Below are 115,343 nucleotides of genomic sequence, written 5' to 3'. Positions count from 1 at the left end.
GAATTGTAGGGGGAAAGGAGAAGGAATATTGGCTTTCATTAGATTATCATAAAATGAGCGCTTATGGCATTACTCCAGCAATGGTAACGCAGGTAATGGGCGAAACTAATTTTATTAAATCAAATGGTTATCTGGCAGATTATCATCATTTGTATCTCACGGTTACAGATGCGCAATTAGACAAGAAAGACGAACTTGAAAATCTGGTTGTTCGTAATAACAGTAAAGGCATTGTTAGGCTGAGCGACATTTGCCAAGTTGAAATTAGAGAGGCGAAAGAGTACATAAAGGTCAATGCAAACGGAAAAGAAAGTATTCTGATTGCGGTGATGAAACAGCCCGACGCCAATTTAATTGAAATGTCTGATGCGATGAATCTAAAGATGCAGGAACTTAAGAAGATATTGCCTAAAGATATTACTATAAAACCATTTTATGAACAAGCAAACTTTGTAAATGACGCAGTAAAAAGCGTTACAGATAGTCTTCTTATCGGATTGTTTTTGGCAATTATTATTGCGGTTCTTTTTTTAAAATCGGTAAAAGCAAGTGCAACTATTCTAATCACTATTCCTGTCACTTTAGGCTTGACGCTTATTGTATTGTATTTTTCAGGACAGACTTTTAATATTATGACTCTTGGTGCGATTGCGGCAGCTTTAGGGTTGATTATAGACGACGCAATTGTAGTTGTAGAACAAATTCATCGCACGCACGAAGAACATCCTGATGAACCGGTAACAACTTTATTGCAAAAAGCCATCGATTATTTATTTCCCGCGATGCTGGGTTCGTCAATTAGCACCATTGTAATTTTTATTCCATTTGTGCTCATGAGCGGAGTTGCAGGTTCGTATTTTAAAGTCCTAACAGATACTATGATTATCACTCTTATCTGTTCTTTTCTGGTGACATGGTTATTGCTTCCGGTTATTTATCTGATGCTTTTTAAAAAAGAAAAAATTGCTGTCAAAAAACAATACCAAACTCATGAAGTAAAAGAACAAAAATGGGTTTCTTTTTTCATTGAAAGGCCAGTATTGAGTATTGGTTTTTGCTTGTTATTGACACTATCTATTTTTATAATTCTTCCAAATCTCGAAACTGGTTTTTTACCAGAAATGGATGAAGGAAGTATTGTCTTGGATTATCAATCACCACCAGGGACTTCTCTCGAAGAAACAGACAGAATGCTGCGTGAAGTTGAAAAAATAATCATTAAAAACCCTAATGTAGAAGCCTACAGCCGAAGAACTGGAACTCAAATGGGATTTTTTATTACCGAACCCAATACAGGGGATTATCTTATTCAATTAAAAAAGGACAGATCTGTAACCACAAATGATGTGATTGATGATATTAGAGCAAAAATAGAAAACAGCCAGCCTGCCTTGCGTATTGATTTCGGACAGGTAATAGGCGATATGCTTGGCGATTTGATGAGTTCTGTTTCTCCTATCGAAGTCAAAATTTATGGGAATGACCAACAGAAACTCAATAACCTGGCAAAAAGCATAAGTGCATTAGTCGAAAAAACCAAAGGAACTGCTGATGTTTTTGATGGTATTGTTCTGGCTGGACCAAGTGTTCATATTGAACCGAATTATACTTTGCTTGCTCAATATGGCATTACTCCAGCTGATTTGCAGTTTCAGATGCAAACACAGCTTGAAGGAAATGTTATTGGTACTTTATTAGAGCAGGAGCAAACCACAGCGATTCGTTTAATTTATAAAAACTCCGAAAAAAGAACTTTGGATGAAATCAAACAATTGCAGGTATTTCTTCCTGGAGGACAATCAATTCTGCTTTCAAATTTGGTTACGATTACGCCAGAAATAGGAAGCGCTGAAGTGCAAAGAGAGAATTTGCAAATGATGAGCGTGGTGACGGCACGACTGGATAATAGTGGTTTGGGAAGTGTAATGAATGAAATTCAGCAAAAAATAGATCAAAATATAAAATTGCCACAAGGTTATTATATTGAATACGGCGGAGCTTATAAAGAGCAGCAACAGGCTTTTAAAGAATTATTACTGATTTTGATCGCTTCTTCGCTTCTGGTTTTTGGTGTTATACTTTTTCTATACAGAGATTTTAGAGCCGCTTTGGTTATTCTTTTTATTTCTGTATTAGGGATTTCAGGTAGTTATTTATTGCTTTTTTTAACCAACGTTCCTTTGAATGTGGGGAGTTATACAGGAATCATTATGATTGTAGGGATCATTAGCGAAAATGCCATTTTTACTTTCCTGCAATTTCGTGAAACTTTCAAGATTACATCAGAGATCAATCAGTCTTTAATTTATTCGATTTCAACACGATTAAGACCGAAATTAATGACCGCAATCGGAGCTATAATTGCATTAATGCCCTTGGCCATTGGCATTGGAACAGGCTCTGAGTTGCATCAGCCTCTGGCTATAGCTGTAATAGGAGGATTTATTGTGGCTATGCCTTTATTGTTAATTGTGCTTCCAAGCCTTTTGGCAATTGTTTATAAAAATTCAAATCATCATACTTATTTAAAATGAGAAGAAACAATTCAAAGTTAATTCACATGGTCACATCAATTGCTACTATTTTTAAGATGCCAAAAGTCTTTCTATTATTTCTTTTAGGAATTTCTATTGCTCAGGCACAAGATAAAGTGTCAGATAGTATTGTTGTAAAAGATACGGTCCAGAATTTAAAGTTTAATTACAAACAGTTAATTATTCCCGGAGTCCTTATTGGTTACGGTTTTATAGGATTGGAAAGCGATTGGCTAAAGGGATTCAATAATGATATTAGGGAAGAAGTCACAGAAGATATCGACAATAAAGTCACTATTGATGATTTCTCACAATTTGCACCTGCTGCTTCTGTTTATGCGCTTAATGCAATGGGTATAAAAGGAAAAAACAATCTTAAGGATAGATCGATTATTTTGGCTACTTCCTATTTGATGATGAGTGTAACGGTTTTTGCTTTGAAAGACATTACTCATGTTCAAAGGCCAGATGGAACGTCTTATAATTCATTTCCTTCAGGACATACCGCTAATGCTTTTGCTGGAGCAGAATTTTTATATCAGGAGTATAAAGACAAATCGATCTGGTACGGAATAAGCGGATATATAGTAGCCACTGGAACAGGACTTTTCAGGATGTACAATAACAGACATTGGCTTACTGATGTGGCAGCAGGAGCTGGAATTGGAATTTTGAGTACTAAAGCTGCTTATTGGCTTTTTCCTTACACCAAAAATATATTCCATTCAAAAGAAAAAAAGATGACCTCTATGATAATGCCTTTTTACAACGGAAATCAGTTTGGAGGAGCTATGGTAATGCAGTTCTAAATCTTGTTGTTTGCCTTAATTTATTTGCCAATATTAAATACCACATTGCTATTGTTTTAGCTTTAATATCTTAAAATAGAAAATGAAAATTTCCAAAAAAATAAATGCTTACCGCAAAATTATAATGCGTTTTTTTACCAAAAATATCGGTATTTCTAAAAACACATCTCAAAATGTAATTGTTGATCCAACAGAAATAAAAAAAGTATTAATCTGCAGGCCAAATGCCAGATTAGGAAACTTACTTTTGGTAACCCCATTGATAAAAGAAGTCGGCAAATATTTTCCAAATGCTGAAATCGATCTGTTTGTAAAAGGTGGATTAATGAATGTCATTTTAGAAAATTACCCTAAAATAGGGCAGATTATCATACTTCCTAAAAAACCTTTTAAAAATCTTTATGCTTATATTAAAGTATGGTTTACGATTAAGCATAAAAAGTACGACATGGTGATAAATGTGGACAATGAATCATCGTCGGGCAGATTGGCGGTTGATCATTCTCATGCTGAGTTTAAATTCTATGGAGATGCTGGTAATGAGGATGAATCTAAACCAGACGATTATGAACATATTGCCAAATATCCAGTTTATAATTTTAGAGAATTTTTAAAAAGCGCTGGTGTAAAAGTAAGCACTGAAGCAATAATGCCAATCGATTTAAAACTAAACAGCACTGAAATTGAAAAAGGAAGTAAAATTTTGCGAGGCAAGTTTGAAAATAACAAAAAGACAATCGCATTATTTACGTATGCGACAGGAGAAAAATGCTATTCAGAGTCGTGGTGGATTGATTTTTATGAGCTTTTGAAATCTAAATACGAAAGAGATTTTAACATTCTAGAAATTCTTCCGATCGAAAATGTATCTAAGATTGGTTTTAAAGCTACTAGTTTCTATAGCAAAGACATACGTGAAATAGGAGCTGTAATAGCAAATACAGCCATTTTTATTGGAGCAGACAGCGGAATAATGCATCTGGCAAGTGCAGTCCATATTCCGGTTATTGGGCTTTTTTCGATTTCTAAATTGAAAAAGTATGAACCATACGGAGAGCGTAGCATGGGTATAGACACGAATGCCAATGTAAACAAAAACTGCTATATTTTGGAGATAGACCGTATTCTGCAAGGATAGATTAAAAATAAAAAATCTCAGAGTATGGCCTTTTTGGGACTTTTACTCTGAGATAAATTTAAAATATTGAACCTGAATATGTTTTAGTAAGATTGCATATTAAAATACAAGTAAAAATTAATGCTGAATTTTTAACAGTCAATTGAAAAAATCTAAAACTTATAACTATATCCAAATCGTATTACTTGTGTTTCGTAATAATCTTTGCTTGTATAGTTAAAACCTTCTCCTTTTATTTCTTTTTGTATGACCAATGTGTTGAATATATCGGTAGCATTCAAAAATATTTCCCCTTTTCCTTTCTGTACTATTTTTTTTATTCCTAAATCTACAGAAAATCTTGAGTCGATTTTTCCTTGTGGAATTATATCAGGCGCCAGATAAATTAATGAAACTTGACCTTTTAATGTTTTGTCAAACTGCAGCGTATTATTCCATTTTAAATTTCCTGAAATCATTTGCTGACGTTCGCCGTTATAAATGCTTGGTATAGGATATAAATTGGTTACAGAAAAGGCATCTATTGTATTTTGATATAGATTTCCATTAATGTTAAAAGAGTACCATGAGTTTACTTCTTGAGAATAAATAGCTTCAGCTCCAATAGAACTGCTTTTGCCAGCATTCTGAAATACATTATAAATTAGTGTGCTTCCGGGAACTGTTGTTGCAATTCGTGCAATGGTTCCGTTTATGATTCTATAATATAGTGAGGAAGTAAAATATCCTTTGGACATTGTTTTTTTATATCCAACTTCAAAAGCATTGGTAAACTGTGGGCGAAGAGCAGGGTTTCCGACTTTTATTATTTCAGCATCATCATATTTTGGAAAAATACGAATATCAACTTCAGCGGGTCTGTCGACTCTGCGGTTATAAAAAGCGGTGATTTTGTTCTTATCATTTATCTTATACCCAAAACGCACATTCGGAAAAGGTTCCGTATAGTTATAACCGTCGCTTTTATAGGTTGGATGATCCGGATTTACATCGTACTGAAGTTTTACATATTCCAGTCGAATCCCGAGTTCTGCTTCAACCTTATTAGTTTCAAAAATATAATTAGAGTATAGAGCAGGAATTATTTCCTTATAATTTGCCCACCCACCAGCATTGGCATCAATAGGAGAGTTCTCTCCTGGAAAGAATTGCATATTGGTTGGAATTTCTCTGTTTCTGAATTTAAAACCTGTTTCAAATCGTCCGTATTTTAATGGTTTGATATAATCAAAATTAATATCAATTACCTTTTCATCAGATAAGAGTTTGAAAGAATCTTGTCCAACAGAATTGGGCAGTGTATTGGTAAAAAAGTACTTTTCATCTTCGCGATGATAAGTGTAGTTTATTCCTGCGTTTAATTTATGCCCTGGCTGTTTAAATTTATGCTCATAAGATGCACTTGCCATTACCGTAGTTTTAAGCTCGTCTTCCAAAAAAGACCAAAGACGCAATCGCTGTGAATAATCCTGATTAAAGAAAGGTTCGTCTCCGTTGTCTATGATTTTTTCACTTCCAAAAAGCCCCGAAAAAGAGAAACTGTTTTGGTCATCATAATTCCAGTCGATTCCTGATTTAAGAGTTGTAAAATGAGTATTGCGATTTCTAACTGTTTGCTGGTTGATAACTGTACCATCGTCGTAAGTTCGTGTTGCAAATTCATTTTTATTAAGTGTTTCAGTATATAAATAATCTGCCTGAACGTAAGCGTTTATTTTTTCTTTTCGATAATTTAACGAAAGTGACGGATTCATTTTAGGTGTCATCTGGTACTGCGGACGAATGGTTGGCAAATTAGCTTTTCGTTCCCAAAGTGCTCCATAGCCTGAACTGATTCCGAATTTGCCGTTGAATCCTTCTTGCTTGTTTTTTTTGTAAATGATATTAATGATACCTGCATTTCCGTTGGCATCAAATTTAGCGGAAGGATTGTTTATAATTTCAATTTTTTCAATGGCTGATGCTGGGATATTGTCAAGACCAGACTGGTTTCCAAAACCGGTAAGAGCAGTTTGTTTCCCGTCAATAAGCACCATTACTTTATCGTTTCCGCGAAGTTGCACTTTGCCATCATGAAGTGTTATACCAGAAAGACTTTGCAGAGATTGAAGTACAGAACCGCCGCTTTGTGTGATATTATCCGATACAGAAAATACTTTTTTATCCATTTTGGTGCTTACTTCTGAGGTTTTAGAAGTTACGACTACTTCAGATAAAGTATTGATGTCTTCCTCAATATCGATAGTATTTAGATCAAGAAAATCGGACAGCGTGCCAACGAAAACTTTTTGGGATTTAGTTTTATACCCCATAGAAGTGACCTCAAGAATATAATTTCCAGATGGAACTGAAGGAATATTAAAACGGCCTTCTTCATTGGTTACCGTACCAGCAAGAATTTTTTGATCATTTGCCGTTTTTAAAATTACATTAATATAAGGGAGTGTGGTTTTTGAGGTTTTATCTTTAATTAAACCTGAGATTGTTGCTTTGGTGTTTTGAGCCGTTGCGTTGTAAATTTTCATTACAAGCAACGGCAGTATGAGCATTAATTTTAATTTCATGATATGGATTTAGTCTGCTATGCTTTTAATATAAGTTCCTTGTTTGTCAAAAATTAGGTCAATAGAAGTTACCTGAGCTTCAAAAGTAACCGTACCATGGGCATCGGTTATTATTGCAGCCTCTTTTATTTTTTTATTTTTGTATGTCTTTTGAATGTAAGCCAAAGCATTGGCAGGAAGTTTCTTCACGCTAATTTCTTCTTCTGTTTCCAGGATGTTGCCATTGGAATCTAAAAGCATAGCATGTTGGGTTTTGCCAACTACAAAATTGGCTTCATAATTTCCTTTCTCCTTTTCCCATTTCACATTAGTTTGATTGGGATAGGACTTTAAAAAGGTTAATTTTACTACATTAGGAATGTCTTTTTCACTTACGTGCTGCGCTATGGCAAAGGAAGAAAAAAGCAGTACCAAGCAGGTTAAGATTGAATTTTTCATAAGTACTATTTTTTTTAATGGATTAAAAAACGTAGTACAAAGATTCAATACGAACTTGTAGGAAGTTTGAATTTTTTAAAATTTGACGCTGAAACGATGCAAATTATTATAAAAACTATATTCTATATCCCAGTGGTTAAGTTGTGCTATTTTTTTAATAATGGCTAAACCAAGCCCATTTCCCTGTGAAGAAGGATTGGTTTTAGAAAATCGATTAAAGAGTTTCTCTCTTTGTAAAGGTGTGTTTTGACCTGTATTCGAAAATATCAATTCGTTCTCAAGAGTTGTAATAATAATTTTGCCGTTTTTTTCATTGTGCCGAATTGCATTTAAAAATAAATTATTGATTAAAACCTCAGTAAGAGCTGGATTTCCTATAATACTTAAGGTTGCACTAAATTCCGTAATGATGGTCAGCTTTTTGGCACTAGCCTGTTCGGTAAAAAAGTCCAAATGTTTAATGATATAATCATCTAGAACAATGTTACTTTTTTCAAGAAAACATTCGTTGTCAATTTTAGAGAGCAGCAGCAGGTTTTTATTAAGTCTGTTGAATCTTGATACATCTCCATTTAAAGAGGCAACCACACAGGATTGTTCTTCGTTAAGGTTCAGCTGCGTCAACGTATCTAATTTAGTCTGGAATAATGCAAGTGGTGTTTGAAGCTCGTGGGCAGCATTTTCAACAAACTCTCTTTGGCTTTTGTAAATGGCAGTATTTTTTTCAATAAGCCTTTCCAAGCTTTTATTAAGACGATCAAATTCATCTATATCGGTCGGAATAAAATGCGGCGGTCTATTTTTATCGATTTCAAAATCCTCAATTTGGTTCAACGTGTTATAAAATGGACTCCATATTTTTGTGGCAGTTTTTTTTGAGATCCAAATAATTCCAATCAAAAGTACCACAATTATAAACAGAAACATGGCAGCAATGCTAAAGACCATTCCTTCCATTTCTACTAGATTTATTTTCTCGGTGTAGGTGTATTTCTTTCCATTTATGGTTACAGGAGCATAAAGTATTCGGAAAGGTTCTTTTTCCATTGCGATCGAATCATACAGCATTTTGCCAACAATAGAGTCGCCCTTAACCCCCATATCTTGAACAATCATTACTTCATGATTGTATTTATTCCATAAGTCGATATCTTTTTGCGTAAAACCTTTATGGCTTTCATTCATAAAGGCACCTTTGTGAAAATGCAGCACTTCATCTGTTTCATAAATATAAAGTTGCTGGCTTATGAAATAAAATAAAGGTGCTGTTATCAATAAAATAATGATAGCATAAGCAAGAAAGCTGTTTGTGGTTTTGTTAAGCAGTTTATTCATTTTCCCATTTATATCCAAGTCCATACGCCGTTTTTATGTAATCTCCGCTGCCTGCCTGATGCAGTTTCTTTTTTAGATTTTTGATATGGGCATATATAAAATCATGATTATCGAGCATATCGGCCATATCGCCAGATAAGTGTTCGGCAATAGCTGCCTTGGACAATACTTTGTTTTCATTTCCTATTAAGAAAAGAAGCAGATCCAGTTCTTTTTTGGTGAGATCCAATTTGGTGTTGTTAACCGATGCTGATTTAGAGAATATATCAATTACAATTTCATTAAAAGTAATGCTATTGCTTCCTTTGAAATTCTTTCGTCTAATAAGAGCCTGCATTCGAACCAGAAGTTCTGATAAATGAAAAGGCTTAGTAAGATAATCATCGGCACCAAGATTGAATCCTTCTAGGCGCGTTTCAAGAGTTTCATTGGCAGAAATCACAATAACGCCATCCGTTTTATTTTTTCTTTTAAGTTCTTTTAATATATCAAACCCATTGCCATCAGGTAGCATCAAGTCCAGCAGTATGCAATCATAATCATAAGAATCAATTTTAGTCAATGCCGAATCAAAGTTATAAGCCATTTCGCATTGAATTCCATTTGTTCTAAAATAATTTTTGATACTTTGAGCAATTGCTAGCTCATCTTCTATAATTAAAATTTTCATATTGCAAGTTTATATATAAATTTTGAAGAAAAGTTGAATCTTGAATCTATACATTTTAGTAAAATCTAAAGTAATGATTTAAAGTTGCATAATTAGATTTACAAGAGATTAATCCTAATTAGTCAAAGAGATTTATGTTAAGTATATGTTAGCCTAGTATTATTGGAGGTTTAAATTTTTATAAGAATAAGAAACTTGCTTGAGAAAATATTCAAAATGAATAGAAATTCTAAATTTCTTCAAAATTGACCAATTTCTTTACCTATTCCAAAAGCAAAATAATACTAAACATAAATGAAAACCTAATGAATGCACTTATTATCAGTAATTATGCAAGACTGAAACCTTTTCTATTTTTCCTTCCTATGTTTTTTCTAGCGGGAATTGTTCTGTTTTTATACAATCAAAATGCATTAACTGCAGATCAGTATGTGCAAATTCAAGAGAATGCTTTTTATGTTATAAATTATCATTTGGGACATTATCCAAGTTTTGAATATAATCTGACCCAATTAGGAGATGCTCTTGTTTTTTTATCGTTTTTGAGTGTTTTTGTTGTTTATGCTCCTAAATTATGGGAGGCATTAATTTCTGGCTTGCTAATTTCTCTTTTGATTTCTTGTCCGCTAAAAAAAATCTTTTTAGTGCCAAGGCCTGCGGCTTCGTTTAATAACGATACTTTTTTTATCGTTGGCAAAACATTGTCTGGGCACAATAGTTTGCCATCAGGACATTCTATTGTAATTTTTACGGTACTTACCGTTTTACTTTTTGCTTTTATGCCTTCAAATTTCAAAATGAAAATGGTTTGGTCTTTTGCTATTGTAATTGTAGGGTTGATTCTTGCCTTTACTAGAGTGGGTGTGGGAGCACATTATCCTCTTGATGTTGTTATAGGAGCAATTATGGGGTATATCTCTGGATTGCTGGGTATTTTTATAAGCCGAAAATATAGAATCTTTGCTTGGTTTAACAATAAAAAATTCTATCCAATATTCGTTATCTTGTTTCTTGTTAGCAGTATTTGCTTGGTCAAAAAAATAATTAAAGAAGATTTAATTATATTTTATGTAGCAATTATTAGTTTAGCCATTTCAATTTATAAAATTACTACCGTTTCGTTATATGAATTTAGCGCCATTTATGCCAAAAAGTAACTTAAAAATAACTCATTTCGTTTTATTAATGAGTTTTTTGAATTTTGTATTTTTTCATTTGCCTTTTTATAGCTACGTTTTTAATAATATCGATTATAAGAGCTTTAGTGGCATTATTTTGATTGTAAGTCTGGTAATTCTAATGTTGGTTTTAAATGCATTTGTTTTTTACCTGATGTTTTCGCTTTCCCGTTATGTGGGAAAATTTTTGTTGGTGCTGTTTTTTATAATCAACTCAGTTGCAGTCTATTTTGTTAATACGTATAGTGTTATAATAGATGAAAGCATGATTGGTAACGTGCTAAACACGAATTATGAAGAGTCTAGCAGTTTTTTCTCCATTAAATTAATCATCTATTTGGTTGTTCTTGGTATAATTCCGAGTATTTATATCATTAAAGCCAATGTAATAAAGGTTACCTTAAAGAAGTTCTTAACCCTTTCTTCTCTAACTTTATTGTTTATTGTTGTATTAGTATTTGCTAATGCAAGCAATTGGTTGTGGATTGATAAAAATTCAAAACAATTGGGTGGACTTGCGATGCCATGGTCTTATACAGTAAACACTTCACTTTTTTATATTCATAAATACAAAAAGAATGAAAAAGAAATTTTACTTCCAAATGCAACAATAAAAGACAATCAGAAATCGGTTGTAGTATTGGTGATTGGAGAATCTGCCAGAAGTGAGAATTTCTCTCTTTATGGCTATAAGAAAAACACGAATCCATTGCTCTCCCAAGTAAAGAATTTATATCATTTTAATGCCAATTCTTGCGCCACCTATACGACTGCCGGTGTAAAATGTATTCTGGAACACACCAGTTCAGATGAACTATATGAAACTCTGCCTAATTACCTTTACAGAAATAATGTTGAAGTTGTCTGGAGAACATCAAATTGGGGAGAACCTCCTGTACACATTGAGAAGTATCAAAATAGGGACGTTTTAAAGAAAGATTGTAAAGGTGAGGAATGCAATTATGACGAAGTACTTCTAAGAGGATTAAAAGAACAGATTTTGTCGAGCAAAAAAAATAAAGTTTTGATTGTGCTGCATACCAGTACAAGCCATGGGCCAACCTATAGCAAGAAATATCCACCCGCGTTCGAAACTTTTAAACCAGTTTGCAATAGTGTTGAATTGGGGAAATGTTCTAGAGAAGAACTTTTGAATGCCTATGATAATACTATTGTCTACACCGATTATATCCTGTCGAAGGTAATTGATGATCTAAAAGAATTAAAAGAGTATAAAAGTGCAATGATTTTTGTTTCAGATCATGGAGAATCTTTAGGAGAAAAAAATCTATACATGCATGGAGTTCCAATAAGTTTTGCACCTAAGGAACAATACGAAATTCCTTTTATAGTTTGGGTTTCTGAAAATTCAAAACAACTCAAGACGGCTAAAACAGTATCGCAAAACCATGTTTTCCATAGTGTTTTAAATTTTTTAAATATTGGAAGCCCTGTTTATGATGAACAGCTGAATATTTTTAAATAAAATAGGATTTCTAGGGAAGAAAATTTTTTATACTTAAATTAAGAAAAAAGCAAAGCCACTATACTTTAGTGGCTTTGCTTTTTATTTTATAGGTTTTAGAAAATTCAATCTAAAAAGAAAACGCCAATTGAGGACAATTTGTAATAATAATTTAAAAACCATTTTGTAGATGATTTGTTTGCAAATCTGGTGATAGAGATTCTCAGAGATTAAAAACGTATAATAAAAAACTAACTGGACTTTAAAATATAAGTAGTTATGTTTTTTACGTTTTCGTGTTTATTGTTGTATGGCTTTTCATCGAAAATAAAGCCTAACTTTTTTAATATAGACACAGAACCAATATTGTCTTCTGACGGAAAAGCCGTTATCAAGTCAGCTTTCATTGTATTAAAAGTAAACTCTATAACTGCTTTTAATGCTTCAGACATATAACCTTTAGATTGAAATTCAGAAAGAAGTTCATAACCTATCTCTACAATTTCGTTTTCAGTATCAAAATTCCAAAGACAAACTGAACCAAGAAACTTTTGATCCTTTTTTGATGTTATTGCCCAGTACAAGCATTCTTTTTTATTTATCAAATTATCCATCTTTAGGATATAAGCCTTTGCGTTTTCCAAAGTTGAAACATTGGCTCTTCCTACAAACGCATTTACTATAGGATCAGAATGGAGTTGATGAATAGCCTCGAAATCTTCTTCTTTTAAAGCTCTTAAAAGTAATCTGTCGGTTGTTAGTATAGGAATGCTTGTAAAGTTTAAATTCATGTTTTAGGATTAAAAGAAGTAAAAATCTTAACTATTAATAATCGATACTATTTTTGTAAAGTTAATGCTTTTTAATTTTACGATCTATTTCTAAGTTTTGATTATTACGCTTCAACGATACATCTAAATTGCTTACTTATATAAGTTAAAATCATAAAATCAATAAAAATGCGAATCATGTTTTTTATCCTGTTACTTTCAACTGCTGAATTTGTCCAGCAGTAATATCAAAATGAAATTTTAATGCAATAGGACTTCCTGGAAATGTGCCTGAACACTCAGCTGTTAAGATACTAGAGTTGCTATTTTCGATATAGTCAAGAGGTTTCATTGTTGATTTGTATTTTTCGTTTGATTCTTGAATCCAATTTTGAATATCAAGATTTCCGTTATGCGTTCTGCCTTCATCAAATACCACGGCGGTTTCAGAAAAACAATTGGCATAGGCAATGCTATCAAAGTTGTTTTGTGCATTAATTAAGTCTGTTATTACTTTCGGTAAGTTCATATTGTTACTTTTTAAGATTATTAAATTGTCGGTACTGTACCGCCATCGATTACAAATTCAGTTCCTGTTAAATAATTGGCTCTTGGCGAAACAAGAAAACCAACTAATTCAGCTACTTCTTCTGGTTCGGCAGGTCTGCCGTAAGGTATTCCGCCCAATGCATTCATAACACTTTGTTGAGCTTCTTCTACAGTGCTATTTGCGTTCCTTGCAATCTCACCCAGCCAAGCTATCGATGCTGTTGTATTGATCCATCCAGGCGAAACTGTCAGCACGCGAACACCTTTTGGCGTCACTTCATTTGATAAACTTTTGCTGTAATTGATCAATGCTGCTTTTGCAGCGGCATAAGGCAATGTCGAATCATATAGAGGCAATCTGCCTTGGATTGAAGCTATGTGAATAATAACACCACTTTTTTGATCTATCATTTGTGGTAAAAATCCTCTATCCAGTCGAACAGGAGCAAGTAGATTAGCCTGCAAGGTTGATACCCAGTCTTCATCTGTTAATGCGCTAAAGCCGCCGGCTGGCGTTGTGGACGAACCAAGGTTGTTCACAAGAATATCCAGTTTCCCGTAAGTCGACAGGACTTCGCTAACTACCTTTTGTGCCTCTTCTGGTTTGCTTAAATCCGAAGAAATAAAATGCAGATTGCTGTTTTTCTTTTCTGGTGCGTTTCGTGCGGTAATAATAACTGTTGCGCCAGCTTGTAACAGCCTTTCTGCGATTGCCTTTCCAGCTCCTTTTGTACTTCCTGTAACTAGAGCAATTTTGCCTGATAATTCATTTTGATAATCCATCGTATAGTATTTTAAGTTTCTTTGTACAAATTTCTGAAGTATGCAACTTCCTCACAAGTACGGAATTACGATTCAGATAGGGATAAATTTTTCCCCTATTGTATAAATAGGAACATAGGTTTACCTTTGTTATATGTATGAAAGAAAAACAATCCCGAACTTAAATTGTGGTCTTGATTTAATAGGCGAGGTGCTTTATGGCAAATGGAAAATACGTTTGCTTTGGTTTATCGATCAAGGGCATAAAAGACCAAGCGAATTGCAGCGTAAAATACCTGATGCTTCACGTAGGGTTTTAAATATTCAGCTCAAAGAATTAGAGGAACATGAATTGGTATCAAAGGTTATTTATCCTGTTTTGCCACCCAAAGTAGAATACAGTCTCACAGATTTTGGAAAAACACTAATTCCGGTAATTTCAGCGATAGGCAATTGGGGAGATGAGCATGAGGCGCGTTTACGGTCGGTTATTTTAAAAAGCTTACATTCAGATCAATGATGTATTATAGTTCATCATCAATTTTTATTTTGAAATTTGTATATGAAAAAAAGAGACAACTATTTGCTAGTTGTCTCTTTTAGTGACCTCAATCCGAGCGATCGGGTGATTTAGTAGCTTGTAATAAATTTATTTTAGAGCATAATTTATATAGCCACCATCTGCTAGCAACTCCGTTCCAGTAATAAAACTTGCATTATCTGAAGCAAGAAATAATACGGTTTTAGCGATCTCTGTAGGGTCGCCTAATCTTTGCATTGCAGTAGCATTGGCCAGAAATTCTTTAGCGTCTTCTGGTACAGCTTTATGAAGTCCCGGTGTAGAAACTGGGCCTGGACTTACAATATTGACACGAATTTTTCTTCCTGCTAATTCGTTTGCAGCGATTTGAGCAATTTTATTTAATGCTCCTTTTGTAGCCGAATAGACACTGCTTCCTAAGTTTGCTGCTGTTGCAACGGTCGACGAAGTAAAAATTACCGATGACCCTTCTGCTAGGTAAGGAAGTAATTTTTGAAGTGTGAAGAAATGACCTTTGACATTGGTATCAAACTGCGCATCAAAATCAGCCTCCGTTACCTCTTCTATAGAACTAAATGTTGCTATTCCTGCATTTAAAAAAAGAGTATCCAATTTATTTCCACTTTCTGCAAAAGCTTTTTCTAGTAGCGAAAGATCAGATAGATTTGCAGTATCAGCCACAATAGTTTTTAAATTGGGATTATTAATTTCCTCTGCTGCCTTTTTTAGATTTTCGCTGTTTCTTCCTGTGATCCAAACGTTAGCGCCTGATTTTATGAATTCTTTTGCTGTAGCTAATCCAATTCCTGTAGTTCCTCCTGTTATGAGAACATTTTTGTTCGTGAAATTCATTTTCTTATGCTTTTAAATTTATAGGGACAAAATTAACTCAGTTAAGTTTATTTTTGTTACTTTGTAACCAAAAGTAACAGTAACGTTTGAGAAACAAAGTAACTTATGAGTAACGAATGTCAGGTTGAGCACAAAAAAGAGATAATGGCTGTCCATGATACAATGGATATATTGAATGGAAAATGGAAAATTTCTATAATTTCATCGATCTGTTATCATAATAAGAGAAGATTTACCGATATTTTAAATGATGTAAATGGTATTTCTAATAAAATGTTAAGCAAGGAATTGAGGGATTTAGAAATAAATAAATTGATTAAACGCACAGTTCTAGATACTCAGCCGGTTACAATTCATTATCAGCTGACGGAGTATGGATTGACATTAAAAACGATCATAAACGATCTTGCAGAATGGGGAATAAAACACCGAAAAGTCATTATTGACGGTTAACAGATGAAAAACCAAAAAAAATCCCATCTCGTAAGAAATGGGATTTAAATTTTGATCCTTACTGCACAATTTACAAATCATTTTATGAATGATTTGAAGAAATTAGCTTTCTCAATGCTATTTTATATCAAAGCCATTTGTTTTTCAGCCCAAGCACTCATTTGGTTGATGAAAGGAATTAATTCAATACCCGTTTCAGACAAAGAATATTCAACTCGAGGCGGTACTTCGAGATAAACTTTTCTAAAAATCAATCCGTCAGCTTCTAATTCTTTTAAAGTCTGGGTAAGCATTTTTGGCGTGATTCCTTCAATTGTTTTTTTCAGTTGCCCATAGCGCAAGATGTCATCTTTTAGCGACCACAAAATTCGGCCTTTATATTTTCCTCCAATTCGCTGAAAAGCGTAATCAACTGGGCAATATGCTTTTACATTTATTTTTTTTGCCATTTTTTTTATTTTTAAAATACTGATTTTCAGTATTAGTATGGTTTTGGTATGTAGGATACTTTTTTGTACGTACTTGTGGTAAAGATATTATATTATTTTCTTTGTTAGAGGAATTATTAGCATTTTTATTAAACGGATTCTGATATTCACTTGTGATAGATTGTTTTTGATCCACTTTTAATCATTGTAAGAATTAAAAAATATGAAAAACGCTCAAGAATCAAATAATCAAGAAATTACGGTATTAGAACTTCGCAATTATTTATTGAAACCCGATACAGCAGAAGAGTTTAAAAAGTACTTCAATACTCATTTTGTTGCTCCAATGCATAATCTTGGCGGCTATACTTTGGGACAATTTAAAAGTGATGGATCAAATGATAGATTTGTCTGGTTTAGAGGTTTTAAGGATATGCAAACAAGAGTAAAATTTTTAAATGATTTTTATGTTGACAGTAAAACTTGGAAAGACTTTGGAAAAGGAGCCAATGAGATGATGATCAATTCAGACAACGTTTATTTGTTGCGTCCGCTTTTCGAAAGCATTTCTGCCAATTTCCTAGACACGAGCCATAAAATCGTTGAAGTGAACTTTTATACTTGCAACAGTACGCTGGATAAAGTAATTGCTCTTTTTAATACTGAATACGTGCCGTTTTTAGAAAGTATAGAGATCAAAAATACAACACTTTGGGTCAGTGAAATGCAGGAAAATGATTTTCCAAGACTTCCAGCTTTTCAGGACAAAAATCTTTTGGTTTCCATTACATCTTTTGAAAATGAAAAAGAGCATCAATTAAAACAAAAATTGATTAATGAAATGAGCAACCAACTGAAGCAATCGATGCAGCAATTAATCACGACACGAAATACTTTATTGCTTATTCAATAAACAAACTTTCAAATATTTAATAATCATCCGATAGGATGATGCCAAAAAATACAGTTTATGGAAAATACTATTGCAATTTATGGAGCATACGGACATACAGGAAAGTTTATTGTAGCAGAACTTTACAGGCAAGGTTATAGAAATTTGCTTCTCTCTGGAAGAGATTTAGAAAAATTGACTGCTTTGCTTCCGTTTTTTCCGGATTCAGAAATAAAAGTGGCAGACATCAATGATCCAAAGTCATTAGACGAAGCTTTTAAAGACACCAAAATTATTATAAATGCTGCTGGTCCATATTTAGATACTGCGACGCCTATAATTAAATCAGCTTTAAGATCAGGCAGCCATTATATTGATTTATCGGCAGAACAAAAAACAGTGTTGGATATTATTGAAGAATTTTCAGAAGAAGCTAAAAATAAAGAAATCTTAATCATTCCCGCAGCAGCCTTTTATGGTGGATTGGCTGATTTATTGGCGACTGAATTAACAAAAGAGTGGGAGCATACAGATGAAATCAATGTATATATTGGTCTGGATTCTTGGCATCCTACAAAAGGGACGAGATTGACAGGAGATCGAAATCATTACAAAAGATTAACGTTCAAAGACAATCGTTTAAAGGAACTTGAGCCAACGCCGCCCAAAGAATGGAATTTTAAAAAACCAATAGGCAACAAAGAAGTGGTAAGTCTGCCTCTTTCAGAAATCATTACGATTTCGAGCCATTTAAACGTGAATACGGTTAATACATATTTGAGTCAGAATTCTTTAGACGATCTGAGAAACAACAATACGCCAGAGCCAAAACCGACAGATGAAAAAAATAGATCTTCGCAACAATTTAGTCTTGAAGTCGTTGCCTTAAAAGATAATGAAGAAAGAAGAATTTCGGCTCAAGGCCAAGACATTTATGCTGTGACTGCTCCATTAGTTGTAGAGGCCGTGAACAGAATTTTATCTGGAAATGCAGCTTCAAAAGGTGTAAAAACACTAGGAGAAGCATTTGTAACGAGCGATTTTTTAAATTCCCTGCAGGAAGATGATATAAAAATTAATATAGTAGAGAAATCACACGTAAAAGATAGATCTTAGAATATGATTTCTTGCCATTGTAAGAAGATCTATCAAATGAGGAATTATAGAATAAAAAAAAGCTAAAACTTTCGTTTTAGCTTTTTTTTATTAGTGACCTCGACAGGTCAAATTTCAACATTTTTTATGGATGATTTGAAGAATTGGCTTACAACGTGTAGGAGCTGTCTTCTATTGGTTTTGCAAATTTGGTTTAGATGTCCTGTTGGGGATTGATTAATTAATCTACTAATTTTTCAAATTTTTCAGAAAATGTTATCGAGTCAAAACTCAAATATTTATTTCAAGATTTTGTAAAATGTTCGGCAGTTGTCTTTAAAGGTCACCATTTGGCTGAGCCGAACTGTACGAAACAAATATCAGCTACAATAAATAAATCAAAATAAAATTTATTTAAGTCATACGCCTATTTTCAGCCTCAATATAAAAGCTTCTTCACGGAAATGCGATGAAAATTTTTTGCCACTTTTATGAATATTGAGGCTTTCAGCGCCTAAGTCTCCTTAAATGCAAGTTATAATTCGTGGCAAATCTGAGACGGATACATCTTTATCGGGAACAAAAAGCAAGTAATGGTTTTGAGGAAGAAAAGCATATCAAACGGTTAAAATGCATAATTGCGACAATTAGATTAGTTTTTTGATACAAATGAGTACCCTAGCGAAAAGTAGTTTTAAGGAGATTTGCTTTTTCATCCCGTGATCATTCATTGAATAAATGTACAGCCTTTACAATAAATAAAAAAACAACAAAAACAGCATAAATAAAAAGTAACCACAAACAATATGAATAAAATTATAATAACAATTTTCCTTATCCACGTGAGCGTTTTTGCAAATGCTCAATATCAGACAAAACCTAATGAAAAAGGAAAAGACTACTATATGAATCCCATTTTTGCGGGAGATTATGCCGATCCGAGCATTTTGCGTGATGGCGATAATTATTACATGGTTCATTCTTCTTTCGAGTATTATCCGGGCTTATTGATCTGGCAATCAAAAGATTTGATCAACTGGACACCTGTTACCCATGCGTTACACAAGAACATAGGCAATGTATGGGCTCCCGATCTGGTGAAATACAAAAACAGGTTTTACATCTATTTTCCGGCAAATGGCACCAATTATGTGGTCTCTGCCGATTCTATTGACGGCAAATGGAGCGAGCCAATCGACTTAAAAACAGGAGGCATTGATCCTGGACACATTACAGACGAAAACGGAAAAAGGTATTTGTTTTTTAGCAGTGGGAGTTTTATTCCTTTGGCAGACGATGGACTTTCTGTGGCTGGTGAATCCAAGCATACCTACGATGGCTGGAAAATACCACGCCAATGGTCGATCGAGTGTTTTTGTATGGAAGGGCCAAAATTGGTAAAGAGGGGAGACTACTACTATCTTACCGTTGCTGAAGGAGGAACGGGAGGTCCGGCAACAGGTCATATGGTAATTTCCGCACGTTCAAAATCGCTTTTCGGGCCATGGGAAAATTCTCCTTATAACCCGATTATCAGAACCACTAAAGAATCTGAAAGATGGAAATCGAAAGGCCATGGCACTTTATTCGAGGATAGTAAAGGAAACTGGTGGATGATATTCCATGCTTATGAAAAGGATTTTTACAATAAAGGCCGCCAGACCCTGCTTTTGCCTGTGGAATGGACAAAAGATGGCTGGTACAAAATACCAGACGGAATAACGGAAGACAAACCCATCAAAAAACCAAACTTACCAGCATCTAAAAGCAGCTTTACGCTAAACGATAGTTTTGAAGGAAAAAGTTTAAAACCGCAATGGGAATTCTTTGGAGGAGCAGACAGTAATAGATTTGAATTAGGTAATAATAGTCTTTCCATTAATGGAAAAGGGGATTATGTGGGCAGCTCTTCCCCTTTGTTATGCATTCCGCTAGACCACTCCTATACTGCCGAAGTGGAGTTATTAATAGAAGGAAAAGCAACTGGAGGATTAGTCCTTTTTTACAACAGCGGCACTTTTTCGGGTATCCTTGCCAATAACGGGAACATACTGGCGAATTTACATGGATGGCAATTTGAAACAGAGAAAAATGTTATCGAAAAACATGTATTTCTTAGACTTAAAAACGTGAACAATACTGTAGATATGTATTACAGCACAGATGGTGATAAATGGAATAAAATTGAGAATTCACTGGAGGTTTCCGGTATGCATCATAATGTGCTGAGCGGATTTTTAAGTTTAAGAATTGGCCTTACGGCTATGGGAGAAGGTAAGGTAACGTTTAAGAATTTTAAATATCATCCGATAAATTAAAAATAAGACGATGTTAAATGAGTTTTTACCAACATTTGAAAACAATTTAAGAGCTGTAAATTTTATATTGACAGGTCCAATATTTTGATTTCTAATATTCAAATTTAACATGAAAGATGAAATAAAATATATTAGCTTGGTTTTACTTGTTTGTCAGACCATTTTTGGACAAGCATTTCTTGATAAGCCCCAACAACCCATTGCATTTTTGAATAGGGATGTTGTTATGTCTGAATCCTGGATAAAACAGCGGGAGACCGTTAATACAAAGTATATTTATCAGTTCGATGCCGATCGGCTTCTGCACAATTTTAGAATAAATGCCGGAATTGAATCGAAAGCGAAACCGCTTGAAGGCTGGGAGTCGCTTACTGTGGGATTACGCGGACATTTTGTAGGCCATTATCTGTCGGCTTGCGCTATTTTGATTGAAAAGACAGGTGATACTCTGCTTCAAAAACGTGTGGAATATATGGTTGATGCGCTTGAAGAGTGTCAGCAAAAACTTGGCGGCAGCTATCTGAGCGCATTCCCCGAAAAAGATTTCACGCAATTGGAAACACAATTTAGCGGAGTTTGGGCGCCATACTATACCTTTCATAAAATAATGCAGGGAATGCTCGATGTCTATCAGCATACAGGAAATAAAAAAGCCTATGGCATAGCTGTTAATATGGCCGCTTATGTAAAAGAGAGGATGGATAAACTTTCGCCTGAAACTATTGAAAAAATGCTGTATACTCCTCAGGCAAATCCGGCAAATGAGGCAGGTGGGATGAATGACGTATTGCAGAATTTATTTGAAATTTCCAAAGACTCCACCCATTACAGACTGGCTTGTCTTTTTGACCGCAAATGGTTCAGCCAGCCATTGTACGAAGGGACAGATATTCTATCGGGTTTGCATTCTAATACTCATTTGCCTTTGATAATCGGATTTGCCAAAAGGTATGATAATACATGGGACAGCTATTATCGCGATGTTGTTTCCCATTTTTGGGATATGCTGGAACATCATCATTCTTATGTGAATGGCTCTAGCAGCGGTCCCAGACCTATTGCTACAACTCCAACTGCCCAGACATCTGAACATTGGGGAAAACCTGATTGTTTAAGTACTACTCTTACTGATAAAACATCTGAATCATGCGTTTCGCATAATACTCAAAAAATCACAAATGCTTTATTTCGCTGGACTGCCCAACCCGAGTATGCAGATGTGTATATGAATACGCTATATAATTCTGTTTTTGCGCTACAAAATCCCGAAACGGGATGTAATGTTTATTCTTTGCCGCTGGGTTCTCCTAATAAGAAGAGTTTTGCCAGCCCTAATGAGTTTTTTTGCTGCAACGGAACAACTATTGAAGCTTTTGCAAACTTAAATGAGGCTATTTATTTCCATAACAAAAATAACCTTTGGGTCAATCTTTATATTCCTTCGACTGTCAAATGGAAATCTAAAGGAATTACTTTGTCACAATCGTCCAATTTTCCAGATAATCCTGTTGTAAAATTTAACATAACGGCTAATAAAACGACCCCATTTGCATTGAAATTATTTATGCCATCCTGGGCTGACGAACAAACACAAGTTTTGGTAAACGGAAAGCCCATTACAGCTAGTGTAATTCCGATGTCTTATTTTATTATTGATAGAAAGTGGAAAAATGGCGATAACATAGAAATACGTTTTAATTATCATTTTAATTTAAAAAAAATGCCCGATAATCCGAATGTAGTTGCATTGTTTTATGGGCCGGTTTTATTAGCATTTCAAGTAAATGAAGAAACAATATTAAAAGGAAATGAGTCAGATATTTTGAAAAACATCTCTAAACAAGAGAATTCTATGTCATTCATCTTAAAAAATAATAGGAAAGAATATGCGCTTATGCCTTTTTACAAGGTAACTAATGAGTCATATGGCGTGTATGCGACTATCCGAAATGAGTATTAGAGATTATTTTGCATTCCTAAATGCAAAGCAGTTTAAAAATAAATTATAAATGTGTACTCAACGAGTATTTAATTTCAAATCTATTTTTGCCACAAAATTTAATCTAGTAATTCGTTAACAAATTAAAGTTGCTTGCAATTAAATTGCATTTAGTCTTATAGCTAAACTTTTTAAATCTTGTTCGAGAGATCGAATGGTGGCTTGCAGCTCATTTAGCATATTAGCTCTGGAGTATAAGTCATCTGCGGTGTAAATTCCGCCATCATAAAAGAAAAGTTTTTCGGATTCAGCATCTATTGTTCCATCAAAATTGTATTGAAGCCATCTGTTTTTAATGCTTTCCTGCAGATCAATTTTTTGCGAATTGCTAAATTGTTTTTCGTTTAGTATCGCCCATATAGAGTTGGGATACATACCGTTGGAATTGTCATTGAACCAAATATTTCGCAGTAGATTTCTTTGAAGTTTTAAGTTGATTTTTTTTCCTCTTGGCGAAATAGTCATCGCTCCTAATCCGGCACTCAGCAATCCGCCGCTCACAGCAACTATATTGCTTGAATTATTATTTTTTATTAAAACAGTTGCGACCGTTGTAAGGGCGCCTATTGTAACTGAAGCTACAGTAAGATTTTTAGTTTTTTTGTTATTGATGCCGTTAACATAATCGGCTAATTTGTTTATTCGTTCACCATTACAGTCTAATTCAGAAGCAAGCGCATTTATTTCAACGCTGGTAAGAATTAACCGGTCTGTAATTTTTTGTTTTAATGCCAGTCTTTTTAAAGTGTCCTTTTTTATTTGAAGATATTCTGCCAGATAAGTTTCAATGCCAATAGCATTACTGATTAAGATATCATGCTGGGATAGGTTAGCATTTAATATGCTGTCTTGTTTTGGCAATTTATTTTGAGAGATTTCGAGCTTAGAATAATCGTATTCAATTGTAGGCTGGCAATAATTGCTTGTCAGATAATCAATTTTTGGACTATTTAAAATAGTAGAACAAGAACAAACAAGAGCGGCTGTTAGAAATGCAATAAAAATTTTTAGTTGTTTCATGTTGGCTTTATTTTAACTTTAAAAATACAAATTAACTTTTTACCGCCATCAGTAACACAAATAAAAGGGCTTATTTAAAACATGGTAGTGAATTTCATTTTTTTTTAGGAAAAAGTCTAAATCAAAATTTAATTTTATTGGATGTTCTCCAAATTCTAGAAGAAAATAGTTTATAAATAGGTTCAAAAAAAAGTAAAGCATTAAGTCTTACCGGGAATCAATAATTATGAATTTCCGTTTAAAGCATTTTTCTTAGGCCGTTGCTTATCCTCTTGCTGTTCGAATCCTGTCAAGTTATTAAAAGCAAAGCTTAAATAATGCTATTCTTATCTAAATATTTTCTTTTTTATTTGTTTTTTGTTGTGAGAGTGGTTCTAAAAAAAAGAAATAAAAACAAAAATGATTCAAAGTTAACTTACCCAATAGTATTGTAAATGAGAAAAGGCGCCAATTGTCTTCAATTGGCGCCTTTTGGCTTTTTGTGACCTCGACTGGATTCAAACCAGTAACCTTCTGAGCCGTAATCAGATGCGCTATTCAGTTGCGCCACGAGGCCTTTTTTTTTATCAATTAGCTAATTTTTTGTAGCTTTGTTGATTGCTTATTGCGGGTGCAAAGATAGACATAAATGTGAGATAAACAAGGAAAAAATAACAGAAAATTAAAAAAAAATGAAGTTTGAAAATTATATACGTGATATTCAGGGATTTCCAAAAGAAGGAATTTTATTTAAAGATATCACACCTTTGCTAATTAACCCTGAAGCGCGAACAAATTGCCTCAGAATTCTAGTTGACTCTTTAAATGGACAAAAAATTGACAAGGTTGTGGGAGCCGAATCTCGTGGTTTTTTCTTCGGAATGTTGTTGGCTCAAGAATTAAATGTGGGATTTGTGCCTGTGAGAAAACCGAAAAAACTTCCTTTTGATACGATTTCTGCTTCTTATGAATTAGAATATGGCTCTGACAGCTTAGAAATGCATATCGATGCCATAAAAAAAGGAGATCGTGTTTTAATTCACGACGATGTATTGGCAACTGGCGGAACCGCAAAAGCAGTTTGCGAATTGGTCGAGAAATTGGGTGGCGAAATTGTACAGTGCAATTTCTTAATGGAACTGACTTTCCTTAACGGAAGAGAAAAAATTGCAGCATATCCCGTTTTTGCGGCATTAACTTATTAGTTAAACAAAAACAATTTTATGCTTAATGGCATAAAGCACTAGTCCGATTCGGGTTTTTATTTCCAGTTTGTCAAAAAGCGATTCTCTATAGCCGTCAATGGTTTTGGGACTTAAGCACATTTCTGATGCGATTTCTTTATAAGTCATTTCTGTGCAGGCATGTTTGATAAAAACAATCTCTTTTTCTTTTAAACTAATTTTCTTGTTATCGCTATTGACTTTATTAATTAGCATTTCAGAAACGAGTTCGGTAAAATAAAAGCCCTTTTCGATGACGCATTCAATGGCTTCTTTAAAAATATCAGGGGAAGTATCTTTCAGCAGATAGCCTTTCGCACCATTGGTTATCATTTTAATGATAATTTCTTCATCGTCATTAACAGATAAAGCAATTACCTTCAAATCAGGTCTATTCTCTTTGAGCCATTTCATGGTACTTAATCCGTCAAGAACTGGCATATTAACATCAAGTAAAATAAGATCAATTTCAGTAGGATTATTTTCTTCAAGATAGTCTATAAAGACTTTTCCGTTTTCAAAACGTTCTGTAACTTCGTAATCTCCAAAACTCTTAATCAGCAGTTCAAGAGATTGCGAAAAAAGCAAATGATCGTCTACAATTATTATTTTTCTTTTAGAGTTAGTTTTCATGGTCTTGGGTTAAAGGGTATTCGATAGTTACACTGGTTCCAGGAGTCTCAGAATTTATTGTCAACTTAGCGCCAATAAGTTTGGCTCTTAACTTCATATTGTTTAATCCGATTCCTGAATTTGATTTTTTGAGATCGTAGCCAATTCCGAAATCTTTTAACTGTAATGTAAAAAGAGAATCGGTGGTTATGATATGCACATCAAATAAATCGCTTCTGGAGTGTTTTAAGCTGTTGTGAAGCGCTTCTTGAAAAATTCGATAAATAATCAGCTCGTGCTCTTTATTTATTGCTGGTACGGGACCAATTTGGTTAAAATTGAATTTGATTTTTTTAAGTTTTTTAATCCTTTCTAAATCCTGCTGAATCGCTTCGAGAAAGTTGTTTTGAAGGAGATTGTCTTTGTTTATAATTCTTGACAGAATACGTAGTTCGTCTAAAGATTTTGCCAGAACAGCTTTTAGGTCTTTCAGTTCTTCTATCTCAACATTTTTACTGCCAATAAAGATGTTAAGCTGCATAATCGCAACAGAAATTATCTGTCCGATATTGTCGTGCAATTCTTTACTGATTTCAGATAAAGTCTGGTCTTTTATTTCAATCCTAGTTTTTACTAATTCTGATTGAAAATACAAATCGGCTTCCATTTTTTCTACCAGAAATTTGTTCTTTTTCTTTAAAAAATAGAAGAAAATAACAAGCAGAATAACGACTAAGGTAAAGAAAACAATACCTAGGGAAATAACTAATAGTTGTATTTCTTTTCGCTCCATAGAAATCCGATTATAAAACAGCTATGCGCCAGAAAATTTAAAATGAACACCACCAAACTAAAGATAGAGTCGTCATGTTTGATTAAAAACCAATTGATAGCCAGCATAAAAGGTGTAAAAGGAACATGAAAAACAAGTATGCCGAGAATGTACCAGAAAAATACTGATTTTTTGAAATTGAGTATTTTTTCTGAATTAAAAATCTCAATCAGATACAGGCAGGATAATATTAAAATTAATAATACACCAATTGCAAAACTATAGGTAAAGGAACGGTTAATCTCGTCTTTGAAATATAAAATATTCAAGAAAAAAGACACAATAAACAAAATTAAAAATAGAACAGCCGAAATTCTATGATCTTTTTTGGTAAGAAGGGCTCTTAGAAGTAAAATATAGGCAGAGAAACTGGCAAACATATAAAAGTTGTAAACGTGAAAATTGAGCAAACCCGTCCATTGGGTAAAATAATAGCCTACAATTTCTATTACAACTGAAAACCAGATTAAAATTACTAAAAATTTAGCTTTAAAACCAGGAAGTTTTGGCAGCGCAAACAAACCAATAGTTCCTGACAATAAAGCCATATAGATGATATAAGATCTTAAAAATTCGAACATATTTTTTTAGTATATTAAGCTTGGCGGTCTTCCGATGTTTCCGTAGTTCATTGGATCAAGGCTGTCAATATCTGAAGAAGCTTCTTGCATTAAAGAAAAACTTTGAACTTTAGTATTGTTGTTTGCTGCTTTTTTGCCCGTAGGAACTAGAAATAAGGTAGTTAAGCCAGCTTTTTCTCCATGCACTTCATCATCTGGATAAACCCCAAAATAAAAACGGATTCCATCAACATTGTAACCGTCATTTGCGCCATTAGTTTTTATATAATGAATGTAATTTTCTAATTCTTCCAGAGAATACCAAATAGCATTAGCATCTTCTTTTTCGTCTTTAAGAGCTCTAAGTGATGCTTTTTTATTGTTGTAATTCACATTTAATTGTCTAGCAAATTCTTTAGTGATTAACTGACTCGGTTTTGCGGGTGGATTTTTCATAGTTATTTATTGTTAATTGGTTAAATGTTTAGTTAACAGTTTTTTGAGTTATTTACAAGGCAAAATTATCTTAAAAGAAAAATTGCGTCAAGGGGAAATATACCCTTTTTTGATTCGTAAAATTATTTAAAAAAAATGGGGTAAAGCATTGTAACATAATATTTTATAAAAATGTAAATTTATATCATCAGTTTTGGGCTACAAAACAGACAGTCAGAAGTGTAATCAATTAAATAGAGAATAATGAGAACGATAAAAGCTGGCGCAAAATCTCCAGAAGTGTATTACTTAAATGAGCTTTTGTCCAAATTGAATTACAAGGTGGTTGTTTCCGATTATTTTGGGACAGAGACAGATAAGGCGATTAAAGATTTTCAGCTAAAGAATAATCTTGTGGTAGATGGAGTAGTGGGGCTTAAAACATGGTCGACACTTTTGGCAAAAAGCGAGAATAACTTTTCTGCAAACAGCAAACTGTTATCAGAACAGGATTTAATCGATTTTTCAAATCAGTTTAATTTAGAACTTGCCATTGTAAAAGCGGTAAATGAAGTAGAGAGCAATGGGAAAGGCTTTTTGATTGATGGGCGTCCGAAGATTTTGTTTGAAGGACATATTTTTTGGAGCGAATTGAAGAAAAGAGGTATTGATCCTAGAATTTATGTCAACCCCAATACACAAGATATTTTATTTGAGAATTATACTAAAAAATATTATGTTGGAGGAACTGGCGAATACACGCGTTTACAAAAGGCGATAAATCTTGGCTCTGATAAAAAAATAGCCGATGCCGCAAATAGCGCGACTTCTTGGGGACTTTTTCAAATTATGGGCTTTAATGCAACCTCTATTGGCTATAGCAGTATTGACGAATATGTCGAAAAAATGAAACTGAATGAAGGCGAACACTTAAAAGCTTTTGGCTTGTTTCTAAAAAAGAACAACTTGATCGGACTTCTTCGAAATAAAAATTGGGCTGCGTTTGCTTTAAAATACAACGGACCAGCATACAAAACCAACAAATACGATGAAAAACTAGCAAGAGCTTACGCGAAATATGCTTGATGTTTGGTTGGGTTTCAAGTTTGAAGTTTCAAGTTTGAAGTTTCAGGTTTCAAGTTTCAGGTTTCAAGTTTGAAGTTTGAAGTTTGAAGTTTGAAGTTTGAAGTTATTTGGTAAGTATCTTTTTTTACATATCGTATTAAAGTTCTTTAAGAACTTGAAACCTGCAACTTGAAACAAAAAACAACAAAAAAGCAACAAAAAGAAAACCCGACAAGATTATTGTCGGGTTTTGTATTATATAAGAAAGAAATTATCTTAAAGTTGCTCCAAGTTCAGTTTCAAAAGTCTGCTGTAATTTAGACATGATTTTATCAATCTGAGCATCGGTTAAAGTTTTAGTATTGTCTTGAATAGTAAAACTCAAAGCGTATGATTTTTTTCCTTCTGGCAATTTGCTTCCTTGATACACATCAAAAAGATTAATATCTTTTAAGAGTGCTTTTTCGGTTTGTTTTGCCAAGTTGAAAATACTTTCGTAAGTCGTTTTTTCATCAATTAATAAAGCTAAATCACGACGAACTTCTGGATATTTTGGAATTTCAGTGTATTTAATTTTTCCTGTAATGATTTTTAAAACCAAATCCCAGTTAAAATCTGCGTAATAAACGTCTTGTTTAATGCCGAAATGCTTCAAAATGGGCTTCTTAACAACTCCCATTTCAACTAAAATATCATTATTGTAAGTAATGGCAGTTCCTTCAGAATAAATGTCTGATTGAACAGGAGCATTCGAGATCTTTTCAATTCCCAAACGAGATAAAATCGCTTTTACATATCCTTTCAACAAGAAGAAATCTGTTGTTTTTTGCGAACTTGTCCAGCTTTCTTTGTTTCTGTTTCCAGAGATTAACAAAGAAAGGTGTTTGTGCTCTTCGTATCCATTTAAATATTTATGATATGTTTTTCCGAATTCAAATAATTTTAAATCCGAATTTTTTCTATTGATATTATAAGAAACCGCTTCTAAACCAGAGAACAATAAAGATTGGCGAAGTGTAGCTAAATCACTGCTCAACGGATTCAGCATGGAAACATTATGTTCTTCTTTTAACGAAGCCGATAATTTCGCATAAGCTGCTGTCGTCAATGAATTGGCCATCATTTCGTGAAATCCTTGAGAATTCAGCTGAGAAGCAATTACATTCTGTACTTTATAGTCTTCTGTTCTTGGAGAATTCGCAACTGTAGCATTAAATTTCTTAGAGAAATTAATGTTGTTATAGCCGTAAACTCTCAAAATTTCTTCGATTACGTCAATTTCACGCTGAACGTCTACGCGGTACGCAGGAATAGTTAAACCTAAACCAGTATCAGAAACGCTATTAACTTTAATATCCAAAGAAACCAATATTTTTTTGATGGTGTCTTTTGGAATCTCTTGTCCGATTATTTTATATACATGACTGAAATTCAATAAAACAGAAAAATCTTCTACTTTTTTAGGATACACTTCTACAACATCAGAAGTGATTTTTCCGCCAGCAACTTCTTGAATTAAAAGAGCGGCACGTTTTAAAGCATATTCTGTAATCGTTGGGTCAATTCCTCTTTCAAATCTAAAAGAAGCATCTGTGCTCAACTGATGTCTTTTGGCTGTTTTACGAATGCTTACTGGATCAAAATAAGCGCTTTCTAAGAAAATAGAAGTCGTTCCTTCTGTAACTCCAGATTTTTTTCCTCCGAAAACCCCAGCAATACAAAGTGGACCTTTTTCGTCACAAATCATTAAATCTTCTTTGTGAAGCGTTCTTTCAACATCGTCTAGAGTAACAAATTTAGTTCCTTCTTCAACTGTTTTTACAATCACTTTTCCGTTGATTTTCGCAGCGTCAAAAGCATGCAAAGGCTGTCCTAACTCATGTAATACATAATTAGTAACGTCAACAATATTATTTTTTGGAGTTAATCCAATAGCTTTTAAACGGTCTTGCAGCCAGCTTGGAGATTCGTGTACAGAAATTCCAGAAATAGTAACCCCACAATATCTTGGCGCTAAATGAGAATCTTCAACATTTACGTCAATTTTAAGCGTGCGCATGTCTACTCTAAAATTGCTTACAGAAGGCGTAATCAATTCTACGTTTACGCCGCGTTGCAGCATTCCTGCTCTTAAATCGCGAGCAGTACCAAAATGGCTCATCGCATCGGCACGGTTTGGCGTCAATCCGATTTCAAAAACCTCGTCATTGGCAATTTGGAAAACTTCAGATGCGGGAGTTCCAGGAACTAAATCTTCAGCCAAAACCATAATTCCATCATGGCTTTTTCCAAGGCCCAATTCATCTTCGGCACAGATCATTCCGTGACTTTCCTGTCCGCGGATTTTTCCTTTTTTAATAGTAAATTCAGCACCCTCTTTATCGTATAAAACGGTTCCGATTGTCGCAACTGGCACTTTTTGTCCTGCAGCTACGTTTGCTGCACCGCAAACAATCTGGATAGGAGCCTCTAAACCAACATCAACTGTAGTAACTCTCAATCTATCAGCATCAGGATGTTTTTCGCAAGTTAGAACGTGTCCAACAACAACACCTGCTAAACCACCTTTAATTGATTCGTATTTTTCGACAACTTCTACTTCTAAACCTAAATCTGTTAGTAATTCAGAAGTCTGCTCAGATGTCCAATCTGTTTTAATAAATTGTTTTAACCAGTTGTAAGATATTTTCATTGTAGTTATTTAATTCTTGAATAAGGTTACAAATATAAGGATTGCGCTTTGGAGTAAGAAAAAATTGAGTAGTTTTTTCTAGTTGTTTTTTATTGCAAAGAAAATGCTATGCTTTAAGCTTTTGATAATTTACGGCTAAAATTTTGACGAATAAATAGTTTAAAAGGGTAAAAAAATAGATTGTGTAATTTTTGTGCTACAAGATGAATGAATAATGCTATTCTGTTTCTTTTTATGAAACTAAATTTGGAGTAAATCAAAAAAAGAATATCATGAGTACCTTAGTAAAAAGACCTGAATTTAAAGTAAAATACGATAACTATATTGGCGGAAAATTTACAGCGCCAATTACAGGAGAATATTTTGATGTTGTTTCTCCCATTGACGGGAAAGTGTTTACAAAAGCAGCACATTCTGGAAAAGAAGATTTAGAATTGGCCGTAGACACCGCTTATGAAGCATTTAAAACCTGGGGAAAAACATCTGTTACAGAAAGAAGTATTTTATTGAATAAGATTGCACAAAAAATTGAAGACAATTTAGAATATATCGCAGCGGTTGAAACAGTTGATAACGGAAAACCAATTCGCGAAACTCTTGCAGCCGATATTCCATTAGCCATTGACCATTTTAGATATTTTGCAGGCGTAATTCGTGCCGAAGAAAGCGCCATTTCAGAACTGGATTCGCAAACCGTTTCTATCGCTTTAAGCGAACCTCTTGGTGTTGTCGCGCAGATTATTCCGTGGAATTTCCCGATTTTAATGGCTGTTTGGAAAATCGCACCAGCACTAGCCGCAGGAAATACCATTGTATTGAAACCAGCTGAAAGCACGCCAATTTCGATTATGGTTTTAATGGAATTAATTGGTGATATTCTGCCTCCGGGAGTTTTAAATATTGTAAACGGTTTTGGTGCCGAATTAGGCCGTCCGTTGGTGACCAACAAAAAAGTTTCAAAAGCGGCATTTACAGGTTCTACAACTACAGGACGCTTGGTAATGCAATATGCAACAGAAAATATTATTCCGGTTACTCTGGAATTGGGTGGTAAATCACCAAACATTTTCTTCCCTTCTGTAGCAGATCACGACGACGATTTCTTCGATAAAGCGGTTGAAGGTGCAGTATTATTTGCTTTAAATCAAGGCGAAATCTGTACATGTCCTTCTAGATTATTAATTCACGAAGATATTTACGACAAGTTTATCAAAAAGGTAATTGAAAGAACAGAAGCTATTATAGCAGGAAATCCGTTGGATAAATCGACTATGATTGGTGCACAAACTTCGATTGTTCAGAAAGAAAAAATCATGTCTTATATCAAATTAGGAAAAGAAGAAGGTGCAGAACTGCTAACAGGAGGTGATGAAAATAAATTGGGAGGAGAATTGGAAGGCGGTTACTACATCAAACCAACTTTATTTAAAGGACATAACAAAATGCGCATTTTCCAAGAAGAGATTTTCGGACCTTTTTTAGCCGTTACTACGTTCAAAACTACCGAAGAAGCTATCGAAATTGCCAATGATACGATGTACGGATTAGGTGCAGGAGTTTGGACAAGAGATGCGCACGAAATTTATCAGGTTCCAAGAGCGATTCAGTCAGGTCGTGTATGGATTAATCAGTACCATTCTTATCCTGCGGGTGCTCCGTTTGGAGGTTATAAACAATCAGGAATTGGTCGTGAGAACCATAAAATGATGTTGAGCCAATACCGCCAAACCAAAAACATGCTGATTTCTTATGACAAAAAGAAATTAGGATTTTTCTAAGAAAAAAAAATCAAAATCCTGGAGTATTTAGGTTGGCGACATGCATGGGGCGTTAAATGAAAATTTAACGGCATTAAGCAAACTTCCTCCAGGTAATTTTGATTTGTGAATATCCAATGTAATCAAATTACTGTTTGATTCTAAGTAAAATACAAATAGTTGGTTATGTCAAAGCAGTAAATTTCTCTAGAGAGTTTGCTGCTTTTTTTGCCTTTTAATTTTTAAAGTGATGATTAGAAGAATTGATGCCACAGAAAAAGCAATAGAATTGATTAAAATTCTAAAAGCAAAACACGGAGATTTGATGTTTTATCAAGCGGGCGGATGTTGCGAAGGCACACAACCGCAATGTTTTGAAAAAGGAGGATATTATCAGCGAACAGGTGATGTTTGTATCGGTAGTATTGAAGATACCGAGTTTTGGGTAGACAAAGATCTGTTCGAGTATTGGAAACATGCCCATTTTACCTTAACAGTAATTGATGCTTTTGGAGTAGGAGGTTTTTCATTAGAAACGCCACTTAAGAAAACATTCCAAATAGAATATCGCATTTTCACTCCCGAAGAAGAAAAAGATTTACAACCGGTTACTTTCTTTTGAGGTTCATAGTAACATAGTGACAAAGTGACAAAGGTTTAGAAGCTCTAAACTTTGTCACAAAAAGGAAAAACTTTGTCTCTTTGTTACTTTGGGCCTTTGTACCTTTTAATTAATATAAAGCAACTGATATTGTTTCGGAGTAATTCCTTCGTGTTTTTTAAACAATCTGATAAAGTAATTGGCATCTTCAAAACCAGCTAAATAGCAAACTTCATTAATTTGAAGCGTTGGATTTTTCAATAGATTTTTAGCACATTTTATTTTTTCATTCAAAATATACTCAATCGGACTCATTCCGAGTTCGCGTTTAAAGAAACGGTAGAAAGAAGTAGTGCTCATGCAGGCTTTTTCGCTAAGCATTTTCAAGCTCATGTTTTCCTTTAAATTCTGTTTAATGTATTCTGTAACTTCCTTAATAGGGTTGTTTGTATCTATAAATTTCCCCTCATCTAAAGATTTTACGGTCTGAGTCTGGATAATTCGAATTAGCAATTCTTTTAAAGTCAAATCGGCAAAAATGTCCTTAGCGATGGAGGTACTCATGCATTCTTTAATGAGTTTATTAATGGTCGACGCCATTTCCACATTATTATAAAAGAAGTAATTCTGATAGTTTAGCTGCCAGTACAAATTATTTCCTTCTTTCGGATACTGCTCATTTAAGAAATTTAAAGTCTCGGCAATTTTATCCTGATCGATTGCTAATGCGAGACATTGGGTTGGATTGTTTTTTGAAGCTTCAGGGAAATCAATTTTCATTTCTACATTAGAAGGCACAATTACCGTTTCGCCAGGAAGATAGACAAATTCTGGATCATCAAAAAGATGCATGATTTTTTTGCCTCTTAGCATGCTGGTTACCACCAAATCATTAAATTTTAAAGGAACTTTCTGAGTCGATTCGTAGGTTTCAAATAGATTTAATTCACAATTATTTAGATTGTAAATAGTTCTGTTTTCTACAAGAGTTTTTAATGATTTCTCTTGCGATAATTGAAGCGGATTGACTAAAAATCGTTGATTGTTCATTAAATTTAAGTTTAGGTGAAGACTTTAAATATAATGAAAATAAAAATAGAGTCGGAAGATTTAACGTTTAATTATATGAGCTCTTCTATGTGCTTTTTAATGTTTTCAGAAATTTTCTTTGTTGGAAGATCATTTTCGTCATTTCCAAACGGATCCTCGATTTCTTCGGCGATAAGTTCTAAACTGGCCAATACATAAAATATAAAAACGACAACGGGAGCAACCAAATATCCTAAACTAACAGAATATCCAAATGGAAGTGTCATGGTGTAAAAGAAAATGAATTTCTTTATAAAAGCACTGTAAGAGTAGGGAATAGGAGTGTTTTTAATACGCTCGCATGCTCCGCAAATGTCTGTAAAAGCAACTAATTCGTCATTTAGGGTAATTAGCTGCTCTCCAGATATTTTTTTAGCATCATACAAATCATTGATTTTATGATACATAATTCTTTTTAGCTGATTTGGCTTGTGTTTATGATGATCTATTTCGAGTTCAACATCTTCAAAAAGCTGTTTGCTGGTGTCTTCATCTTTTAAATGCTGATGAAGGATATCGGCATACATAGGAATGTATTTTCTAAAAAACTTTCTATCATTTTCGTCTTTTAAAATTGCCGAAAGCTTTATAGCCAGATTACGGCTATTATTTACCAGTCCACCCCAAAGTTTGCGGCCTTCCCACCATCTGTCATAAGCTGTATTGGTTCGAAACACAAGCAAAAGCGAAATTACAAAACCAAGCATTCCGTGCATGATTGGAATGTTGTGAATGTAATCGTTTTTGGTCACTTTAAAATAATGAAGTTCTAGATAACAGACGGCTGCAGAATAAATTCCAATGGCAATCATAATCGTAATCAGTTTTCGAACTGTATCTGATTTATGAAAATGAAAAATAAAAGTAAACCAGTCTTTGGTGTTGTAAGAAATCATTTAAGTGCGTTTTGAAACAAATTTACTTAAAAATTGATATTTCCAGCTAATTCTTTTAAGGCAATTTCAGATAATTTTGCTTCGTATTGCGCGTTGCTGTAACGCACTTTTGCGTTGACATAATTCAGCTGAGCAGTTCTAAAATCAAGCGTCGTAATAGTTCCGATTTTAAATTTGTCTAGTGTAATTTCTAAGTTCTGTCTCGCAATAGCTTCGTTATCTTCTTCTAGACCAATTAATTCTAAATTGGTTAAATACGTTTGAAAAGCGGTGCTTAACTGTGTATTTAAAGTAGTGTTTTGCTGTTCTATTGAAAGCTGTGAATTTTCTATCTGCATTTTAGCCACTTTTTCATTGCGATGCTGATTAAAACCATCAAAAATGTTCATTGAGGCATTAAAACCGTAATTTAAACCTCTAGAAGAAGTTTGGCTGGTAAAACCTAAACTGGATTGACTTTCAGAAAAATTATATCCTGTTGTTAATCTTAAAATAGGATAACGGTCTGCTTTTACTTGTTTCAACTGTAATTCCGCAATTCGTTTATTGATAATTTCAGCTTCTAAACCTGGATTTTGTTTTTGTGCCAATTCCATTAAATCGGCCAAAACCAATTTATTGTCTACTACAACTTTGTCAGTAACCTTAAAATCAATTTTTGGATCGCGCGCCAAATGCTGGTTCAATAAAATCTTGCCATTGGCATACGCTTCTTTTTGTCGCAATAAAGCCACCTGATCAGAGTTTAAGTCAACTTGCGCGTTTAAAACTTCTAATTTTGAAGCTTTTCCTATGCTGAAACGATTTTTGGCTAAAGTCAATCGCTGATTCGAAATTACGATTGTAGTATCTAAAGCTGCCAATTGCTGTTGCATTTGCACCAAATCATAATAGGCTGAATTTACCTGCGCGATTTTAACTAAAATAGTTCTTTTAAGCTCTGCATCGCCCAATTTCTGAAGTTCTTTCAGCTGATCTAGTTTGGCAAACATTTTCATTCCGTCAAAAACAGTCCACCCTAAACTTACGCCATAAGCTAAACTATTGTTTTTAGCATTATTCAATGAAGTGGTTGTTCCGTCCTGACGTGTTTGAGACGAATTCATAATGCTATTATTGTCGGTAACAGAGGCTGTTGCTGTAGGCAGCATTCCCGCATTTCCTATTGTAACGTTTGTTTCGTTTATTTTGGAATTGTTTTTAGCAATTTTAATTTCAAAATTATTTTCAAGAGCTATAGACATAGCCTGTTCAATAGTAAGAACTTCCTGTGCTTTTGTCTCAACAATGCAAAGCAAGAGGATAAGTGCTGTACAATATATTTTTCTGATATTCATATTCTTTTTCTTTAACCAAAAATTAGATTTTTAGTTTTATTTAATGCTGTCTCTTTCGTATTCGTCAATATGGTCAAACTCAGGATAATGTTTTCTAGCTTTAGACCACATTAAATAAATAGCAGGAATTACAAAAAGCGTTAAAGCCAATGAGAAGATAGTTCCGCCCACAATTACAACTCCCATACCAATTCTACTCGTAGACGCAGCTCCAAGCGACATTGCAATTGGAAGCGCTCCTAATGCAATGGCCAAACTCGTCATTAAAATTGGACGTAAACGTGCTTCTGAAGCTTCTAAAATGGCTTCTAATTTAGGTTTGCCCTGTTCTCGCAACTGATTGGCAAATTCTACAATCAAAATACCATTTTTGGTTACCAGACCAATTAACATTACGGTACCAATCTGGCTGAAAATATTCCAAGTTTGGTTGAATAGCCACAAAGAGAATAAAGCTCCTGCAACTGCCATTGGCACTGTTAAAATGATAATAAACGGATCGATAAAACTTTCAAACTGTGCCGCAAGAATCAAGAAAATCAGTAATAATGCCAATCCGAAAGCGAAAGAAGTATTAGAGCTACTTTCAACGAAATCTCGAGATTCTCCACTTAAATCGGTTGTAAAGCTTTCATCCAAAACTTTGGCTTTAATTCTGTCCATTTCCTGAATACCATCGCTGATGCTTTTTCCTGGAGCTAAACCAGCCGAAACAGTTGCCGACATATAACGGTTGTTGTGGAATAATTGCGGTGGATTGCTCTGTTCGTAAACTTTCACCACGTTATCCATCTGAATCAATTCGCCTTTTCTGTTTTTTACAAACATAGAAGTCAAGTCTAGAGGTTTAGATCGGTCTTTCTGGTCAAATTGTCCAATTACTTGATACTGTTTTCCGTTTCTAATAAAATACCCAAAACGCTGTCCGCTTAAAGAAAGCTGTAAAGTCTGTGCAATATCCAGAATTGAAATTCCTAAACTTTCTGCTTTTTCGCGGTCAATGGTAACGTTGATTTCGGGTTTGTTGAATTTCAAGTTAACATCTGTCGTAGAAAAAACATCACTTTTATTCACCTCATTCATAAAAAGAGGAATTTTTTCTCTCAGTTTATCAAAATTAGGAGCCTGAATAATGTATTGAATTGGCAAACCTCCACGTCTGTTAACTGCAATAGTAGGCTGCTGGATTACCGCAGTTTTAGCATCTGGATAATTTTTAGTCCATTTTGTCAGTTTGTCGGCAATATCTTTTTGAGAAACCATTCTTTCATCTGGCTCTTTTAATGAAAGTCTAATAAAACCAGTATTGGTTGCGGAAGCTCCAAAACCTGGCGCTGTAATTACCAAACTTACCTTTTTCTCTGGAATAGAATCATCAACTAATTTTGAAATTTCCTGCATAAAACGGTCTGTGTATTCGTATGAAGATCCTTCGGGAGTAGTCATACGCATGGTTACAGAGCTTCTGTCGTCATAAGGAGCGGTTTCTTTTGGGAGAATGGTAAAGAACAAATAAATCAACCCGAAACAAGCAATAAGAATAGGGAAGCTGATCCATTTTCTTTCCATAAATTTTGAAAGCGCTTCAGCATAACTGCTGTTCATTTTTTCAAAAAATGGTTCTGTTTTAATATAGAATTTTGATTTTTTCTGTTCTCCACCTTTCATTAAATAAGCGTTCAACATTGGTGTTAAAGTCAAGGAAACGAATGCCGAAATTAATACCGCGGCACCGATTACGACTCCAAATTCCCTAAATAATCGTCCAACGAAACCTTCGAGGAAAATCACGGGTAAAAATACCGCAGCCAAGGTTACCGAAATCGAAATTACGGCATAGAAAATCTCGTTAGAACCTTTAATAGCAGCTTCAATTGGCGACATTCCTTCTTCTACTTTTTTGAAGATATTTTCGGTTACCACAATACCATCATCTACCACAAGTCCTGTTGCCAGTACGATTGCCAATAAAGTCAATACGTTGATCGAGAATCCGAACAGCCACATAATAAAGAATGTAGCAATCAGCGAAACGGGAATATCAATTAAAGGTCTGAAAGCAATTGCCCAATCTCTAAAGAAAAGGTAAATAATGATGATTACCAGAATTACCGAAATTCCTAATGTTTCTGCAACCTCCAAAACGGATTTCTTTACGAAAATGGTATTGTCAAGCGCAATATTTAATTTGATATCTTTCGGAAGATCCTTTTTTAAAGCTTCGTATTTTTTGTAAAATTCTTTTGAAATATCAAGGTAGTTCGCTCCAGGCATTGGTACGATTGCCAAACCAATCATTGGCAAACCAGACTGGCTTAATTTGGTTTCGATATTTTCTGGACCTAATTCTGCACCTCCAATATCGCTTAAACGAACAATCTTATCTCCGTCAGTTCTAATAATGATATTGTTGAATTCTTCTGCTTTAGAAAGATTTCCGATAGTTTTTACCGTAAGTTCGGTATTGTTACCGGTTAATTTTCCAGATGGCAATTCCACATTTTGCGCATTCAATGCGGTACGAACGTCAGAAACGGTGCAGCCATAGGCAGTAAGCTTAACGGGGTCGATCCATAAACGCATCGCATAACGCTTTTGTCCCCAAATCTGCACGCCACTTACACCTGGAATGGTTTCTAAACGTTGAGAAATTACGTTTTCTGCATAGTCGCTTAATTCTAGAGAGTTTCGAGTGTCACTTTGTACTGTCATCGAAATAATAGCATCACTATCAGCATCTGCTTTTGACACCACTGGCGGAGCATCAATATCTTGTGGAAGATTTCGAATGGCTTGCGAAACTTTGTCACGAACATCGTTTGCGGCTTCTTCCAAATCTTTGTCCAGATTAAATTCTATGGTAATATTACTGCTTCCTTGGTTACTAGATGAAGTAATATTTCTAATTCCGTCAATTGCATTTACTGCTTTTTCAAGAGGTTCGGTGATTTGCGATTCAATAATATCGGCATTGGCACCAGTATAATTGGTACGAATAGAGACCTGTGCGGGATCGATAGAAGGGAACTCTCTAACGCCTAAAAAAGTATAACCAATAAAACCGAATAATATAATTAATAGATTCAGTACTATGGTTAAAACTGGTCTTCTTATACTTGTAGTTGATAAACTCATTTGTGATTTTAGATTTTAGAGTTTGGATTTTAGATTATTGAATGTGTTTATGATTTCACAGCTCATAATTCAAAACTCATAACTCATAACTTTAAAATTATTTTACTTTAACTTTAATTGGAGCTTCGTCTTTCAAAGACATTACACCACTTGTAATTAAAGTGTCTCCAGGTTTTAATCCTGCTAAAATTAAAATTGAAGAGTCTGTTCTCGTTGTGGCATCAACCATTACTTCTTTTGCTTGTCCGTTATTGGCAACGTATACTTTTTTACCGTCTTGAATTGGCACGATAGCTTGAGAAGGAACCACAATAGCGTCTTTAATAATATTTAAAGGCAATTTGATGTCTGCGAAAGTTCCAGGAAAAAGTTTTCCGTCTACATTATCTGCAAGGGCACGAATTTGAAGCGTACGTGTAGCAACGGCAACTTCTGGCTCGATAGCATAAATTTTCGCATTATAAGTTTTATCTGAACCAGAAACTTTAAAATCGATTACAGAACCAGATTTTACTTCGGCAGCATATTTTTCTGGTATAGAGAATGTAATTTTTAATTTGCTAGTATTCACCAATTTTGCCACTAAAACAGTTGGAGTAATATATGTTCCAGGAGAAATGTTGCGCAAACCAATTTTTCCTGAAAAGGGCGCTCTTACAGAAGTTTTAGAAATTTGCGCTCTTATTAATTGGGTTTGGGCTTGCGCAGAAGCGTGATCGGCTTTTGCTACATCGGCTTCTTCTTGGCTAATTGCTTCTTTTTGCAAAAGCAATTTTGCTCTTCTTTCGTTTTCGGCAGCCAAACCTTCTCTGGTAACAGCTTGTCTTAATTGTGCTTTTAGCTCAATATCATTTACTTTAAGAAGCACTTGTCCTTTGGTTACGTTGCTTCCTTCGTTAAAAAAGATTCCTTCAACAATTCCCGAAACTTCACTATGAATTTCTACTTGCTCATTTGCCTCGATAGATCCTGATAATGCTAAATTATTGTCAAAAGTGGCAGTTTTTATTACGATTCCATTAACAGTTGTTGGAGATTTTTTGTCGTTAAATTTTTTAGAGTCTTCGTTTTTACCCTTGTTTGAAATGATTCTGTAGGTAATGAATCCTCCAATTGCGACAATTAAAAGGGTGTAAATGAGGTGTTTTAGTTTCATAAAAAAGAGGTGAATATAGATTTTAGGTTTCTGTTTTTAGTAAGCTTACAAATTTAACTTTTTGGTGCGAAATCGAAAGCTGTTAGCTTTTATTTAACATTTGTATGTACAATGGTTTGCAATTAGACTAAAAGCGGGCCCAAAGGTTTAATTAAAAGTTAATTTTTTGAAGCAAATTATTGGAAAATTTTCAAAAGCTAGTTTTAAGAAATTGTGGTAAGGCTTATTTTTTCTAGCTTGAAAGAATTTTTTCGCAAATTGTCTGATTTTTTTTGCACTTTATCGATTTTATTTGTAACATTGATATGTTAAACAAAATGTTGGGATTTTTACAAGAACACTATCTTTTTAGTAGGTGTTGTTGTTAAAACATGTAAATAGAGTTGTTTTTTTTCGTTTTTACTAGATATAGAAAGATCTGGTATTAACAAGTGTTTATTCTTTTCTGTTTGAATAATAAAAAAATAATTTTATGAAGAAAAAATTACTTCTAAGTTTATGGTTCACATTTTTACTTGCTGCAATTGGCTATTTGTTTTGGCAAAATGAGTTTAAATACAGTCTTCCAACTCCAATACCAAAAAATTATCATGCTATTGCAATGGGATCAAAAATCGAAATTGGTCCATGCTGTGCATTTGATAACAAACCCATTTTTATTCATTTCTTTAATCCCGAATGCCCGTGCTCACGCTTCAATGTACCTCATGTAAGCAGTTTGATTAAGAAGTATGGCGATCGAATTAATTTTAAGATTGTGGTGTTAAACAAACAGAAGGATTTTACCATTGATGAAATACAGCAGAAGTTTGATGCTAAAGTTCCTGTTTATTTTGAAGAATCGATTGCTAAGAAATGTGGCGTTTTCTCGACACCTCAAGCCGTTTTACTAGACCAGTCGCATAATTTGTATTACAGAGGCAATTACAATAAAACCAGATATTGTACAGATGCGAAAAGCAATTATGCCCAAATGGCGATAGATTCTCTTTTAAGCCGAAAAGATAACCCTTCTTTTAATGCTTTTGCTCTTAGAGCTTATGGATGTTCATTACCAAAATGTACTAAATAACTATTTCCCAAACCCAAAAACCCAAAACTAAATTACCATGAAAACAAAAGCTAGTTTAAACGAACAAGATTATCTGCACAGTTTTATGTCTACAATGACACAAAAATCAGATACGATTATTAATTATGTACTTGCAGTATATTTTCTGCTTGGTATCGGATTGTCCTTTAAATACGATACTTTCGAAATTGGTGTTGGAGTCGGAACATTGAATCTTTTGGCTTATTATTCGGCTAAATTTTTTATGAAAAACTCCAAGTTTTACCAATATGTCCTGTCTATAGTTCTGGCTATTTTCATGGCGCAGTACATTTATCAGATGCACGGAATGTTCGAAATGCATTTCACCGTATTTATTGCCAGCACGATCTTGATTATTTATCAGAACTGGAAACTTCAAATTCCGCTTACTTTGCTCGTTGTAATTCATCACGCTGGACTGGCATATCTGCAAAACTATGTATACAATGATGCTAACGGACTTCAGGTGTATTTCTCGCAAGTAAATTTTGATCTGGAAACCTTGATTATTCATACCGTTTTGGCTGCCGTTGTATTTTTAATGAATGGCTATTGGGCTTACTATTTTAAAGAACATAGCGAAAACCATATCTCTAAAATTTCTGATGAATATGAATTGGAAAACATGAAATTGGCTTCTGCAAAATACAGCTCTATGTCGGCTACAAAAGACTATAACGATTTTATTCATAGAACAACTTTAGATTTAAAATTGCCTGTAAATTCGGTTTTAAAATTGATTGATGTTTCAAAAGGGCATACAGACAATGACAAATTGCTCACTTATCTAGAAATGATGAGAGAGAGCGCTAAGAAAATTGATGATTTGGTTAATGATATTCATGTAAAATCGACGACAAGCAGGAGCTAAAAATTGGATTTCCAAATAAAGATGTAGTTAATTCCCCCAAAACTAAACTAATTTTTAAAACTGCAGTATGCTTAAGTACGATTTGCCAACCGCAGTGCCTACACTGCATAATCTAAAAAAGACCATTGATGCCTTTTTGAATGAAAGTATCACATTAAATTCGATTGAAAAAATTGTCGCTCAATCTGAATTTGAAACAGAAGTGAAAGAAATTTTCAAAGGTTATCGCAATAATTCTCATGTTTACGATCTTGATTTTCAGTATAAAAAACTAATTCAGATTGTGAATGATATTCGTCATCTCAATCTTGCGGTTGATAATCAGATTCCAGATTGGCTGGAAAACGAATTGGAAACCGTATTTCATAAAATCAGAAAGATTCTGCTGGTTTTAGAAATCGATTCAAATTGAAAATTAAGTAAGGATTCATTTTATACACGTATTGAATTTCAAATTAATTTAAATGAAAAATTTATGGATACCAGAGTACACCGTCCAATACCTTCAGATAGAGAAGTAGACTGGAATAAAAATAAAGTACTGCTTAGTAAAACCGATAAAAAAGGAACCATTTTATATGCCAACGAAGACTTTATAGATGTCTCTGGGTATGATGAGTTTGAACTTGTGGGGCAACCTCACAATATTGTTCGACATCCGGATATGCCCAAAGTAATTTTTAAATTCTTATGGGACAGTATTAAATCTAGCGAAAACATTCATGTTATTATTAAAAACATGGCCAAAACAGGCCGTTATTACTGGGTTGTAACCGATTTTAAAATCGTTGCAGACACAGATGATGAGATTGTTGGGTTCTTTTGCACTAGAAAATCGGTTCCAAATGAGATTATCGTAAAGTTTATTGAGCCATTGTACAAAAAACTGTTGCAAATCGAGGAAACTAGCGGGATGCACGCTTCAGAAGAATATCTTATAGGTTTTCTAGAAGAAAGAAAGAAAACGTATATGGAATATATCGATCATTTGATTGCAACCGGCAAGGACGATAAAAATAAAATAAGCAAAGGCTTGTTTAGCGGTCTTTTTGAGAAAAAACCAGACCCTAAAAAGAAATAATCAACTATATACTTCATTGTGTCTAACAAAATATTCCCCCTTTAAATTTGCCCCCCATCAAATCTAAATCAAATGAATACACTAGAACGCAATGAAGTATATGTTTTTTTGTTTTAGGTTTCAAGTTTCAAGTTTCAGGTTTCAGGTTTCAGGTTTCAGGTTTTAAGTTTGGTTAAGAAACCTTTGTCTCTTTGTTGCTTTGTAACTTTGTAACTTTGTAACTCTAACTAATATAATTCCAGATATTCTTTTTCTTTGTCAATTCGATGAAAATCGCTCTTAGAATAGCATTTTCAGGTTTTTGAAGTGCTGAGTCTTCTTTTAAGATTTTCATGGCGTAATTTCTAGCCAAAGAAAGAATGTCTCTATCTTTTACAATATCAGCAATCTGAAGGTTTAAAACGCCACTTTGCTGTGTTCCCATTAAATCGCCTGGACCACGAAGTTTTAAGTCGACTTCCGCAATTTCGAAACCGTCATTGGTTTGCACCATGGTTTCCATTCTGGTTTTACTGTCAGAACTTAATTTATGTCCCGTCATTAAGATGCAATAACTCTGTTCGGCACCACGACCTACACGTCCGCGGAGCTGATGCAGTTGCGAAAGCCCAAATCTTTCGGCACTTTCAATAATCATTACACTGGCATTTGGCACGTTTACACCAACCTCAATAACGGTTGTTGCGACCATGATATTGGTTTTTCCTTCAGAGAAACGCTTCATTTCAGCATCTTTATCTGCTGGTTTCATTTTTCCGTGAAGAATTGAAATAGAATATTGCGGAAGCGGAAAATCACGAGAAATACTTTCGTAGCCGTCCATTAAATCCTTGTAATCCATTTTTTCAGATTCCTGAATCAGCGGGTATACAATGTAAATCTGCCTGCCTTTTGCAATTTCGTCGCGAAGAAATTTCCAAACTTTCAAGCGATTAGTATCATAACGATGCACGGTCTGAATTGGCTTTCTACCAGGAGGCAATTCGTCGATAACCGAGATGTCCAAATCGCCATATAAACTCATGGCTAATGTTCTCGGAATAGGAGTGGCAGTCATAACCAAAACGTGTGGCGGAATATCGTTTTTCTTCCACAATTTAGATCTTTGTTCGACACCAAAACGATGCTGTTCGTCAATTACAGCCAAACCTAAATTCTGAAACTGCACTTTATCTTCCAACAAAGCATGTGTTCCGATTAAAATTTTAAGTTCGCCACTTTCCAATTCCTCGTGAATAATCTTTCTTTCAGCAGTTTTGGTAGAACCTGTTAAAATTCGAATATTGATATTTAAAGTTTTAGCAAATTCAGATAAACCAAGAAAATGCTGATTAGCCAAAATTTCGGTAGGCGCCATCAAGCAAGCTTGGAATCCATTATCTATAGCCAATAGCATGCTCATAAAAGCAACAATCGTTTTTCCCGAACCCACGTCACCTTGTAGCAGACGGTTCATTTGGGCGTTGCTTCCCATATCGGTTCTGATTTCTTTGATTACTCTTTTTTGAGCATTTGTTAAATCAAAAGGCAAATGATTTTTATAGAATTCATTAAAAAGCGCTCCCACTTTATCAAATGGATGTCCTTTTATTTTATGTTTTCGAATGAGATTTTTTGTAATCAACTGCAACTGGATAAAGAACAATTCTTCAAATTTCAATCGGAATTGTGCTTTCGCTAAAATTTCAGCACTTTTCGGAAAATGAATATTGAACAATGCCGCACGTTTCGGAATCAGCTTTAATTCTTCGATTAAAAAAGGCGGAAAAGTTTCGGTAAACAATGCTTGTGTTTCCAAGAAAAGCTGTTCCATCATTTTGTTAATCGTACGATTTGAAATTCCTTTATTGGCCAAAGCTTCTGTTGAAGGATAAACAGGTTGCATAGCCGAACGCAAACTTCTTTCGTGCTCGCTTAACAATTCAATTTCGGGATGCGCCATGCTAAATTGGCTTCCGTAAAGAGAACATTTTCCAAAAATCACTAACGTCTCATTCAGTTTTAAACTCTCGCGAATCCATTTATGGCCTTGAAACCAGTTTAAATCGATTTGACCTGTATCGTCAACAAAAGTAGCAACGAGACGCTTTTTGTTTTTAGCGAATTCAACGGTTTTAATGTGAATTATTTTTCCAATAATCTGAACTTCAGAACCCGTATTCTGCAATTCATTAATCTTGTAATAACGCGTTCTGTCAATATATCGATTTGGAAAAAGATTGACTAAATCTCCATATTTATGAATGCCCAATTCCTTACGAAGCAACTGGCCACGACTCGGACCAACACCTTTTAGGTATTCAATTGGAGTTTCTAGAAGATTGTTTGACATTCGAAGATTAGATTTTATAGAGGCAAGAAGGAAGAAAAAAGATAAAGCAAAGCTTTTGTCTTGCTTCTTTCTTCTTTTTTCTTGAAAAAGCGAAGATAAATTTTAATTGGGAATTTTAAAAATGAATTATAGTTTTCAAGTATTTGAATATTAACATATCGTTAAGTTGCACATTTTCTAACGGAGTTTTTTCGTTTTTATCGTCAGTAAAATTTTAATAAAAAAAGATAATTGTTAGATTTGTTACAAATTTAAATTATAAGCCTCAAATTATGATTAAAGAAGAAAAAGTTCCTTTTGAAACGCTTGTGTTTTCTGGCATTACATTTAAAGTAATTAACCGACACGAAGCTCATAATATCATTGGTGATCTTACTGATTTTAAGAATCAGAAAATCTACAATGTTTTTGAAGACACTTGGCGTTTTCCAGATTACGAAGAAAATCCGATATTTCTCCTGGCAGAAGATGATGTGGAAATGGATATATTCGAGATGGATTTCAGTACCGAAGAGCATCCAGATATTTTCATTTTAGGATTTATTTTTAAAGGAAATCTAACGGTTGCAAAGCTTATTAGCTCTTACGACACTGATAATTCTCCGGCATTAATTGTTTTAGGAAAAACGACAACGGTTAATATTAATTTGTTTGGAAACATCCATTATTTAGGCGGAGGTTTGCAATGCGATACACTTGCTGGAGAATACAATCACGGCGAACTTTTTGTAAAAGGCGATCTTATTGCTTGGCTGATTTATACTGATGATATGTTGCTGCATTTTGAGCGTTTTACAGACATTCAAGCGATTATTAGTTCTGGCAGACCTGATGTTTTAATTTGCAGCAATGTTCAAGACACTGACGGATCTATTATCACGGTCGAGAATTATCTGCCTTCAACTCATAAACTATCTGATCTTGTTGATGATGCTTTCATCCAATATTCAGATTATGGAAACGAAGAATTAGGCAACAGCTATTTGGATATTTTTAAAGAAGGACTTTCAATCTTAGATTACGATAAAAAAGAGAAATATTTGTATGCTGATTTCCGTAATCAGTTTATCAATATGGTTGAAGTTTTATCTGAAAATGAAGAATTAAAAGAAAACGGAAAAATCGTTAGACATATTTCGGGAACAACCTATCTTTTTATTCCTTTCGATTATGAAGGAAAGAAATACAGTCAGATTTCTGAGGAGATTTCAAATGGTTTTGGTATAAGAATGCGCGCTTTATGGTGCCATGAAGATCAAGAAATCATGCTTATTTTGGAATATCTTGATGAAAACGGAGATCCAAAATACCAATGGATGAATGATGAAAATGCTCCGGGAATCGAGCTTTTCTGCGTGAAACATGCAGCAATAAAAACTTTTGAAATTCTTACGGCTGAAGTTGTAGAAGAAGAGGAAGACGACGAAAGAGAATATGCAGATTATACTATTAGGTTTTCATTGGATGAATTTGCGGTTCAGTTTGGCGATTACAAAGTGCCAGAAGATTTGGTAAAACTATACGGATTTGAACAAGAATATGGCGTAGAATCGTATTCTGAATGCTTCGGACTTACCATAACAGAAGATAAAACGGGTATAAAAACTTGGTCTGAGGAAGAGGAATTCTATAACAGTTTTATCGAATTTGCAGGCGCAAACGGTTCGGGAAGTTCGTATGCGTATTGGCTTATTGATAAAGATTTGAATAATTGTCCGATTGTGGTTTTTGGTGATGAAGGCGGAGTGCATGTAGTGGCAGAAAACACTCAAAAATTAATTCAGCTTCTGACTTTAGACACTGAAATTTCAGTCGATTTTGATAAAGCCTATTTCTACCAAGATGAGGAATATTACGAAGAAAGTGAAAACAAAGAAGAATTTCGTAATTGGGTTAAAGAAGAGTTTGGTCTCGACGCTGTAGAATCTAACGAAGAAGCAGATGAAATTGTAGCGCAAGCACAAAAAAAATATAAGCAAAAGTTCAATGATTTTTTAATGAAGTTTGATATAGAAATCAGTGAGGAAGATGATGATGAATAGTTTTTTATCTTTGAATTAAAATTAGAAAAAAAATGAAAACACATTTAGCGCTTTTGCGAGGCATTAATGTTTCGGGACATAATATGATGAAAATGGAGGCTTTGAAAGCAATGCTTGAGAATCTGGGTTTTCAAAATGTTAGAACGTACCTGCAATCTGGAAATGTCTTTGTTGATAGCGAAGAAGATGCCGCAAAAGTGGGATTTACAATTAAACAGGAAATTTTTAAGGTTTTCGGACACGAAGTTCCTGTTGTCATGATTACCAAAGAAAACCTGCAATCTTGTTTTGCCAATAATCAATTCTTGAAAGAGAAAGATTTGGATACAAAAAAACTTTATGTTGCTTTTGTTTCAATGGCTTTAAAAAAGGAGAGTATAAACGATTTGAAAATCAGTCAGTTTAAACCAGACGAAGCAAGTATTGATGAAAACAGAATTTTTATTAAATATGCTGTTGGTGCTGGAAAAACCCGTTTTGATCAAAAATATATCGAGAAAAAGTTAAATGTAACGGCTACAATTCGAAACTGGAATACGGTTACGAATTTGCTTAAAATGTATGAGGAATAATGAAAAAGTGCTTTTTTATAGTTTTTGTTTTTGCAATCAGTTTAAATTCTGCTGTTTATGCTCAGAATACGAAAACAGCTCCAGAAAATTTTAATGATTTTTTCAAGCAATTTAATAGCGACAAGAAGTTTCAGGTTACTAGAGTTATCTTTCCTTTAAAATACAGGAGTAATAATGATGATTTTGAATTGACGGATTATACTATGACGCAAGAAAAGTATAAAACGCTTAATCTGAATAATAAAGCCGATGAGAAATATTTAAAAAGAACATTGTCGGTAAAGAAAAACAAAGTCACGCTTCAGCAGCGCGGACTCGATAATGGAATTTATATTGATTATATCTTTGAATTAAAAGATAATAAGTGGTTCTTGAAAACTTGGGTTGATCAATCTACCTAAAATTATTCTCGAAGCCATTTTTGCATAGCCGGAAAAGGAGATTTATTTTCTTTTTCGGCTTTTTCATTGCCGAGACACAATCCCATCCATTCTAAAAGAGGCAGTCCCATATAAATTCCAGATTTAAAATTTGAAATAAACCACTCCGAATCACCTTTATATCCGTTTGGATGAAATACAAATTCGGGAGGAAGTTGTAAATGATGTAACGCTGCGTAAGACCATAAAATAGCGGAGAGTTCTTCACCTTGAGTCGGCCAGTCTTTTGAAATTTCTGCTGTACCAACCAATTTTCTTTCTGAAGGGAGAGTTACAGCAAGATGCCCAGCTTCATGTAAAATATCGCCAGGATAAAGCAATTTTTCATAATCAATATAAATGCAGTTAGAACCTAATTCTAAACCTGGTAAAAAGGTTTCTCCAAGCTCTTTTTCAACAACATCAATTCCAATTTCATTCAAAAAGAATAGTACTTTTTTCACTTCATCATTATCTTTTAAAGCCACATATTAGTTGTTTTTAAAATAATACTTTCTAAATCGAATCCGAGTTGATTATTTTTTAATTAAATCACAATACCAAAAGCCAAAGTTAAAAGCAGTATCATCATTAGTGTCGCAGGCTGTATTGGATGAATCTTTCTTTTCTGGTTTTTCATATTTTCGATATACAATTTCACCAATTTCAAAATCAATTGGTTTTGAGAATATTGGTCCGTCGAATGTAAAAGTATGAAATTCGCCATTTTCGCCGCAAACATCTACATTTTCAGGCAAATCATTTATAAAATTCTGATCGATAACTCTGCCGACAAAACTTTTGTCTAAATACTTTTCATTTACGCAAACCACAATGGTTTTAAATCCTAACGAAGTAAACTCTTGAATTAAATCTTGAGTTGGAATTTTCCAAATCGGAAAAACGCCCGTGAATCCAATTTTAGCCAATTGATTTTCACGATACTGACGCAAATCTTCTAAAAAAATATCTCCAAAAATAGAATGTGTTATTCCGTTTTGCTTTAATTCGGTTAGAGTTTCGGTCATTACTTTTTCATAGATTTCCATTGTCGGCATTTCAGGCACTTCAAGAATTTTTAACGGAATTCCGATGCTTTCTGCTTGTTCTTTTAAAAGTTCAACGCGAATTCCGTGCATCGAAATACGCTGATACTGTTGGTTTACGCTTGTAAGCAAACATTCGATTTTATAATCTTTCTTTTGAAGAGTTTTGTATAAAGCAAGAGCAGAATCTTTTCCGCTGCTCCAGTTAAATAAGGCTTTTTGAAGTGTCGACACGATTTTGGAAATTTTGTAATGTAAACATACAAATTTCATTCTATTTGTAAAGGAAACCTTTTGTAACTTTGGGATTTCGCCTTTCAAATTTGTTTCAATGAAATACATTTTTCTATTCTTCACCAGCATTCTATTTGCACAGCAAACCAAATATGTTGATTTTAAATCAGTTTCGGGTCAGTTATCATTAAATTCAAAAGAAAAAATGATTTCTGGAACTGTCGATTTTCAATTTGAGGTTTTACAGGATATCGATACGATTTCGCTTGACGCTAAAAATATGAGCTTTTCGAATGTGAAAATTGACGAAAAAGAAATCATGTTTATCAATACCAACAAAGAATTAAAATTAGTTTATCCTTTTAAAAAAGGACAAAATCATTTGACTTTCAACTACACTGCAAAACCCAAACAAGCCTTGTATTTTGTTGATATGGAAAACGAAGAAGTACAAATTTGGACGCAAGGACAGGGCAGATACACCAGTAATTGGTTTCCTAGTTTTGATGATGTAAATGAAAAGCTGATTTTTAATTTAGGTATTTCGTATGATGTAGCATATCAAGTAGTTTCTAACGGAGTTTTAAAAGAAAAAACATCCAATGGAAATTTAAATCATTGGCAATATCAGATGGAAAAACCGATGAGTTCGTATTTGTTAATGCTGGCGATTGGAAAATACGATAAAAAAGAGTTTAAATCTAAAAGCAGAGTTCCGTTAGAATATTATTACGAACCCAAAGATGCAAATCGTTTTGAGCCAACATATCGTTATTCGAAACGAATTTTTGATTTTCTTGAAAAAGAAATTGGCGTAAAATATCCTTGGAAGATTAACAGACAGATTCCCGTGAGAGATTTTTTGTACGCAGGAATGGAAAATACTACATCCACGCTTTTTGCGACTCGTTATGTAGTAGATTCAATCGGTTTTTGTGATAGAAATTATACCAATGTAGATGCCCATGAATTGGCGCATCATTGGTTTGGAGATCTCATTACAGCTGAAAGCAGTAAACACCATTGGCTTCAGGAAGGATTTGCGACGTATTTTGCATTGCTGGCAGAAAAAGATATTTATGGCGAAGATTACTTTTACTCGAAATTATACGATACAGCACAGCAGATTAAATTTGCTTCCCGTACTGATACGATTCCGGTTTTAAATGCAAAAGCTAGTTCGCTGACATTTTACGAAAAAGGTGCTTGGGCGTTGTTTGTGCTGCATGAATCAATTGGAGATAAAGCCTTTAAAAAAGCAATTAAAAGTTATTTAAACATATATGCTTATCAAACTGTAAACACTCAGAACTTCTTTGACGAGATTAAAAAAGTATCTGATTTTGATTTGGATAAATTCCAGAAAACCTGGCTAGAATCGACTGCTTTTGATACGCCAACTGCAAATGAATTGTTGAGTAAAAACAAAACGATTCAAAAGCGATTGGAAATTGATAAACTGAAGAAAACGCCTTTGAAGGATAAAATGGATATTTTGAAAAATACTTTAGAATCTGATGTTTATCAATCTGTGAAAGAAGCTGTTGTCGACCAGTTAGAGAATGAAAAATACGAAGAAAAAAAGCCACTTTTGCTATTGGCAATGCAAACTCATAACATTAATGTTCGCCAGAATCTAGCAGGATCTTTAAATAAAATTCCAGAAGATTTTAGAACAAATTACGAAACACTTTTGGATGATAAATCGTATCAGACACAAGAAATTGCACTTTATTGGCTGTGGAGAAATTTTCCCGAACATAGAAATGAGTATTTGGATAAATCTAAAAACTGGATTGGTTTCAACGATTATAATTTAAGAACCTTATGGCTTTCATTGGCATTATCTACTCCAAATTATAGTAACGAACCAGATTCTCTAATAAACGAATTAATTGCATTCTCATCTACAAAATACGAAGCCACAACAAGACAAAATGCTTTAGAAAAATTGATTGCTTTTAAAATTATTAACGATCAGGTTTTGAGTAATTTAGTTGGCACTACTACGCATCATATGTGGCAATTTTCAAAATTTGGAAGAGACACGATTCGACTTCTGTTAAAAAATCCTGAAATGCGTGCTTCATTTAATAGAATTTTGCCTAATTTGACCTCCGATGAGCAATTCCAATTGAATCGTTTGTTGAAAGAGTAAATATTAGAGTGGAAAGATAAAAGAAACAAGATTTTTGAAGAAAGAAGCAAGAAGCAAGATTTGCCGAAAAAAGTTAAAAAAGTCTTTCTTCTTGCATCTTTCCTCTTATATAGTCTCAAAAAAAAATCCCAAAAACAAAACCTACATTACAATTTATGAGAGCATTGGTTATTTCAGGAGGTGGCAGTAAAGGTGCATTTGCCGGCGGTGTTGCCCAGTATTTAATAGAAGAAAAAAAACACGAATACGATTTGTTTTTAGGAACGTCGACAGGAAGTTTGCTAATTCCGCATTTAGCTCTCAGCCATATCAAAAAAATACATTCTGTATATACCAATGTTACCATGTCGAGCATTTTCAATATTTGTCCGTTTGTGGTGAAAACTAAAGATGGAGTAGATATCGTGACCATTAATCACTTGAATGTAATACGTCAGTTTTTTAAAGGAAAACGAACTTTTGGAGAAAGTAAAGGTCTAAAAAAGTACATTCAGAATAATTTTTCGCTTTCTGATTTTAATAAACTTAAAAAGCTAAAAACTGATGTTATTGTAACGGTGACCAATTTTACTAAAAACGAATCGGAATACAAATCGGTAAAAGAATGCACTTACGAAGAATTTATCGAATGGTCTTGGATCTCGAGTAATTATGTCCCATTTATGAGTTTGGTTGAAAAAAACAACTGCGAATATGGTGATGGAGGCTTTTCTAGTCTGGTTCCTATTCGTGAAGCGATTAATAGAGGCGCAACCGAAATTGATGTTATTATTCTTGAAACAGAGGTTAATACAACAAAAACAGTTATAGGTAAAAATCCATTTTCATTAATGATCGATTTGTTTAGAATTGCGTTAGATCAAGTAGAAAAACATGATATTGCTATAGGAAAACTTATGGCAAATAACAAAGATGTGAAATTAAATTTATATTACACGCCCATAAAACTAACTGACAATGCTTTGATTTTTAACAAAGAAGTAATGAAAGAATGGTGGAAACAAGGTTATGAATATGCTCAGAATAAGTCTGAAGTAATGAGTGATAATAAGATATTGACTTAAAATTCTAAAACTGTTTTTATGATAATATCTTTTGATCTCGACGACACTTTGATATCAAGCAGTAAATTTGATTCTGAAAAAACAAATTTGTTCCACAAGCTTTTTAGTATTGAAAAGTTAAGAAAAGGAACTGTTGGTTTATTTAGGGAACTAAAAAGGCAGCAACATAGAATTTATATCTACACAACTTCATACAGAAGCATAATACGGATTAAATGGATGTTTTACTTTTATGGTGTTTCTGTAGATTATATTATAAACGAACAGAAACACCTTAGAGAAATAAAAAAGTTCAATTTTAGATGTACCAAATTTCCTCCGATATTTGGAATTGATGTTCATATTGACGATTCGGAAGGAATCAAAATTGAAGGTGAAAAATACGGATTCAAAACTATTGTCATTTCCGAAAAAGATGAAAATTGGTCTCAAACGATTTTGGACTCTCTCAAATTAATACCATAGTTCTGCTACTTCAGACTTAATAAAGCTTAAAGCAGCATTACTTGGAGATTGTTTTTCTAATAAGTCATTTAAGATTACTTCACGAAGTTTATCAGCGTTTTCTACTTTATCACTCATTGCAGCTTTACGGATCATTTGGATTGTTGCATTTTTTGCTGTTGAAATAATGGTCCAACATTCTTCAGACATGTAAATCTGTTGTGTTAGATTATGTTCAAATTCCTGTTCGATTTGTTCGATTAGATAATTTTCGTAGTCGTGTTTGTTTTGAGAAATAGGTGAAAGTCTAATTAATAATTTGGTCAAATTAATACGCTCTAAAAACAAAGTCATACGCTCATAAGCTTGCAAACGTACAGGCAACGATTCTTTATGCGCTTGTTTGTTTAATAAAAAAGCACGTTTTCTATCATTGTTTTTAATGTGCAGCTCAAAAAAACGATACGCTACAACTCCTGTAACTAAGGCTGGTAAAGTATAACTCGCAAGTTCTATTATTTTGTTGTAATCCATTGGAAAAATTTTTAAGCAAAAATATACTTTTTGATCAAAAATCAACTTTAATTTTATAGTAATAAACAAAATGGAAGACGTATTTTTACAACTTGTTTTTGACCGAGACCGAAATATATTTTTAATGGATTTATATATAATACTTTTTCTTTGTTTGGCGGCGTTTGCTGCAGGGTTTATTGATGCAATTGTAGGTGGAGGCGGATTAATCCAAACTCCAATGGGATTAATTTTACTGCCAAATCTACCAGTTTCGACTGTAATTGGAACGTTGAAAATCCCTGCTTTTAGCGGAACTGCTTTTGCTGCTTTTCAATATTTAAAGAAAGTAGTGATTCAGTGGAAACTCTTAATTATCATGATGTGTCTGGCAGTTCCGTCAGCATTTTTAGGATCTACGATTTTAACTATGGTCAGCAATGATTTTATGAAACCGCTTTTATTGGTAGTTTTGTCCTTGTTGTTTGTGTATACCTATGCCAAGAAAAATTTCGGGCAACATGAGGCAAAAGATCATTCACCGACGAGACAAATATTTTACGCAGTTGTTATCAGTATGATTGTGGGTTTTTACGACGGATTTATCGGACCAGGAACAGGAAGTTTCTTTGTAGTAGCTTTTATCGCCCTTTTAGGATTCGATTTTCTTCACGCTTCTGCAAATGCTAAAATGGTAAATCTAGCAACCAACTTTGGCTCAATTTGTCTGTTTATGCTAAAAGGAAAAATCATTTGGTCTATTGCGATACCCATGGCGATAAGTAACGGATTGGGAGGTTGGCTCGGAGCAAAATTAGCCATCAACAAAGGAAACGGATTTATTCGAATTTTCTTTTTAATTGTCGTTGTGGGAACTTTGATTCGATTTGCTTACGATGTGTTTTTTAAATAAGATTCTAAGGTTCTGAGGTGCTAAGATGCTAAGTTTTTTTTCTGATTTATTAATAAATTTAATTGACTGTAATAATGGATGAAGTTTTGGAGATTCTAGGGGTAACAGATGAGTTTTTTGATGAAGATTTGATTCAAGCTTTAGAAAAAAGCGAAGATGATATAAAAGCTGGAAGAGTTATTTCCTTTTCAGATTTTAAAGAAAAACTAAAAGATAAGTATAATATTTAGTCTAGTGCTTTCACAATATTTAATAGAAGCCAATTTGTTTGTCTTTAGCCCTGATTACTTCACCTTATATTTATTTTAATTGGAGTTCAGTGAACTTTGTTTGAGGCGGTATCCTCGTATCCCGATGACAATCGGGAGAAGAGATATAGCCGAAAGCGGGAAACCATGTCTAATAAAATGCCTTTTGTTTGGCTTCAGAAAGAAAAAACTTAGTCTCTTAGAACCTTAGCAACTTAGTAGCTTATTAAATCTTTAATTCTTATTTTTGCCTAAAAGGAGAAAATTACATGCAGAAATATATTGACCAGCTCAACGAAGCGCAGAGAGCGCCTGTTTTAAAGAAAGACGGGCCAATGATTATTATTGCTGGTGCAGGATCTGGAAAAACCAGAGTTTTAACAATTAGAATAGCCTATTTGATGCATCAGGGAATTGATGCGTTCAATATTTTGTCGCTGACTTTTACCAATAAAGCAGCCCGCGAGATGAAACACAGGATTTCGGATATTGTGGGAGCGTCTGAAGCCAAAAATCTTTGGATGGGGACGTTTCACTCGATATTTGCCCGTATTCTTCGTGCTGAGTCGGAGCTTTTAGGATATCCTTCCAATTTTACTATTTACGATTCTCAGGATTCGGCTCGATTGATTTCTTCAATTATCAAAGAAATGCAGCTGGATCGTGATATTTATAAACCAAAACAGGTTTTGGGCCGTATATCTAGTTATAAAAATAGCTTGATTACAGTAAAAGCATATTTCAATAATCCGGAGCTTATAGAAGCCGATGCAATGGCTAAGAAACCGCGTCTTGGTGAGATTTATCAGCAATATGTGGAACGTTGCTTTAAGGCCGGTGCAATGGATTTTGACGATTTGTTGTTGAAAACCAACGAATTGCTAACTCGTTTCCCTGAAGTTCTGGCGAAATATCAAAATCGTTTCCGCTATATTCTGGTAGATGAGTACCAAGATACGAATCACTCTCAGTACCTAATTGTTAGAGCTTTGTCTGATAAGTTTCAAAATATTTGTGTGGTTGGAGATGATGCGCAAAGTATTTATGCTTTCCGTGGAGCCAATATCAACAACATTTTGAATTTCCAAAAGGATTACGAAGGTGTGGTAATGTTCCGTTTAGAGCAGAATTACCGTTCGACAAGAAATATTGTAGAAGCGGCAAATACGGTAATGGAACATAATAAAACGAAGCTTGATAAAGTAGTTTGGACAGCGAATGAATTTGGGCCAAAAATTAAGGTTCACAGAAGTTTGACAGATGCTGAAGAAGGCCGTTTTGTAGCCAGTACAATTTTTGAACAAAAAATGCAAAATCAGCTGCACAATGGAGCTTTTGCAATTTTATACCGTACCAATGCGCAGTCGCGTGCGATGGAGGATGCATTGAGAAAACGTGATATTCCGTATAGAATTTATGGCGGATTGTCTTTCTATCAGCGTAAAGAAATTAAAGACGTTTTATGCTATTTGCGTTTGGTTCTGAATCCGAAAGATGAGGAAGCTTTAATTCGTGTTATCAATTATCCAGCACGTGGAATTGGGGACACTACTATTGAAAAGCTTACTATTGCAGCCAATCATTACAAACGTTCGATTTGGGAGGTAATGGTAAATATCGATAAAATCGATTTGAAACTAAATGCTGGTACCAAAAATAAGCTGAAAGATTTTGTAACTATGATTCAAAGTTTTCAGGTTATCGATCAGAATCAGGATGCTTTTTATCTTACAGATCACGTTGCAAAGAAAACAGGTTTGGTTCAGGAATTGAAGAAAGATGCTACTCCTGAAGGAATGGCAAAAATTCAGAATATCGAAGAGCTTTTAAACGGTATTAAAGATTTTACCGAAGGACAAAGAGAAATTGATGGAGCAAGAGGCGCACTTTCTGAATTTATGGAAGATGTGGCTCTCGCAACAGATTTAGATAAAGATACTAATGATGAAGATCGTGTAGCGCTTATGACGATTCACTTGGCAAAAGGGCTGGAGTTTCCGCACGTATTTGTAGTGGGAATGGAAGAAGATTTGTTTCCAAGTGCCATGAGTATGAGTACAAGGAGTGAACTTGAAGAAGAGCGCCGTTTGTTTTATGTAGCACTAACTCGTGCCGAGCATCAAGCGTATTTGACTTATGCTCAGTCCCGTTACCGTTGGGGAAAACTAACAGATAGTGAGCCTTCTCGTTTTATTGAAGAAATTGAAGATCAATATTTAGAATATTTAACGCCAGCAGAGACGAATTATCGTTATAAATCTCCAATTGATGGGGATATTTTTGGCGACGTAGATAAATCAAAATTAAGATTAAGCAAACCAGTTGGAGGAACTCCGCCAAAACACATTACAGACAATAGTCCGAAACCGGATTTAAATATTAGAAAGTTAAAACCTGTTTCTGGAAATGCGCCAAGCAATGGAAATTCTAACTTATTTGACAGCAAACTAACAGTAGGAAATGTTGTGATGCATGAGCGTTTTGGAAAAGGGGAAGTAATAAATCTTGAAGGAGTTGGTGCAGATAGAAAAGCAGAAATTAAATTTGAAGTAGGCGGAATCAAGAAATTGTTGTTAAGATTTGCTAAATTAGATGTAGTGGGATAGTAAAGTTTTTTTGTTTCAAGTTTCAGGTTCCAAGTTTAACGGAACGCGCAACTTGAAACCTGAAACTTGAAATCTGAAATTTTAACTTGAAACAAAAAAGAAATGGCTGAATTTATAAAAATATACCCAGATAAACCAAGTGAAGCAGCGATTGAAAAAGTTGTAAAAGTGCTTCAGAATGGTGGTTTGGTAATTTATCCGACAGATACTGTTTACGGTTTAGGTTGTGATATTACCAATTCGAGAGCTTTGGAGAAAATTGCTAGAATAAAAGGCGTTAAATTAGAAAAGGCCAACTTTTCATTTATTTGCCATGATTTAAGCAATTTATCAGATTATGTCAGACAGATAGATACGTCTACTTTTAAGATATTGAAGCGAGCTTTGCCAGGACCTTATACTTTTATTTTGCCTGGAAATAACAATCTTCCGAAAGAATTTAAAAAGAAAACTACTGTTGGTATTCGTGTTCCCGACAATGCTATCATTTTAGAAATTGTTCGTAAGCTAGGAAATCCTGTTGTTTCGACTTCTATTCGTGATGAAGATGATGTGATAGAATATACTACAGATCCAGAATTAATTTTTGAAAAATGGCAGCATCTTGTTGACTTGGTAATTGATGGTGGTTACGGAGATAATGTAGGTTCTACAATTATCGATCTTTCTGAGCATGAGCCTGTTATCGTGAGGGAAGGTAAGGGAGATGTCGATATTTTGTAAAAAAATACACTAAAAGTATAAAAGTATAAAAATTATGAGTAACTTTATTATGTTAAAATTTAGTTAGTTACTTAACGATAATGCTATTCTTAATTTCTATTTAATTGGCTTATTAAGAAAGATTAAGAATACAAAAAAGCAGGTCAAATGACCTGCTTTTTTATTTATGTAAACAAGGATTATTTTGCTTGTTTTTTCATTTCTTTTTCAATCATATCATAGAACTGATCGATTTTTGGCATAACTACGATACGAGTTCTTCTGTTACGAGCTTTGTTCTCAGCAGAATCGTTTGCAACTAATGGCACATAAGAGCTTCTACCAGCAGCAATTAATCTTGCAGGGTTAACATTTAAATCGTTTGTTAATACACGAACAATTGAAGTAGAACGTTTAACACTTAAATCCCAGTTGTCTAGCAAGATTCCATTGCTTTTGTAAGGAACGTCGTCAGTATGACCTTCAACCATACATTCAAAATCAGGTTTGTCGTTTACAACTTTAGCAACTTTAGCTAACACAGTTTTAGCTTTGTCACTTACGTCATAGCTTCCGCTTTTGAACAATAATTTATCAGCGATAGAGATAAATACAACTCCTTTTTCAACATTGATTTCGATGTCTGGATCGTTGATTCCAACAGCTCCTTTTAAGCTTGTGACTAACGCTAAAGTAACACTGTCTTTTTTAGTTAAAGCGTCTTGAAGTCTAGAGATTTTTAAATCTTTTTCTTTTAAACTTTCAAGAGATTTTTCAAGGTTTTCGGCACCTTTAGTAGTTAAGATAGTTAAATCTTTAGAACTATTGATAAGATCTTGATTATGCTGTTTGTAGCTTTCAGCGGTTGCAGCCAATCCAGCTTTTTCTTCTAAGCACGTATTTAATTTTACAGTACATGAGTTTAACAAATCTTGAGTCTCTTTGTTTTTAGCTTCCAACTCAGCATATTTCTTTTTAGAAACACATGATGTTAGGGCCATTAATACTGATAGTGCGATAACTATTTTTCTCATAAATTTAATTTTAATTAGACTTGAATTACAAATTTAGTTTTTAATATTTTGAATACTGTTAAAGATTTCTTTAAATAAGGTCAATTTCCTTATATAATAAAGGAAAACGATGCTTTTTACCGAATAGTATTGCTGTATTTGGAAATCTTTACGTTTTTTAAGATATCTTAAAGATAAGCAATAAAATGAAAAATGTGCTTTTAGAATAGCAAAAGTATGTGCAAACTTGCCTTGTGTAAGAAAGCGAATACCAGCAATGCCATCTAAAACCATGCGGAAGAAAATCACAAAAAACAATCCTCTTTTTGGAAGGTTTTTAACTAGCATTAATAGTGAATTTCTAAAATTCAGATACGTTTTTTTAGGATTTCCCTGTTGCAACGTTGCGCCACCCACGTGGTAAACAACAGATTGGTAATTATACTTTATAATGTGTCCTTCGTTTGCAGCACGCCAGCATAAATCTATTTCTTCTTGATGTGCAAAGAAACTTTCATCAAAACCTCCTAATTCATGATAAACATTTTTTCTAATGAAAAAACAAGCGCCAGAAGCCCAAAACAATTCTATATTATCATCATATTGCCCGTTGTCTTTTTCGATTGTTTCGAATATTCTTCCTCTACAAAACGGATATCCGTACTTATCAATGAAACCGCCGGCTGCGCCTGCATATTCAAAGTATTCCTTGTTTTTAAAATCAAGAATTTTTGGCTGGATAATGGCAGTCTGTTTTTCCTTTTCAAAAGTATCCAGTACAGGTTGAAGCCAGTTTTCTATTACTTCAATATCTGAATTTACTAATGCATATATTTCTGCATCAATATGTTGTAAGGCATCATTGTAGCCTTTTGCAAAGCCATGATTACCAGAATTTTTTACAATTTTTACCGTTGGGAAACGTTCGGTAACAAAAGCTACAGAATTATCTGTAGAATCATTGTCAGCAACATATATTGTTGCGTCTTCTGAAAACTGAATAACAGATGGCAAAAACTGCTCAAGCAATTTTACTCCGTTCCAATTTAAAATGACAACTGCTATTTTATCCAAAAGTACTTTGTTATTTAATTTGTTTAATGGTTTTCTTTATAGTCAGGAAGGTTTCTCAAAAACTCGTATTTTTCGTTTTCAAAATCCATTTGACAATAAAAATGGTTTAGTCCGTTGGTGACATTCAAAAACCGTGCCTGCATTGTCATATTGTAACGAGCAATTTGATCAAAAGTTGCTTGAGAGATTTTAACTTCTGGAGCTTTACACTCTACCAATATATGTATAGTGCCATTTGGGTTAAACACTACTACATCATAGCGTTTTCGTAATCCGTTGACAGTTAAAACTTTCTCTACGTTAATGAGCGATTTCGGGTATTTTTTCTCATGCATCAGATAATGAACTACATGTTGGCGAACCCATTCTTCTGGCGTAAGAATTATAAATTTTTTCCTGATTTCATCAAAAATAGACACTTTATTTTCGCTATTTTTGAATCGGAAACTATAAGCAGGGAAATTAAGTTTAAGCATAAAGCAAAAATAATTAAAATAGTTTCAGGTTTCAAATCTAAAGTTTCAAGTTATTGAAATGAACATGAAACCTAAAACTTGAATCAAGTATAATGGACGAAGTAGTAAAAATTGTTAACGATATTAAAGCCGGAGATATTAAACCGATTTATTTTTTAATGGGTGAAGAACCTTATTATATAGATAAGTTATCAGAATATATTGAAGAGAATGTTTTGGCTGAAGAAGAAAAGGGTTTTAATCAGACAGTTTTATATGGAAGAGATGTGTCTGTCGATGATATTGTTTCAACGGCCAAGCGCTATCCGATGATGGCTGAACGTCAGGTTGTTATAGTGAAAGAAGCGCAGGATTTATCTAGAACAATCGATAAAATCGAATCCTATGTAGAAAATCCGATGCAGACCACGGTTTTGGTCTTTTGCTATAAATATAAAACACTTGATAAACGTAAAAAAGTTACTAAACTATTAGGACAAAAAGGCGTTGTTTACGAAAGTAAAAAATTATACGAAAATCAAGTAGGAGACTGGATTAAACGTGTTTTAGCTGGAAAAAAATATACAATCGATCCTAAAGCCAATGCTATGCTGGTGGAGTTTTTAGGAACAGATTTGAGTAAAATCAACAATGAGCTAGAAAAACTGCAGATTATCTTGCCGCAAGGAACAATGATTACGGCAGAGCATATCGAAGAAAATATTGGTTTTAGTAAAGATTACAATGTGTTCGAACTTCGAAAAGCAATTGGAGAGCGCAATCAGTTGAAAGCGTACAAAATAGCAGATAATTTTGCTCATAATCCAAAAGAATATCCTTTGGTGATGACTACAGGTTTGGTATTTGGCTTTTTTGTTCAACTTCTAAAATATCACGGATTAAAAGATAAAAGCGCTAAAAACGTAGCAACTGCGCTTGGGGTGAATCCGTATTTTTTGAAAGAATACGATTTGGCAGTAAAAAATTACCCAATGCGAAAAGTAAGCCAGATTGTTGGTGCTTTACGTGATATTGATGTTAAGAGTAAAGGTGTGGGAGCTAATGCTTTGCCGCAGTCAGATTTATTAAAAGAAATGCTGTATAAAATTTTTAATTAAGCCATTAAAATTCACGATATTTGCCTTTCTAAAAAATTGACACTAATAATATTTACACAATTATGGGAATGAATAAAAACACCATTTTAGGATGGGCCACTTTAATAATGGTGCTTATGGGATTCTTGCTTATAGGTCTTGGAATCTTTAGATACAGCGATGTTTCGGGTTGGGGATTTGGTGCTGTTGGAGTTGGATTCCTTGCTAATGCTTGGGTTTTCAATGCTTTGAAAGGTAGAGTTTAAAATGTCAGAATTCAAAAAGAAATAAATAATTATAATAAAAAATAAAAAATGTCAGACGATAAGAAAGTAATTTTCTCAATGCAAAAATTGAGTAAAACCTATCAAGGAGCAGACAAACCAGTTCTTAAGAATATTTACCTTAGTTTCTTCTATGGAGCTAAGATTGGTATTTTGGGACTTAATGGTTCTGGAAAATCTTCACTTTTAAAAATTATTGCTGGAGTTGATAAAAACTATCAAGGAGATGTAGTTTTTCAGCCTGGTTATACAGTAGGGTATCTAGAGCAAGAGCCAATTTTGGATGATTCTAAAACAGTTATTGAAATTGTTCGTGAAGGAGCTGCCGAAACTATGGCGGTTTTAGAAGAGTACAATCAAATTAATGACTTATTCGGTCTTCCAGAATACTACGAAGATCAGGATAAAATGGATAAATTGATGGATCGTCAAGCGGCATTACAAGATAAAATTGATGCTCTTGGTGCTTGGGAAATCGATACAAAATTAGAAATCGCAATGGATGCATTACGTACTCCAGAAGGAGATACGCCAATTAAAAATCTTTCTGGAGGTGAGCGTCGTCGTGTAGCTTTATGCCGTTTGTTATTGCAACAACCTGATGTATTGCTTTTGGATGAGCCTACCAACCACCTTGATGCTGAGTCAGTTCTATGGTTAGAGCAGCACTTAGCGCAATATTCAGGAACTGTAATTGCAGTAACGCACGACCGTTATTTCTTGGATAATGTGGCAGGATGGATTCTAGAGTTGGATAGAGGAGAAGGTATTCCGTGGAAAGGAAACTATTCTTCTTGGTTAGATCAAAAATCAAGCCGTTTGGCTCAAGAAGAAAAAGTAGCTTCTAAACGTAGAAAAACTTTAGAGCGCGAGTTGGACTGGGTTCGTCAAGGTGCAAAAGGACGTCAGACTAAACAAAAAGCTCGTTTACAGAACTATGACAAATTATTAAATGAAGATCAAAAACAACTAGACGAGAAATTAGAGATCTACATCCCGAATGGTCCTCGTTTAGGAACAAATGTTATTGAAGCTAAGAATGTTGCTAAAGCTTTTGGCGATAAATTATTATACGATAATTTGAATTTTACTTTGCCACAAGCAGGTATTGTTGGAATCATCGGACCTAACGGTGCTGGTAAATCTACCATTTTTAAAATGATTATGGGAGAAGAAGCTACTGATAGCGGAGAGTTTTCAGTTGGAGAAACTGTAAAAATTGCTTATGTAGATCAGTCACACTCTAATATTGATCCGAATAAATCTATTTGGGAAAACTTTGCTGACGGTCAGGAATTAATTATGATGGGAGGAAAGCAAGTGAACTCAAGAGCTTACTTGTCACGTTTCAACTTCGGTGGTGGTGAGCAAAACAAAAAAGTTTCTATGCTTTCTGGTGGAGAGCGTAACCGTTTGCACTTAGCAATGACTTTGAAAGAAGAAGGAAACGTACTTTTACTGGATGAGCCTACGAACGACCTTGACGTAAATACACTTCGAGCACTTGAAGAAGGTTTGGAGAATTTCGCCGGTTGTGCCGTGATTATTTCTCACGACAGATGGTTCTTAGATAGAATTTGTACTCATATCTTAGCTTTTGAAGGAAACTCTGAAGTTTATTTCTTCGAAGGAAGTTTCTCTGATTATGAAGAAAACAAAAAGAAACGTCTTGGTGGTGATTTAACTCCAAAACGTTTGAAATACAGAAAATTGATTAGATAATTCTAATAAATTCCAAATAAAAAATCCCAAATTCCAATCGATGTGAATTTGGGATTTTTTTGTTTTTTTGTCATTCTGAGGAACGAAGAATCACACAAGTGAGTTAGCAAAGTTTACAAATCTGAATCTTTATGTTTCTCGTGTGATTCTTCGTTCCTCAGAATGACAATATTGCGAAAACTTGGAATTTGGAATTTTTAATTTGGAATTTCTTAAAGAAATTTAGCTTTTAATTCCGGCGTAGGAATCATACAGCTTTCTTTTTTGCCATACCAATTGTATCTGTTTTTGGCAACGTAATCGTAAATTCGGTCGCTAATAAAAATGGGTACGATTCTGAAAATTGGGGTTAATTTCCAAAGACCTCCAAAATTTTTAGCTATTTCGATAATTGCAGAAGATTTATAAAAATAAGCTGTTCCGGGATCGTATAAAATAATGCTATCCATTTTAGAAAAACTAATCCCCAGATGTTTGCAAATTGAAATCCCTAAATCAGATTGCAACGCAACAAATCTAAAAATATCTTTCTTGTCGTGTTTAATAATGTATTGAACCGCCGAACTGCAGAGATTACAAACTCCGTCAAAAAGAATTACTTTTTTATTTTTTGCAGTCATTGCGAGGAACGAAGCAACCTCACGATGTTTTTCCATTACAATTTGTTATTATAAAGTCATTATGTTTTCTATTTCTTCAAATAGATCTTTCCAATTTGGATTCAAAGAGCGAATTAAATTATTCTTTGCTTCTCTAGAACCAGCTTTAATTTGTTTTTCTCTCGCAATCGCATCTTCAATCAATTGGAATTGCTCATAATAAACAAGAATATTTACATTATATCGTGCCGAAAATGATTTCGGATATTTTTTGTTTTTATGTTCTAAAATTCTTTTTGGAAGATTTGATGTTACTCCGACGTAAACAACTGTTTGATATTTATTGGTTATAATGTATACAAATCCAGGCTTCATATTTTGTTTAAATTAGTTTGTAATTGTTAGACGAAACTCCTTTGACTCAGCAAAATGCTAAGCTTAGTGAGGTTGCTTCGTTCCTCGCAATGACAAAACTAATAAAAACGCAACAATGTAGGATTTTTATTATTTATAAATTTTAATGATTTAGTTTTTGTGGCTTATAAATTTACTCAATCAAAAACAACTTTCATAAATCGATTTAAATCGAATTTAAAAAATAAGCAATCATAATTTGCTTTTAAAAAGAAAACGTTTCTTAAATCGCTTTATTTTAATTTTGGTCTTTTTTAGCTAGTTTTAAGTTTGAAAAAACTGTGCTGGCTACTGAAAACTTATTTTTTAACTGCTTCGACCAATTCCAATTCGTCCAAACTTACTTTCGAGGTAAAAATACCATAATTTACTGTTGCTTTATTTTTTTCGATTAAATCGATACTTCCAACAGATCTTCCGTCGAGCATTCTTACGCGATCACCAACTTTTAAAATTGGTTTTGGTTTTTCTACAACTGGTTTAAGTTTCTTCTCTTTTTTCTCTTTTCGAATTTCTTCAACCTTTACCTGAACTTCAGCAATGATTTCTTTTTGTTTTTCAACTTTAGCTTTTACTTCTTTCGGAGTTGCTTTTTTCCGTTTAGAATTTTCAATCTCAACAATTTTCAAAAATTCACCAATAAGTTCTTTTTTGTTTTTGTTGTTGAAATACTTCTCAGCAATATCATCAATTTTTTGTCCGATGTAAATTATCTTCTGATTGTTATCATACAATTCTTGATAGCTTTCCAATTTTTGCTGAATCTTGGTATTGATGGTTTCCATCTTTTTACTTTCCTCGCGCGCACGGGTTTCCTCTTCTTTTAAATTCAAAGAAGTCTTTTCCAGTTTCGATCTTTCTTTTTGAAGCGTTGCGATGGTTTTATCAAAACGAACTTTTCCAACTTCTATTTTCTTTTTCGCACGATTGATCAATCCGAACGGAATTCCATTTTTTTGAGCAACCTCAAATGTAAATGAACTTCCGGCTTGACCCAAAGCCAATTTATACATTGGTTCCAATGATTTTTCGTCGAACATCATATTTGCATTCGTAGCATACGGTAATTCGTTTGCTAGAATTTTTAAGTTCGAGTAATGCGTTGTAATAATTCCGAAAGCTTCACGGTGATAAAATTCTTCAAGAAAAATTTCAGCCAAAGCTCCTCCCAGTTCAGGATCAGAACCTGTACCAAATTCATCAATTAAAAACATGGTTTTTTTATTACATTTCTTTAAAAAGTAATTCATGTTTTTTAATCGGTAACTGTATGTGCTTAAATGATTTTCAATAGATTGGTTGTCTCCAATGTCTGTTAAAATTCTATCAAATAAGAAAGTTTCACTTCTTTCGTGAACCGGAATCAAAATACCAGATTGCAGCATTAATTGCAATAAGCCAACCGTTTTTAACGAAATAGTTTTTCCTCCGGCATTTGGTCCGGAAATTACAATAATTCGGTTCTCTTGTTTGAGCTCAATTGTTTGCGGATGCGTAACTTCTTGTTTTTGTTTATTGTTTAAATACAAAATCGGATGATAAGCTTCTCTAAAGAATAATCTTCGTTCTTCTGTAATTGTTGGCAAGATTCCGTTTATTCGGTTTGCGTATTTTGCTTTTCCGGCAACTACGTCAATATCACTTAAAAAATCTTGATATTCAATTAATAAAGGAAGATACGGACGAATGACATTTGATAAATTTTTTAAAATTCGAGTGATTTCTTCTTTCTCTTCGTATTCTAAATTGGCTAATTCTCGCGAGTATTTTAAAGTAGCTTCTGGTTCGATATAGGCAATGCTTCCCGTTTTGGAACTTCCTAAAATTGAACCTTTTACCTTACGGCGATACATCGCTAAAACCGCCAAAACTCTACGGTTCTGAACAAAACTTTCTTTAATATCATCCAAATAACCTAAGCCATTGTATTGAGTTAAAGCCACACCGAAACTTTGATTTACTTTTCCTCTAACCAAATTCATGTTCTGACGAATTCCAGCTAGAGCAGGAGAAGCATTATCTTTTATTTCTCCGTATTTATCTACAATAGCGTCAATTGCAGTAATGATATCTTTTGTTAATTCTACTCGAGAGGCTCTCGCATTTAAATTCGGATAATAATCATCGAATTTTTTTAAGAAATTCAATAAGACATTTACTGTTGAAGAAAGATTAGCGATTTTTCTAAAACTTCCTACTTCAAGAAAACTGTCTTCGATGGCAAGAAACTTAATTTCGTGCGTTATGGCGTCAAATCCATGATTTGGGATTGCGTTATTATTTTGAAAAGAAGATACATACTCTGATGTCTGCATCAAAGCTTGCATTAATTCTTCTTTATCTCTAAATGGTTTTATCTGTAAAGCCTTTTCTTTTCCAATGTCGGTGTTGCAGCCATCTGAAATGGTTTCTAATACAGTTGGAAATTGTAAGTCTTGTAATGTTTTATCTGTAATACTGATCATTTAATTTCTTTATGAAAGCAAAGGCAAAAGTACGAAAACATTCATCAATTGCGAATTGTTAATTATTAATTATGAGTTCTAAGTTATGAATTATGAGTTTTTCTTTGTTTTTATTTTTAGATAAACTTTCAACTTTGAACTTTCGACTTTTTTTGATTTGTAGTATTTATTTCTGAAATTCGCATAAAAAAAATTATGGACGTAAAAATGCATTCTTCTTGGAAACCTGTTTTGAATGAAGAATTCGAAAAATCCTATTTCAAAGATTTAATTGAATTTGTAAAATCAGAATACGCAACAAAAGTTTGTTATCCGAAAGGGAGTCAGATTTTTTCGGCTTTTGACCATTGCCATTTTGATGAAGTGAAAGTGGTGATTATTGGACAAGATCCGTACCACGGACCAAATCAGGCAAATGGATTGTGTTTTTCTGTAAATGACGGAATTCCTTTTCCGCCTTCTTTATATAATATTTTTAAAGAAATTGAAACCGATTTGGGAAAACCGCTTCCGAAAACTGGAAATCTAGAACGTTGGGCAGATCAAGGTGTTTTTCTTTTAAACGCTACTTTGACCGTTAGACAATCTGAAGCTGGAAGTCATCAAGGAAAAGGCTGGGAAAAATTTACAGATGCAGTTATTAAGAAAATTTCTGAGGAGAAAGAAAATGTTGTCTTTTTGCTTTGGGGAGGTTTTGCCCAAAAGAAAGCCGCTTTGATTGACGCTTCAAAACATCATATTCTAAAATCAGGACATCCTTCGCCTCTAAGTGCCAATAGAGGATTCTGGTTCGGAAATAAACCTTTTAGCCAAACAAATGATTTCTTGAAATCGAAAGGTTTAAAAGAAATTGAGTGGTGAATCTTTATAAGTGACAAAGTTACAGAGTTACAAAGTGACAGAGGGAAAAACTTTGTGACTTTGTGACTTTGCTAGAAATATTCAATCAAAAAAAAATCTTTTGAATCTGCGAGAGAAACAAAAGATTTAATTTGTATTACTTTTTTACGATTTCTTCTAAAACAGCTTTGTTTTCGTAATTGACTACTTTTAGAATAATCTCTTGATTTTTTATTGTTTTTCCTTCAATGATATACAATTTTCCTCCTTTTAAAGGAACATTACTTTGTTCAAAATCAACATCTCCGTAAGTTAATGTGTTTTTGACATCTGCAGTATCAACCCATTTTTCGTTTAAAGTCTGAACAGCTTTTGGAGAATATTGAAATGGTTTTGTTCTAAGATTATTTAAAACTCTGGCATTTGGGAAATAATTGCATCGGGTATCTTTTCCGATAAAAAATCCTGAAACAATAAAACATCCCATAACGAGACCAATCAGGTAATATGCAAAACGATGTACGAACTTCATGAAATAAAATTTTTGCAAAGGTACATTAAAGTTCTCTTAAAATACAAGTAAATTAATGTCGTTATCTGGCAGATCAAACCAGTCGCCAATAGCTTTATTGGTTAAGATTCCATGATACAGATAAATTCCGTTTTTCAGTCCTTTGTTACAACGAATTGCGCTTTCAATACCACCATCTTCGGCTATCTGATGTAAATAAGGCGTTAGGATATTACTGATTGATAATGAGGCCGTTTTGGAATAACGTGAAGGTATATTTGGCACACAATAGTGCAAAACATTGTTTTTTATGAAGGTCGGTTTTTCGTGGGTCGTTACTTCTGAAGTTTCAAAACAACCTCCCATGTCAATACTTACATCAACAATTACGGCACCTTTTTTCATGTGCTCGACCATTGTTTCGTTTACCACAATCGGGCAACGCTCTTTACCGCGCATCGCACCAATTGCAACGTCACAACGTCTAAGAGCCTTTAATAAACCCTTTTGCTGTATAGTTGAAGTAAAAATTCTTTGGTTTAAATTGTTTTGAAGGCGACGTAATTTGGTAATAGAGTTGTCAAAAACTTTTACGTTTGCACCTAGTCCAATAGCGGTTTTTGCGGCAAATTCCCCAACAGTTCCAGCTCCTAAAATTACAACTTCAGTAGGAGGAACCCCAGTAATATTTCCAAATAATAGCCCTTTTCCGAATTCGTCAGTAATCATTAATTCAGCAGCAATAAGTATCGAAGCTGTTCCTGCAATTTCGCTTAAAGATTTTACAGCAGGATAAGACCCGTCTTCGTCTTTAATATATTCAAAAGCTAGAGCAGTAATCTTTTTTTGTGCTAGTGCTTCGAAGTATGATTTCTTTTTGGTTTTTAGCTGAATAGCAGAAATAATAACCGTTTCTGGGTTTATCATTTCAATTTCGGCCAATGTTGGCGGTTCTACCTTTAGTAGAAACGGACAACCAAAAACTCTTTTGGTGTCTTTTGTAATTTCTGCTCCTGCATCTGCATATTCTTTATCCGTATAACTCGAACTCTCGCCAGCTCCAGACTCAATCATAACACGATGGCCTTCGTAAGTTAGGGAATTGACTGCATCGGGCGTAAGACAGATACGACGTTCTTGATAACTAGTTTCTTTAGGAATTCCTATAAAAAGTTCTCTTTTAAAACGACCAACCTCAAGTTTTTCTTCCTGCGGTATTAATTGTTGTTTTGTAAATGGAGTTAACGTGATTGACATGGATAGCGCAAAAAATTAAGAGTACAAATTACGTAAAAAGTTTTAAAATTAGTGTAAAAATTGTGCTAATACTCAAGGTGAAAAAGTTAAGAAACCATAATAAATGCCAATGACAACGATGGATTTTTCTTTTTGTAGCTATTTAGCTAGGTTTAAACTAACTTTAATTCTCTTTTCCCATCAGAAAGCAATTCGATATTTATGGTAGAATGTTCTTCTGGAATTAAACTTGCAATTTTTTCAGACCATTCAATGAAGCACCAATTTCCAGAATATAAATAATCATCAACGCCCATATCTAGCGCTTCAGTTTCTTTATTTAATCTGTAGAAATCAAAGTGGTAAACAGTTTGGTTATTAGAAGTTTGGTATTCATTTACAAGAGAAAAAGTCGGACTGCTGGTAGCATCCTGAACTCCTAAACTTTTGCATAATTGTTTGATTAAAGTGGTTTTTCCAACTCCCATTTCTCCATTAAAAAGAATGATTTTTTTAGGATTGGAAGCTATAATCTGCTCTGCAACTTCTTGAATTTGGTCTAATGAAAAAATGATATTCATTGCTGTTTTTATTTTTGCCACGAATTTCACAAATTTTCACGAATTAAAATAGACTTTTTGGGTTAAAATGAATTAGTGAAAATTTGTGAAATTTGTAGCGATATTTTATTTCGGATTAAAAACCAAAAACGGAATGATCATTTCTTCTAATGAAATTCCACCGTGCTGGTAAGTGTTTTTGTAATAACTCACATAATGATTGTAGTTGTTTACATAAGCCAAGAAAAAGTCATTTTTGGCAAAAATAAACGAACTGCTCATGTTTATAGCAGGCAAACCAATCGTTTTGGGCTCTTTTACTACGTAAACATCTTTTTGTTCGTAAGTTAAACTGCGTCCAGTTTTGTAGCGTAAGTTTAGACTTGTGTTTTTATCTCCCACAACTTTCGACGGATTTTTTACATTTATTGTTCCGTGATCTGTTGTTAAAATTAATTTGAAACCTAAAAGCTGTGCCTGCTGAATGATTTCTAATAAAGGAGAATTTTTAAACCAGCTTAAAGTCAAAGAACGATACGCTTTGTCATCTGAAGCTAATTCTTTTACCACTTCCATTTCGGTTTTAGCGTGAGAAAGCATATCAACAAAGTTGTAAACCACCGTTACTAAGTCGTTTCCTTTTAATGCTTTGAAGTTTTCTGCCAGTTTTTTTCCGCCAGCATAATTTGTGATTTTAAAATAATCTTCCTTAATATTTAAGCCTAAACGTTTTAATTGTGCCGATAAGAATTCTGCTTCGTAAAGGTTTTTTCCGCCATCTTCGACATCATTCTTCCAATATTCAGGATATTGTTTTTCCATTTCTAAAGGCATTAAACCAGAAAAAATAGCGTTTCTAGCATATTGTGTAGCAGTTGGAAGAATAGAGTAGTACGGAACTTCTTTTTCTAGTTTGTAGTAATTTGAAATTACGCCTTCAAATGCTTTCCATTGGTCATAACGAAGATTGTCAATTACCACAAAAAGAATCGGTTTGTCTTTCTTTTTGATTTCAGGAACGACTAATTCTTTAAACAAAGTGTTAGACTGAATAGGTTTGTCAGCTTTTGGCGCAAACCAATCTTCATAATTTCTTTCAATATATTTTCCGAATTGCGAATTAGCTTCAACCTTCTGAGATTCTAGAATTTCGATCATCGCCGTATCGTTGATGTCTTCTAGTTTTAATTCCCAGAAAAGCAATTTTTTATACAATTCAATCCAATCTTCATAAGAATTAACCATTGCCAATTCCATCGAGATTTTTCGGAATTCTTTCTGATAATCTAAAGTTGTTTTTTCGGTAATTAATCTCGAATCGTCTAGATTTTTCTTCAAACTCAACAGAATTTGATTCGGATTTACAGGCTTAATCAAATAGTCGGCGATTTTAGAACCAATGGCTTCTTCCATAATGTATTCTTCCTCGCTTTTGGTAATCATAATCATAGGAATAGCCGATTTTTTTTCTTTCATTTCAGAAAGCGTTTCCAATCCGCTCATTCCAGGCATGTTTTCGTCTAGAAAAACAATATCAAAATTATCTTCTTCAAATAAGGCAATCGCGTCTAGTCCGTTATTGCAAGTGGTTACTTCGTAATTCTTTTTTTCTAGAAATAATATGTGAGGCTTTAAAAGATCGATTTCATCGTCGACCCAAAGTATTTTTATCTTATCCATAAATCAATTTAATTTTACTGCAATTTAAAGTTATAGAACTTAAAAAGTATTAAAAATAGTATAAAATTACCAAAGTTTAGATATGATTTTGTTTTGAATTTTAATATTTTTAAATGTATTTTATTGATAATCATTGTAATTTAGAGTACGATTTTTAAATAAAAAACACCAAACTCTTTATACTTATTTACTTATATTTGTTGACCAAAAAATAACGAGACTGTGACTCAGATCAATAAACTTAAAATATTCAACGATCCAATATATGGCTTCATCACGATTCCGAACGAGCTGGTTTATGACTTAATACAGCATCCTTATTTTCAGCGTTTGCGTCGTATTTCACAGATGGGATTATCATATTTGGTATATCCAGGAGCCAATCATACCCGTTTTCATCACGCATTAGGATGCATGCATTTGATGAAGAAAGCTATTGATACACTTCGTTTTAAAGATGTCGTGATTTCTGAAGAAGAAGAAAATGCTCTTTTAATAGCTATTTTGCTGCACGATATAGGACATGGGCCATTTTCTCATGCCATGGAAAAAAGTATTGTAGAAGATGTGCACCATGAAGCTATTTCGCTATTATTTATGAATCAGCTAAATGAAGAATTTGGCGGAAGATTAAGTTTGGCAATTCAAGTGTTTAAAGGAGAATATCATAGAAAATTCATGTTGCAATTGATTTCAAGCCAGTTGGATATGGATCGGATGGATTACTTAAAACGAGATAGTTTTTATACCGGTGTTGCTGAAGGAAATGTAAATTCTGAACGTTTGATTCAGATGATGAATGTAGAAGATGATGTTTTGGTAATTGAAGAAAAAGGAATTTATTCGGTTGAGAAATTTCTGCTTTCGAGAAGATTAATGTACTGGCAGGCTTATTTGCACAAAACAAGTTTGGTTGCCGAACTGATTTTGATGAAAGTCTTAAAAAGGGCGAAAGAATTGGTGTTAAAAGGATTAGATCTTCCTTGCAGTGAACCGCTTTCATATTTTATGCACAATAAAATTACTCTTGAAGATTTTGACGCTAAGAAATTAGATTTATTTTCGCAATTGGATGATTTTGATATTATTAGTGCCTTAAAAGCTTGGCAGAGACAAGACGATTTTGTTTTAAGCACTTTGAGTAAAATGATTATCAATAGAGATTTGCTTAAAATAAAAATGAGTGCCGAGAAAGTTTCTATGGAAGAATCTCAATCATTAAAAGAACAATTTGCCAATAAACATCATATTTCGCAGTTGGAAGCAGGATATTTTATTTTTAGAGGGAAAATAAAAAACCAAGCCTACAGTAAAGAAGCAGAACCTATTCGTATTTTGAAAAAAGATAAAACAATTGAAGATGTTGTTGAAGCTTCTGACCAGCTGAATTTGAAATCATTATCTAAATTGGTGACAAAATATTACATCTGTTTCCCAAAACAACTTATATAAAATTAACATTTAAAACCTATTTTTTATATTTTTGTCGCGATGAAATTTACAGCAGAACAAATAGCAGGAATTTTAGAAGGAGAAGTTGTTGGGAATCCCAATGCAGAAGTTTCTAAGCTTTCTAAAATCGAAGAAGGAGACGAAGGATCGCTTACTTTTTTGGCTAACCCAAAGTATATCAATTATATATATACTACAAAGGCGACAGTAACAATTGTTAATGATAGCTTTATTCCGGAACAGGAAATTACAACTACACTTATAAAAGTGGAAGATGCTTATGCAGCGTTTTCTAAACTTTTGCATTTTTATAATCAGGTAAAATTAAACAAAACAGGTATCGAGCCTCAGTCATTTATGTCTGAAGGAACTAAATATGGAGAAAATCTATATTTAGGAAGTTTTAGTTATATCGGACAGAATGTAGTTCTGGGTAATAATGTAAAGATTTATCCAAATAGTTTTATTGGTGATAATGTTGTTATTGGCGATAATGTATTCATTTTTGCCGGTGCTAAAATTTATTCTGAAACTGTAATAGGCAATAATTGCACGGTTCATTCTGGTGTTATTATTGGCGCGGATGGTTTTGGTTTTGCTCCAAATGAAGATGGCGAGTATAGTAAAGTTCCTCAGATTGGAAATGTTATTATCGAGGATAACGTAGATATCGGCGCCAATACTACTATAGATAGAGCAACTCTTGGTTCTACAATTATAAGAAAAGGAGTAAAATTAGACAATCAAATTCAAATTGCTCATAATGTAGAAATTGGAAAAAATACTGTGATAGCCGCTCAAAGTGGTGTAGCAGGTTCTACAAAAATTGGCGAGAATTGTATGATTGGAGGGCAAGTTGGTATTGCTGGTCATTTAATTATAGGAAATAATGTTAGGCTTCAAGCGCAATCTGGTGTAGCCCGCAATATTAAAGATGACGAAGTTTTACAAGGATCTCCAGCACTCGGATATGGCGACTTTAATAAGTCGTATGTCCATTTTAAGAATCTGCCGAAAATTGTGGCTGAAGTTGAAGAATTAAAAAAACAAATAATAAACCCAAAAAATGGAAATAATGGTTAAACAGAAGACCATCAAAAATGAAATTTCGCTAACAGGAGTTGGTTTACACACTGGAAAAGAAGTTACAATGACTTTTAAACCTGCACCCGTTAATAATGGTTTCACTTTTGTAAGAGTAGATTTGCAAGGTCAACCAGTCATTGAGGCTGATGCTAATTATGTTGTTAATACTCAAAGAGGAACAAATCTTGAGAAACTTGGTGTAAAAATTCAAACACCAGAGCACGTTTTGGCTGCAGTGGTTGGCTGTGATTTGGATAATGTTATTATTGAATTGAATGCCTCTGAACTTCCAATTATGGATGGTTCATCAAAATATTTTGTTGAAGCGATAGAAAAAGCAGGAATCGAAGAACAAGACGCAAGCCGTAATGTTTATGTGGTAAAAGAAGTTATCTCTTTTACAGATGAAGCTACAGGAAGCGAAATCCTTGTGATGCCTAGCGATGAATATCAGGTTACAACTATGGTAGATTTTGGTACTAAAGTTTTAGGTACTCAAAATGCTACTCTTAAAAGTTTATCAGATTTTAAGGCTGAAATTGCAAGCTCTAGAACATTTAGTTTCCTTCACGAATTAGAATCTTTGTTAGAGCACGGACTTATTAAAGGTGGAGATCTAAATAATGCAATTGTTTATGTAGATAAAGAAATCTCTGAGTCTACAATGGCAAATTTAAAGAAAGCGTTTGGTAAAGATGAAATTTCTGTAAAACCAAACGGAGTTTTAGATAACTTGACTTTACACTATCCAAACGAAGCAGCAAGACACAAATTGCTTGATGTAATTGGAGATTTATCTTTAATTGGAGTTCGTATCCAAGGAAAAATTATTGCAAACAAACCAGGTCACTTTGTAAATACTCAATTTGCAAAGAAATTGGCAAAAATTATCAAAATAGAGCAGAGAAACCATGTTCCAACTTATGATTTGCATCAAGAACCATTGATGGATATTCATAAAATCATGTCTATGCTGCCTCACAGACCACCATTCTTGTTAATCGACAGAATTATCGAAATGTCTGATCGTCATGTAGTAGGATTGAAAAATGTTACTATGAATGAGAATTTCTTCGTAGGTCACTTTCCAGAAGCTCCAGTTATGCCAGGTGTATTAATTGTAGAAGCAATGGCACAAACAGGCGGAATTTTAGTGTTAAGCACAGTTCCAGATCCTGAAAATTATTTGACATATTTCATGAAAATTGACAATGTTAAATTTAAACACAAAGTATTGCCAGGTGATACTTTAATTTTCAAATGTGAGTTAATATCTCCTATCAGAAGAGGAATTTGCCATATGCAAGCAAATGCTTATGCAAATGGTAAATTAGTAACGGAGGCAGAATTAATGGCACAAATAGCAAGAAAACAATAATAAATTATCAAATTTATTGTTTAGGTTTGTTGCTTCAAACTTAGAATATTTTAATTAAAAATATAAAACATACAGATGAATCAACCATTAGCATATGTTCATCCAGGCGCAAAAATCGCTAAAAATGTTGTAATAGAGCCATTTACAACAATTCACAATAATGTTGTTATTGGTGATGGTACTTGGATTGGTTCAAACGTGACTATTATGGAAGGAGCTCGAATTGGAAAAAATTGTAATATTTTTCCAGGAGCTGTAATTTCTGCAGTGCCACAAGATTTAAAATTCGGAGGTGAAGATTCTCTTGCTATTATCGGTGATAATTGTACAATTAGAGAATGTGTAACTATAAATAGAGGAACTATTGCTTCTGGTCAAACTGTAATTGGAAACAATTGCTTGGTAATGGCTTATGCTCATATTGCACACGACTGTGAAATTGGAAACAATGCAATTATCGTAAATGGTGTTGCTTTAGCTGGTCACGTAGTTGTTGGAAACCATGCTGTTATTGGTGGTTTAGCGGCTATTCATCAATTTATTCATATTGGTGATCACGCTATGATTTCTGGTGGATCTTTGGTAAGAAAAGACGTTCCGCCATTTACAAAAGCAGCAAAAGAACCTTTGTCTTATGTCGGAATTAACTCTGTTGGGTTAAGAAGAAGAGGATTTACAACTGAAAAAATTAGAGAAATTCAGGAAATCTACAGAATTTTATACCAAAAGAATTACAATACAACTCAAGCTTTAAGTATTATTGAAGCTGAAATGGAAGCGACTCCTGAAAGAGATGAAATTCTAGATTTTATTAGAAATTCGTCTCGAGGAATTATGAAAGGTTACTCAGGGAACTATTAATTATTTTAGAGTTTAGATTTCTGATTTTAGATTTCTGAGCTGTGAAATAAAATTTAAAATAAATTAATATAAATGAAGATTGATTCTGTACGAAGAATCTAAAATCTTCATTCTAAAATCTAAAATAAAAAACAAAAATGGCATCTACATCAGATATTAGAAACGGATTGTGCATTAAATTTAATCACGATATCTATAAAATTATTGAATTTCTTCACGTAAAACCTGGAAAAGGTCCGGCTTTCGTAAGAACTAAATTGAAAAGTTTAACTTCAGGAAAAGTATTAGATAATACTTTTTCAGCAGGTCATAAAATTGATGTGATTCGCGTTGAAACGCATACATTCCAATTCTTATATCCAGAAGGCGATGAGTTTCATTTCATGAATGCTGAAACATTCGAGCAAATTTCTTTAAACAAAAACATCTTGGATGCTCCAGATTTGTTAAAAGAAGGAACAAATGTTATGGTCCAGATTAACACAGAAACAGATTTGCCATTATCAGTAGACATGCCAGCTTCTGTAATTCTTGAAGTTACTTATGCAGAGCCAGGAGTAAAAGGAAATACAGCTACAAATGCAACAAAAAATGCTACTGTAGAAACTGGTGCTAACATCAACGTTCCTTTGTTCATTAACGAAGGAGATAAAATTAAAATTGATACAGCTTCAGGTTCTTACATGGAGCGTGTAAAAGAGTAATTCTTTTAATTAAGATAATTTGACAATGAGTCAATTAGATAATTTGTGAATCCGCATAATTTTGTATATTCACATTCTAATTGACTCATTTTCTAATTTACGAGTTTTCTAATTATACTATATGAAATTTCCAAAGAGTCATTCTTTACAAGAAATTGCCAATTTGCTTAACTGCAAATTTATTGGAGACAAAGACTTTCAAGTTTTAGGCATGAACGAGATACATGTTGTAGAGCCTGGAGATATTGTTTTTGTTGACCACCCAAAATATTACGACAAAGCTTTGCAGTCGGCTGCTACTATTGTTCTGATAAACAAAGAAGTAGAATGCCCAGAAGGAAAAGCGCTTTTAATTTCTGATGATCCGTTTAGAGATTTTAATATCCTTACCAGACATTTTAAACCATTTCAGTTTGCTAATGTTGCCATTGCGCCTTCAGCAGAAATAGGAGAGGGAACCATTATTCAGCCCAATTCTTTTGTTGGAAATAATGTAAAAATTGGTAAAAACTGTCTGATACATTCAAATGTGTCTATTTACGATCATACTGTTATAGGAAATAATGTAATTATACATGCTGGAACTATTTTAGGAGCAGATGCTTTTTATTATAAAAAACGTCCAGAAGGCTTCGATCAGTTAATTTCTGGTGGAAGAGTTGTTATTGAAGATAACGTTGGCATTGGCGCTTTATGCACTATTGACAAAGGCGTTACTGGCGACACGACAATTGGTGCAGGCACAAAACTTGACAATCAGGTTCACGTTGGGCATGATACTGTAATTGGAAAAAAATGTCTGATTGCTTCACAAACAGGTATTGCAGGTTGTGTGATTATAGAAGACGAAGTTACCTTATGGGGACAAGTTGGTACGACGAGCGGTATTACCATTGGAGCAAAAGCTGTGGTTATGGGACAGACCGGTGTAACTAAGTCTGTTGAAGGCGGAAAATCATATTTTGGCACTCCAATTGAAGAGTCAAGAGAGAAATTGAAACAATTAGCCAATATCAAGAAGATTCCTGAAATTTTAAGTAAATTGAAGTAATATGTCTATTAAAGAATTTGTTCAGAAATTTTATAAGTCAGATGCCTTAATTGATAGCGAAATTTTAAAAACATATCTGCATCCTGATGTTATACTGGAATGGAACAGTAGTAAAGGTTTCATTCAAATGGATTACGATTCTATAATCGAAATGGCAAATGAACTTAGCCGCGCCTATGTGCGCTCTAAGGTTAGAATTAGCCATATTATATCCGAAGATGATTTAGTATCAGTGCGTTACTCTCATTTTGTAAAAACAATTGAGAACCCTAGAGAAGAAATGCTTTTAGCACATTTTGCAACCATTTGGCAGATAAAAGATGATAAACTTTATAAAGGTTATCAAATGAGTCAATTTTCTTAATATTTTTTTGACAATAAAAGAGGCAAAATACATTACAAAACCTTATTTTTGCAACACAAATTTAAAAACTACATAAAATATATATCATGAGTGTTTTAGTTAATAAAGATTCCAAAATAATTGTTCAGGGATTTACAGGAAGTGAAGGAACTTTCCACGCTTCTCAAATGATTGAGTACGGTACTAATGTTGTTGGAGGTGTTACTCCAGGAAAAGGTGGTACTAGCCATTTAGATCGTCCAGTTTTTAATACAGTAAAAGATGCTGTTGATCAAGCTGGTGCTGATACTTCTATCATTTTTGTTCCGCCAGCTTTTGCTGCTGATGCAATTATGGAAGCTGCTGATGCTGGAATTAAAGTAATTATTGCTATTACAGAAGGAATTCCTGTAGCAGATATGATTAAAGCAAATAATTATGTTAAAGAAAGAAATTCAAGATTAATTGGTCCAAACTGCCCAGGTGTAATTACTCCAGGTGAAGCTAAAGTTGGTATTATGCCAGGTTTCGTTTTCAAAAAAGGAACAGTTGGTATTGTTTCTAAATCAGGAACTTTAACTTACGAAGCTGCTGACCAAGTTGTAAAACAAGGTTTAGGTATCACAACAGCTATCGGAATTGGTGGAGATCCAATTATTGGAACTACAACTAAAGAAGCTGTTGAATTATTAATGAACGATCCAGAAACTGAAGCAATCATTATGATTGGTGAAATTGGAGGTCAATTAGAAGCTGACGCTGCAAGATGGGTAAAAGCTGATGGTAACCGTAAACCGGTTATTGGATTTATCGCTGGAGAAACTGCTCCTGCTGGTAGAACAATGGGTCACGCAGGTGCTATTGTTGGTGGTTCTGATGATACAGCTGCTGCTAAAAAACAAATCATGAGAGACAACGGAATTCACGTTGTAGATTCACCAGCTGAAATTGGTAAAAAAGTAAAAGAAGTACTTGGATAATCTTCAAGTCTCAAAATAACAAATTCCAAAAAAAGTCTCAATTATCCTGTTGAGACTTTTTTACATTTTAAAGGCTGAGGCGTAAATAAAAAAATCTTAGCATCTTAGAACCTCAGTATCTTAGAAGCTTAAAAAAGAAATATGTACAAAGAATTAGAAAAATTTAAATCAACAAACAGTTTTACTTTTACTGTAAATGATAGTTTAGAAGAAGCTTGCAACGCGCCAGAAGGAAGTGCAGGAATCTTTGCGGTTTATGCTGTTGAGGGAGATGAAAAAGAACTTATTATGGTGGGGTCTACAGGAACGGTTCAGAATGACGGAACTTTGAAAAGTAAAAACGGCGGACTTTATGATAAAATCGTAAACGGACATCAATTTGCTAAAACAGGAAGGAAATATTCTTGGCCAGCTCAAATGAAATTAGAAAACATTTCTGAGCTTGAAGTAGTTTGGTACGAAACTTTTTCTGGAGATGTAAAAGCAATTCCAACTGCTGTTGAAGGGCAGGTTTTGCAAAACTTCTTAGATGAAAATGGAAAATTGCCAAGATGGAATGTAGCTTTCTAAGCAACTTTAAATCTGAAAATTATCAAAAAACCTTACTGAGTAATTAGTAAGGTTTTTTTTATTAAGTTGTAGGTTTTTAATTTTTGGTTTTATATATTTAAAAACCAAAAACAAACTAAATCTATGATAAAGAACTACTTGCTGTTACTGGGTTTGTGCTTTTTTACTTCATTAAATGCACAAGTAATTAATATTCCAGATGCCAACTTTAAGGCAAAATTGCTTCTAGCAAATGCAACTAATACCATTGCGAAAGATCTAAATTCAAACTATTTCAAAATTGACTCCAATAACAATGGTGAAATAGAACTTTCTGAAGCTCTAAATGTAACTTACTTAGATGTGAAAGATTCTAATATTTCATCGATGACTCAATTAGGAAACTTTTCTAATCTAACTGACCTTAACTGCTCTAATAATAATCTCGAAGTATTAGATGTTAGTAGTTTAAAAAAACTTGATAGATTAGTATGTTCTTCAAATTTAATTACTGATCTGACCCTCTCGGATTTAAATAAAATAAGAACACTAATTTGCGCACAAAATAAATTAACTTCTTTGAATGTTACTAACTTAGTAAATTTAGCGATATTTGAATGTAACGATAATGCTTTGAGTACTTTGGATGTTTCGAATAGCTCTGTTTTAATGGAGCTTGTATGTTACAAAAATAAGCTTACCGAATTAAAACTTCCTAATTCTTCATTGTTATGGTTTTTTAGATGTGCTCAAAATTTATTGCCTAGCTTAGATATTGCAAAACTACCAAATCTTCAATATCTTGATTTTTGGGATAATAAAATAAACTCTCTTGATTTTTCTAATTCTAAGAAAATAACAGATTGTTATGGAGGAGCAAATCCAATGGAGTCTATTGATTTGTCCAATCTAAAACTTTTAAAAGCTTTATGGATAGGTCATACACTTATCAAATCTTTGGATATAAGTAATTTGAAAAATTTAAAAGATTTTAACGTGTCAGATTGTCCAAATTTAGAGTTTCTAAATATTAAAAATGGCGCTACTGAAAATTTAAGCTTTTTAGAATCTGCGCTAAGTTCCTTAGGCTATGGAGGTCTTAATTTATCAAATTGTCCTAATCTTCGCTATATCTGTGATGATGATTTGGATTTAACGCTCGTTACAGAAAAAATTGCACCATATAAATATGAAAATTGTTTAGCTGGAAATTATTGTTCGTTTGAGCCTGGTGGAATAAATTATACATTTCAAGGCAAAAGTAAAATTGATATTAATAATAACGGTTGTGATGCTGCTGATGTTGGAGCTTCGCACTTAAAATTTTCAATTGTCAATGGCGGCAAATCAGAGAATTTTACTTCAGACTCTAACGGGGAGTATTCGATGAAAGTTCCTGCAGGTTTATATAACATTGTTCCGATTATTGAAAATACAAACTATTTCACTATTTCGCCAGCTTCTGTAAATATTGTTTTTCCGACACAAACAAGTCCTTTGAGTCAGGATTTTTGTATTGTTCCAAATGGTTCTCATAATGATTTAGAAATTTCAATATTGCCAATTGATGGCGCTAGACCAGGTTTTGATTCCAATTATAAATTAGTTTACAAGAACAAAGGAAATACACTTCAGGAAGGAACAGTAAGTCTTAATTTTGATGATTCGATTTTGGATTTTGTTTCTTCAAACTCTGTAGTTTCTAATCAAAGCTCTGATAAATTAGTTTGGAATTTTTCAAATCTAAAACCTTTTGAAAGCAGAGAAATTGATTTAATTTTAAATGCGAATTCTCCTGTTGAAACTCCAGCAGTAAATATTGAAGATGTATTGAAGTATAAAGCTATCATTAATTCTACAGAAACTGATGAAACGCCTGAAGATAATGCTTTTGAACTTGCTCAAACTGTTGTGGGTTCTTATGATCCAAATGATAAAACTTGTTTAGAAGGAAAAGTCATTAAACCTGAACTTATTGGTCAATATGTTCACTATCTAATTCGTTTTGAAAATACAGGGACTTATAATGCTGAAAATGTTGTAATTAAAGATATAATTAACACTTCGAAATTTGATGTTTCGACTTTAGTTCCTACTAGTTCGAGCCATTCTTATATAACTAAAATTTCAGAAGGAAATAAAGTAGAATTTATCTTCGAAAAAATAAATCTTCCTTTTGACGATGCAAATAATGATGGTTATATCGCTTTTAAAATCAAAACATTGCCCACTTTAGCTGTTGGCGATTCTTTTGAAAATGAAGCCAATATTTATTTTGATTATAATTTTCCAATTTTAACAAATAAAGAAACCTCAACATTTAAAACTTTAGGAACACAGGATTTTGAGTTTTCGTCTTATTTTTCAGTTTATCCAAATCCTGCTCAGAATATTTTGAATATACAATCTAAAGATTCAATTAAAATGCAGAGAATTAACATTTATAATCTTTTGGGGCAGTTAGTTTTAACCATTCCTAATGCCCAAGATATTTCTAAAATTGATATTTCTAAATTTCAATCAGGAAATTACATTCTTCAAATTAAAACAGAAATTGGAAATTCAATAATCAAGTTTGTTAAGATTTAATAAACGATTTTTATAACTGCTCAAAAAGACCTAATTGAAGTTTAGGTCTTTTTTTATGTCACTTTTTGAAATCGTCTATAAGTATATATCTAAAAAATCCATTTTTGTAAGATTGATGCTTACGTCTTCTTGAAGATGAAAACAGAGATAAGCTTAATCCGATTTAGTTAATTAAAATTTAAATTATCGTAAATTTAAGTTTAATCGAAAAATAAAGGGCAAATACTGACAAATTTAGAAAAAATAGCTTTTTTTAGTGGATAATTGGGTTTTAATTATTTGCTTTTCTATATTTATCAAACAAAAACAAAAAATAATGTTAAAACTTGAATCTTTTTGTAGTACAAAAATGACGTGAAAATGTAAAATACTTGTTTAATTTTTGTTAAATTAAATTGGTTTCACGCTTGTTTTTCTAAATCAAAAAAAGACTCACACTTTGAAGTAGAAATTTTTAATCTTATGTAATTAATCGATCTTAAGAACATTCTTAAATAATTTGATTTTTACGCCCCAAAGTTTTTTTTGTATGAGCCAAATTTTAAAAAACAAGGTTTTAGACGACTTTATTCTGTGGAATAATTTGAAAAATGGTAACGAGAAATCCTTCTCTTTACTTTTTGAAAAATACTATAGAGACTTAATCAATTACGGTAATTCGCTTTGTCCGTATGAAGAAAAAGTGCAAGATTGTATTCAAGATGTTTTTGCTGATATTTGGCTTTATCGCGACTCTCTTCAAGATAATGTTATTGTTAAAGCATATTTGCTTTCTAGTGTTAGAAAGAGAATTGCACGTTTGCATGAGAGAGATCATGTTTTTAGAAAAACAACCTCTACCGATGTTTTAGAATTTCTTTTTGATTTTTCCATAGAAAATGATTTGGTTGAAGATGAAGTAACGGCCGAACGTGTTCTGCTTTTAAATAAATTATTAAATGATCTTCCAGGCCGTCAGAAGGAAGCATTGTATTTACGCTATCATCAAGGCTTGACTGTAGAACAAATAGCTGATTTACTAGATGTGAATTACCAGTCAGCAAGTAATCTTTTGCATCGCGGTTTGCTAAGTCTTCGTAAAGAATGGAAAGGCAGTATTCCGCTTCTAGTCCTCATATCTTCAGGGGTTTTTTAAAAAATTAAGAAAAAATTAAAAAAAAATCTTAAATAGGTGAGTATATAATAAAAAAAGTGTCCTCTATGTTTTTGTAACCTTAATAATAAGATGCAAAAACGTAACAATTATATCGAAATAGAAGACTTTTTAGCTGATGAATCTTTTCAATTATGGATCCTGTCTAAAGTTGATGAGCAAGGCTGGGAAGAATGGACTCTGGAAAATCTGCAAAGAGCTAAACTTGTCGAAGATGCGAGACTAGTGCTCTTAGCTATGCGAGTTCCAGAATCTAAATTATCTTCAAACGAAGTTCATGAAGCCTTACAGAAAACTTGGCATAGAATTGAACAAACAGAAAAACTTTCGCAAGAAACTTCAAGAATTAAAAAACTAAAAATACAGAGATACTGGATCGGTGGTATTGCCGCAGCTGTTTTAGTAGGTCTCTTTTCTGTATGGTTTTTTACAAATAATATCATAACTGCTGATAATGTAGTTACTTACAATGAACTGGTTCAGGATAATGACGAAGGTTTGGTAGAACAAACCAACAATTCTGAAAAATCACAGATAATTACTTTGTCTGATGGAAGTTCGGTCTTATTACAGCCCAATAGTAAATTAAGTTACCCTAAAATCTTTACCGGAAACGAAAGAAAGGTGTATTTATCCGGCGAAGGTTTCTTTGAAATTAGTAAAAATCCTAAAAAGCCTTTTTTTGTTTATGCCAACGAGATTGTAACTCGAGTTGTTGGAACAAGCTTTAGAATAAAGGCTTATCCAGATCAGCAAAATGTTGAAGTTCTTGTTCGCACCGGTAAAGTTAAGGTAAAGTCTAATGATTTGGTCCACGTGGGAGAAGACAAAGAAATTGTCTTGCTTCCTAATCAGGCATTGCGTTTTGTTCGTAAGGATTTGGTTTTTAATAAAATAACTAATATTACGGCAGATCCGATTTTAGTGAATAGTGTTCGAAATATTGAACAATTAAGTTTTGAATTTACTGATATTCCTGTAGCGCAAATTCTCGAAACTATTGAGCAAGCTTATTTGGTAGATATCGATTTTCCTCATGATAAATTGAAAGACTGCCGATTAACAACTTCTTTAAGTGACCAGCCATTGGCAGAAAAGCTAAAAATTATCTGTACAAGTATTGGAAACGATACGAATTATGAAATGAATGGAAATCAAATTGTAATTACGACTTCTGGCTGTAACTAGAATTCGTAATTACATTAATTAAAATCTCAAGTTAAACTAATTAAAAAACTAAAAAAATAATTTATAACTGCCTATGTAAAAAACAAATACATAAAAAAAAGTGCCGAGAATGCTGTAACATTATCGACACTTAAATCTGAATAAATCACTCTCTGTAAAGGGTAATTTATGATGTTTCTTAAAATACACTCGAATAGTATTAATCAAAACAAACCAAAATTATGAAAAAACCTGTTGTCAAGCAACGATTACTTCACCAAATCATGAAAATAACGCTGTTTCAGTTTGTGTTAGCGCTTGTGTTTTCAAGCGTTACTCTCGCAAATAATGTAAATGGGCAGAAAAAATTAGACACTAAAGTAACTATTACAGTTGAGAACCTAACTTTAGACAATGCTTTATCGAAAATCGAAAAGTCTGCTCATGTAAAATTTTCTTATAATTCAAGACTTCCTCAGCTAGGAGAGAAGGTTAGCATAGAAGCTAACCAGGAAACTCTGTCTAGTATTTTGAGCAGAGTATTGGTTCCATTTAATATTACTTTTTCTGAAGTAAGCAATCAGATAGTGCTTCAAAAAAGTTCTGGTTCTTTTTCTAATGCAAATAATCACGATTCTTTGTTCGAAATTTTGACTTTTGGACCGATTATCAAAGGAAAAGTTACGGATCAAAGTGGGACTCCACTGCCGGGAGCTACTGTTATGGCAAAAGGAACAAAAACAGCTGTATTAACAGATTTTGATGGAAACTTTTCTATTGAAATGCCTGCTAACGTTGACCGTTTGGTTATTTCTTACGTAGGTATGGAGACAAAAGAAATTGGAATTAATAATCCTACACCAACTGTAGTTTTAACAGAAGCAGGACAAAATCTTAAAGAAGTTGTAGTTACAACTGGATATGAAAAAACTTCAAAAAGAACATTTACAGGAGCTATTAGTAAAATTTCTGGAGCTGAGTTAAAAGTAGATGGGGTTGTGGATGTGAGCAGAATGATTGAAGGAAAAGCTGCTGGGGTTACGGTACAAAACGTTACAGGTACGTTTGGTACAGCTCCTAAGATTACAGTTCGTGGATCTTCTTCAATCTTTGGAGATACAAAACCTTTATGGGTTATCGATGGAGTTGTTCAGGAAGATATTATCAATATTACATTTGCTGATTTAGCATCTGGAAATTCAGAAACTTTATTGAGTTCTTCTGTTGCAGGTTTAAATGCAAACGACATTCAAAGCGTTGAGATTCTTAAAGATGCTTCTGCTACTTCTATTTATGGTTCAAGATCATTAAACGGTGTTGTTGTTGTTACAACAAAACAAGGACGTAGAGATTCTCCGCTAAAAGTTAGCTATGGCTTAGAGCAGACAGTAAGAACAGTGCCTAGTTATACACAATATGACATTCTAAATTCTCAAGAATCTATGAGTATTTTTAAAGAAATGGAATCTAAAGGATTTTTAGATTTGCCATCTACCGTTCAAGGAAGATATGGTGGTGTTTATAATATTCTTGGAAGAGCTATCAATACTTACGTGCCAGAAACAGGTGGCTATTTAGTAAATAATGACCCTGTTAGTCGTAATAATTTTTTAAGAAAATATGAACTAGCAAATACAGATTGGTTTAAAGTATTGTTTAGACCTGCTATTACTCAAAATCATTCTTTAAGTTTCTCTGGTGGAGGAAAAAACAATACATTTTATGCTTCTTTGGGATATTATACAGATCCAGGATGGACTATTGCTGATAATGTAAAACAATTGTCTTCTAACATTAAAGGGACTTTTTATATCAATGATAGGTTGAACTTAACTTTGTCAACTTTAGCTTCTATTAGACAGCAAGGTGCTCCTGGTACTTACGAAAGCCAGAAAGACCAAGTTTTTGGTAAAGTTACAAGAGATTTTGATATTAACCCTTTTAGTTACGTATTAAATACGAGCAGAACTTTAAGACCGTACGACGAAAATGGAAACTTAGAGTACTACAGAAATAACTGGGCACCAATGAATATTATCAATGAATTAAAAACTAACTATTTAGATATCGATGTAAAAGATATTCGTTTCCAATTGGATCTAGAATATAAAATTTCTCCGCATTTTACTTATAACTTAACAGGATCTGCCCGTTATGCGAACACAAGTAGAGAGCATAAAATTTTAGAAGGATCTAATGTTGTTGGTGCTTACAATGCAATGGAAACTACTATTGTGAGAGATCAAAATATCTTTTTATATAAAGATCCAAATGACTTAACAGCTCCAGCTGTTTCTGTATTGCCAAATGGTGGGTTCTTACGAAAATTTACAAACGATATGACTTCTTATAACCTTAGAAATAGTGTTACGTATAGAAATATTTTTGCAGAAAAACACGAATTGGAAGGTTTCTTTGGTACAGAATTGCGTTCTGTAGATAGAAATAGTGATAATTTTACGGCAGCAGGTCTTCAATATGATAGAGGACTTACAGCTTTTACCGATCCTAGATTAATTGAGAAAATCATTAATGAAGGAAATTCTTATTATGGATTTAATACAGAAAGAGAGCGAACTGTAGGTTTCTTTGGGAAAGTAGGATATACTTATAACCGTCGTTATACTGGTTCGGTTACAGGCCGTTACGATGGTTCTAATAGACAAGGAGATAGTAGCTCTTCTAGTAGCTGGCTTCCGACTTACACTTTTAGTGGTAAATGGAATGTAACTGAAGAAAACTTTATGAAAAATGCTAAATCTATTAATAATTTAGCATTGCGAGCTTCTTATGGTTTAACAGCTACAGCTGGTCCTGCTACAAACTCTTTGGCAATTTATAAAAGTTATATTTCAGATCGCTTAAATCTTGACGACAGAGAAACCGGAATTCAAATTGATCAGTTGCAGAATAGCGATTTGACTTGGGAAAAACAATTTGAAACAAATATTGGACTTGATTTAGGTATGTTCAATAACAGAGTCCAATTAGTAACTGATGTTTATCGTCGTAAAGCATTTGATTTAGTTGATTTTGTGGTTACCTCTGGTATTGGCGGACAAAAAATTAAACAAGGTAATAATGCAAATATGGAAACGAAAGGTGTTGAACTTGGTATAACAACCCAAAATTTTACAGGCCGTGATTTTAAATGGTCTACAACACTTAATTTCTCAGTTTTCAAACAAGAAATTACAAAATTGGAAAATAAACCAACAGTATTTGATTTAGTTGATGGTAATGGAGGAAATGCAATTGGACATCCAAGAAACTCGATCTATTCGTATCAATTTACAGGTTTAAATCATCAAGGATTGCCAACATTCGTTATGGCTCCAGGTGAAACCGATAAAATTACAGGAGCTAATTTTCAAGATAATGATAATGTAACAGACTATCTGAAATATGAAGGATCTATCGAACCAAACAAATCGATTGGTTTAGCAAATACATTTACTTATAAAAACTGGTCATTATATGTTTTCATTGTTGGTTCAGGAGGAAATAAAGTACGTTTGAACCCAGTTTACGATAGCCAATATGATGATTTAACGGTGTTTACAAAAGATTTTACAAATCGTTGGATTAATCCGGGGGACGAAAACTACACAAATGTACCTGTAATTGCAGATAAGAGATTAATAACAGATTATGGTGGACAAAATATGCTTCAAAGAGCTTATAACACATACAATTATTCGGACGTGAGAATCGCTGATGGTGATTTTGTGAGACTGAAAAATATTTCTTTAAGTTGGGAATTTCCAAAAGATTTTAAGAGAAAAATAGGTGTTAGCACTTTTACTTTGAAAGGTTCTGCTGTCAATCCTTGGTTGATTTATTCTGACAAGAAATTAAATGGTCAGGATCCTGAGTTCCGTAATACAGGAGGAGTTGCGTTTCCTATCACTTCTCAGTATACATTCACCTTAAATGTTTCATTATAATTAACCTAATTATGAAAAATATAAAAATAGTACTTTCAATATTATTACTGGCTTCATTAAGTAGCTGTGATGAGTTCCTTTCGGAAACACCAGATAATAGAACACAGATAGATACCCCTGAGAAAATTTCTGAATTATTGGTTAATGCATATCCAATTGGTGGAACGTATATGGATTTTGCTGAGACAATGACTGATAACGTAGGCGACGGACAGTTGGCAGAAACTCTTCCTAAAAACGAGCAAAATTATAATTGGGAAATGAACAATGAGACAAATGTTGATACTCAAGCAAATTATTGGGATGCATGTTACCGCGCTATTGCTCATGCAAATAAAGCATTGCAAGCGATTAATGAATTAGGAAATACTTCTAACTTAAACTCTCAGAAAGGAGAAGCATTATTAGCTAGAGCTTATTCACACTTTATGCTTGTTTCTTTTTGGTCTCAGAGATATAATCCAGCTACAGCTGATAAAGATTTAGGAATTCCTTATGTTACTGAACCAGAAGAAGTGTTAATTAAAAAGTATACTAGAAATACAGTTAAAGAAGTTTTTGATTTTATACAAAAAGATCTAGAAGAGGGACTGAAATTAGTTGGTAATAACTATTCTGAGCCTAAATTTCATTTTACAAAAGAGGCAGCAAATGCATTTGCAAGTCGCTTCTACTTAATAAAAGGAGATTGGGATAAAGTTCTTCAGGTTTCTGAAGGATTAGGATCTAAACCAGTTGGGAAATTGAGAAATTACCTAACATTTACAGCCTTAGATCCAAACGTTCAATTTATTGAATATGCAAAAGCTGGAGAACCTGCCAACTTACTGGTAATCTCTTCTTATTCAATCTATACAAGAGCTTCAAGCCGTAATAGGTTCTATTTGACAGGAGTTCAAAGTCCAGATATCATGGGGGCGACAACCAATATTTATGGAAAATCTTGGCTTTACAAAACCTATTCATACAATAGTAGTATGACGGTTTTCTCACCAAAATTTAAAGAATATTTTAAATACACCAATTTGACAGCAAACATTGGAGAGCCATATTTGGGAACGGTTGCTTTATCTTATGATGAATTCTACTTAAACAGAATTGAAGCTCTTGTAATGAAAAATAGAATTGCTGAAGCAAATACCGAATTGGGGTATTTTCTAGGAACAAGAACCTCTGGATACAATCCGACAACTGATTTTTTAACAGAAGCAAAAGTTGTAGCTAAATATCCAGTTGTAGCAGATGAGTACACGCCATTTTATGAGATTACTCCATTGCAGACTTCTTACATAAAAGCTATTGCAGAAGCAAGAAGAAGAGATTTTATTCATGAAGGAATTAGATACTTTGATGTTAAACGTTTCAACATTGTGGTAAAACATGAAACATTTAATAAACCAACAAATGTCTTAGAGAAAGATGACAAACGCAGAGCAATTCAAATCCCTCTTAGCGCATCAAGTAACGGAGTAGAGAAAAATCCTAGATAAAACTAAACCAAAAAGTATTATGAAATTATTAAATAAATATAAAAAAATAGCGGTTTTTGTTAGCGTTTTGGCTTTAGCTGCTTGTGCGCATGAAGATCAGCCTACAGAAAGTCAATTAGATTACAACCAACCTACAAGAACAGATTTAGATAAATGGATTGATGCTAATTATCTTGTTCCTTATAATATTAATGCGCAATACAAATGGAATCAAAATACAGTTGATAATACAAGGTTTTTGTTTCCTCCAACTGTAGCTAAAGTACAACCAGCATTAGAAATTGTAAAACAGATTTGGCTTCAGAGTTACGCAACTATTGCTGGACCAGATTTCGTTAAGAAAATTGCTCCTAGAGAAATTGTTTTAGTAGGAGGTGTAAATTCAAACTCAAACGGTACAAGAACACTTGGTATAGCTGAAGGAGGACAAAGAATCACGCTTTTTGAAGTAGACAACCTGGTTAAAACAAACCGAGCTGTAGTAGCAGAATTTATCCACACAATCCAACATGAGTATGTTCATATTTTAAACCAAACAAAACCATTTGATGAGCAAGCTTGGGGAAAAATTACACCTTCTGGATATACAGCAACTTGGCATCTTGAAACAACTACAGCTTCACGAGAATTAGGTTTTATATCTAGTTACGCAAGATCAAACATTGTCGAAGATTTTGCAGAAACAGCTTCAATTATCTTGATCAGCACTAAAGCGGAATATGCGGCAATTTTGGCTGGAATTTCTAGTGCAAAAGCAAGAGCAGATATTCAGAAAAAAGAAGCAATTGTGGTGCAGTACTTTAAAGACACTTTCAATATTGACTTTTATGCTTTAAGAGACGAAGCTGAAAAGAATACTACTTATGTAATTAATAATTAATATTCAACAATTATAAAACTTTAAAAAAGATATTATGAAAATAAAAAATATATTCAAGTATTTAGTTGTTGCATCACTTGTTGTTCAGCTTACAGCTTGTACAAGTACCGAAGTAGAACAAAAGTTTGACAAAACTCCTACAGAGCGTTTAAATATGCAAAAAAGCGAGTTACAGCAAGCTCTGCTTTCTTCTCCTGAAGGTTGGAAAGCAGTTTATTTTACAGATGATAAACAATTAGGGGGATTTACCCATTTATTTAAATTCACAGCCGATGGTAAAGTTGAAATGGCATCTGATTTTGATGCTACAACGACTTCAAAATTTACAAGTGAATATGATATTCAGTTAGGAAGTACAGTAAGTTTGGTTTTTACAACCAAAAATAGAATCCATTTACTATCAGATTCAAGTCCGGCATCTAATCCAACGCCTGCTTTACTTGGTAAAGGATATTTAGGAGATTTTCAATTCTTATATTATGGAGAAGAAAACGGCCAACTTATTTTCAAAGCAAACAGAACAGCTGGTGACAGCACTTCAAAAGAAATTCGTTTTGTAAAAGCTACGGCTCAGGACTGGACAGATCTTCCTAAAAACATTGATATGATTGCTAATGTTGTTGGAGCAAATACAAGACCATTGTTTAGACTATTTGAAACGAACGACGGTAAAACAGTGCACCAATATGATTTTACATTTACAACTAGGTCAAGATTTTCTACGGCAAATTCTATTGAGCCAGGATCTACTGCAACAAATAATATGGGAATTGCTTACACTCCAACAGGAATTATAGTAAGCCCAGCTGTAGAAGTAGGAGGTCAGAAACTAACTGAATTTGTATATAATAGTGCAGATGGAAGTTTTACGGCAACTGGAGCAAATGGAGTAAGTGCAACTATTAGATATAGCTCTAAACCATTAGTTTTAACTGATGATTATAAAAGCTTAGTTGAAGGTAAACCTCAAATGGTTTTTGGTTACATTGCTGCAAATTTATATACAGCACCAACAAATTCATCTTACTTTAAAACGCTTGTAGATAAAGTAAATACTACGTTACCAGCTAATCAATCTATTGCAAGAGTTCAGATTGTATTTAATAATGTGCCAAATGGAACATATATTCAATATCAATTTAATGGAGGTAAAGCTCAAATTATTCACTGGTTAACTACAAAAGAAGATGCAGTTAATAAAACTATAATTTTAGTTGATGATGGCTGGAATACAACAACAGCAAATTATAATTTCTTGAAAGAAATAGATAATGAATTAACAAATGCTAAAGGATTGTACGTTAAGAAAGAAAACTTTAGAATTACATATTCTAATACTATCTACACTTTCACTAGTGCGGCTAGCAATTTTAGAATGACTACTTATCAATTATAAATTTTCAGTTTGATATTAATTTAGTAAAAGGCAGTTCGTTTTACGAGCTGCTTTTTATCAACCACAATTTCTGTTCTAAAAGTAAATAGTTTTAAATATAGATATTATGATTAAAAAAGTTTTGACACCAGCAACTATTGCGGTTTTCTTTTGGGGACTAGGCTCACTTCTTTTAAATGGCTACTATTACGAATATTTAAGACCTTATATGTACGTTTCTTTAGCGGTAATTTTCCCGATTATGATTTGGAACCTTATCAAACAAAGAAAAGAAGATAAAAATCAAGGAACGGAGGAATTTAAGCACTCCATTAGTAGAATGTTAATTATGGCGATGATTATGATCATTATATTTTTTATAACGAAGCAAAATCACATTTAAAATTTTTTAGTTTTATTTTTTTATTTTGGGAAAACAGCTCATTTCTTATGAGCTGTTTTTTGTTTTAGCAGTATCTAAAATTCTTAAGGCAATTTTTGGATTACAAATTTTATTAAACGCTCAAATAATCTATATTTGTAATTCAAAAAATAAAAACGAATACCTTAATATGAAATTACTAGAAGGAAAAGTTGCAATTATTACTGGTGCAAGCCGTGGAATTGGAAAAGGAATTGCTGAAGTTTTTGCTAAACATGGAGCAAACGTTGCTTTTACATACAGCTCATCTGCAGCATCTGCGGAAGCTTTGGAAGCAGAATTAAATAGTTTAGGAGTAAAAGCTAAAGGATACCAATCTAATGCAGCAGATTTTAACGAAGCTCAGACTTTTGTTGACGCTGTTTTAGCAGATTTTGGAACTGTTGACATCTTAATCAACAATGCCGGAATTACAAAAGACAATTTGCTAATGCGTATGTCTGAAGCAGATTTTGACCAAGTAATTGATGTAAACTTGAAATCGGTTTTTAATATGACAAAAGCGATTCAGAAAACTTTCTTGAAACAAAGAGCAGGATCTATCATCAATATTAGTTCTGTTGTTGGAGTTTCTGGAAACGCAGGTCAAACCAATTATGCAGCTTCTAAAGCTGGTGCAATCGGATTTACAAAATCGGTAGCTCTTGAGTTAGGTTCTCGTAACATTCGTTGCAACGCCATCGCTCCAGGATTTATCGAAACTGAAATGACTGCAAAATTAAGCGAAGATGTAGTAAAAGGATGGAGAGAAGGTATTCCGTTGAAACGCGGAGGAACTCCAGAAGATGTAGCAAACGCTTGTCTGTTCCTTGCTTCAGATATGAGCGGTTACATTACAGGACAAGTTCTTAACGTTTGCGGAGGAATGCTTACTTAAAAGTTTTCAGTGTTCAGATTTTAGTATTCAGTTCTTATCTGACTCTGACACTAAATAAAATCTGATCACTCAATACTGATTACTGAACACTAAATAAATATGACTACAAACACGATTCTTTTATTATTGCTTTCTTTAGTAATTGCTGGTGGGTTGTCGTATTTTCAATATTTTTTTAAAGCCAAAAGTAAATCCAATGTGATTATACTTTTGGCTTTTTTACGTTTTTTAGCCATTTTCGGATTATTGGTTTTATTGATAAATCCTATTATTTCTAAAAACTCTCTCGAAATTACCAAAACGCCTTTGGCGGTTGTAGTCGACAATTCGAGTTCTATTGTAGCTTTAAAATCAGATAAAACAGCGGTTGAATTATATCAAAAACTGGTTTCAAATCCTGCTTTAAAAGAAAAATTTGATATTCAAACCTATCAGTTTGACAATGATTTTAAAATTTCAGATAAATTTGATTTCAAAGGGAATCAAACCAATTTGGACGAAGTTGCTAAAAATTTAAAAAGCATCAACAAAAATCTGATTTTCCCAACAGTAATTATTACTGACGGAAATCAAACTACAGGAAACGACTATGTGTATCGTTTTGATCCTGTTAATAAAGTTTATCCTTTGGTTGTGGGAGATACAACCACTTTTTTTGATTTAAAAATCAATCAGCTCAACGTAAACAAATACGCTTTTCATAAAAATAAATTTCCAGTTGAAGTTTTTCTGCAATACGCAGGAGACAAAACAGCTAATGCAGAATTTACCATCGCACAAGGAAATACCGTTGTAGCAAAAGAAAAACTTTCTTTCTCGCCATCAAAGAAAACGGCTTCTTTAAATTTACTCCTTCCGGCAGATAAAGTAGGATTGCAGATTTATAAAGCAAGCATTCAATCTTCTGCAAAAGAGAAAAACAGTTATAATAACATCAAAAATTTTGCAGTAGAAATAATCGATCAAAAATCGACAATTGCGATTGTTTCGGCAATCAATCATCCAGATATTGCAGCTTTAAAACGTTCCATTGAAGTTAATGCGCAACGTAAAGTAATATTAGTTAAACCAAATCAAATTAACGATTTAGATGATGTTTCTGTTCTAGTTTTGTATCAGCCAACCACAGCTTTTAAGCCTATTTTTGATAACAATAAATTAAAAGGAACCAATACCTTTATTATAACAGGAAATAATACCGATTTCAATTTTTTAAATCAGCAGCAAAACAACTTGATATTTAAAATGAGCAATCAGCGTGAGGATTTTCTTTGCGAATTCCAATCGGCTTTTAATTTGTTTGCTATTGATAATATTGGTTTTGAAAATTTCCCGCCTTTACAAAATCCGTTTGGAAATATTAGCACTAACGGAAATGTGTCTGTTTTGCTTTCTTCAAAAATTAGAAACGTTTCTACCAATGCGCCTTTATTGGCTTTCGCCGAAAATCAAGGAAAAAGAACTGCTTTTCTTTTAGGAGAAAACAGCTGGAAATGGCGTTTGCAAAGCCATGTTGACAATCAATCTTTTGAAAAGTATGATGTTTTTATCGATAAAATCATTCAATATTTAGCATCGACTACTTCAAAGAAATCTTTGGTGGTTACTCATGAAAGTTTTTACAATTCTGGCGAAGAAATCATTATCAATGCGCAATATTTCAATAAAAATTACGAGTTTGACGAAAAAGCTAGGCTAACAATTACAGTTGTAAATGTAGCGACAAAACAAACTAAAAATTACGATTTGCTGAAAGGAAGCAATTCTTTCTCGGCTAATCTAGAAGGACTTCCAGCAGGAAAATATAACTTTACAGTAAAAGAATTAAACTCAAACACTTCTTACGCAAGTCATTTTGAGATTCTAGATTTTGATATCGAAAAACAGTTCGTAAATCCAGATGTTGTCAAATTACAGCAATTGGCACAACAAACAGGAGGAAAAGCTTTCTTCGAAAATCAAACCGATCAATTGATTAATACACTTTTAGAAAACAAAGAATACAAATCAATTGAAAAAAACATTTCAAGTAAAACTCCAATTATTGATTGGATTTGGTTGTTGATTTTGATTGCTGCTTTGCTTACGGCTGAATGGTTTGTGAGAAAGTATAACGGTTTATTGTAATAAGATATAAAGTAGCAAAGTTACAAAGAGACAAAGGGACAAAGCTTTAAAGCCTAAAACTTTAAATTTTAAACAAAAACAATAAAAAATGGACTTTAGGCTTAAAGTATTTTACACCGTTGCGCTCCGCCTTAACTTTACTAAAGCGGCAACGGAATTATACATTACTCAGCCAGCCGTCTCCAAACATATTCAAGAATTAGAGGAAACCTATAAAACCAAACTTTTTGAACGAAACGGTTCTAAAATCGCTTTAACACCAGCAGGAAAAATTCTCCTAAAATATACTAAAAGTATTTTCGATATTTATCGTGAAATAGACTTTGAAATGAGTTCTTTCAATAAAGAACGCCAAGGTTTATTAAGGTTAGGAGCAAGTACGACAATTTCGCAATATATTATTTCTCCAGTTTTGGCTAGTTTTCATCAAAAACAAAAAGACATAAAAGTTAATTTGCTGAATGGAAATACTGAGCAAATTGAAAATGCTTTAATCAATAAAGAAATCGAAATCGGAATTGTTGAAGGGCAGTCTAAAAATCAATCCATAAAATATATTCCGTTTCTTAAAGATGAATTGGTTTTAGTCTGCAATAGCAAAAATCCGTTAGTACAACAAAGTGAAATTTCAGTAAGCGATTTAAAATCAATGAAATTCATTACCAGAGAACGCGGATCAGGAACACTTGAGGTTATAGAATTTGCATTAAAAAAAGCAAATTTAAAATTGACTGATTTGCAAATTGAAATGCAGTTAGGAAGCACAGAAAGCATAAAATCATATTTGTTAAATTCAGATTGTTTTGCTTTTATGTCTATTCATGCTGTAAGCAAGGAGTTAAAAAATAAGGAATTGATTGTTTTAGACATTGAAGAATTAGCAATAGAAAGATATTTTTATATTATAACCTTACAAGGAAAATCAGATTCTTTATCAGAACTATTCATCCAAAATTTAGCATCTCACTATAACTTGAAGTTATAGTCTATTGCAATTTACGATTGGTGTTTTCGAGATAAACGATAGAACTTTGCAAAGTAAATATCAATTGCCTTTATTTTGAAAACAAAAGAACAAACATCAGCACAATTATTTGAAATTAATCAATCTTTACAGCAAGCACTTTTTCTTGTTGTTATCTTACTATGTTTATTTTCGATTATTTCTCCGCCAATAGCACTTTTATTTGGTGTTTTAATTGTAAATCTTTTCGGAAATCCATTTGTAGAATTCAACCATAAAGCAATCACATTTTTATTGCAGTTTTCAGTAGTAGGTTTAGGTTTCGGAATGAATGCAAATAGTGCAGTTTCGGCAGGAAAAGAAGGTTTTGTTTTAACTGTTTTTTCGATATTCAGTACTTTGCTCTTCGGATTTCTATTAGGGAAATGGCTTAAAACAGAAAAGAAAACATCGCATTTAATTTCTTGTGGAACAGCTATTTGTGGAGGAAGTGCGATCGCGGCTATTTCGCCAGTAATCAAATCAAACGAAAATCAGGCTTCAATTGCTTTAGGCGTTATTTTTATACTAAACTCTATTGCTTTATTTGTTTTTCCATTTATCGGACACCAATTAGATCTGTCGCAAAAAGATTTTGGTCTTTGGTGTGCCATTGCTATTCATGATACAAGTTCTGTTGTGGGCGCGGCCAATAAATATGGCGCAGAAGCGCTTCAGGTGGCAACGACAGTAAAACTAGCGAGAGCTTTATGGATTATTCCAATTTCTATTTTGACGGCATTTTTATTTAAAAGCAAGAATTCTAGAATTAAGATTCCATATTTTATTGGTCTGTTTGTTATTGCCATGTTAGTAAACACTTATATTCCGTCAACAGCTGTTTTTACAGCGCATTTTGTTGGCATTGCAAAAGTTGGACTAACTATTACTTTATTTTTAATTGGTGCAACGTTGAATTTTGCAACTTTAAGAGCAGTAGGGGTAAAGCCGTTGCTTCAAGGTGTTTTTCTTTGGATTTTTATAGCAGTATTGGCTTTACTGTCAATTCTTTATTTGAATTAAGTATTTATTTGACATTGGAGAATTTTACAATTGGTTTGTCAATCATTTTGTAAAGTTTTCCTTTGAAAGTGTAACGTCTTTCTATTTCAAAATTAAACGACTTTTTTGCTTTAGCCATTGCAGCCAATTCTTCTGGAAGATTTACTTCAAATTCATCTTTAGCTCGTGCCGCTTTATCAAAAGTTCCAGAGGTCTTGATAATTATATCTCTAAAATGTTTTTTAGAATTATCATTTACAACTGAATAAGTTCCAGACCATTTTACACTTTCTACGTTTGTAAGCTGGTAATTTTCAACTTCTAAAATAGGCTGGTATTTCCCCTCAAAGCCAGCAACAAGATATAACCATCCTTCAAAAGGACCGCCTGCACCTCCGTTAACGTGCAATAATGTAAAAGCAAACTGATCTTCTCCAATTTCAACTAATTTTGGAGTCGGACATTGTGCAAAAGCTCCAAATGCGGCAACTGCTGGCTGAAAAGATCTCATTTCCCAAACAGTATTGTTTTTTGCAAATTTTGCAAGACCAAGCAATCCGCCAGAAAAACGTCCTGTCTGAAGTCCATCTTCATCATGAACAGAATGATTAAAGGCTAGTATTTTAAATTGATTTCCTTTAGAATCGCTATAATCGATATTAGCTAAAAGTCTAGTGGCAACACCTTCTGTATATGGAAACATTTGATCTCCTTCAACGCCATTAACATCTAAAAATGCCGTAGGTTTGCAGGTTTTGCATTTCCAGCTTAAAAAAGTGTTTTTATCTGCAAGGTGGTATAATTTTCCAGGAAACAATTTTTGCATTGTTTTTACACCGTCAAACGGATCAGAAAATTTAAGTACTCTTTTGGTATTTAGTATTGTGTCGCTTACATTTTTTAACTGTATATCAGTTTCTTGGGCAAGACAAAAAGAAGAAATTAACAGAAAGAAGTTTAAGGTAATCTGGCGCATAAAATTGTATTGGTTTTAATTAAACAAATGTATAAAGAAAATTATTGTTAATATGAACTTCTTGCCGTTTTTAGATCATAAAATATTAAAAAGTTAAAATTGTAGAATCTTATTAGCAGTATTTTTTGCGTATTCTTTAATTAAAACTAAATTTGCTCCCTCTAATAAAAAAACAAATGAAGAAAATCCAAATGAGACCAAAATTAATAGCTTTATGCGCTTTAATTGTTGGCTTTTTTATGCTGTCATGGGGGAATGTTGGCCATGAGCGTATTAACAAAGCTGCTGTAATGGCTTTACCAAAACAAATACAGATATTTTTTTACAATCACATTGATTTTATTACACAAGAAGCTTCGGTTCCAGATATCCGCAAGTACGCTTTAAATTATAAGGAAGAAGGTCCGAGACATTATTTTGATATGGAAAACTTTGGCTCTGCTGACAGTTATCCGCAAACATTAGAAGAAGCAAAACAAAAATACGACGCCAAATTCTTAAGCGATAACGGAATCTTGCCTTGGTATATCGAAGATATGATGGCAAAATTGACTAAAGCTTTCAAAGAAAAAAATAGAGCTGAAATCTTATTTCTTGCAGCAGATTTAGGCCATTATATTGGTGATGCGCACATGCCATTGCATACTTCTGCAAATCACGACGGACAATTGACAGATCAGAAAGGAATTCACTCTTTATGGGAAAGCAGATTGCCAGAATTATTCGTTAAAAATTATAAGTTAAATGTTCCTGAAGCACAGTATTATCCAGATGTTCATAAAGCAATTTGGGATTTAATTAATGATACTCACACCTTGGCGCAACCTTTATTGGATATCGATAAAAAGCTAAGAACTGCAACTCCAGAAAACAAAGTTTTTGAAATGGATGCAGAGGGTAAAATTGCAAAAACAAAATACAATACCTCTAAGTTTTCTGATGAGTATGCTAAAAAATTACACGAGCAATTAAACGGAATGGTAGAAAGCCAAATGAGAAAAGCAATTACTGCAACTGCAAGTTTTTGGTACACGGCATGGATAAATGCAGGAAAACCAGACTTAAGTGATTTGGATGCTCCAGCATTAACGCAAAGAAATTATCAAGCTTTACAGGATGATTTAAAATTGTTCCAAAAAGGAGATTTATTCGGAATGAAGAATCAGAACGACTAAAAATTTGTTTCAAGTTTTTATAGTTTAAAGTTTCAAGTTTTACTTCGGAATCTTAAAAAAAGCCTCAAATCTTTATAGAATTTGAGGCTTTTTTTGTGGTTTTTAACAGGAGAATGCTAAGTTTTTTTAAGCTAAGTTTTGTTTTTATGAATAATGAGGTCGCAAAGATGCATTTTTAATGTCTCTTATAAAAACAAACTCAATAGGTTTTAAAACGTTGAGTTTTATTTGTGGACTCACTTATCGCAAAGAAAGCATATAAGCTAAAAAAAAAAAGCATTCTTTGCATTAAAAATTAAGCCACAGATGAAAGGATTAAAAGGAGTATAAAAGAAAACCCGACAGATGTCGGGTTTATTCTTTTGAATTATTCGCGAACTTTTGCGTATAACTTCTTATTTTTATTAGTTAAATCTGTAAACTGATATTCCTTCTCTTTCAAGACATAAGAAGCTGATTGATAATAAGAAATAGTTTCGTCAGCTAATTTTGTGTTTTCAGATTTCAATGGAATTTGATCGTAATAAATTTGAAATTCAGGCGAAATTCCAGTTTTCTCCATAAGCTTCAAATCAAACTGTTGGATTCCTTGCTTTGGAGATAAAATGGTTAAAATATTGTCTTTTATTAATCCTAAATCCTGATAAGTAGCTATAAAAGCTCTAGGCTGATAATCTGTCTTGAATACATTTCGACCAAAGAATTTACTTTCGTAATCAAAATTTAGCAATCCGAATAAGGTTGGCATAATGTCAATTTGCGACATTAATTTGTTGAATTTTTCGGGTTTCGCATCCGGAATATAAATAAAAGCAGGAATTCTATATTTATCTACCGGAAGTTCTGTTTTTCCAGCGCTTGATGCACAATGATCTGCCACAATTACAAAAACAGTATTTTTAAACCACGGCTGTTTTTTTGCTTGAGCAAAAAATTGTCGCAAAGCATAATCTGTGTATTTTACACCACCTTCTCTAGATTTGATGTTTGCAGGAATATCTATTTTATTGTTAGGATATGTAAATGGCCTGTGATTGCTAACTGTCATGATGTGATTAAAGAAAGGCTTGTTTTGCTTTGCTTCACCATTCATTACTTTAATAGCCTTGTTGTACATGTCTTCGTCACAAACGCCCCATACATTAGAAAAAGTTACTTCGTCTTTAGAAAAGCTTGATTTATCGACTATTTGATATCCATTCCCCGAATAAAAATCCTGCATATTGTCAAAAAATGCATCACCTCCATACATGAATTTTACATTGTATCCTTTTTTAAGGAAAACAGATCCGGTTGAGAATTTATTTTTATTGTCTTCTCGTTTTACAACACTTTCTCCAGCTGTTGGAGGAATGCATAAAGTTACCGCTTCAAGACCACGAACAGTTCGATTTCCAGTTGCATATACATTGGTAAAAAGCAAACTTTTTTGTGCCAGACTGTCCAAAAATGGCGTAATATTTTGTTCATTGCCGTACATTTTCATGAAATCGGCACTTAAACTTTCAATTGTTATTAAAACAACATTTTTACGCTGTTCTAATGAATCTTCTTTTATCAGACGTAAAGTGCTGTTTCCTTTAATGGTAGGAAAATCTTGTTTTAAAATGGCGAAAGCCTTTTCGTTAGAAATTGTTTTGTAAAATTTAAAATAGTCTAGGTTGCTGTTCTGAAACGCTAGATAGAACTTATAGATTCCATTCGACTGCAATTCGTTAACAAAAACATTTTTAGAGTTTTCTGTTTTCGCTAATCCAGGAATAGCAAGTAATGAGCAGATAAATAAAACGGCATAAAGAGCTGTAATTTTTAATTTCTGATTAAAACTTGGAATTTCGTCGATATAATTTCTTGATTTTTTAACAATGAAGTAAGTAATTGTTGCCGTAATGATGAACAGCGCAGAAAAAATAGGAACAACAGGATAAGACTGCATAATGTTTCCAATAACTTCATTGGTGTAAATCAGATAATTAACGGCGATGAAGTTGTATTTTACTCCAAATTCATTCCAAAAGAAAAATTCGCTTATTGCATTTTGAAGAATCAGCAAAACGTACAGAAAAATTACAAAAGCAAAAAGCCAGAATCTTATTTTATCTCTGTGTTTTGGCAAGAAAAGCAAAAGTGCAAATAAAAATGTTTTAATGGCAACAAAAATTAAAACGATTCTAGGTAAAGCACCTCCATATTCATCAAAAACACTTTTTCCAGACGCAATATAGATTAAAAGTGCCAGGAAACTTGCAAGAATAATATAACCGTATGGTTTATTGTATTTTGAATTGGAAATAAAGATAAGATACAGCCATAAGAAAGCCGAAGCCAAAGCAAATACAAAAAAGTCTGATACTAAACCTAATGAAAAGATTTTTAAGCTCTCAGCAAATGTAAATGAACTCTGAGTAATTGGATGAAAAAGCAATACTATTCTTAGTGTAAAACTCACTATAAAATACAGCAATGCCAAATTGTAGAAAGGTGAAAGTTTTTTATAAAAATTCATCTGAAGTAATTTTTTGCAAAATTACTTCAAAAAGATTAATTTTAGATTAAGTACGACTTTTGCCTTACTTAACGTTAACTTAATGTTTGCTTAAGAAGCCGCTTTCTGTATTTATTGGCGTTTTCAATTATTTCTGAGGGCTAAATTATTTATCTTTGGGTTCAAAATAAAATTCAAATTTTAATTAGATACGATAAATGCATATTTTAATAGTTGAAGACGAAGTAGGAATTGTCCAATTTCTAAAACAAGGTTTGCAAGAAGAAGGCTATCAAATTACTACTGCAGCCGATGGTTCTAAAGGTTTTGAGCTGGTTCAGGAACAAAAATTTGATTTGATTCTCTTAGATTGGATGTTGCCAAAAATTAATGGTCTTGATCTGTGCAAAGCTATCAGGATTAAAGATCAGGTGACACCAATTATCTTTTTAACTGCAAAAGATACGGTTCAGGAAACTATAGAAGGTTTAAAAGCGGGGGCAAACGATTATATCAAAAAGCCATTTAGTTTTGAGGAATTGGTAGAGCGAATTAAAGTTCACTTTAGAAATAAAAAACAAACCGAAACCCTGATTCTAGGAAACATTACCATGGATTTGTCTAGGCATATCGTTTTAAACGGAGGTGAAGAAATTTCGCTAACGCAACGTGAATTTGAATTATTGGCGTATTTAATTCAGCATAAAGGAAAAGTCTGCACAAGAAACCAGATTTTAAGAGATGTCTGGGAAATCAATTTTGAGTACGATACTGGAGTTATCGATGTTTTTATGAATGCCATTCGAAAAAAACTGAATCTTAAAATTGAAGAAGATTATATAAAAACCATCCGTGGCATTGGATACATTGCCAATGATTAGCAAAATGACATCATTATCCTTTAGAAATAGAATCGCATTAAACTATATTGTAGGAACTGGATTGCTAGTTTTGGCAGTCTTTTCGGCGATTTATTTTATTGTCAAACTGACGGTTTACAATCACATTGATGAAAATTTAAATATTGAAGTTCAAGACCATTTAAAAGAACTGAAAATTGAAAATGGTGTTGTCGTTTTCATGGATACCGAAGAATGGGAGGAAAGAGAACATAATTCTGTTGATGTGAATCCTGTATTCGTTCAGTTTTTAGATTTGAACAAGAAAATCCTTGAAAAGTCTCCTAATTTAAAAAATGAGAAACTTGCTTTTCATGAAAATAAAGACCATTTTGAACTTTTTGACACCAAATTACTAGGGAATAAAATCCGTCAAATGCAAGTGCCGCTTCACATCAAGTCAAGGAAAATTGGGTATTTGATTATTGCGATGTCTTTGTCTGATTCGTCCAAAGTTTTAGATAATTTGATGGATACTTTATTGATTACTTTCCCAATCATACTTTTGATCTTGTTTTTTCTGGCAAGATTTTATGCGGGACGAAGCATAAAACCTATAAATAACATTATTCAGACTTCTAAAATTATTACAAAAGACAATCTTAAATCTCGAATTCCGCTGCCCAAAACAAGAGATGAATTGTTTACGCTTTCTAATACAATTAATAATTTGTTGGATAGGCTCGAAGATGCTATAGAGCGCGAAAAACAGTTTACATCTGATGCTTCTCACGAATTAAGAACACCTCTGACAGTTATTAAAGGAACACTTGAAGTCTTAATACGTAAACCTCGAGATAACAGTGAATATAAAGAAAAAATTAATTATTGCATTAATGAAGTTGACCACTTAAATTCTCTTGTAGATCAGTTGCTTTTGATGGCTCGTTTTGAGAATCAGAAAAAAAATATAAACAGAGAAAAAGTCTATTTAAATGCGGCCGTTTTAGATGCTTTGGCATTAAAAGAAGACAAAATTAAATCGGATAGAATCAATGTGGTTTTAGATGCTCCAGGTGAGTTTTATATTTATTCGGACAACTACTTAACGGTTACGATTCTGCGAAATATTATTTCAAATGCTATAAAATATTCAAAACCAGATAGCGAAGTTAGAATTTCATTGTCACGAGAAAACGATACCATTAGTTGCACTGTTTCAGATCAAGGAATCGGAATCGCAAAGAAAGATCTGGAGTCTATTTTTAATCCATTTTTTAGGTCAGATTCTCTTAATCACGCTGAAATTAAAGGAACGGGACTTGGTTTGTTTATTGTGAAAAGAATGACCGATCTCCTTCAGATTAAATTTAAAATTGAGAGCGAAATCGGAAAAGGAACCCAAGTTTTATTGGTTTTTGAAGAATATGACCATTCGTTAAAGTAATTTTAAAATTATTAAGCAAATTGCCGTTCAAAACGATTTTTAACAATAAACTATCGTTAAGTTAAAATAAAAATTGCTTTTTAAATATTTTATCTAGTATATTTGCAACCGAATCAAAGAAGTAAAAACAAAACAAATCATGATTTCAATTCAATTACATCATCATCATTTACATTATTGCTCTCAAGCGATGTGTTAATGGTATGCATGTAAATCATCATATTTTAAAACCCGTTTGAGTACATCAAACGGGTTTTTTAATTCAAGCTCTCTTTGTACTCAAACTATTAATCCAACAAACAACTAAAAAAATGAGTACTTTAAAAATTGCAATTCAAAAATCAGGTCGTTTAAACGAAGACAGCATTCAAATTCTAAAAGACTGCGGCATTTCAATCAACAACGGAATCGACCAATTAAAAGCCGAAGCTTCAAACTTTCCTCTTGAAGTTTTATACCTTAGAAATTCAGATATTCCGCAATATTTAATTGATGGAGTAGTAGACTTAGCAATTGTTGGCGACAATCTTTTGGTAGAAAAAGGAAAAGGAATTGAAGTAGTTCAGAAACTTGGCTTCTCAAAATGTAAAGTTTCGGTGGCGGTTCCTAAAACTTTTGAGTACAATTCAGTTCAAGATTTAGCTAATCTTCGCATTGCCACTTCTTACCCAAACACAGTAAACGAATATTTCAGTAAATTTGGTTTAACTGTAGACATTCACCAAATCTCAGGTTCTGTAGAAATAGCTCCAAACATCGGACTAGCAGATGCTATTGTAGATATTGTTTCAAGCGGAAGCACACTTTTTAAAAACAATTTGAAAGAAGTTGAAGTAATCTTAAAAAGTGAAGCGGTTTTGGCAGTTTCTCCAAAAGTTTCTCCAGAGATCCAAAAGCATATTGATACTTTAAAATTCAGGATTCAAGCTGTTTTAAGAGCAAGAAATTCAAAATATATTCTAATGAACGTTCCAAACGATAAAATTGAAGCCGTTGGAAAAATTCTTCCGGTTTTAAGAAGTTTAACGGTTCTTCCTTTGGCTCAAGAAGGCTGGAGCAGCGTTCACTCAGTAATCGACAAAGACACTTTCTGGGATGTAATCGACCAATTGAAAGAAGTAGGAGCAGAAGGTATTTTAGTTTGCCCAATTGAGAAAATGGTACTATAAGAAGAAATTTCAATTTTTAAATTCCAAATCCCAAGGATAGTGTTGGAATTTGGGATTTTAGAAATTTGGAATTTAATATGAAATATTATGAATAAAATAGACAATCCAAAACCAGAAATCTGGTCAGAAATATTAAAAAGACCGACTAAAACTGTTGATGATATTGAAGTTACGGTAAAAGAAATCTTCAAAGAAGTTCAAAGAAAAGGAGATGAAGCTGTTGCTAAGTATACTTCGATTTTTGACGGAATTTCACAAGACAATTATGAAGTTTCTGCAAAAGAAATCGACGAAGCAATTGCTTTGATTCCAAGCGAATTAAAAGAAGCTATTGAATTGGCAAAAGAAAATATTTATAAATTCCACAATGCTCAAAAAACAGAGAGGATTGCTGTTGAAACGATCGAAGGAGTAAATTGCTGGCAAGAAAAAAGACCAATTCAAAAGATTGGTTTATATATTCCAGGAGGAACTGCACCTTTGTTTTCTACTGTTTTAATGTTGGCTGTTCCCGCTGAAATTGCAGGCTGTAAAGAAATTGTATTATGTTCTCCGCCAGACAAGAAAGGAAAAATTAATCCAGCTATTTTATATGCAGCCAATTTATGTGGCGTGACTAAAATTTTAAAAGTTGGCGGAATTCAAGCGATTGCAGGAATGACTTTTGGCACACAATCCATTCCGAAAGTATACAAGATTTTCGGGCCAGGAAATCAGTTTGTTACTGTGGCGAAACAATTGGCAACACAATTTGGAGTTGCAATTGATATGCCAGCAGGACCTTCAGAATTATTGATTGTGGCTGATGATACGGCTGTTCCATCATTTGTAGCTTCAGATTTATTGTCTCAAGCAGAACATGGGACAGACAGTCAAGTGATTTTGGTTTCAACTTCAAAAAAACTAATTGATGAAGTAGAAAAAGAAGTGCAGTCACAGCTGGAGATACTTCCAAGAAAAGCAATTGCAGAAAAGGCAATCGAAAATTCGAAATTGATTTATGTCAAAAACGACCAGATCGCTTTAGATTTAATTAATGAGTACGGACCAGAACACTTTATAATCTGTTCGGAATATGATGATTTTTATTGCAACGGAATCGTAAATGCAGGCTCGGTTTTTATCGGAAATTATACGCCTGAAAGCGCTGGAGATTATGCTTCTGGAACCAATCATACCTTGCCGACAAATGGTTATGCAAAGAATTACAGCGGTGTAAATCTGGATAGTTTTATGAAATCGATGACCTTTCAAAAAATCTCAGAAAAAGGAATCCAGAATATTGGAAAAGCAATAGAAACAATGGCTGAAGCTGAGGGTTTGCAAGCGCATAAAAATGCTGTGACCTTGAGATTGAAAAGTTTAGAATAAGAGAAAAGTAGAGAAAAGAAGCAAGAAGCAAGATAATTAGAGATGATAAGTCTTTGTTCTTTCATCTATTCTCTAAAAAAAAAAGAAACACAGATGAGTACCTTTGATATAAATACAATAACACGTGAAAACGTAAAATCTTTAAAACCGTATTCTTCTGCAAGAGATGAGTTTGAAGATTTTGATACAGCCGATATGATTTTTTTGGATGCTAATGAAAACCCGTTTCAAAATGGAGTAAATCGTTACCCAGATCCACAGCAGAATTCGGTAAAAGCCATTTTAGCCAAGAATAATTTAGTAAAGCAAAGTCAGATTTTATTAGGAAATGGAAGTGATGAAGTGCTAGATTTACTTTTTAGAGCTTTCTGCGAACCTAATACAGACAATATTATTTCGCTACCGCCAACTTACGGAATGTACGGTGTTTTGGCTAATATTAATGCCGTAGAAAACAGAGAAGTTCTACTGTCAACAGATTTTCAGCCACAAGTAGAGAAGATTTTAGAAGCAGTTGACGAGAATACTAAAATCATCTTTTTATGTTCGCCAAACAATCCAACGGGAAATTCTTTTTCGGATGTAAGCGTAGTTGAATTACTTCAAAACTTCAAAGGTTTAGTGGTAATTGATGAAGCTTATATTGACTTTTCGGATAAAGAAAGTTGGCTGATAGAAATTGACGAATATCCTAATTTAGTGATTACGCAAACGCTTTCTAAAGCCTATGGTTTGGCTGGAATTCGTTTAGGAGTTTGTTATGCTTCTGAAGCTGTAATTTCAATCTTAAACAAGATCAAACCGCCTTACAACGTAAACGAATTAACCCAGCAAAGAGCAATCGAGCGCTTAAGAGATTCTGAAAAAATAAAACAAGAAATAGCTTCTATTATTGAGCAAAGAGAAGAATTGCTTAAAGTTTTACTTGAAGTAGGTTTTGTTGAAAAAGTATATCCGACAGAAGCTAATTTTATTTTAGCAAAAGTGGATGATGCCAACAAAAGATACGATCAGCTAATCGAAAAAGGCATCGTTATCCGTAACAGAACTACACAGCCATTATGTGAAAACTGTCTTCGTTTTACAATCGGAACAAAAGAAGAAAATGCAGTTGTAATTAAGGAATTGAAATTATTAAGCTAAAAATATATTAGCCACGAATTCACGAATTTTATTTAATTTTTGGCAATTAGTGCAATTAGCACATATTATGTCAAGGATTTTAAGTTTGAATAAATATAATTCGAGAATTCGTGGCAGAAAAAAATAAAATACATGAAAAAAGTACTTTTTATCGATCGTGACGGAACGATTGTTTTAGAACCTGAAAATTATCAATTAGACAGCTTAGATAAACTGGAGTTTTATCCAAAAGCGTTTCAATATCTGGCTAAAATTGCTAATGAATTGGATTACGAATTGGCAATGGTAACCAATCAAGACGGACTTGGAACTGATAGTTTTCCTGAAGATACGTTTTGGCCAACTCAAAATTTTATTCTGAAAGCATTTGAAAACGAAGGAGTTGTTTTTGATGAAATCTTTGTTGACAGAACTTTTCCAGAAGAAAACGCTCCAACACGCAAGCCAAGAACTGGAATGCTGACAAAATACCTGAACAATCCAGAATATGATTTGGCAAATTCTTTTGTTTTAGGGGATCGTTTAACGGATGTTGAGTTGGCTAAAAACCTTGGAGCAAAAGCTATTTTCATGAACGATACAGATGGAATTGGAAGCAATGAAATCTCATCTAAACGTGAAGAATTAAATGATACAATCGTTTTGCAGTCAATGGATTGGAAAACAATCTATGAGTTTTTGAAATTAGAAGCGCGTTCTGCTTCAATTACTCGTAAAACGAATGAAACAGATATTTACATCAACTTAAACCTTGACGGAACAGGAAAAAGCAAAATCGATACCGGAATTGCGTTTTTTGATCACATGTTAGATCAACTTTCACGTCACGGCCAAATGGACTTGGAAATCATCGTTAAAGGCGATTTAGAGGTAGATGAGCACCATACAATCGAAGATACTGCAATTGCCCTTGGAGAAGTTTTCGCGAAAGCGTTAGGAAACAAGCTAGGAATTGAACGCTACGGATTCTGCCTGCCAATGGATGATTGTTTAGCGCAAGCTGCAATTGACTTTGGAGGACGAAACTGGCTGGTTTGGGAAACGGAATTTAAACGCGAAATGGTCGGTAAAATGCCAACGGAAATGTTTTATCATTTCTTCAAATCTTTCACAGACGGTGCAAAAGCAAACTTAAACATCAAAGCAGAAGGAACCAACGAACATCACAAAATCGAAGCCATTTTTAAAGCTTTCGCGAAAGCCATAAAAGTGGCCGTAAAAAGAGATACCGAAAAAATGATTTTGCCTTCAACGAAGGGAATGCTTTAAAATTTGTTTCAGGTTTCACGTTTCAAGTTACTCAACAAAAAGTGCAACATGGAACTTGAAACCTGAAACAAAAAAAACTAAAAAACTAGAAAACATGGACGCTGAAAAATTTGCTAAATCTTGGATAGAATCCTGGAATTCTCATGATTTAAATGATATTATGAGTCATTATTCCGATGATCTTGAAATTACAACACCAATGATTAAATTGGCAGGAGGAATTGAAAGCGGTTCACTTTCTGGAAAAGAAAACGTAGCAGCTTATTGGAGTAAAGCACTATCGAAATTTCCAGATTTAAAGTTTGAGTTGATTGATGTTACTTCAGGTGTAAATTCTGTTGCATTGTATTATAAATCGATAATGGATAAAAAAGCAATTGAAGTAATGTTTTTTAATGAAGAAGGATTGGTGAACAAGATGATTGCTCATTATACAGATTTGTAGATAAGAAATTTTTCAAATTTCAAGTTTCAAGTTTTATATTTCATGTTCTGTTAAGCAACTTGAAACCTGAAACAAAACAAACAAAAAAATAAATGAAAATAGTAATTATAAATTACGGAGCAGGAAATATTCAGAGCATTATGTTTGCTATTGAAAGATTGGGTTTTAAAGCTGTTCTAAGTAATAATCCAGACGAAATTAAAGCGGCGGATAAAGTGATTTTTCCTGGCGTGGGCGAGGCGAGTTCAGCAATGGCAAAGCTTCACGAAAGCGGGTTAGAAAGTTTGATTCCGCAATTGAAACAGCCAGTTTTAGGAATTTGTCTTGGAATGCAGTTGATGTGCAACAAAACAGAAGAAGGAAATACAGAAGGTCTAGGGATTTTTGATGTGGATGTTTTGAAATTTTCAAACAGTGTAAAAGTGCCTCAAATGGGATGGAATCAGATTTATGATTTAAAAACCGATTTGTTTAAAGACATTGCTGAAAATGAATTCATGTATTTGGTTCACAGTTTTTATGCGCCAAATTGCGAATATGCTATTGCTAAAACCAATTATGATGTAGAATATGCATCGGCTTTGCAAAAAGATAATTTTTATGGAACGCAGTTTCACCCAGAAAAAAGTGGTGATGTGGGAGAGAAAATCCTTGGAAACTTCTTAAAAATGTAAATTCCAATTCAATAACAATATCAAAAAACAATAAAAATATCAATTTTGAGAAGTGGAAAAGACTTTATGACTTTCGACTTTCAAACTTTAAGACTAACAAAAAATGAGAATAATACCAGCCATAGATATCATTGAAGGAAAATGCGTTCGTTTGTCCAAAGGTGATTATGATACGAAGATAATTTACAATGAAAATCCGCTTGAAGTAGCGAAATCTTTTGAAGCACACGGAATAGAATATTTGCATTTAGTAGATCTTGACGGCGCAAAATCAAGTAAAATTGTCAATTATAAGATATTAGAACAGATCGCAACGCAAACAAGCCTAAAAATTGATTTCGGCGGCGGATTAAAATCAGATGATGATTTGAGAATTGCTTTTGAAAGCGGTGCAAACCAAATCACTGGCGGAAGTATTGCAGTAAAAAACAGAACAATTTTCGAAAAATGGATTTCGGAATACGGAACGGATAAAATCATTTTAGGTGCAGACGCAAAAAACGAAAAAATTGCCGTTTCAGGCTGGTTAGAAGAATCAAATGAAGATTTGGTTCCGTTTATTCAGGATTATCAATCAAAAGGAATTCAGTACGTTATCTGCACCGATATCGCCAAAGACGGAATGCTTCAAGGTCCAAGTTTTGACTTATACGGAAAAATTCTAGCAGAAGCAAACGGAATAAAATTAATTGCCTCAGGAGGAATTTCAACTTTTGATGAATTGCCAAAATTAGCTGAATTAGGTTGCGAAGGAACTATCATTGGAAAAGCGATTTACGAAGGAAGAATCAGCTTGAAGCAACTAGAGGATTTTATAATTAGAAAATGAGAGAATTAGACAATTAGATAATTATATAGCGACTGCATAAAATTATCTAATTGTTTAATTCTCAAATTGACATATTTAAAATTAGAAAATGAGAAAATTTGATAATTAGATAATTTATACGTGACGAAAAAAAAATTATCTAATTGTCTAATTATCTAATTAACACATTAGAGAAATGTTAGCAAAAAGAATTATACCTTGCTTAGATATAAAAAACGGAAGAACCGTAAAAGGCGTTAATTTCGTTGATTTACGAGACGCTGGCGATCCTGTCGAATTGGCTGCACTTTATTCGGCTGAAGGTGCAGATGAATTGGTTTTTCTGGATATTTCGGCAACCGAAGAAAGACGCAAAACACTTGTAAATATGGTGCGAAGCGTTGCGGAAAAAATCAACATTCCGTTTACGGTTGGTGGCGGAATTTCGTCTGTAGAAGATGTTGATATTTTGTTGAATAACGGCGCAGATAAAGTTTCGATCAATTCATCGGCAGTTAAAAATCCGCAATTGATTAACGATTTGGCTCAGAAATTTGGAAGTCAGTGCGTTGTTGTGGCAATCGACGCAAAACAAATTGATGGACAATGGATTGTGCATTTAGTCGGCGGAAAGGTGCCAACAGAATTAAATTTATTTGATTGGGCGGTTGAAGTTGCAGAACGTGGAGCCGGAGAAATTTTATTTACTTCAATGGACAATGACGGAACTAAAAAAGGTTTTGCAAATGAAGCTTTGGCTAAACTTTCAGAGTTGGTAAATATTCCGATTATCGCTTCAGGAGGCGCTGGAAACATGCAGCATTTCATAGATTCGTTTAAAGAAGGAAAAGCAGATGCGGCTTTGGCGGCTAGTGTTTTTCACTTTAAAGAAATCGAGATTAAAGCTTTAAAACAAGAATTAAGAAATAACAATATTGAAGTTCGAATTTAGTTTTAACTTTAAGACTTTCGACTTTACAACTTTAGACTAAAAATATGGAAATCGATATCAAAAGCGCACACGGATTGATTCCGGCTATAATTCAGGATTCAGAAACAAAAAATGTTTTGATGCTGGGATATATGAACGAAGAATCGCTTCAAAAAACAATAGAAACACAGAAAGTGACTTTCTTTAGCCGTTCAAAACAAAGACTTTGGACAAAAGGCGAGGAGAGTGGTAACTTCTTGAATTTAGTAAGCATTAAAAATGACTGCGACGGAGATACGCTTTTGATTCAGGCCAAACCTGTTGGGCCAACGTGCCACACAGGCGCTGACACTTGCTGGCAAGAACCAAATTCGGCTAATTATGGTTTCATTTCTCAATTAGAAAATACAATCAAAACCAGAAGAGAAAACGCTGATTCTGAGAAAAGTTATGTGGCTTCTTTATTCGAAAAAGGAATCAATAAAATTGCTCAAAAAGTGGGTGAAGAAGCTGTAGAAGTGGTTATTGAAGCAAAAGACGATAACGACGATTTGTTCCTTAGCGAAAGCGCAGATTTACTTTTTCATTATTTAATTCTGCTTCAAGCAAAAGGATATCAATTAAATGATGTTGTTGAAGTTTTGAAGGGACGCCAGAAATAGTTTTTTTTGTTTCAGGTTTCAAGTTT

Annotated in this window: 102 protein-coding genes and 1 tRNA gene (1 of these 103 running past the window's edge); 66 read left to right on the top strand and 37 right to left on the bottom strand. The window is 33.5% G+C overall.

Going from position 1 to position 115,343, the window contains the following annotated elements:
• The 3 genes from J7574_RS11600 to J7574_RS11590 form a co-directional block, all read left to right on the top strand.
• Nucleotides 1-2,534, top strand: partial view of an efflux RND transporter permease subunit gene (locus tag J7574_RS11600; protein ID WP_290968275.1) — the 3' portion only. 514 nt of this gene lie to the left of the window's left edge; only the last 2,534 of its 3,048 coding nucleotides appear in the window; its start codon lies beyond the left edge, outside the window; its stop codon occupies nucleotides 2,532-2,534.
• Between the two features lie 26 nt (nucleotides 2,535-2,560).
• Nucleotides 2,561-3,343 (top strand): phosphatase PAP2 family protein, encoded by a 783-nt coding sequence (locus J7574_RS11595; protein WP_290968273.1) that lies wholly within the window; start codon nucleotides 2,561-2,563, stop codon nucleotides 3,341-3,343.
• Nucleotides 3,344-3,425: 82 nt separating this feature from the next.
• The gene (locus tag J7574_RS11590) at nucleotides 3,426-4,481 is read left to right on the top strand and encodes a glycosyltransferase family 9 protein (RefSeq protein WP_290968271.1); all 1,056 of its coding nucleotides are present in this window, start codon (nucleotides 3,426-3,428) and stop codon (nucleotides 4,479-4,481) included.
• Nucleotides 4,482-4,633: 152 nt separating this feature from the next.
• On the opposite strand, the gene J7574_RS11585 is transcribed toward J7574_RS11590, so the two are convergent.
• The 4 genes from J7574_RS11585 to J7574_RS11570 all read right to left on the bottom strand — a co-directional run bounded on the left by J7574_RS11585 (nucleotide 4,634) and on the right by J7574_RS11570 (nucleotide 9,488).
• Nucleotides 4,634-7,045: a TonB-dependent receptor gene (locus tag J7574_RS11585; RefSeq protein WP_290968270.1), complete on the bottom strand. Its 2,412-nt coding sequence runs from the start codon at nucleotides 7,043-7,045 to the stop codon at nucleotides 4,634-4,636.
• 9 nt (nucleotides 7,046-7,054) lie between these two features.
• Nucleotides 7,055-7,483: a PepSY-like domain-containing protein gene (locus J7574_RS11580; RefSeq protein ID WP_290968268.1), complete on the bottom strand. Its 429-nt coding sequence runs from the start codon at nucleotides 7,481-7,483 to the stop codon at nucleotides 7,055-7,057.
• Between the two features lie 75 nt (nucleotides 7,484-7,558).
• Nucleotides 7,559-8,842, bottom strand: coding sequence for a HAMP domain-containing sensor histidine kinase (locus J7574_RS11575; RefSeq protein ID WP_290968266.1), 1,284 nt, complete (start codon nucleotides 8,840-8,842; stop codon nucleotides 7,559-7,561).
• Nucleotides 8,811-9,488: a response regulator transcription factor gene (locus tag J7574_RS11570; protein ID WP_290968265.1), complete on the bottom strand. Its 678-nt coding sequence runs from the start codon at nucleotides 9,486-9,488 to the stop codon at nucleotides 8,811-8,813. Before J7574_RS11570 ends, J7574_RS11575 begins: the two co-directional genes overlap by 32 nt.
• Nucleotides 9,489-9,793: 305 nt before the next feature.
• Here J7574_RS11570 and J7574_RS11565 point away from each other — a divergent pair, with 305 nt between their 5' ends.
• Nucleotides 9,794-10,645, top strand: coding sequence for a phosphatase PAP2 family protein (locus J7574_RS11565; protein WP_290968263.1), 852 nt, complete (start codon nucleotides 9,794-9,796; stop codon nucleotides 10,643-10,645).
• On the top strand, nucleotides 10,632-12,152 hold the full coding sequence (gene eptA, locus J7574_RS11560; RefSeq protein ID WP_290968262.1) for a phosphoethanolamine--lipid A transferase EptA: 1,521 nt from the start codon (nucleotides 10,632-10,634) through the stop codon (nucleotides 12,150-12,152). The genes J7574_RS11565 and eptA overlap by 14 nt, the downstream gene beginning before the upstream one ends.
• A 230-nt stretch (nucleotides 12,153-12,382) precedes the next feature.
• Here the strand turns inward: eptA and J7574_RS11555 are convergent, their stop codons facing one another.
• From J7574_RS11555 to J7574_RS11545, 3 genes are all read right to left on the bottom strand, one after another.
• Complete coding sequence (locus tag J7574_RS11555; RefSeq protein WP_290968260.1) at nucleotides 12,383-12,922, bottom strand: GNAT family N-acetyltransferase; 540 nt, start codon at nucleotides 12,920-12,922, stop codon at nucleotides 12,383-12,385.
• A gap of 184 nt (nucleotides 12,923-13,106) precedes the next feature.
• The gene (locus J7574_RS11550) at nucleotides 13,107-13,430 is read right to left on the bottom strand and encodes a nuclear transport factor 2 family protein (protein WP_290968258.1); all 324 of its coding nucleotides are present in this window, start codon (nucleotides 13,428-13,430) and stop codon (nucleotides 13,107-13,109) included.
• A gap of 20 nt (nucleotides 13,431-13,450) precedes the next feature.
• Nucleotides 13,451-14,233 carry an SDR family oxidoreductase gene (locus J7574_RS11545; RefSeq protein ID WP_290968256.1) on the bottom strand — a complete coding sequence of 261 codons (783 nt, stop codon included), beginning with the start codon at nucleotides 14,231-14,233 and terminating at the stop codon, nucleotides 13,451-13,453.
• A gap of 133 nt (nucleotides 14,234-14,366) precedes the next feature.
• On the opposite strand from J7574_RS11545, the gene J7574_RS11540 reads away from it, so the two are divergent.
• Nucleotides 14,367-14,732, top strand: a complete 366-nt coding sequence (locus tag J7574_RS11540; protein WP_290968254.1) for a helix-turn-helix domain-containing protein — start codon at nucleotides 14,367-14,369, stop codon at nucleotides 14,730-14,732.
• Between the two features lie 129 nt (nucleotides 14,733-14,861).
• Here the strand turns inward: J7574_RS11540 and J7574_RS11535 are convergent, their stop codons facing one another.
• The gene (locus J7574_RS11535) at nucleotides 14,862-15,605 is read right to left on the bottom strand and encodes an SDR family oxidoreductase (protein ID WP_290968252.1); all 744 of its coding nucleotides are present in this window, start codon (nucleotides 15,603-15,605) and stop codon (nucleotides 14,862-14,864) included.
• Between the two features lie 105 nt (nucleotides 15,606-15,710).
• On the opposite strand from J7574_RS11535, the gene J7574_RS11530 reads away from it, so the two are divergent.
• Nucleotides 15,711-16,058 carry a helix-turn-helix domain-containing protein gene (locus tag J7574_RS11530; RefSeq protein WP_066034743.1) on the top strand — a complete coding sequence of 116 codons (348 nt, stop codon included), beginning with the start codon at nucleotides 15,711-15,713 and terminating at the stop codon, nucleotides 16,056-16,058.
• 122 nt (nucleotides 16,059-16,180) lie between these two features.
• On the opposite strand, the gene J7574_RS11525 is transcribed toward J7574_RS11530, so the two are convergent.
• A complete protein-coding gene (locus J7574_RS11525; RefSeq protein WP_290968250.1) occupies nucleotides 16,181-16,507 on the bottom strand; it encodes a helix-turn-helix domain-containing protein in 327 nt (108 codons plus the stop codon).
• 202 nt (nucleotides 16,508-16,709) lie between these two features.
• On the opposite strand from J7574_RS11525, the gene J7574_RS11520 reads away from it, so the two are divergent.
• The 4 genes from J7574_RS11520 (at nucleotide 16,710) to J7574_RS11505 (ending at nucleotide 22,751) form a co-directional block, all read left to right on the top strand.
• The gene (locus J7574_RS11520; protein ID WP_290968248.1) at nucleotides 16,710-17,399 is read left to right on the top strand and encodes an NIPSNAP family protein; all 690 of its coding nucleotides are present in this window, start codon (nucleotides 16,710-16,712) and stop codon (nucleotides 17,397-17,399) included.
• 57 nt (nucleotides 17,400-17,456) lie between these two features.
• On the top strand, nucleotides 17,457-18,494 hold the full coding sequence (locus J7574_RS11515; protein WP_290968246.1) for a saccharopine dehydrogenase NADP-binding domain-containing protein: 1,038 nt from the start codon (nucleotides 17,457-17,459) through the stop codon (nucleotides 18,492-18,494).
• A 785-nt stretch (nucleotides 18,495-19,279) separates the two neighbouring features.
• A complete protein-coding gene (locus tag J7574_RS11510; protein WP_290968245.1) occupies nucleotides 19,280-20,791 on the top strand; it encodes a family 43 glycosylhydrolase in 1,512 nt (503 codons plus the stop codon).
• A gap of 226 nt (nucleotides 20,792-21,017) precedes the next feature.
• Nucleotides 21,018-22,751 carry a beta-L-arabinofuranosidase domain-containing protein gene (locus tag J7574_RS11505; protein ID WP_290968244.1) on the top strand — a complete coding sequence of 578 codons (1,734 nt, stop codon included), beginning with the start codon at nucleotides 21,018-21,020 and terminating at the stop codon, nucleotides 22,749-22,751.
• Nucleotides 22,752-22,889: 138 nt separating this feature from the next.
• Here J7574_RS11505 and J7574_RS11500 read toward each other — a convergent pair whose 3' ends face one another.
• Both J7574_RS11500 and J7574_RS11495 read right to left on the bottom strand, forming a co-directional pair.
• Nucleotides 22,890-23,810: a hypothetical protein gene (locus tag J7574_RS11500; RefSeq protein WP_290968242.1), complete on the bottom strand. Its 921-nt coding sequence runs from the start codon at nucleotides 23,808-23,810 to the stop codon at nucleotides 22,890-22,892.
• 482 nt (nucleotides 23,811-24,292) lie between these two features.
• Nucleotides 24,293-24,366 (bottom strand) — tRNA-Arg (locus J7574_RS11495).
• A 115-nt stretch (nucleotides 24,367-24,481) separates the two neighbouring features.
• On the opposite strand from J7574_RS11495, the gene J7574_RS11490 reads away from it, so the two are divergent.
• Entirely contained in the window at nucleotides 24,482-24,994 is a 513-nt protein-coding gene (locus J7574_RS11490; protein WP_290968241.1) for an adenine phosphoribosyltransferase, read from the top strand.
• Here the strand turns inward: J7574_RS11490 and J7574_RS11485 are convergent, their stop codons facing one another.
• Genes J7574_RS11485 through J7574_RS11470 form a run of 4 tightly spaced genes read right to left on the bottom strand, consistent with a single transcriptional unit; the run spans nucleotide 24,995 to nucleotide 27,472 of the window.
• Complete coding sequence (locus J7574_RS11485; RefSeq protein ID WP_290968240.1) at nucleotides 24,995-25,645, bottom strand: response regulator transcription factor; 651 nt, start codon at nucleotides 25,643-25,645, stop codon at nucleotides 24,995-24,997.
• Complete coding sequence (locus J7574_RS11480; RefSeq protein ID WP_290968239.1) at nucleotides 25,635-26,417, bottom strand: ATP-binding protein; 783 nt, start codon at nucleotides 26,415-26,417, stop codon at nucleotides 25,635-25,637. Before J7574_RS11480 ends, J7574_RS11485 begins: the two co-directional genes overlap by 11 nt.
• On the bottom strand, nucleotides 26,390-27,037 hold the full coding sequence (locus J7574_RS11475; RefSeq protein ID WP_290968237.1) for a hypothetical protein: 648 nt from the start codon (nucleotides 27,035-27,037) through the stop codon (nucleotides 26,390-26,392). Before J7574_RS11475 ends, J7574_RS11480 begins: the two co-directional genes overlap by 28 nt.
• A gap of 6 nt (nucleotides 27,038-27,043) precedes the next feature.
• A complete protein-coding gene (locus J7574_RS11470) occupies nucleotides 27,044-27,472 on the bottom strand; it encodes a hypothetical protein (RefSeq protein WP_290968235.1) in 429 nt (142 codons plus the stop codon).
• 243 nt (nucleotides 27,473-27,715) lie between these two features.
• Here J7574_RS11470 and J7574_RS11465 point away from each other — a divergent pair, with 243 nt between their 5' ends.
• The gene (locus J7574_RS11465; protein ID WP_290968234.1) at nucleotides 27,716-28,537 is read left to right on the top strand and encodes an N-acetylmuramidase family protein; all 822 of its coding nucleotides are present in this window, start codon (nucleotides 27,716-27,718) and stop codon (nucleotides 28,535-28,537) included.
• A 250-nt stretch (nucleotides 28,538-28,787) separates the two neighbouring features.
• Here the strand turns inward: J7574_RS11465 and pheT are convergent, their stop codons facing one another.
• Nucleotides 28,788-31,208, bottom strand: a complete 2,421-nt coding sequence (gene pheT, locus J7574_RS11460; protein ID WP_290968232.1) for a phenylalanine--tRNA ligase subunit beta — start codon at nucleotides 31,206-31,208, stop codon at nucleotides 28,788-28,790.
• A 272-nt stretch (nucleotides 31,209-31,480) separates the two neighbouring features.
• On the opposite strand from pheT, the gene J7574_RS11455 reads away from it, so the two are divergent.
• Complete coding sequence (locus J7574_RS11455; RefSeq protein WP_290968230.1) at nucleotides 31,481-32,986, top strand: aldehyde dehydrogenase family protein; 1,506 nt, start codon at nucleotides 31,481-31,483, stop codon at nucleotides 32,984-32,986.
• 229 nt (nucleotides 32,987-33,215) lie between these two features.
• A complete protein-coding gene (locus tag J7574_RS11450; protein ID WP_290968228.1) occupies nucleotides 33,216-33,587 on the top strand; it encodes a DUF779 domain-containing protein in 372 nt (123 codons plus the stop codon).
• Nucleotides 33,588-33,692: 105 nt separating this feature from the next.
• Here the strand turns inward: J7574_RS11450 and J7574_RS11445 are convergent, their stop codons facing one another.
• The 5 genes from J7574_RS11445 to J7574_RS11425 form a co-directional block, all read right to left on the bottom strand.
• A complete protein-coding gene (locus tag J7574_RS11445) occupies nucleotides 33,693-34,616 on the bottom strand; it encodes an AraC family transcriptional regulator (RefSeq protein WP_290968226.1) in 924 nt (307 codons plus the stop codon).
• Nucleotides 34,617-34,687: 71 nt separating this feature from the next.
• Nucleotides 34,688-35,551: a bestrophin family protein gene (locus J7574_RS11440; protein WP_290968225.1), complete on the bottom strand. Its 864-nt coding sequence runs from the start codon at nucleotides 35,549-35,551 to the stop codon at nucleotides 34,688-34,690.
• A gap of 26 nt (nucleotides 35,552-35,577) precedes the next feature.
• Nucleotides 35,578-36,888 (bottom strand): TolC family protein, encoded by a 1,311-nt coding sequence (locus tag J7574_RS11435; RefSeq protein ID WP_290968222.1) that lies wholly within the window; start codon nucleotides 36,886-36,888, stop codon nucleotides 35,578-35,580.
• A 36-nt stretch (nucleotides 36,889-36,924) separates the two neighbouring features.
• Nucleotides 36,925-40,023 (bottom strand): efflux RND transporter permease subunit, encoded by a 3,099-nt coding sequence (locus tag J7574_RS11430; protein WP_290968221.1) that lies wholly within the window; start codon nucleotides 40,021-40,023, stop codon nucleotides 36,925-36,927.
• A gap of 97 nt (nucleotides 40,024-40,120) precedes the next feature.
• Nucleotides 40,121-41,179 (bottom strand): efflux RND transporter periplasmic adaptor subunit, encoded by a 1,059-nt coding sequence (locus J7574_RS11425; RefSeq protein ID WP_290968220.1) that lies wholly within the window; start codon nucleotides 41,177-41,179, stop codon nucleotides 40,121-40,123.
• 472 nt (nucleotides 41,180-41,651) lie between these two features.
• Here J7574_RS11425 and J7574_RS11420 point away from each other — a divergent pair, with 472 nt between their 5' ends.
• The 4 genes from J7574_RS11420 (at nucleotide 41,652) to J7574_RS11405 (ending at nucleotide 44,224) form a co-directional block, all read left to right on the top strand.
• A complete protein-coding gene (locus J7574_RS11420; protein ID WP_290968218.1) occupies nucleotides 41,652-42,251 on the top strand; it encodes a thioredoxin fold domain-containing protein in 600 nt (199 codons plus the stop codon).
• Nucleotides 42,252-42,288: 37 nt separating this feature from the next.
• Nucleotides 42,289-43,143, top strand: coding sequence for a hypothetical protein (locus tag J7574_RS11415; protein WP_290968216.1), 855 nt, complete (start codon nucleotides 42,289-42,291; stop codon nucleotides 43,141-43,143).
• A gap of 67 nt (nucleotides 43,144-43,210) precedes the next feature.
• A complete protein-coding gene (locus tag J7574_RS11410) occupies nucleotides 43,211-43,555 on the top strand; it encodes a hypothetical protein (protein ID WP_290968215.1) in 345 nt (114 codons plus the stop codon).
• 63 nt (nucleotides 43,556-43,618) lie between these two features.
• On the top strand, nucleotides 43,619-44,224 hold the full coding sequence (locus J7574_RS11405; RefSeq protein ID WP_290968213.1) for a PAS domain-containing protein: 606 nt from the start codon (nucleotides 43,619-43,621) through the stop codon (nucleotides 44,222-44,224).
• Nucleotides 44,225-44,447: 223 nt separating this feature from the next.
• On the opposite strand, the gene recG is transcribed toward J7574_RS11405, so the two are convergent.
• Nucleotides 44,448-46,556 carry an ATP-dependent DNA helicase RecG gene (gene recG / locus J7574_RS11400; RefSeq protein ID WP_290968211.1) on the bottom strand — a complete coding sequence of 703 codons (2,109 nt, stop codon included), beginning with the start codon at nucleotides 46,554-46,556 and terminating at the stop codon, nucleotides 44,448-44,450.
• A 272-nt stretch (nucleotides 46,557-46,828) separates the two neighbouring features.
• On the opposite strand from recG, the gene J7574_RS11395 reads away from it, so the two are divergent.
• The 3 genes from J7574_RS11395 to J7574_RS11385 are packed head-to-tail and all read left to right on the top strand — an operon-like array spanning nucleotide 46,829 to nucleotide 49,571.
• The gene (locus J7574_RS11395; protein ID WP_290968209.1) at nucleotides 46,829-48,598 is read left to right on the top strand and encodes a hypothetical protein; all 1,770 of its coding nucleotides are present in this window, start codon (nucleotides 46,829-46,831) and stop codon (nucleotides 48,596-48,598) included.
• 32 nt (nucleotides 48,599-48,630) lie between these two features.
• Complete coding sequence (locus J7574_RS11390; RefSeq protein WP_290968207.1) at nucleotides 48,631-49,170, top strand: DUF1697 domain-containing protein; 540 nt, start codon at nucleotides 48,631-48,633, stop codon at nucleotides 49,168-49,170.
• Nucleotides 49,170-49,571 (top strand): DUF4348 domain-containing protein, encoded by a 402-nt coding sequence (locus J7574_RS11385; protein ID WP_290968205.1) that lies wholly within the window; start codon nucleotides 49,170-49,172, stop codon nucleotides 49,569-49,571. Before J7574_RS11390 ends, J7574_RS11385 begins: the two co-directional genes overlap by 1 nt.
• Nucleotides 49,572-49,573: 2 nt before the next feature.
• Here the strand turns inward: J7574_RS11385 and J7574_RS11380 are convergent, their stop codons facing one another.
• Both J7574_RS11380 and J7574_RS11375 read right to left on the bottom strand, forming a co-directional pair.
• A complete protein-coding gene (locus tag J7574_RS11380) occupies nucleotides 49,574-50,077 on the bottom strand; it encodes a hypothetical protein (RefSeq protein ID WP_290968204.1) in 504 nt (167 codons plus the stop codon).
• Between the two features lie 48 nt (nucleotides 50,078-50,125).
• Nucleotides 50,126-50,908: a diphthine--ammonia ligase gene (locus J7574_RS11375; RefSeq protein WP_290968203.1), complete on the bottom strand. Its 783-nt coding sequence runs from the start codon at nucleotides 50,906-50,908 to the stop codon at nucleotides 50,126-50,128.
• Nucleotides 50,909-50,966: 58 nt separating this feature from the next.
• On the opposite strand from J7574_RS11375, the gene J7574_RS11370 reads away from it, so the two are divergent.
• The 3 genes from J7574_RS11370 to J7574_RS11360 all read left to right on the top strand — a co-directional run bounded on the left by J7574_RS11370 (nucleotide 50,967) and on the right by J7574_RS11360 (nucleotide 54,556).
• A complete protein-coding gene (locus tag J7574_RS11370; protein ID WP_290968202.1) occupies nucleotides 50,967-53,027 on the top strand; it encodes a M1 family metallopeptidase in 2,061 nt (686 codons plus the stop codon).
• Between the two features lie 155 nt (nucleotides 53,028-53,182).
• Nucleotides 53,183-54,091, top strand: a complete 909-nt coding sequence (locus J7574_RS11365) for a patatin-like phospholipase family protein (protein ID WP_290968200.1) — start codon at nucleotides 53,183-53,185, stop codon at nucleotides 54,089-54,091.
• 18 nt (nucleotides 54,092-54,109) lie between these two features.
• The gene (locus tag J7574_RS11360; RefSeq protein WP_290968199.1) at nucleotides 54,110-54,556 is read left to right on the top strand and encodes a hypothetical protein; all 447 of its coding nucleotides are present in this window, start codon (nucleotides 54,110-54,112) and stop codon (nucleotides 54,554-54,556) included.
• Here J7574_RS11360 and J7574_RS11355 read toward each other — a convergent pair.
• Nucleotides 54,545-55,069 (bottom strand): hypothetical protein, encoded by a 525-nt coding sequence (locus J7574_RS11355; protein WP_290968197.1) that lies wholly within the window; start codon nucleotides 55,067-55,069, stop codon nucleotides 54,545-54,547. The two genes, J7574_RS11360 and J7574_RS11355, sit on opposite strands and share 12 nt — an antisense overlap.
• A 124-nt stretch (nucleotides 55,070-55,193) precedes the next feature.
• Here J7574_RS11355 and J7574_RS11350 point away from each other — a divergent pair, with 124 nt between their 5' ends.
• The 4 genes from J7574_RS11350 (at nucleotide 55,194) to J7574_RS11335 (ending at nucleotide 59,538) form a co-directional block, all read left to right on the top strand.
• Nucleotides 55,194-55,961, top strand: a complete 768-nt coding sequence (locus tag J7574_RS11350) for a TSUP family transporter (RefSeq protein WP_290968195.1) — start codon at nucleotides 55,194-55,196, stop codon at nucleotides 55,959-55,961.
• A 74-nt stretch (nucleotides 55,962-56,035) separates the two neighbouring features.
• A complete protein-coding gene (locus J7574_RS11345; RefSeq protein WP_290968194.1) occupies nucleotides 56,036-56,191 on the top strand; it encodes a hypothetical protein in 156 nt (51 codons plus the stop codon).
• A 287-nt stretch (nucleotides 56,192-56,478) separates the two neighbouring features.
• Nucleotides 56,479-58,815 carry an ATP-dependent helicase gene (locus tag J7574_RS11340; protein ID WP_290968193.1) on the top strand — a complete coding sequence of 779 codons (2,337 nt, stop codon included), beginning with the start codon at nucleotides 56,479-56,481 and terminating at the stop codon, nucleotides 58,813-58,815.
• 102 nt (nucleotides 58,816-58,917) lie between these two features.
• Complete coding sequence (locus J7574_RS11335; RefSeq protein ID WP_290968192.1) at nucleotides 58,918-59,538, top strand: L-threonylcarbamoyladenylate synthase; 621 nt, start codon at nucleotides 58,918-58,920, stop codon at nucleotides 59,536-59,538.
• Between the two features lie 179 nt (nucleotides 59,539-59,717).
• Here J7574_RS11335 and J7574_RS11330 read toward each other — a convergent pair whose 3' ends face one another.
• From J7574_RS11330 to J7574_RS11320, 3 genes are read right to left on the bottom strand one after another with little or no spacing between them, the layout of a single operon-like run.
• A complete protein-coding gene (locus J7574_RS11330) occupies nucleotides 59,718-60,551 on the bottom strand; it encodes an OmpA family protein (RefSeq protein ID WP_290968191.1) in 834 nt (277 codons plus the stop codon).
• A 33-nt stretch (nucleotides 60,552-60,584) separates the two neighbouring features.
• A complete protein-coding gene (locus tag J7574_RS11325) occupies nucleotides 60,585-61,604 on the bottom strand; it encodes a glycosyltransferase (protein ID WP_290968190.1) in 1,020 nt (339 codons plus the stop codon).
• A 23-nt stretch (nucleotides 61,605-61,627) separates the two neighbouring features.
• The gene (locus tag J7574_RS11320) at nucleotides 61,628-62,080 is read right to left on the bottom strand and encodes a type I restriction enzyme HsdR N-terminal domain-containing protein (RefSeq protein ID WP_290968189.1); all 453 of its coding nucleotides are present in this window, start codon (nucleotides 62,078-62,080) and stop codon (nucleotides 61,628-61,630) included.
• A 92-nt stretch (nucleotides 62,081-62,172) separates the two neighbouring features.
• Here J7574_RS11320 and holA point away from each other — a divergent pair, with 92 nt between their 5' ends.
• The 3 genes from holA to ettA all read left to right on the top strand — a co-directional run bounded on the left by holA (nucleotide 62,173) and on the right by ettA (nucleotide 65,162).
• Nucleotides 62,173-63,177 (top strand): DNA polymerase III subunit delta, encoded by a 1,005-nt coding sequence (gene holA, locus J7574_RS11315; RefSeq protein WP_290968188.1) that lies wholly within the window; start codon nucleotides 62,173-62,175, stop codon nucleotides 63,175-63,177.
• A gap of 62 nt (nucleotides 63,178-63,239) precedes the next feature.
• Nucleotides 63,240-63,422, top strand: coding sequence for a CAL67264 family membrane protein (locus J7574_RS11310; RefSeq protein WP_198855722.1), 183 nt, complete (start codon nucleotides 63,240-63,242; stop codon nucleotides 63,420-63,422).
• Nucleotides 63,423-63,470: 48 nt separating this feature from the next.
• Complete coding sequence (gene ettA / locus J7574_RS11305) at nucleotides 63,471-65,162, top strand: energy-dependent translational throttle protein EttA (RefSeq protein WP_290968187.1); 1,692 nt, start codon at nucleotides 63,471-63,473, stop codon at nucleotides 65,160-65,162.
• Nucleotides 65,163-65,374: 212 nt separating this feature from the next.
• On the opposite strand, the gene J7574_RS11300 is transcribed toward ettA, so the two are convergent.
• The 3 genes from J7574_RS11300 to J7574_RS11290 all read right to left on the bottom strand — a co-directional run bounded on the left by J7574_RS11300 (nucleotide 65,375) and on the right by J7574_RS11290 (nucleotide 68,640).
• Nucleotides 65,375-65,818, bottom strand: a complete 444-nt coding sequence (locus J7574_RS11300; protein WP_290968186.1) for a thiol-disulfide oxidoreductase DCC family protein — start codon at nucleotides 65,816-65,818, stop codon at nucleotides 65,375-65,377.
• A 12-nt stretch (nucleotides 65,819-65,830) separates the two neighbouring features.
• The gene (locus J7574_RS11295) at nucleotides 65,831-66,136 is read right to left on the bottom strand and encodes a GIY-YIG nuclease family protein (protein WP_290968185.1); all 306 of its coding nucleotides are present in this window, start codon (nucleotides 66,134-66,136) and stop codon (nucleotides 65,831-65,833) included.
• Nucleotides 66,137-66,474: 338 nt separating this feature from the next.
• Nucleotides 66,475-68,640 carry a DNA mismatch repair protein MutS gene (locus tag J7574_RS11290; protein WP_290968184.1) on the bottom strand — a complete coding sequence of 722 codons (2,166 nt, stop codon included), beginning with the start codon at nucleotides 68,638-68,640 and terminating at the stop codon, nucleotides 66,475-66,477.
• Between the two features lie 195 nt (nucleotides 68,641-68,835).
• On the opposite strand from J7574_RS11290, the gene J7574_RS11285 reads away from it, so the two are divergent.
• The gene (locus tag J7574_RS11285; protein WP_290968183.1) at nucleotides 68,836-69,501 is read left to right on the top strand and encodes a uracil-DNA glycosylase; all 666 of its coding nucleotides are present in this window, start codon (nucleotides 68,836-68,838) and stop codon (nucleotides 69,499-69,501) included.
• Nucleotides 69,502-69,637: 136 nt separating this feature from the next.
• Here J7574_RS11285 and J7574_RS11280 read toward each other — a convergent pair whose 3' ends face one another.
• From J7574_RS11280 to J7574_RS11265, 4 genes are all read right to left on the bottom strand, one after another.
• A complete protein-coding gene (locus J7574_RS11280; RefSeq protein WP_290968182.1) occupies nucleotides 69,638-70,012 on the bottom strand; it encodes a DUF4258 domain-containing protein in 375 nt (124 codons plus the stop codon).
• Between the two features lie 36 nt (nucleotides 70,013-70,048).
• Nucleotides 70,049-71,248: an alanine dehydrogenase gene (locus tag J7574_RS11275; RefSeq protein WP_290968181.1), complete on the bottom strand. Its 1,200-nt coding sequence runs from the start codon at nucleotides 71,246-71,248 to the stop codon at nucleotides 70,049-70,051.
• Nucleotides 71,249-71,400: 152 nt separating this feature from the next.
• Nucleotides 71,401-71,808, bottom strand: a complete 408-nt coding sequence (tsaE, locus tag J7574_RS11270; RefSeq protein ID WP_290968180.1) for a tRNA (adenosine(37)-N6)-threonylcarbamoyltransferase complex ATPase subunit type 1 TsaE — start codon at nucleotides 71,806-71,808, stop codon at nucleotides 71,401-71,403.
• A 105-nt stretch (nucleotides 71,809-71,913) separates the two neighbouring features.
• A complete protein-coding gene (locus J7574_RS11265) occupies nucleotides 71,914-73,467 on the bottom strand; it encodes a bifunctional response regulator/alkaline phosphatase family protein (RefSeq protein ID WP_290968179.1) in 1,554 nt (517 codons plus the stop codon).
• Nucleotides 73,468-73,689: 222 nt separating this feature from the next.
• Between J7574_RS11265 and J7574_RS11260 the strand changes: the two genes are divergently transcribed.
• The 21 genes from J7574_RS11260 to J7574_RS11160 all read left to right on the top strand — a co-directional run bounded on the left by J7574_RS11260 (nucleotide 73,690) and on the right by J7574_RS11160 (nucleotide 99,944).
• Nucleotides 73,690-74,919, top strand: coding sequence for an HD domain-containing protein (locus tag J7574_RS11260; protein ID WP_290968178.1), 1,230 nt, complete (start codon nucleotides 73,690-73,692; stop codon nucleotides 74,917-74,919).
• 39 nt (nucleotides 74,920-74,958) lie between these two features.
• A complete protein-coding gene (gene lpxD / locus J7574_RS11255) occupies nucleotides 74,959-76,002 on the top strand; it encodes a UDP-3-O-(3-hydroxymyristoyl)glucosamine N-acyltransferase (protein WP_290968177.1) in 1,044 nt (347 codons plus the stop codon).
• Nucleotides 75,995-77,383 (top strand): bifunctional UDP-3-O-[3-hydroxymyristoyl] N-acetylglucosamine deacetylase/3-hydroxyacyl-ACP dehydratase, encoded by a 1,389-nt coding sequence (locus J7574_RS11250; RefSeq protein ID WP_290968176.1) that lies wholly within the window; start codon nucleotides 75,995-75,997, stop codon nucleotides 77,381-77,383. Before lpxD ends, J7574_RS11250 begins: the two co-directional genes overlap by 8 nt.
• A gap of 75 nt (nucleotides 77,384-77,458) precedes the next feature.
• On the top strand, nucleotides 77,459-78,244 hold the full coding sequence (gene lpxA, locus J7574_RS11245) for an acyl-ACP--UDP-N-acetylglucosamine O-acyltransferase (RefSeq protein ID WP_091497682.1): 786 nt from the start codon (nucleotides 77,459-77,461) through the stop codon (nucleotides 78,242-78,244).
• Nucleotides 78,245-78,381: 137 nt separating this feature from the next.
• Entirely contained in the window at nucleotides 78,382-78,948 is a 567-nt protein-coding gene (gene efp, locus J7574_RS11240; protein ID WP_223705876.1) for an elongation factor P, read from the top strand.
• 121 nt (nucleotides 78,949-79,069) lie between these two features.
• The gene (locus tag J7574_RS11235) at nucleotides 79,070-79,999 is read left to right on the top strand and encodes a UDP-3-O-(3-hydroxymyristoyl)glucosamine N-acyltransferase (RefSeq protein ID WP_290968174.1); all 930 of its coding nucleotides are present in this window, start codon (nucleotides 79,070-79,072) and stop codon (nucleotides 79,997-79,999) included.
• Between the two features lies 1 nt (nucleotide 80,000).
• Nucleotides 80,001-80,363 carry a nuclear transport factor 2 family protein gene (locus tag J7574_RS11230; protein ID WP_290968172.1) on the top strand — a complete coding sequence of 121 codons (363 nt, stop codon included), beginning with the start codon at nucleotides 80,001-80,003 and terminating at the stop codon, nucleotides 80,361-80,363.
• 86 nt (nucleotides 80,364-80,449) lie between these two features.
• A complete protein-coding gene (gene sucD / locus J7574_RS11225) occupies nucleotides 80,450-81,322 on the top strand; it encodes a succinate--CoA ligase subunit alpha (protein WP_057118027.1) in 873 nt (290 codons plus the stop codon).
• A 141-nt stretch (nucleotides 81,323-81,463) separates the two neighbouring features.
• Nucleotides 81,464-81,892 (top strand): hypothetical protein, encoded by a 429-nt coding sequence (locus tag J7574_RS11220; RefSeq protein ID WP_290968167.1) that lies wholly within the window; start codon nucleotides 81,464-81,466, stop codon nucleotides 81,890-81,892.
• Nucleotides 81,893-82,015: 123 nt separating this feature from the next.
• Nucleotides 82,016-84,460 carry a T9SS type A sorting domain-containing protein gene (locus J7574_RS11215; RefSeq protein WP_290968165.1) on the top strand — a complete coding sequence of 815 codons (2,445 nt, stop codon included), beginning with the start codon at nucleotides 82,016-82,018 and terminating at the stop codon, nucleotides 84,458-84,460.
• A gap of 529 nt (nucleotides 84,461-84,989) precedes the next feature.
• Nucleotides 84,990-85,595 carry a sigma-70 family RNA polymerase sigma factor gene (locus J7574_RS11210; RefSeq protein ID WP_290968163.1) on the top strand — a complete coding sequence of 202 codons (606 nt, stop codon included), beginning with the start codon at nucleotides 84,990-84,992 and terminating at the stop codon, nucleotides 85,593-85,595.
• A gap of 90 nt (nucleotides 85,596-85,685) precedes the next feature.
• Complete coding sequence (locus tag J7574_RS11205) at nucleotides 85,686-86,801, top strand: FecR family protein (RefSeq protein WP_290968161.1); 1,116 nt, start codon at nucleotides 85,686-85,688, stop codon at nucleotides 86,799-86,801.
• Between the two features lie 221 nt (nucleotides 86,802-87,022).
• The gene (locus J7574_RS11200; protein WP_290968159.1) at nucleotides 87,023-90,727 is read left to right on the top strand and encodes a SusC/RagA family TonB-linked outer membrane protein; all 3,705 of its coding nucleotides are present in this window, start codon (nucleotides 87,023-87,025) and stop codon (nucleotides 90,725-90,727) included.
• An 11-nt stretch (nucleotides 90,728-90,738) separates the two neighbouring features.
• Entirely contained in the window at nucleotides 90,739-92,217 is a 1,479-nt protein-coding gene (locus J7574_RS11195; protein WP_290968157.1) for a RagB/SusD family nutrient uptake outer membrane protein, read from the top strand.
• A gap of 19 nt (nucleotides 92,218-92,236) precedes the next feature.
• Nucleotides 92,237-93,097 (top strand): putative zinc-binding metallopeptidase, encoded by an 861-nt coding sequence (locus J7574_RS11190; protein ID WP_290968155.1) that lies wholly within the window; start codon nucleotides 92,237-92,239, stop codon nucleotides 93,095-93,097.
• A 34-nt stretch (nucleotides 93,098-93,131) separates the two neighbouring features.
• Nucleotides 93,132-94,493 (top strand): DUF4302 domain-containing protein, encoded by a 1,362-nt coding sequence (locus J7574_RS11185; RefSeq protein ID WP_290968153.1) that lies wholly within the window; start codon nucleotides 93,132-93,134, stop codon nucleotides 94,491-94,493.
• A gap of 106 nt (nucleotides 94,494-94,599) precedes the next feature.
• Nucleotides 94,600-94,875, top strand: coding sequence for a hypothetical protein (locus J7574_RS11180; RefSeq protein ID WP_290968151.1), 276 nt, complete (start codon nucleotides 94,600-94,602; stop codon nucleotides 94,873-94,875).
• A gap of 169 nt (nucleotides 94,876-95,044) precedes the next feature.
• On the top strand, nucleotides 95,045-95,791 hold the full coding sequence (fabG, locus tag J7574_RS11175; RefSeq protein ID WP_111369193.1) for a 3-oxoacyl-[acyl-carrier-protein] reductase: 747 nt from the start codon (nucleotides 95,045-95,047) through the stop codon (nucleotides 95,789-95,791).
• 99 nt (nucleotides 95,792-95,890) lie between these two features.
• On the top strand, nucleotides 95,891-97,918 hold the full coding sequence (locus tag J7574_RS11170; protein WP_290968148.1) for a hypothetical protein: 2,028 nt from the start codon (nucleotides 95,891-95,893) through the stop codon (nucleotides 97,916-97,918).
• Between the two features lie 88 nt (nucleotides 97,919-98,006).
• Entirely contained in the window at nucleotides 98,007-98,903 is an 897-nt protein-coding gene (locus J7574_RS11165; RefSeq protein WP_290968146.1) for a LysR family transcriptional regulator, read from the top strand.
• Nucleotides 98,904-98,978: 75 nt separating this feature from the next.
• Entirely contained in the window at nucleotides 98,979-99,944 is a 966-nt protein-coding gene (locus J7574_RS11160) for a putative sulfate exporter family transporter (protein ID WP_290968144.1), read from the top strand.
• Nucleotides 99,945-99,948: 4 nt separating this feature from the next.
• On the opposite strand, the gene J7574_RS11155 is transcribed toward J7574_RS11160, so the two are convergent.
• Nucleotides 99,949-100,899 carry a hypothetical protein gene (locus tag J7574_RS11155; protein ID WP_290968142.1) on the bottom strand — a complete coding sequence of 317 codons (951 nt, stop codon included), beginning with the start codon at nucleotides 100,897-100,899 and terminating at the stop codon, nucleotides 99,949-99,951.
• A gap of 176 nt (nucleotides 100,900-101,075) precedes the next feature.
• On the opposite strand from J7574_RS11155, the gene J7574_RS11150 reads away from it, so the two are divergent.
• Entirely contained in the window at nucleotides 101,076-102,074 is a 999-nt protein-coding gene (locus J7574_RS11150) for a zinc dependent phospholipase C family protein (RefSeq protein ID WP_290968140.1), read from the top strand.
• Nucleotides 102,075-102,441: 367 nt separating this feature from the next.
• Here J7574_RS11150 and J7574_RS11145 read toward each other — a convergent pair whose 3' ends face one another.
• Nucleotides 102,442-104,580: an LTA synthase family protein gene (locus J7574_RS11145; protein WP_290968138.1), complete on the bottom strand. Its 2,139-nt coding sequence runs from the start codon at nucleotides 104,578-104,580 to the stop codon at nucleotides 102,442-102,444.
• 197 nt (nucleotides 104,581-104,777) lie between these two features.
• Between J7574_RS11145 and J7574_RS11140 the strand changes: the two genes are divergently transcribed.
• The 11 genes from J7574_RS11140 to hisIE all read left to right on the top strand — a co-directional run bounded on the left by J7574_RS11140 (nucleotide 104,778) and on the right by hisIE (nucleotide 115,317).
• Nucleotides 104,778-105,440 carry a response regulator transcription factor gene (locus tag J7574_RS11140; protein WP_290968136.1) on the top strand — a complete coding sequence of 221 codons (663 nt, stop codon included), beginning with the start codon at nucleotides 104,778-104,780 and terminating at the stop codon, nucleotides 105,438-105,440.
• A gap of 4 nt (nucleotides 105,441-105,444) precedes the next feature.
• On the top strand, nucleotides 105,445-106,845 hold the full coding sequence (locus J7574_RS11135) for a HAMP domain-containing sensor histidine kinase (RefSeq protein WP_290968134.1): 1,401 nt from the start codon (nucleotides 105,445-105,447) through the stop codon (nucleotides 106,843-106,845).
• Between the two features lie 311 nt (nucleotides 106,846-107,156).
• Complete coding sequence (gene hisG, locus J7574_RS11130; RefSeq protein WP_111424887.1) at nucleotides 107,157-108,014, top strand: ATP phosphoribosyltransferase; 858 nt, start codon at nucleotides 107,157-107,159, stop codon at nucleotides 108,012-108,014.
• An 87-nt stretch (nucleotides 108,015-108,101) separates the two neighbouring features.
• Nucleotides 108,102-109,385 carry a histidinol dehydrogenase gene (hisD, locus tag J7574_RS11125; RefSeq protein WP_290968129.1) on the top strand — a complete coding sequence of 428 codons (1,284 nt, stop codon included), beginning with the start codon at nucleotides 108,102-108,104 and terminating at the stop codon, nucleotides 109,383-109,385.
• A gap of 93 nt (nucleotides 109,386-109,478) precedes the next feature.
• Nucleotides 109,479-110,528 (top strand): histidinol-phosphate transaminase, encoded by a 1,050-nt coding sequence (gene hisC / locus J7574_RS11120; RefSeq protein WP_290968127.1) that lies wholly within the window; start codon nucleotides 109,479-109,481, stop codon nucleotides 110,526-110,528.
• Between the two features lie 132 nt (nucleotides 110,529-110,660).
• A complete protein-coding gene (hisB, locus tag J7574_RS11115; protein ID WP_290968126.1) occupies nucleotides 110,661-111,797 on the top strand; it encodes a bifunctional histidinol-phosphatase/imidazoleglycerol-phosphate dehydratase HisB in 1,137 nt (378 codons plus the stop codon).
• A gap of 94 nt (nucleotides 111,798-111,891) precedes the next feature.
• A complete protein-coding gene (locus J7574_RS11110) occupies nucleotides 111,892-112,242 on the top strand; it encodes a nuclear transport factor 2 family protein (RefSeq protein WP_290968124.1) in 351 nt (116 codons plus the stop codon).
• Between the two features lie 92 nt (nucleotides 112,243-112,334).
• On the top strand, nucleotides 112,335-112,916 hold the full coding sequence (hisH, locus tag J7574_RS11105; protein ID WP_290968122.1) for an imidazole glycerol phosphate synthase subunit HisH: 582 nt from the start codon (nucleotides 112,335-112,337) through the stop codon (nucleotides 112,914-112,916).
• 103 nt (nucleotides 112,917-113,019) lie between these two features.
• A complete protein-coding gene (hisA, locus tag J7574_RS11100) occupies nucleotides 113,020-113,745 on the top strand; it encodes a 1-(5-phosphoribosyl)-5-[(5-phosphoribosylamino)methylideneamino]imidazole-4-carboxamide isomerase (protein ID WP_290968120.1) in 726 nt (241 codons plus the stop codon).
• A 175-nt stretch (nucleotides 113,746-113,920) separates the two neighbouring features.
• A complete protein-coding gene (hisF, locus tag J7574_RS11095; protein WP_290968118.1) occupies nucleotides 113,921-114,676 on the top strand; it encodes an imidazole glycerol phosphate synthase subunit HisF in 756 nt (251 codons plus the stop codon).
• Between the two features lie 44 nt (nucleotides 114,677-114,720).
• On the top strand, nucleotides 114,721-115,317 hold the full coding sequence (hisIE, locus tag J7574_RS11090; protein WP_290968116.1) for a bifunctional phosphoribosyl-AMP cyclohydrolase/phosphoribosyl-ATP diphosphatase HisIE: 597 nt from the start codon (nucleotides 114,721-114,723) through the stop codon (nucleotides 115,315-115,317).
• Nucleotides 115,318-115,343 lie beyond the last annotated feature (26 nt).

Origin of the sequence: Flavobacterium sp. (assembly GCF_017744675.1) — a bacterium.
GTDB lineage: Bacteria > Bacteroidota > Bacteroidia > Flavobacteriales > Flavobacteriaceae > Flavobacterium.
The sequence above is the reverse complement of the archived record's forward strand: the minus strand, read 5'-3'. Positions and strand labels throughout refer to the sequence as shown.

Excerpts from the sequence above, each read along its gene's own strand:
- J7574_RS11595 (WP_290968273.1), top strand. The coding sequence starts at position 2,561 with ATGGTCACATCAATTGCTACTATTTTTAAGATGCCAAAAGTCTTTCTA.
- J7574_RS11590 (WP_290968271.1), top strand. The coding sequence starts at position 3,426 with ATGAAAATTTCCAAAAAAATAAATGCTTACCGCAAAATTATAATGCGT.
- J7574_RS11585 (WP_290968270.1), bottom strand. The coding sequence starts at position 7,045 with ATGAAATTAAAATTAATGCTCATACTGCCGTTGCTTGTAATGAAAATT.
- J7574_RS11580 (WP_290968268.1), bottom strand. The coding sequence starts at position 7,483 with ATGAAAAATTCAATCTTAACCTGCTTGGTACTGCTTTTTTCTTCCTTT.
- J7574_RS11575 (WP_290968266.1), bottom strand. The coding sequence starts at position 8,842 with ATGGACTTGGATATAAATGGGAAAATGAATAAACTGCTTAACAAAACC.
- J7574_RS11570 (WP_290968265.1), bottom strand. The coding sequence starts at position 9,488 with ATGAAAATTTTAATTATAGAAGATGAGCTAGCAATTGCTCAAAGTATC.
- J7574_RS11565 (WP_290968263.1), top strand. The coding sequence starts at position 9,794 with ATGAATGCACTTATTATCAGTAATTATGCAAGACTGAAACCTTTTCTA.
- eptA (WP_290968262.1), top strand. The coding sequence starts at position 10,632 with ATGCCAAAAAGTAACTTAAAAATAACTCATTTCGTTTTATTAATGAGT.
- J7574_RS11555 (WP_290968260.1), bottom strand. The coding sequence starts at position 12,922 with ATGAATTTAAACTTTACAAGCATTCCTATACTAACAACCGACAGATTA.
- J7574_RS11550 (WP_290968258.1), bottom strand. The coding sequence starts at position 13,430 with ATGAACTTACCGAAAGTAATAACAGACTTAATTAATGCACAAAACAAC.
- J7574_RS11545 (WP_290968256.1), bottom strand. The coding sequence starts at position 14,233 with ATGGATTATCAAAATGAATTATCAGGCAAAATTGCTCTAGTTACAGGA.
- J7574_RS11540 (WP_290968254.1), top strand. The coding sequence starts at position 14,367 with ATGTATGAAAGAAAAACAATCCCGAACTTAAATTGTGGTCTTGATTTA.
- J7574_RS11535 (WP_290968252.1), bottom strand. The coding sequence starts at position 15,605 with ATGAATTTCACGAACAAAAATGTTCTCATAACAGGAGGAACTACAGGA.
- J7574_RS11530 (WP_066034743.1), top strand. The coding sequence starts at position 15,711 with ATGAGTAACGAATGTCAGGTTGAGCACAAAAAAGAGATAATGGCTGTC.
- J7574_RS11525 (WP_290968250.1), bottom strand. The coding sequence starts at position 16,507 with ATGGCAAAAAAAATAAATGTAAAAGCATATTGCCCAGTTGATTACGCT.
- J7574_RS11520 (WP_290968248.1), top strand. The coding sequence starts at position 16,710 with ATGAAAAACGCTCAAGAATCAAATAATCAAGAAATTACGGTATTAGAA.
- J7574_RS11515 (WP_290968246.1), top strand. The coding sequence starts at position 17,457 with ATGGAAAATACTATTGCAATTTATGGAGCATACGGACATACAGGAAAG.
- J7574_RS11510 (WP_290968245.1), top strand. The coding sequence starts at position 19,280 with ATGAATAAAATTATAATAACAATTTTCCTTATCCACGTGAGCGTTTTT.
- J7574_RS11505 (WP_290968244.1), top strand. The coding sequence starts at position 21,018 with ATGTCTGAATCCTGGATAAAACAGCGGGAGACCGTTAATACAAAGTAT.
- J7574_RS11500 (WP_290968242.1), bottom strand. The coding sequence starts at position 23,810 with ATGAAACAACTAAAAATTTTTATTGCATTTCTAACAGCCGCTCTTGTT.
- J7574_RS11490 (WP_290968241.1), top strand. The coding sequence starts at position 24,482 with ATGAAGTTTGAAAATTATATACGTGATATTCAGGGATTTCCAAAAGAA.
- J7574_RS11485 (WP_290968240.1), bottom strand. The coding sequence starts at position 25,645 with ATGAAAACTAACTCTAAAAGAAAAATAATAATTGTAGACGATCATTTG.
- J7574_RS11480 (WP_290968239.1), bottom strand. The coding sequence starts at position 26,417 with ATGGAGCGAAAAGAAATACAACTATTAGTTATTTCCCTAGGTATTGTT.
- J7574_RS11475 (WP_290968237.1), bottom strand. The coding sequence starts at position 27,037 with ATGTTCGAATTTTTAAGATCTTATATCATCTATATGGCTTTATTGTCA.
- J7574_RS11470 (WP_290968235.1), bottom strand. The coding sequence starts at position 27,472 with ATGAAAAATCCACCCGCAAAACCGAGTCAGTTAATCACTAAAGAATTT.
- J7574_RS11465 (WP_290968234.1), top strand. The coding sequence starts at position 27,716 with ATGAGAACGATAAAAGCTGGCGCAAAATCTCCAGAAGTGTATTACTTA.
- pheT (WP_290968232.1), bottom strand. The coding sequence starts at position 31,208 with ATGAAAATATCTTACAACTGGTTAAAACAATTTATTAAAACAGATTGG.
- J7574_RS11455 (WP_290968230.1), top strand. The coding sequence starts at position 31,481 with ATGAGTACCTTAGTAAAAAGACCTGAATTTAAAGTAAAATACGATAAC.
- J7574_RS11450 (WP_290968228.1), top strand. The coding sequence starts at position 33,216 with ATGATTAGAAGAATTGATGCCACAGAAAAAGCAATAGAATTGATTAAA.
- J7574_RS11445 (WP_290968226.1), bottom strand. The coding sequence starts at position 34,616 with ATGAACAATCAACGATTTTTAGTCAATCCGCTTCAATTATCGCAAGAG.
- J7574_RS11440 (WP_290968225.1), bottom strand. The coding sequence starts at position 35,551 with ATGATTTCTTACAACACCAAAGACTGGTTTACTTTTATTTTTCATTTT.
- J7574_RS11435 (WP_290968222.1), bottom strand. The coding sequence starts at position 36,888 with ATGAATATCAGAAAAATATATTGTACAGCACTTATCCTCTTGCTTTGC.
- J7574_RS11430 (WP_290968221.1), bottom strand. The coding sequence starts at position 40,023 with ATGAGTTTATCAACTACAAGTATAAGAAGACCAGTTTTAACCATAGTA.
- J7574_RS11425 (WP_290968220.1), bottom strand. The coding sequence starts at position 41,179 with ATGAAACTAAAACACCTCATTTACACCCTTTTAATTGTCGCAATTGGA.
- J7574_RS11420 (WP_290968218.1), top strand. The coding sequence starts at position 41,652 with ATGAAGAAAAAATTACTTCTAAGTTTATGGTTCACATTTTTACTTGCT.
- J7574_RS11415 (WP_290968216.1), top strand. The coding sequence starts at position 42,289 with ATGAAAACAAAAGCTAGTTTAAACGAACAAGATTATCTGCACAGTTTT.
- J7574_RS11410 (WP_290968215.1), top strand. The coding sequence starts at position 43,211 with ATGCTTAAGTACGATTTGCCAACCGCAGTGCCTACACTGCATAATCTA.
- J7574_RS11405 (WP_290968213.1), top strand. The coding sequence starts at position 43,619 with ATGGATACCAGAGTACACCGTCCAATACCTTCAGATAGAGAAGTAGAC.
- recG (WP_290968211.1), bottom strand. The coding sequence starts at position 46,556 with ATGTCAAACAATCTTCTAGAAACTCCAATTGAATACCTAAAAGGTGTT.
- J7574_RS11395 (WP_290968209.1), top strand. The coding sequence starts at position 46,829 with ATGATTAAAGAAGAAAAAGTTCCTTTTGAAACGCTTGTGTTTTCTGGC.
- J7574_RS11390 (WP_290968207.1), top strand. The coding sequence starts at position 48,631 with ATGAAAACACATTTAGCGCTTTTGCGAGGCATTAATGTTTCGGGACAT.
- J7574_RS11385 (WP_290968205.1), top strand. The coding sequence starts at position 49,170 with ATGAAAAAGTGCTTTTTTATAGTTTTTGTTTTTGCAATCAGTTTAAAT.
- J7574_RS11375 (WP_290968203.1), bottom strand. The coding sequence starts at position 50,908 with ATGAAATTTGTATGTTTACATTACAAAATTTCCAAAATCGTGTCGACA.
- J7574_RS11370 (WP_290968202.1), top strand. The coding sequence starts at position 50,967 with ATGAAATACATTTTTCTATTCTTCACCAGCATTCTATTTGCACAGCAA.
- J7574_RS11365 (WP_290968200.1), top strand. The coding sequence starts at position 53,183 with ATGAGAGCATTGGTTATTTCAGGAGGTGGCAGTAAAGGTGCATTTGCC.
- J7574_RS11360 (WP_290968199.1), top strand. The coding sequence starts at position 54,110 with ATGATAATATCTTTTGATCTCGACGACACTTTGATATCAAGCAGTAAA.
- J7574_RS11355 (WP_290968197.1), bottom strand. The coding sequence starts at position 55,069 with ATGGATTACAACAAAATAATAGAACTTGCGAGTTATACTTTACCAGCC.
- J7574_RS11350 (WP_290968195.1), top strand. The coding sequence starts at position 55,194 with ATGGATTTATATATAATACTTTTTCTTTGTTTGGCGGCGTTTGCTGCA.
- J7574_RS11345 (WP_290968194.1), top strand. The coding sequence starts at position 56,036 with ATGGATGAAGTTTTGGAGATTCTAGGGGTAACAGATGAGTTTTTTGAT.
- J7574_RS11340 (WP_290968193.1), top strand. The coding sequence starts at position 56,479 with ATGCAGAAATATATTGACCAGCTCAACGAAGCGCAGAGAGCGCCTGTT.
- J7574_RS11335 (WP_290968192.1), top strand. The coding sequence starts at position 58,918 with ATGGCTGAATTTATAAAAATATACCCAGATAAACCAAGTGAAGCAGCG.
- J7574_RS11330 (WP_290968191.1), bottom strand. The coding sequence starts at position 60,551 with ATGAGAAAAATAGTTATCGCACTATCAGTATTAATGGCCCTAACATCA.
- J7574_RS11320 (WP_290968189.1), bottom strand. The coding sequence starts at position 62,080 with ATGCTTAAACTTAATTTCCCTGCTTATAGTTTCCGATTCAAAAATAGC.
- holA (WP_290968188.1), top strand. The coding sequence starts at position 62,173 with ATGGACGAAGTAGTAAAAATTGTTAACGATATTAAAGCCGGAGATATT.
- J7574_RS11310 (WP_198855722.1), top strand. The coding sequence starts at position 63,240 with ATGGGAATGAATAAAAACACCATTTTAGGATGGGCCACTTTAATAATG.
- ettA (WP_290968187.1), top strand. The coding sequence starts at position 63,471 with ATGTCAGACGATAAGAAAGTAATTTTCTCAATGCAAAAATTGAGTAAA.
- J7574_RS11300 (WP_290968186.1), bottom strand. The coding sequence starts at position 65,818 with ATGGAAAAACATCGTGAGGTTGCTTCGTTCCTCGCAATGACTGCAAAA.
- J7574_RS11295 (WP_290968185.1), bottom strand. The coding sequence starts at position 66,136 with ATGAAGCCTGGATTTGTATACATTATAACCAATAAATATCAAACAGTT.
- J7574_RS11290 (WP_290968184.1), bottom strand. The coding sequence starts at position 68,640 with ATGATCAGTATTACAGATAAAACATTACAAGACTTACAATTTCCAACT.
- J7574_RS11285 (WP_290968183.1), top strand. The coding sequence starts at position 68,836 with ATGGACGTAAAAATGCATTCTTCTTGGAAACCTGTTTTGAATGAAGAA.
- J7574_RS11280 (WP_290968182.1), bottom strand. The coding sequence starts at position 70,012 with ATGAAGTTCGTACATCGTTTTGCATATTACCTGATTGGTCTCGTTATG.
- J7574_RS11275 (WP_290968181.1), bottom strand. The coding sequence starts at position 71,248 with ATGTCAATCACGTTAACTCCATTTACAAAACAACAATTAATACCGCAG.
- tsaE (WP_290968180.1), bottom strand. The coding sequence starts at position 71,808 with ATGAATATCATTTTTTCATTAGACCAAATTCAAGAAGTTGCAGAGCAG.
- J7574_RS11265 (WP_290968179.1), bottom strand. The coding sequence starts at position 73,467 with ATGGATAAGATAAAAATACTTTGGGTCGACGATGAAATCGATCTTTTA.
- lpxD (WP_290968177.1), top strand. The coding sequence starts at position 74,959 with ATGAAATTTACAGCAGAACAAATAGCAGGAATTTTAGAAGGAGAAGTT.
- J7574_RS11250 (WP_290968176.1), top strand. The coding sequence starts at position 75,995 with ATGGTTAAACAGAAGACCATCAAAAATGAAATTTCGCTAACAGGAGTT.
- lpxA (WP_091497682.1), top strand. The coding sequence starts at position 77,459 with ATGAATCAACCATTAGCATATGTTCATCCAGGCGCAAAAATCGCTAAA.
- efp (WP_223705876.1), top strand. The coding sequence starts at position 78,382 with ATGGCATCTACATCAGATATTAGAAACGGATTGTGCATTAAATTTAAT.
- J7574_RS11235 (WP_290968174.1), top strand. The coding sequence starts at position 79,070 with ATGAAATTTCCAAAGAGTCATTCTTTACAAGAAATTGCCAATTTGCTT.
- J7574_RS11230 (WP_290968172.1), top strand. The coding sequence starts at position 80,001 with ATGTCTATTAAAGAATTTGTTCAGAAATTTTATAAGTCAGATGCCTTA.
- sucD (WP_057118027.1), top strand. The coding sequence starts at position 80,450 with ATGAGTGTTTTAGTTAATAAAGATTCCAAAATAATTGTTCAGGGATTT.
- J7574_RS11220 (WP_290968167.1), top strand. The coding sequence starts at position 81,464 with ATGTACAAAGAATTAGAAAAATTTAAATCAACAAACAGTTTTACTTTT.
- J7574_RS11215 (WP_290968165.1), top strand. The coding sequence starts at position 82,016 with ATGATAAAGAACTACTTGCTGTTACTGGGTTTGTGCTTTTTTACTTCA.
- J7574_RS11210 (WP_290968163.1), top strand. The coding sequence starts at position 84,990 with ATGAGCCAAATTTTAAAAAACAAGGTTTTAGACGACTTTATTCTGTGG.
- J7574_RS11205 (WP_290968161.1), top strand. The coding sequence starts at position 85,686 with ATGCAAAAACGTAACAATTATATCGAAATAGAAGACTTTTTAGCTGAT.
- J7574_RS11200 (WP_290968159.1), top strand. The coding sequence starts at position 87,023 with ATGAAAAAACCTGTTGTCAAGCAACGATTACTTCACCAAATCATGAAA.
- J7574_RS11195 (WP_290968157.1), top strand. The coding sequence starts at position 90,739 with ATGAAAAATATAAAAATAGTACTTTCAATATTATTACTGGCTTCATTA.
- J7574_RS11190 (WP_290968155.1), top strand. The coding sequence starts at position 92,237 with ATGAAATTATTAAATAAATATAAAAAAATAGCGGTTTTTGTTAGCGTT.
- J7574_RS11185 (WP_290968153.1), top strand. The coding sequence starts at position 93,132 with ATGAAAATAAAAAATATATTCAAGTATTTAGTTGTTGCATCACTTGTT.
- J7574_RS11180 (WP_290968151.1), top strand. The coding sequence starts at position 94,600 with ATGATTAAAAAAGTTTTGACACCAGCAACTATTGCGGTTTTCTTTTGG.
- fabG (WP_111369193.1), top strand. The coding sequence starts at position 95,045 with ATGAAATTACTAGAAGGAAAAGTTGCAATTATTACTGGTGCAAGCCGT.
- J7574_RS11170 (WP_290968148.1), top strand. The coding sequence starts at position 95,891 with ATGACTACAAACACGATTCTTTTATTATTGCTTTCTTTAGTAATTGCT.
- J7574_RS11165 (WP_290968146.1), top strand. The coding sequence starts at position 98,007 with ATGGACTTTAGGCTTAAAGTATTTTACACCGTTGCGCTCCGCCTTAAC.
- J7574_RS11155 (WP_290968142.1), bottom strand. The coding sequence starts at position 100,899 with ATGCGCCAGATTACCTTAAACTTCTTTCTGTTAATTTCTTCTTTTTGT.
- J7574_RS11150 (WP_290968140.1), top strand. The coding sequence starts at position 101,076 with ATGAAGAAAATCCAAATGAGACCAAAATTAATAGCTTTATGCGCTTTA.
- J7574_RS11145 (WP_290968138.1), bottom strand. The coding sequence starts at position 104,580 with ATGAATTTTTATAAAAAACTTTCACCTTTCTACAATTTGGCATTGCTG.
- J7574_RS11140 (WP_290968136.1), top strand. The coding sequence starts at position 104,778 with ATGCATATTTTAATAGTTGAAGACGAAGTAGGAATTGTCCAATTTCTA.
- J7574_RS11135 (WP_290968134.1), top strand. The coding sequence starts at position 105,445 with ATGACATCATTATCCTTTAGAAATAGAATCGCATTAAACTATATTGTA.
- hisG (WP_111424887.1), top strand. The coding sequence starts at position 107,157 with ATGAGTACTTTAAAAATTGCAATTCAAAAATCAGGTCGTTTAAACGAA.
- hisD (WP_290968129.1), top strand. The coding sequence starts at position 108,102 with ATGAATAAAATAGACAATCCAAAACCAGAAATCTGGTCAGAAATATTA.
- hisC (WP_290968127.1), top strand. The coding sequence starts at position 109,479 with ATGAGTACCTTTGATATAAATACAATAACACGTGAAAACGTAAAATCT.
- hisB (WP_290968126.1), top strand. The coding sequence starts at position 110,661 with ATGAAAAAAGTACTTTTTATCGATCGTGACGGAACGATTGTTTTAGAA.
- J7574_RS11110 (WP_290968124.1), top strand. The coding sequence starts at position 111,892 with ATGGACGCTGAAAAATTTGCTAAATCTTGGATAGAATCCTGGAATTCT.
- hisH (WP_290968122.1), top strand. The coding sequence starts at position 112,335 with ATGAAAATAGTAATTATAAATTACGGAGCAGGAAATATTCAGAGCATT.
- hisA (WP_290968120.1), top strand. The coding sequence starts at position 113,020 with ATGAGAATAATACCAGCCATAGATATCATTGAAGGAAAATGCGTTCGT.
- hisF (WP_290968118.1), top strand. The coding sequence starts at position 113,921 with ATGTTAGCAAAAAGAATTATACCTTGCTTAGATATAAAAAACGGAAGA.
- hisIE (WP_290968116.1), top strand. The coding sequence starts at position 114,721 with ATGGAAATCGATATCAAAAGCGCACACGGATTGATTCCGGCTATAATT.